Annotated in this window: 106 protein-coding genes, 4 pseudogenes and 1 riboswitch (1 of these 111 running past the window's edge); of the genes and pseudogenes, 39 read left to right on the forward strand and 71 right to left on the reverse strand. The window is 58.8% G+C overall.

Features of this window, described 5'->3' with window-relative positions; translation table 11 throughout:
• Both L8V22_RS03365 and L8V22_RS03370 read left to right on the forward strand, forming a co-directional pair.
• Window positions 1–191 (forward strand): annotated as a pseudogene (locus tag L8V22_RS03365) (IS256 family transposase); the annotation flags it as partial.
• Window positions 192–227: 36 nt separating this feature from the next.
• A pseudogene (locus tag L8V22_RS03370) lies at window positions 228–955 on the forward strand (IS1634 family transposase); the annotation flags it as partial.
• A 30-nt stretch (window positions 956–985) separates the two neighbouring features.
• On the opposite strand, the gene L8V22_RS03375 reads toward L8V22_RS03370, so the two are convergent.
• From L8V22_RS03375 to hisD, 15 genes are all read right to left on the reverse strand, one after another.
• Complete coding sequence (locus L8V22_RS03375) at window positions 986–1,876, reverse strand: cation diffusion facilitator family transporter (protein WP_005328806.1); 891 nt, start codon at window positions 1,874–1,876, stop codon at window positions 986–988.
• Window positions 1,877–2,169: 293 nt separating this feature from the next.
• Complete coding sequence (pyk, locus tag L8V22_RS03380) at window positions 2,170–3,585, reverse strand: pyruvate kinase (RefSeq protein WP_238800052.1); 1,416 nt, start codon at window positions 3,583–3,585, stop codon at window positions 2,170–2,172.
• 158 nt (window positions 3,586–3,743) lie between these two features.
• Window positions 3,744–4,697, reverse strand: a complete 954-nt coding sequence (lgt, locus tag L8V22_RS03385; RefSeq protein ID WP_238799516.1) for a prolipoprotein diacylglyceryl transferase — start codon at window positions 4,695–4,697, stop codon at window positions 3,744–3,746.
• A 45-nt stretch (window positions 4,698–4,742) separates the two neighbouring features.
• Window positions 4,743–5,573, reverse strand: coding sequence for an indole-3-glycerol phosphate synthase TrpC (locus L8V22_RS03390; protein WP_238799513.1), 831 nt, complete (start codon window positions 5,571–5,573; stop codon window positions 4,743–4,745).
• 84 nt (window positions 5,574–5,657) lie between these two features.
• On the reverse strand, window positions 5,658–6,296 hold the full coding sequence (locus L8V22_RS03395) for a TIGR02234 family membrane protein (RefSeq protein ID WP_238799508.1): 639 nt from the start codon (window positions 6,294–6,296) through the stop codon (window positions 5,658–5,660).
• Window positions 6,293–6,655, reverse strand: a complete 363-nt coding sequence (gene hisI, locus L8V22_RS03400) for a phosphoribosyl-AMP cyclohydrolase (RefSeq protein ID WP_238799505.1) — start codon at window positions 6,653–6,655, stop codon at window positions 6,293–6,295. The genes L8V22_RS03395 and hisI overlap by 4 nt, the downstream gene beginning before the upstream one ends.
• The gene (gene hisF, locus L8V22_RS03405; protein ID WP_238799501.1) at window positions 6,652–7,422 is read right to left on the reverse strand and encodes an imidazole glycerol phosphate synthase subunit HisF; all 771 of its coding nucleotides are present in this window, start codon (window positions 7,420–7,422) and stop codon (window positions 6,652–6,654) included. Before hisF ends, hisI begins: the two co-directional genes overlap by 4 nt.
• A 30-nt stretch (window positions 7,423–7,452) precedes the next feature.
• The gene (locus L8V22_RS03410; RefSeq protein WP_238799498.1) at window positions 7,453–8,235 is read right to left on the reverse strand and encodes an inositol monophosphatase family protein; all 783 of its coding nucleotides are present in this window, start codon (window positions 8,233–8,235) and stop codon (window positions 7,453–7,455) included.
• A gap of 3 nt (window positions 8,236–8,238) precedes the next feature.
• On the reverse strand, window positions 8,239–9,027 hold the full coding sequence (gene priA, locus L8V22_RS03415; RefSeq protein ID WP_238799495.1) for a bifunctional 1-(5-phosphoribosyl)-5-((5-phosphoribosylamino)methylideneamino)imidazole-4-carboxamide isomerase/phosphoribosylanthranilate isomerase PriA: 789 nt from the start codon (window positions 9,025–9,027) through the stop codon (window positions 8,239–8,241).
• Between the two features lie 14 nt (window positions 9,028–9,041).
• Entirely contained in the window at window positions 9,042–9,674 is a 633-nt protein-coding gene (gene hisH, locus L8V22_RS03420) for an imidazole glycerol phosphate synthase subunit HisH (protein ID WP_238799488.1), read from the reverse strand.
• Window positions 9,675–9,677: 3 nt separating this feature from the next.
• Window positions 9,678–10,928 (reverse strand): MFS transporter, encoded by a 1,251-nt coding sequence (locus tag L8V22_RS03425; RefSeq protein ID WP_238799485.1) that lies wholly within the window; start codon window positions 10,926–10,928, stop codon window positions 9,678–9,680.
• Complete coding sequence (locus tag L8V22_RS03430; RefSeq protein WP_238799482.1) at window positions 10,925–11,092, reverse strand: hypothetical protein; 168 nt, start codon at window positions 11,090–11,092, stop codon at window positions 10,925–10,927. Before L8V22_RS03430 ends, L8V22_RS03425 begins: the two co-directional genes overlap by 4 nt.
• 5 nt (window positions 11,093–11,097) lie before the next feature.
• Window positions 11,098–11,700, reverse strand: a complete 603-nt coding sequence (hisB, locus tag L8V22_RS03435) for an imidazoleglycerol-phosphate dehydratase HisB (RefSeq protein WP_238799477.1) — start codon at window positions 11,698–11,700, stop codon at window positions 11,098–11,100.
• Entirely contained in the window at window positions 11,697–12,824 is a 1,128-nt protein-coding gene (locus L8V22_RS03440; protein WP_238799475.1) for a histidinol-phosphate transaminase, read from the reverse strand. The genes hisB and L8V22_RS03440 overlap by 4 nt, the downstream gene beginning before the upstream one ends.
• Window positions 12,825–14,135, reverse strand: coding sequence for a histidinol dehydrogenase (gene hisD, locus L8V22_RS03445; protein WP_238799472.1), 1,311 nt, complete (start codon window positions 14,133–14,135; stop codon window positions 12,825–12,827).
• Between the two features lie 126 nt (window positions 14,136–14,261).
• Here hisD and L8V22_RS03450 point away from each other — a divergent pair, with 126 nt between their 5' ends.
• Window positions 14,262–15,158: a YbjN domain-containing protein gene (locus L8V22_RS03450; protein WP_238799469.1), complete on the forward strand. Its 897-nt coding sequence runs from the start codon at window positions 14,262–14,264 to the stop codon at window positions 15,156–15,158.
• Between the two features lie 9 nt (window positions 15,159–15,167).
• Here L8V22_RS03450 and L8V22_RS03455 read toward each other — a convergent pair whose 3' ends face one another.
• Both L8V22_RS03455 and L8V22_RS03460 read right to left on the reverse strand, forming a co-directional pair.
• The gene (locus L8V22_RS03455) at window positions 15,168–15,572 is read right to left on the reverse strand and encodes a hypothetical protein (RefSeq protein ID WP_269966396.1); all 405 of its coding nucleotides are present in this window, start codon (window positions 15,570–15,572) and stop codon (window positions 15,168–15,170) included.
• Between the two features lie 82 nt (window positions 15,573–15,654).
• Window positions 15,655–16,434: a hypothetical protein gene (locus tag L8V22_RS03460; protein ID WP_238799462.1), complete on the reverse strand. Its 780-nt coding sequence runs from the start codon at window positions 16,432–16,434 to the stop codon at window positions 15,655–15,657.
• Between the two features lie 162 nt (window positions 16,435–16,596).
• On the opposite strand from L8V22_RS03460, the gene L8V22_RS03465 reads away from it, so the two are divergent.
• The 5 genes from L8V22_RS03465 (at window position 16,597) to L8V22_RS03485 (ending at window position 22,406) form a co-directional block, all read left to right on the forward strand.
• The gene (locus tag L8V22_RS03465) at window positions 16,597–17,136 is read left to right on the forward strand and encodes a TetR family transcriptional regulator (RefSeq protein WP_238799459.1); all 540 of its coding nucleotides are present in this window, start codon (window positions 16,597–16,599) and stop codon (window positions 17,134–17,136) included.
• Between the two features lie 21 nt (window positions 17,137–17,157).
• On the forward strand, window positions 17,158–19,356 hold the full coding sequence (glgX, locus tag L8V22_RS03470; RefSeq protein ID WP_238799457.1) for a glycogen debranching protein GlgX: 2,199 nt from the start codon (window positions 17,158–17,160) through the stop codon (window positions 19,354–19,356).
• A 13-nt stretch (window positions 19,357–19,369) separates the two neighbouring features.
• Window positions 19,370–20,701, forward strand: a complete 1,332-nt coding sequence (locus L8V22_RS03475) for an exonuclease domain-containing protein (protein WP_238799450.1) — start codon at window positions 19,370–19,372, stop codon at window positions 20,699–20,701.
• A 78-nt stretch (window positions 20,702–20,779) separates the two neighbouring features.
• Window positions 20,780–21,397: a hypothetical protein gene (locus L8V22_RS03480; RefSeq protein ID WP_238799448.1), complete on the forward strand. Its 618-nt coding sequence runs from the start codon at window positions 20,780–20,782 to the stop codon at window positions 21,395–21,397.
• A gap of 10 nt (window positions 21,398–21,407) precedes the next feature.
• The gene (locus L8V22_RS03485; protein WP_238799447.1) at window positions 21,408–22,406 is read left to right on the forward strand and encodes a GTP pyrophosphokinase; all 999 of its coding nucleotides are present in this window, start codon (window positions 21,408–21,410) and stop codon (window positions 22,404–22,406) included.
• Window positions 22,407–22,416: 10 nt separating this feature from the next.
• Here the strand turns inward: L8V22_RS03485 and L8V22_RS03490 are convergent, their stop codons facing one another.
• The 4 genes from L8V22_RS03490 to ilvA are packed head-to-tail and all read right to left on the reverse strand — an operon-like array spanning window position 22,417 to window position 24,958.
• Window positions 22,417–22,806, reverse strand: a complete 390-nt coding sequence (locus L8V22_RS03490) for an RNA-binding S4 domain-containing protein (protein ID WP_023021235.1) — start codon at window positions 22,804–22,806, stop codon at window positions 22,417–22,419.
• The gene (locus L8V22_RS03495; protein ID WP_238799446.1) at window positions 22,807–23,049 is read right to left on the reverse strand and encodes a hypothetical protein; all 243 of its coding nucleotides are present in this window, start codon (window positions 23,047–23,049) and stop codon (window positions 22,807–22,809) included. It lies immediately after the preceding gene.
• Window positions 23,050–23,051: 2 nt separating this feature from the next.
• Window positions 23,052–23,690: a YigZ family protein gene (locus L8V22_RS03500; RefSeq protein ID WP_238799445.1), complete on the reverse strand. Its 639-nt coding sequence runs from the start codon at window positions 23,688–23,690 to the stop codon at window positions 23,052–23,054.
• Window positions 23,690–24,958, reverse strand: coding sequence for a threonine ammonia-lyase IlvA (gene ilvA / locus L8V22_RS03505; protein WP_238799444.1), 1,269 nt, complete (start codon window positions 24,956–24,958; stop codon window positions 23,690–23,692). Before ilvA ends, L8V22_RS03500 begins: the two co-directional genes overlap by 1 nt.
• 170 nt (window positions 24,959–25,128) lie before the next feature.
• Here ilvA and L8V22_RS11695 point away from each other — a divergent pair, with 170 nt between their 5' ends.
• The 3 genes and pseudogenes from L8V22_RS11695 (at window position 25,129) to L8V22_RS03515 (ending at window position 27,339) form a co-directional block, all read left to right on the forward strand.
• Window positions 25,129–25,443, forward strand: coding sequence for a hypothetical protein (locus L8V22_RS11695; RefSeq protein ID WP_420839942.1), 315 nt, complete (start codon window positions 25,129–25,131; stop codon window positions 25,441–25,443).
• Window positions 25,407–26,849: pseudogene (locus L8V22_RS03510) on the forward strand (choice-of-anchor I family protein). Before L8V22_RS11695 ends, L8V22_RS03510 begins: the two are co-directional and overlap by 37 nt.
• Before the next feature lie 247 nt (window positions 26,850–27,096).
• Window positions 27,097–27,339, forward strand: a complete 243-nt coding sequence (locus L8V22_RS03515) for a hypothetical protein (protein ID WP_238799443.1) — start codon at window positions 27,097–27,099, stop codon at window positions 27,337–27,339.
• Between the two features lie 49 nt (window positions 27,340–27,388).
• On the opposite strand, the gene L8V22_RS03520 is transcribed toward L8V22_RS03515, so the two are convergent.
• Both L8V22_RS03520 and dnaE read right to left on the reverse strand, forming a co-directional pair.
• Window positions 27,389–28,579: a cobalamin-independent methionine synthase II family protein gene (locus L8V22_RS03520; protein ID WP_238799442.1), complete on the reverse strand. Its 1,191-nt coding sequence runs from the start codon at window positions 28,577–28,579 to the stop codon at window positions 27,389–27,391.
• 72 nt (window positions 28,580–28,651) lie between these two features.
• Window positions 28,652–32,224: a DNA polymerase III subunit alpha gene (gene dnaE / locus L8V22_RS03525; protein ID WP_238799441.1), complete on the reverse strand. Its 3,573-nt coding sequence runs from the start codon at window positions 32,222–32,224 to the stop codon at window positions 28,652–28,654.
• 45 nt (window positions 32,225–32,269) lie between these two features.
• Here dnaE and rarD point away from each other — a divergent pair.
• Window positions 32,270–33,120: pseudogene (rarD, locus tag L8V22_RS03530) on the forward strand (EamA family transporter RarD).
• Here rarD and L8V22_RS03535 read toward each other — a convergent pair.
• From L8V22_RS03535 to lspA, 5 genes are read right to left on the reverse strand one after another with little or no spacing between them, the layout of a single operon-like run.
• A complete protein-coding gene (locus tag L8V22_RS03535) occupies window positions 33,107–33,376 on the reverse strand; it encodes a permease (RefSeq protein ID WP_238799439.1) in 270 nt (89 codons plus the stop codon). The pseudogene rarD and the gene L8V22_RS03535 sit on opposite strands and share 14 nt — an antisense overlap.
• Before the next feature lie 24 nt (window positions 33,377–33,400).
• Window positions 33,401–34,423 carry an HNH endonuclease signature motif containing protein gene (locus L8V22_RS03540; protein ID WP_238799437.1) on the reverse strand — a complete coding sequence of 341 codons (1,023 nt, stop codon included), beginning with the start codon at window positions 34,421–34,423 and terminating at the stop codon, window positions 33,401–33,403.
• Window positions 34,424–34,483: 60 nt separating this feature from the next.
• Complete coding sequence (locus L8V22_RS03545) at window positions 34,484–35,020, reverse strand: hypothetical protein (RefSeq protein WP_238799435.1); 537 nt, start codon at window positions 35,018–35,020, stop codon at window positions 34,484–34,486.
• Complete coding sequence (locus tag L8V22_RS03550) at window positions 35,017–35,943, reverse strand: RluA family pseudouridine synthase (protein WP_238799434.1); 927 nt, start codon at window positions 35,941–35,943, stop codon at window positions 35,017–35,019. The genes L8V22_RS03545 and L8V22_RS03550 overlap by 4 nt, the downstream gene beginning before the upstream one ends.
• On the reverse strand, window positions 35,936–36,427 hold the full coding sequence (gene lspA, locus L8V22_RS03555; protein ID WP_420839943.1) for a signal peptidase II: 492 nt from the start codon (window positions 36,425–36,427) through the stop codon (window positions 35,936–35,938). The genes L8V22_RS03550 and lspA overlap by 8 nt, the downstream gene beginning before the upstream one ends.
• Before the next feature lie 41 nt (window positions 36,428–36,468).
• Between lspA and L8V22_RS03560 the strand changes: the two genes are divergently transcribed.
• Entirely contained in the window at window positions 36,469–37,410 is a 942-nt protein-coding gene (locus L8V22_RS03560; RefSeq protein ID WP_238799433.1) for a hypothetical protein, read from the forward strand.
• Here L8V22_RS03560 and L8V22_RS03565 read toward each other — a convergent pair whose 3' ends face one another.
• Entirely contained in the window at window positions 37,411–38,061 is a 651-nt protein-coding gene (locus L8V22_RS03565) for a WKL family lipoprotein (RefSeq protein ID WP_238799432.1), read from the reverse strand.
• 108 nt (window positions 38,062–38,169) lie between these two features.
• On the opposite strand from L8V22_RS03565, the gene L8V22_RS03570 reads away from it, so the two are divergent.
• Window positions 38,170–39,057 (forward strand): asparaginase, encoded by an 888-nt coding sequence (locus L8V22_RS03570; protein WP_238799431.1) that lies wholly within the window; start codon window positions 38,170–38,172, stop codon window positions 39,055–39,057.
• 4 nt (window positions 39,058–39,061) lie between these two features.
• On the opposite strand, the gene L8V22_RS03575 is transcribed toward L8V22_RS03570, so the two are convergent.
• The gene (locus L8V22_RS03575) at window positions 39,062–40,450 is read right to left on the reverse strand and encodes a DNA polymerase IV (protein WP_238799430.1); all 1,389 of its coding nucleotides are present in this window, start codon (window positions 40,448–40,450) and stop codon (window positions 39,062–39,064) included.
• 310 nt (window positions 40,451–40,760) lie between these two features.
• Here L8V22_RS03575 and L8V22_RS03580 point away from each other — a divergent pair, with 310 nt between their 5' ends.
• From L8V22_RS03580 to L8V22_RS03590, 3 genes are all read left to right on the forward strand, one after another.
• Window positions 40,761–41,384 (forward strand): metallophosphoesterase, encoded by a 624-nt coding sequence (locus L8V22_RS03580; protein ID WP_238799429.1) that lies wholly within the window; start codon window positions 40,761–40,763, stop codon window positions 41,382–41,384.
• Between the two features lie 65 nt (window positions 41,385–41,449).
• The gene (locus L8V22_RS03585; protein WP_238799428.1) at window positions 41,450–42,094 is read left to right on the forward strand and encodes a GntR family transcriptional regulator; all 645 of its coding nucleotides are present in this window, start codon (window positions 41,450–41,452) and stop codon (window positions 42,092–42,094) included.
• Window positions 42,091–43,323, forward strand: coding sequence for an MFS transporter (locus L8V22_RS03590; RefSeq protein WP_238799427.1), 1,233 nt, complete (start codon window positions 42,091–42,093; stop codon window positions 43,321–43,323). Before L8V22_RS03585 ends, L8V22_RS03590 begins: the two co-directional genes overlap by 4 nt.
• 69 nt (window positions 43,324–43,392) lie before the next feature.
• Here the strand turns inward: L8V22_RS03590 and ileS are convergent, their stop codons facing one another.
• Window positions 43,393–46,563 (reverse strand): isoleucine--tRNA ligase, encoded by a 3,171-nt coding sequence (ileS, locus tag L8V22_RS03595; protein WP_269966397.1) that lies wholly within the window; start codon window positions 46,561–46,563, stop codon window positions 43,393–43,395.
• A 288-nt stretch (window positions 46,564–46,851) separates the two neighbouring features.
• Between ileS and L8V22_RS03600 the strand changes: the two genes are divergently transcribed.
• Window positions 46,852–47,853, forward strand: coding sequence for an HNH endonuclease signature motif containing protein (locus L8V22_RS03600; RefSeq protein ID WP_238799425.1), 1,002 nt, complete (start codon window positions 46,852–46,854; stop codon window positions 47,851–47,853).
• Between the two features lie 74 nt (window positions 47,854–47,927).
• Here L8V22_RS03600 and L8V22_RS03605 read toward each other — a convergent pair whose 3' ends face one another.
• The 21 genes from L8V22_RS03605 to L8V22_RS03705 form a co-directional block, all read right to left on the reverse strand.
• The gene (locus L8V22_RS03605) at window positions 47,928–48,164 is read right to left on the reverse strand and encodes a zinc-binding dehydrogenase (protein ID WP_238799424.1); all 237 of its coding nucleotides are present in this window, start codon (window positions 48,162–48,164) and stop codon (window positions 47,928–47,930) included.
• Between the two features lie 83 nt (window positions 48,165–48,247).
• On the reverse strand, window positions 48,248–49,417 hold the full coding sequence (locus tag L8V22_RS03610) for a DivIVA domain-containing protein (RefSeq protein ID WP_238799423.1): 1,170 nt from the start codon (window positions 49,415–49,417) through the stop codon (window positions 48,248–48,250).
• Between the two features lie 204 nt (window positions 49,418–49,621).
• Complete coding sequence (locus tag L8V22_RS03615) at window positions 49,622–49,915, reverse strand: YggT family protein (protein ID WP_238799422.1); 294 nt, start codon at window positions 49,913–49,915, stop codon at window positions 49,622–49,624.
• Window positions 49,916–49,991: 76 nt separating this feature from the next.
• Window positions 49,992–50,444: a cell division protein SepF gene (locus tag L8V22_RS03620; protein WP_238799421.1), complete on the reverse strand. Its 453-nt coding sequence runs from the start codon at window positions 50,442–50,444 to the stop codon at window positions 49,992–49,994.
• A 105-nt stretch (window positions 50,445–50,549) separates the two neighbouring features.
• The gene (locus tag L8V22_RS03625) at window positions 50,550–51,248 is read right to left on the reverse strand and encodes a YggS family pyridoxal phosphate-dependent enzyme (protein ID WP_238799420.1); all 699 of its coding nucleotides are present in this window, start codon (window positions 51,246–51,248) and stop codon (window positions 50,550–50,552) included.
• Window positions 51,248–51,979, reverse strand: coding sequence for a peptidoglycan editing factor PgeF (gene pgeF / locus L8V22_RS03630; RefSeq protein ID WP_238799419.1), 732 nt, complete (start codon window positions 51,977–51,979; stop codon window positions 51,248–51,250). Before pgeF ends, L8V22_RS03625 begins: the two co-directional genes overlap by 1 nt.
• 24 nt (window positions 51,980–52,003) lie before the next feature.
• On the reverse strand, window positions 52,004–53,323 hold the full coding sequence (ftsZ, locus tag L8V22_RS03635; protein WP_238799418.1) for a cell division protein FtsZ: 1,320 nt from the start codon (window positions 53,321–53,323) through the stop codon (window positions 52,004–52,006).
• A gap of 311 nt (window positions 53,324–53,634) precedes the next feature.
• Window positions 53,635–54,306 carry a cell division protein FtsQ/DivIB gene (locus L8V22_RS03640; protein ID WP_238799417.1) on the reverse strand — a complete coding sequence of 224 codons (672 nt, stop codon included), beginning with the start codon at window positions 54,304–54,306 and terminating at the stop codon, window positions 53,635–53,637.
• Entirely contained in the window at window positions 54,306–55,769 is a 1,464-nt protein-coding gene (gene murC / locus L8V22_RS03645) for a UDP-N-acetylmuramate--L-alanine ligase (protein WP_238799416.1), read from the reverse strand. Before murC ends, L8V22_RS03640 begins: the two co-directional genes overlap by 1 nt.
• A complete protein-coding gene (murG, locus tag L8V22_RS03650) occupies window positions 55,770–56,870 on the reverse strand; it encodes an undecaprenyldiphospho-muramoylpentapeptide beta-N-acetylglucosaminyltransferase (protein WP_238799415.1) in 1,101 nt (366 codons plus the stop codon). It lies immediately after the preceding gene.
• Between the two features lie 23 nt (window positions 56,871–56,893).
• On the reverse strand, window positions 56,894–58,294 hold the full coding sequence (locus tag L8V22_RS03655; RefSeq protein ID WP_269966398.1) for an FtsW/RodA/SpoVE family cell cycle protein: 1,401 nt from the start codon (window positions 58,292–58,294) through the stop codon (window positions 56,894–56,896).
• Window positions 58,295–58,309: 15 nt separating this feature from the next.
• Window positions 58,310–59,716 carry a UDP-N-acetylmuramoyl-L-alanine--D-glutamate ligase gene (gene murD, locus L8V22_RS03660; protein ID WP_238799413.1) on the reverse strand — a complete coding sequence of 469 codons (1,407 nt, stop codon included), beginning with the start codon at window positions 59,714–59,716 and terminating at the stop codon, window positions 58,310–58,312.
• Between the two features lie 41 nt (window positions 59,717–59,757).
• Window positions 59,758–60,864, reverse strand: a complete 1,107-nt coding sequence (gene mraY / locus L8V22_RS03665; protein ID WP_238799412.1) for a phospho-N-acetylmuramoyl-pentapeptide-transferase — start codon at window positions 60,862–60,864, stop codon at window positions 59,758–59,760.
• Window positions 60,865–60,894: 30 nt separating this feature from the next.
• The gene (locus L8V22_RS03670; protein WP_238799411.1) at window positions 60,895–62,424 is read right to left on the reverse strand and encodes a UDP-N-acetylmuramoyl-tripeptide--D-alanyl-D-alanine ligase; all 1,530 of its coding nucleotides are present in this window, start codon (window positions 62,422–62,424) and stop codon (window positions 60,895–60,897) included.
• Window positions 62,425–62,426: 2 nt separating this feature from the next.
• Complete coding sequence (locus L8V22_RS03675) at window positions 62,427–63,962, reverse strand: UDP-N-acetylmuramoyl-L-alanyl-D-glutamate--2,6-diaminopimelate ligase (protein ID WP_238799410.1); 1,536 nt, start codon at window positions 63,960–63,962, stop codon at window positions 62,427–62,429.
• 9 nt (window positions 63,963–63,971) lie between these two features.
• Complete coding sequence (locus L8V22_RS03680; protein WP_420839947.1) at window positions 63,972–65,843, reverse strand: peptidoglycan D,D-transpeptidase FtsI family protein; 1,872 nt, start codon at window positions 65,841–65,843, stop codon at window positions 63,972–63,974.
• A 195-nt stretch (window positions 65,844–66,038) separates the two neighbouring features.
• The gene (gene ftsL / locus L8V22_RS03685) at window positions 66,039–66,842 is read right to left on the reverse strand and encodes a cell division protein FtsL (RefSeq protein ID WP_238799409.1); all 804 of its coding nucleotides are present in this window, start codon (window positions 66,840–66,842) and stop codon (window positions 66,039–66,041) included.
• Window positions 66,839–67,879: a 16S rRNA (cytosine(1402)-N(4))-methyltransferase RsmH gene (gene rsmH, locus L8V22_RS03690; protein WP_238799408.1), complete on the reverse strand. Its 1,041-nt coding sequence runs from the start codon at window positions 67,877–67,879 to the stop codon at window positions 66,839–66,841. The genes ftsL and rsmH overlap by 4 nt, the downstream gene beginning before the upstream one ends.
• 158 nt (window positions 67,880–68,037) lie before the next feature.
• Entirely contained in the window at window positions 68,038–68,472 is a 435-nt protein-coding gene (mraZ, locus tag L8V22_RS03695) for a division/cell wall cluster transcriptional repressor MraZ (RefSeq protein ID WP_005324499.1), read from the reverse strand.
• Between the two features lie 453 nt (window positions 68,473–68,925).
• Window positions 68,926–69,324, reverse strand: coding sequence for a DUF3040 domain-containing protein (locus tag L8V22_RS03700; protein ID WP_238799407.1), 399 nt, complete (start codon window positions 69,322–69,324; stop codon window positions 68,926–68,928).
• 109 nt (window positions 69,325–69,433) lie between these two features.
• Complete coding sequence (locus tag L8V22_RS03705; RefSeq protein ID WP_238799406.1) at window positions 69,434–69,865, reverse strand: SAV_6107 family HEPN domain-containing protein; 432 nt, start codon at window positions 69,863–69,865, stop codon at window positions 69,434–69,436.
• A 227-nt stretch (window positions 69,866–70,092) separates the two neighbouring features.
• On the opposite strand from L8V22_RS03705, the gene L8V22_RS03710 reads away from it, so the two are divergent.
• From L8V22_RS03710 to L8V22_RS03720, 3 genes are read left to right on the forward strand one after another with little or no spacing between them, the layout of a single operon-like run.
• A complete protein-coding gene (locus tag L8V22_RS03710; RefSeq protein WP_238799405.1) occupies window positions 70,093–70,647 on the forward strand; it encodes a GNAT family N-acetyltransferase in 555 nt (184 codons plus the stop codon).
• A 50-nt stretch (window positions 70,648–70,697) separates the two neighbouring features.
• Window positions 70,698–71,777 carry a polyprenyl synthetase family protein gene (locus L8V22_RS03715; protein WP_238800028.1) on the forward strand — a complete coding sequence of 360 codons (1,080 nt, stop codon included), beginning with the start codon at window positions 70,698–70,700 and terminating at the stop codon, window positions 71,775–71,777.
• Between the two features lie 8 nt (window positions 71,778–71,785).
• The gene (locus L8V22_RS03720) at window positions 71,786–73,276 is read left to right on the forward strand and encodes an alpha-(1->6)-mannopyranosyltransferase A (protein WP_269966399.1); all 1,491 of its coding nucleotides are present in this window, start codon (window positions 71,786–71,788) and stop codon (window positions 73,274–73,276) included.
• Here L8V22_RS03720 and L8V22_RS03725 read toward each other — a convergent pair.
• Complete coding sequence (locus tag L8V22_RS03725; RefSeq protein ID WP_238799403.1) at window positions 73,245–73,649, reverse strand: Rv2175c family DNA-binding protein; 405 nt, start codon at window positions 73,647–73,649, stop codon at window positions 73,245–73,247. The genes L8V22_RS03720 and L8V22_RS03725 overlap by 32 nt on opposite strands.
• Before the next feature lie 10 nt (window positions 73,650–73,659).
• Between L8V22_RS03725 and L8V22_RS03730 the strand changes: the two genes are divergently transcribed.
• The gene (locus L8V22_RS03730; RefSeq protein WP_238799402.1) at window positions 73,660–75,000 is read left to right on the forward strand and encodes a protein kinase domain-containing protein; all 1,341 of its coding nucleotides are present in this window, start codon (window positions 73,660–73,662) and stop codon (window positions 74,998–75,000) included.
• Here the strand turns inward: L8V22_RS03730 and L8V22_RS03735 are convergent.
• Together L8V22_RS03735 and L8V22_RS03740 are read right to left on the reverse strand one after the other, a co-directional pair.
• Window positions 74,997–76,385, reverse strand: a complete 1,389-nt coding sequence (locus L8V22_RS03735) for a class II 3-deoxy-7-phosphoheptulonate synthase (protein WP_238799401.1) — start codon at window positions 76,383–76,385, stop codon at window positions 74,997–74,999. The two genes, L8V22_RS03730 and L8V22_RS03735, sit on opposite strands and share 4 nt — an antisense overlap.
• A gap of 44 nt (window positions 76,386–76,429) precedes the next feature.
• On the reverse strand, window positions 76,430–76,939 hold the full coding sequence (locus L8V22_RS03740; RefSeq protein ID WP_238799400.1) for a polyadenylate-specific 3'-exoribonuclease AS: 510 nt from the start codon (window positions 76,937–76,939) through the stop codon (window positions 76,430–76,432).
• Between the two features lie 74 nt (window positions 76,940–77,013).
• On the opposite strand from L8V22_RS03740, the gene L8V22_RS03745 reads away from it, so the two are divergent.
• A complete protein-coding gene (locus L8V22_RS03745) occupies window positions 77,014–78,195 on the forward strand; it encodes a glycosyltransferase 87 family protein (protein ID WP_238799399.1) in 1,182 nt (393 codons plus the stop codon).
• Here the strand turns inward: L8V22_RS03745 and L8V22_RS03750 are convergent.
• From L8V22_RS03750 to ctaC, 12 genes are all read right to left on the reverse strand, one after another.
• Window positions 78,101–79,192, reverse strand: a complete 1,092-nt coding sequence (locus L8V22_RS03750) for an acyltransferase family protein (protein ID WP_238799398.1) — start codon at window positions 79,190–79,192, stop codon at window positions 78,101–78,103. The two genes, L8V22_RS03745 and L8V22_RS03750, sit on opposite strands and share 95 nt — an antisense overlap.
• A gap of 65 nt (window positions 79,193–79,257) precedes the next feature.
• The gene (locus L8V22_RS03755; protein ID WP_238799397.1) at window positions 79,258–79,998 is read right to left on the reverse strand and encodes a lysophospholipid acyltransferase family protein; all 741 of its coding nucleotides are present in this window, start codon (window positions 79,996–79,998) and stop codon (window positions 79,258–79,260) included.
• Window positions 79,999–80,021: 23 nt separating this feature from the next.
• On the reverse strand, window positions 80,022–80,954 hold the full coding sequence (locus L8V22_RS03760; protein WP_238799396.1) for an ROK family protein: 933 nt from the start codon (window positions 80,952–80,954) through the stop codon (window positions 80,022–80,024).
• 38 nt (window positions 80,955–80,992) lie between these two features.
• On the reverse strand, window positions 80,993–82,096 hold the full coding sequence (locus L8V22_RS03765) for a glycosyltransferase family 4 protein (RefSeq protein WP_238799395.1): 1,104 nt from the start codon (window positions 82,094–82,096) through the stop codon (window positions 80,993–80,995).
• Window positions 82,097–83,140, reverse strand: coding sequence for a C40 family peptidase (locus L8V22_RS03770; protein ID WP_238799394.1), 1,044 nt, complete (start codon window positions 83,138–83,140; stop codon window positions 82,097–82,099).
• 114 nt (window positions 83,141–83,254) lie between these two features.
• Complete coding sequence (locus L8V22_RS03775; RefSeq protein ID WP_238799393.1) at window positions 83,255–83,884, reverse strand: C40 family peptidase; 630 nt, start codon at window positions 83,882–83,884, stop codon at window positions 83,255–83,257.
• 961 nt (window positions 83,885–84,845) lie between these two features.
• Entirely contained in the window at window positions 84,846–86,468 is a 1,623-nt protein-coding gene (qcrB, locus tag L8V22_RS03780) for a cytochrome bc1 complex cytochrome b subunit (protein WP_238799392.1), read from the reverse strand.
• Entirely contained in the window at window positions 86,468–87,688 is a 1,221-nt protein-coding gene (qcrA, locus tag L8V22_RS03785) for a cytochrome bc1 complex Rieske iron-sulfur subunit (protein WP_238799391.1), read from the reverse strand. The genes qcrB and qcrA overlap by 1 nt, the downstream gene beginning before the upstream one ends.
• Window positions 87,685–88,572, reverse strand: coding sequence for a cytochrome bc1 complex diheme cytochrome c subunit (qcrC, locus tag L8V22_RS03790; protein WP_238799390.1), 888 nt, complete (start codon window positions 88,570–88,572; stop codon window positions 87,685–87,687). Before qcrC ends, qcrA begins: the two co-directional genes overlap by 4 nt.
• Before the next feature lie 53 nt (window positions 88,573–88,625).
• The gene (gene ctaE / locus L8V22_RS03795) at window positions 88,626–89,237 is read right to left on the reverse strand and encodes an aa3-type cytochrome oxidase subunit III (protein ID WP_430516378.1); all 612 of its coding nucleotides are present in this window, start codon (window positions 89,235–89,237) and stop codon (window positions 88,626–88,628) included.
• A gap of 546 nt (window positions 89,238–89,783) precedes the next feature.
• On the reverse strand, window positions 89,784–90,215 hold the full coding sequence (gene ctaF / locus L8V22_RS03800; RefSeq protein WP_238799389.1) for an aa3-type cytochrome oxidase subunit IV: 432 nt from the start codon (window positions 90,213–90,215) through the stop codon (window positions 89,784–89,786).
• 19 nt (window positions 90,216–90,234) lie between these two features.
• Window positions 90,235–91,308 (reverse strand): aa3-type cytochrome oxidase subunit II, encoded by a 1,074-nt coding sequence (gene ctaC / locus L8V22_RS03805; protein ID WP_238799388.1) that lies wholly within the window; start codon window positions 91,306–91,308, stop codon window positions 90,235–90,237.
• A gap of 390 nt (window positions 91,309–91,698) precedes the next feature.
• Between ctaC and asnB the strand changes: the two genes are divergently transcribed.
• A complete protein-coding gene (gene asnB / locus L8V22_RS03810; protein WP_238799387.1) occupies window positions 91,699–93,621 on the forward strand; it encodes an asparagine synthase (glutamine-hydrolyzing) in 1,923 nt (640 codons plus the stop codon).
• Between the two features lie 65 nt (window positions 93,622–93,686).
• On the opposite strand, the gene L8V22_RS03815 is transcribed toward asnB, so the two are convergent.
• The gene (locus L8V22_RS03815; protein ID WP_005324455.1) at window positions 93,687–94,031 is read right to left on the reverse strand and encodes a HesB/IscA family protein; all 345 of its coding nucleotides are present in this window, start codon (window positions 94,029–94,031) and stop codon (window positions 93,687–93,689) included.
• Between the two features lie 141 nt (window positions 94,032–94,172).
• Between L8V22_RS03815 and L8V22_RS03820 the strand changes: the two genes are divergently transcribed.
• Entirely contained in the window at window positions 94,173–94,865 is a 693-nt protein-coding gene (locus tag L8V22_RS03820; protein WP_238799386.1) for a DUF3043 domain-containing protein, read from the forward strand.
• Window positions 94,866–94,876: 11 nt separating this feature from the next.
• On the forward strand, window positions 94,877–95,671 hold the full coding sequence (locus L8V22_RS03825; protein ID WP_238799385.1) for a nicotinate-nucleotide--dimethylbenzimidazole phosphoribosyltransferase: 795 nt from the start codon (window positions 94,877–94,879) through the stop codon (window positions 95,669–95,671).
• Window positions 95,672–95,678: 7 nt separating this feature from the next.
• Here the strand turns inward: L8V22_RS03825 and L8V22_RS03830 are convergent, their stop codons facing one another.
• Window positions 95,679–96,776 (reverse strand): branched-chain amino acid aminotransferase, encoded by a 1,098-nt coding sequence (locus tag L8V22_RS03830; RefSeq protein ID WP_255711641.1) that lies wholly within the window; start codon window positions 96,774–96,776, stop codon window positions 95,679–95,681.
• A gap of 103 nt (window positions 96,777–96,879) precedes the next feature.
• Here L8V22_RS03830 and L8V22_RS03835 point away from each other — a divergent pair, with 103 nt between their 5' ends.
• From L8V22_RS03835 to thiC, 3 genes are all read left to right on the forward strand, one after another.
• Window positions 96,880–98,367, forward strand: a complete 1,488-nt coding sequence (locus tag L8V22_RS03835) for a leucyl aminopeptidase (RefSeq protein WP_238799383.1) — start codon at window positions 96,880–96,882, stop codon at window positions 98,365–98,367.
• Between the two features lie 38 nt (window positions 98,368–98,405).
• Window positions 98,406–98,942 carry an isochorismatase family protein gene (locus L8V22_RS03840; RefSeq protein WP_238799382.1) on the forward strand — a complete coding sequence of 179 codons (537 nt, stop codon included), beginning with the start codon at window positions 98,406–98,408 and terminating at the stop codon, window positions 98,940–98,942.
• 316 nt (window positions 98,943–99,258) lie between these two features.
• A riboswitch (TPP riboswitch) is annotated at window positions 99,259–99,369 on the forward strand.
• The gene (thiC, locus tag L8V22_RS03845) at window positions 99,368–101,155 is read left to right on the forward strand and encodes a phosphomethylpyrimidine synthase ThiC (RefSeq protein WP_238799381.1); all 1,788 of its coding nucleotides are present in this window, start codon (window positions 99,368–99,370) and stop codon (window positions 101,153–101,155) included. Its footprint overlaps the riboswitch before it by 2 nt.
• On the opposite strand, the gene L8V22_RS03850 is transcribed toward thiC, so the two are convergent.
• A complete protein-coding gene (locus tag L8V22_RS03850; RefSeq protein ID WP_238799380.1) occupies window positions 101,147–101,557 on the reverse strand; it encodes an oxidoreductase in 411 nt (136 codons plus the stop codon). The two genes, thiC and L8V22_RS03850, sit on opposite strands and share 9 nt — an antisense overlap.
• Before the next feature lie 125 nt (window positions 101,558–101,682).
• Here L8V22_RS03850 and sucB point away from each other — a divergent pair, with 125 nt between their 5' ends.
• The 7 genes from sucB to L8V22_RS03885 all read left to right on the forward strand — a co-directional run bounded on the left by sucB (window position 101,683) and on the right by L8V22_RS03885 (window position 111,353).
• Window positions 101,683–103,728, forward strand: a complete 2,046-nt coding sequence (sucB, locus tag L8V22_RS03855; protein WP_238799379.1) for a 2-oxoglutarate dehydrogenase, E2 component, dihydrolipoamide succinyltransferase — start codon at window positions 101,683–101,685, stop codon at window positions 103,726–103,728.
• Window positions 103,729–104,021: 293 nt separating this feature from the next.
• Complete coding sequence (gene gcvP, locus L8V22_RS03860) at window positions 104,022–106,865, forward strand: aminomethyl-transferring glycine dehydrogenase (RefSeq protein ID WP_238799378.1); 2,844 nt, start codon at window positions 104,022–104,024, stop codon at window positions 106,863–106,865.
• Between the two features lie 2 nt (window positions 106,866–106,867).
• Window positions 106,868–107,980 carry a glycine cleavage system aminomethyltransferase GcvT gene (gene gcvT / locus L8V22_RS03865; RefSeq protein ID WP_238799377.1) on the forward strand — a complete coding sequence of 371 codons (1,113 nt, stop codon included), beginning with the start codon at window positions 106,868–106,870 and terminating at the stop codon, window positions 107,978–107,980.
• Window positions 107,981–108,016: 36 nt separating this feature from the next.
• The gene (gcvH, locus tag L8V22_RS03870) at window positions 108,017–108,409 is read left to right on the forward strand and encodes a glycine cleavage system protein GcvH (RefSeq protein ID WP_238799376.1); all 393 of its coding nucleotides are present in this window, start codon (window positions 108,017–108,019) and stop codon (window positions 108,407–108,409) included.
• Between the two features lie 82 nt (window positions 108,410–108,491).
• On the forward strand, window positions 108,492–109,301 hold the full coding sequence (lipB, locus tag L8V22_RS03875) for a lipoyl(octanoyl) transferase LipB (protein ID WP_238799375.1): 810 nt from the start codon (window positions 108,492–108,494) through the stop codon (window positions 109,299–109,301).
• 121 nt (window positions 109,302–109,422) lie between these two features.
• Window positions 109,423–110,487: a lipoyl synthase gene (gene lipA / locus L8V22_RS03880; protein WP_238800026.1), complete on the forward strand. Its 1,065-nt coding sequence runs from the start codon at window positions 109,423–109,425 to the stop codon at window positions 110,485–110,487.
• Window positions 110,488–110,567: 80 nt separating this feature from the next.
• Entirely contained in the window at window positions 110,568–111,353 is a 786-nt protein-coding gene (locus L8V22_RS03885) for a DUF4191 domain-containing protein (protein ID WP_238799374.1), read from the forward strand.
• 75 nt (window positions 111,354–111,428) lie between these two features.
• Here the strand turns inward: L8V22_RS03885 and L8V22_RS03890 are convergent, their stop codons facing one another.
• A complete protein-coding gene (locus L8V22_RS03890; protein WP_023021155.1) occupies window positions 111,429–111,902 on the reverse strand; it encodes an RDD family protein in 474 nt (157 codons plus the stop codon).
• 118 nt (window positions 111,903–112,020) lie between these two features.
• Here L8V22_RS03890 and glnA point away from each other — a divergent pair, with 118 nt between their 5' ends.
• The 3 genes from glnA to L8V22_RS03905 form a co-directional block, all read left to right on the forward strand.
• On the forward strand, window positions 112,021–113,454 hold the full coding sequence (glnA, locus tag L8V22_RS03895; protein WP_238799373.1) for a type I glutamate--ammonia ligase: 1,434 nt from the start codon (window positions 112,021–112,023) through the stop codon (window positions 113,452–113,454).
• 338 nt (window positions 113,455–113,792) lie between these two features.
• Window positions 113,793–114,698, forward strand: coding sequence for an Abi family protein (locus L8V22_RS03900; RefSeq protein ID WP_238799372.1), 906 nt, complete (start codon window positions 113,793–113,795; stop codon window positions 114,696–114,698).
• A gap of 171 nt (window positions 114,699–114,869) precedes the next feature.
• A protein-coding gene (locus L8V22_RS03905; RefSeq protein ID WP_269966400.1) for a TDT family transporter crosses the window boundary here: on the forward strand, window positions 114,870–115,343 show its 5' portion. The gene runs 492 nt beyond the window's last position; only the first 474 of its 966 coding nucleotides appear in the window; it begins with the start codon at window positions 114,870–114,872; the stop codon falls past the right edge of the window.

Below are 115,343 nucleotides of genomic sequence, written 5' to 3' on the forward strand. Positions count from 1 at the left end.
CAGCGCTCAAGACGCTATGGTTGATGATCTGCAATATCGAAGACAGACGAGCTGCCAAGAGAGCGAAGCAGGGCAAACGAGTCTCAGCGACAACCGGCAGACTCATGGAAGGGACCCGAGTTTCCGGCTGGAAACAAGCCATTAACCAAATGGCCGTGGCCTACCCCGACAGCTTCGACAAATACCTATAAACCTAGCCCCACACACAAACAACTTGACACCCTCCGAACAAGCAAGCATTGATAGATGCAGGTCTGCAGTACATTTTGTCGGTGAAACCCCACCGTGCCTGAGGTGATTGAAACCTGGCGGCGGGAAATCCCTGGTGAAGCCTACGCCCACGGCCAGATCTGGACACAAGCCTCGGCAAGCGATGCGCGCAAACACACAACCCCGAATACGGTGACCCACTTCCAGTACTCCTATGATCGGGCCAGACGCGGCCTGCGCGGAATCAAAGAGCAAGTCGCAAAAGCCAAACGTGCTGTTGACGGCGAAATCGCCATTAAGCGCAACCGCTATTTCGATCTTTCCACCCCGAACAAGAAGGTCAACTACGCTTTTGCTGCCAAACACCGAGCCCTAGCCGGAATTAAAGGCTATGAAACCGATCTGACCGCTCTTCCCGCCCAGGAGGTTATCGGGCATTACCGCAGGCTATTCCACATTGAAAATGTCGTATCGGATGTCGAAATCAGACCTGAAAGCACGCCCAATCTATGCGAGGAAACAAAACTCGATCACAGCACATCTCAATATTGTGATGGCAGCACTAGCCGTGACCCACCTGATGGAGACCCGCAGTGGTCACTTCATCAAACGCCTCGTGAGAACACTCAAGAAATACCGCAGCTTTCAACTCGTCGTTGGCGGCGAAACCATTCACGCCGCCGTACCATTCCCGCCCGACCTCACTGCCACCATCCAAGTAATCACCGGCCGCGAACTTCCGCACAAAATTGGCCTAAGTCAGGTTAGAAGGGAATCAGCACACCGTCTCGTGGGATTCGTGCTCTGGGTGCTCAATCTGGATGGTGGAGTGCTCGATACCGTGTTCGCGCAGGGCCTGCTGGGCGGCATCCAACAGCGGGCCGGTGCCGACGGTGCCGTCGCGCACGATATGCACGGTCGTGAGCACGTTCACGCCGTCCAGGCTCCACAGGTGCAGGTCGTGGATGTCAGCAACGCCCTCGACCTGCCGCAGCGCGGGCTCGATCGCACTGGCGTCGAAGTCCGCCGGGACTTGCTCGAGCAGCACGCTCGCCGAAAGCCGCATGAGCTGCCAGGCGCGCGGCAGCACCATCGCCGCGATCGCTAGGGAGGCGATCACGTCCGCCGCCACAAACCCCGTGGTCAGTACCACGATGCCGGCCACGATTACTGCGACCGAGCCGAGCATATCCACTAACACGTGCAAGAACGCGCCCTCCACGTTGATCGAGGATTTGCGGTGCCGGTGCAGAACCCACGCCGATAGCGCATTCGCCACCAGGCCGATCACCGCGATGATCAGCATCGTTTTTCCCTGCACTTCGGCCGGGCTCTGCAGGCGGCGCACCGCCTCGACGACAATCCACACCGAGATCGCCAGCACCATCACTGCGTTCGCCAGTGCAGCAAGCACCTCCACTCGTCGGTAGCCGTACGTGGCCTGAGCCGATGCTTGTCGGCGCCCAACCAACACCGCTAACACCGCGATGATCAACCCCGCAGCGTCGGAAAGCATGTGCATCGCATCCGCCATCAGCGCCATCGAACCCGCCAACCAGCCGCCGATCAGCTCCGCGAAGAAGACGGTGCCGGTAATGCCTAGCGCAATCAAGAGTGCGCGCAGCGGCGTGCTGGAGTGATCGTGGTCGTGGTGCTCGTGTGCCATGCACTCAGCCTATCTCCGTCGACGCTTATTGACAATTAAATGAAAATGGATGGAGGTAAGCGCAGCCACTGAAGCCAAGTCGGCCTGATTTAGGTCATTGTGCAGTTGTCCTTTGAATGTGTAGAGAAGCTGAAACATGAACAACCAAAAAGTACTGCAGCCGCATGTCAGGAAAGCAACCGCTGAGTGTACTCGAGGTAAATATAAATCTACATTTGTATAAATGTATATAGAAAAGCGCCGCGACCCGTGGAACGTGTTAAAGGGTGGGTCGCGGCGCTCGTGCCAAAAATCTACTTCTTGGTTTCACCCAACAAGTGACACTGAATCATGTTGGTGTTGCCAGCAATTCCTGGAGGAGTACCAGCAATGACGACAATCATGTCACCTTCCTCATACCTGTCCATCTCCAGCAATGCATCATCGATGGCTTCCATCATGTCATCGGTGGATTTAACATGCGGACTCAAGAAGGTCTCAGCACCCCAGGTCAAAGCCAGCTGGGAACGAACTGCCGGGTCCGGAGTAAATGCCAACAGCGGCAGATGGGAGTGCAGACGAGCTACACGCTTTGCGGTATCACCGGAGGTGGTGAAGGCCACGATAGCCTTAGCATTAAGGCGCTCGGCAATATCGCGAGCGGAGTAGGACACCACGCCGCGCTTGGTGCGCGGAACGTGAGTCAGCGGCGGAACTTTGCCACCATCTTCAGCATTAGCCACAATCTTGGACATGGTGCGCACAACGTTCTGCGGGTCAATGCCTACGGAAGTCTCACCAGAGAGCATGACTGCATCGGCGCCGTCCAGGACGGCATTGGCCACATCGGAGGCCTCTGCACGGGTCGGGCGCAGGTTGGAAATCATGGAATCCAGCATCTGGGTCGCCACGATAACCGGCTTAGCGTTTTCGCGAGCGATCTGGATAGCACGCTTCTGGAATAGCGGCACGCGCTCAAGCGGCACCTCAACACCAAGGTCACCACGAGCAATCATGATGGCGTCGAAGGCCAGCACGATAGACTCGAGGGCATCGACCGCCTCCGGCTTTTCCAGCTTCGCAATAACCGGAACGCGGCGACCTTCTTCATCCATAATCTCGTGGACCTTATCCACGTCAGCTGGGGAGCGAACGAAGGAAAGCGCGACAAGGTCTACGCCAAGCTTCAGAGCAAAGCGCAGGTCGGCGATATCCTTTTCCGATAAAGCCGGCACGGAGATATCCATGCCAGGAAGGGAAACGCCCTTGTTATTGGAAACTGGGCCGCCCTCGGTAACCTCGCAGACGACGTCGTTGCCGTCGACTTCCTTACATACGACGGCGACCTTGCCGTCGTCAATCAGCAGGCGGTCCCCCGGCTTGGCGTCCTTGGCCAGGCCCTTATAGGTGGTAGAAACACGATCGTGGGTGCCTTCAATATCATCCACGGTGATACGAACGATCTCGCCGTTGTCCCACTGCTCCTCGCCGTTAATAAAGCGACCAAGGCGAATCTTCGGGCCCTGGAGATCCGCCAAAATTCCTACGGCGCGGCCAGTCTTATCGGTGGCTTCACGCACCCAGTTGTAATTCGCCTCATGGTCCGCGTGCTCGCCGTGAGACATATTCAGACGAGCAACGTCCATGCCGTCTTGGACGAGGCGCAGGATGCCATCCTCGCTAGCAACGGCAGGGCCGAGAGTACAAACAATCTTAGTTCTTCTATCCAGCATTATTGGCCTATTCCGTCGGGGAAACTGAACACTCCCCAACCTACTCCTTCGAAGGGATTGGGGCCACAACTTTTCGAATCCATTTTCCGAACGGGCATGCAAAAATGCCCGATTCCCGATAAAACTAAAACCAACCGGGCACTCTAGGGCGGGGTTTACTTCAATTCAGACCTAGGCTGCTGTCCCCCAGCTACCGCGCGCTCATCGCGCTGCTCTTCGTTATCGCGGCGCTTCGCCCAATATTTTGGATCCACCTCTTCGGGGGATTCAGGACCCTCGCGGCGCCTATCAAGTAAGAAGAACACAACCACAGCAATGACAAAAATCACCAGGGAGACGATGATATTTACGCGCACCCCAAAGATATGGGTCGCCTCATCGGAGCGCATGCCTTCGATAAAGAACCGACCCAGGGTATAGCCCATGACGTAGAGAGCAAAGACGCGCCCGTGCCCCAACTTCCATGCCCTATGAGCCCACAAAAGGAATAGACATACAAGGACGTTCCACACCAGCTCGTAGAGAAAGGTCGGATGCACCGAAGTCATAACCTCACCCGTGGAATGCCCGGAAACCGGCGCATAGCCGCCATTGTCATTGACGCGGTAATAAATATCTAAAGCCCAGGGAACGTCGGTCGGGCGCCCGTAGAGTTCTTGGTTAAACCAGTTGCCTAGCCGGCCAATCGCCTGCGCAAGAACGAGGCCTGGGGCCACGGCATCAGCAAAGGGGCCGAGTGGCACCTTCTTCACTTTGAAAAGTACCCACAGAGCCAGTGCTCCGAGAGCAACAGCGCCCCAGATGCCAAGGCCGCCATTAGTAATCTTCAGCGCATCTGCGGGATTGCAACTATCGCAGAAGTACTTCTGATTATCGGTGATGACGTGGTAGAGCCGCCCGCCAATAATGCCGGCTGGGATAACCACGATGGCGGCGTCCCATACTGTGTCGGGATTACCACCGCGAGCGGTATAACGGCGCAAAGTCATGCGCAGGCCGACGATAATGCCCACGATGATGCACAACGCATAGGCACGAATGGGAATGGGGCCCAACTGCCACACGCCCTGCGGCGGAGACGGAATATTTGCAAGAATTTCTGTGTGCACGTAGCCAGTGTGCCTTATCCCCCACCCCGCCAGCTAGTCGGGGTATTAATCTATTTTGCGCGCGGGGCATGCAGGGTGCTGGCCGGCGGCCACCAGCGAGCGAGCCAACGCTGTTGGGTCTTGGGCTGCCATGACTGATTCACCTACAAGCACGGCATCGGCCCCGCGGGAGGCATAATGAAATAGATTGCGGGCGTTGTTTACTCCACCTACCGCAATGCGCAGGATGGATTCGGGCAGGCCCGGGGCAATATCATTAAACGCCTCACGGTTAATAGCATCCGAGGCCAACGACCACGCATTAATGGCGATGACGCTACTTCCAGCTTTAATTGCGCGGTCGACCTCGGCACAGTTGCGCACCTCGGCAATGGCGGTCATGCCGAGTGATTCCACGCGGTCTAATAGCGCCTCCAAGCGAGCCTGTTCCAATAGCTCCACTTGTAGCGGAATGGCGTCGGCCCCATAACACCGGGCCTCATGAATTTGGTAGGGATCCACGATGAGATCTCGCGACATCATCGGGACATCAATTGCAGCGCGGGCGGCTGCCATATCCTCCAGAGAACCGTGGAAGCGGCGGAAATCAGTCTGGCACGCCATTAGATGTACGCCGCAGTGCTCAAAAGTGCGGGCCCATTCCGCCATCTGCTCCGCGGAGCCGACGTGGGCGATTTCGCCGCCGTAGGGAACGGCACGTTTGAGCTCGGTGATAACTGAACAACCCGTGCGCAGCAGGGCCGCGCGCGCATCCCGGGGAGATTCCATGTCACGCGAGCGCGCCTTTACCTCTTTGAAGGACACGCGGGCTTCCCGCGCAGCGACGTCTTCCAAGACTCCTGCAACAAGGTGGTCAACGGCAATCGGCGTAGGCATCAGCACCTCCCTCCACGGGCGATTGAAATCACACTTAGGTTAACCCGGGCAGGTGCAGTTGCGGAAATTGCACAGGCAGCGGGGCTATTTTTTGCCCATATCGGTAGGATCGATATCACTATCAAGGGCGTCCCACATCACACGGCCAGAATCGGAGGAAGTTTCCAAATCTTCCTCCAACTTTGCCTGTCGTGCCGCCGGCGTCTCGTATTTGCTGGATACCATCGCCTTATCCTCGCCGGGGTTGCGCGCGAGCATTACCGCGCCGAAGAGGGCCATTGCCGCTCCCACTAGGGCCAGGACCGGCGCCCAAGCATGCACTTCGGTGGAGACGATAGTGGCCCAGTCAGAAATCTGTGCCGAATCTACCGCGTTTTCATTAGACGAGGCGCCCTGCAGAATCTTCTGCGCGCGCTCGGTATCCGCGCCCGCCGTCAGCAGATTTACCGGGGTCCATGCGCTGGCTGCGGCCGCGAGGGCGCACACGATGCCCACCACTCGCCTACCGGTGCGCCGCAGCGCCATCCCTGCAACAGCACCGGCAATCAGAACTAAGGTCAGGGCCATAATTTCCAGCGACCATGCCGAACCTACGATGTCAATAACTGCTGAACCGGCTTTATCATCCTCGCTAGCGGCTACGACCCACGTGGCACGGGAAGACAGCCACAAAACGATGGCTCCTACAGCGATAAGTAGTGGTCCAAGGCGTTTAGCCTTCACGATTGTCCTCCTAGGAGATCTGTGGCATCAAAACACGTGCGATCACCGGTATGGCAGGCGCCGCCACGCTGCCGCACGGTCAGCAGGATAGTATCTCCATCACAGTCAAGGCGAACGCCCAGCACCTCTTGGGTATGTCCAGAGGTTTCGCCCTTGACCCAATATTCATTGCGCGAGCGCGAAAAATACGTTGCCTTGCGCGTGGCAAGGGTATGGGCCAAAGCGTGGTCATCCATCCATGCCATCATCAGCACCTCACCAGACTCAGCCTGAGCAATGGCCGGCACCAATCCTTGGTCATTGCGCTTGAGCTGCTTGGCGATGCCCCCATCTAGTTCATATTCGCCCGGGCTACTCATCGGCGCACCTCATAGCCCGCGGCGTCTAGGGCGTCCTTGACGTCGCTGATCTCTACCTCGCCGAAGTGAAAAATGCTTGCGGCCAAAACGGCATCGGCACCGGCCGCAACGGCGGGTGGGAAATCCGCGGCGCTGCCCGCGCCGCCGGAAGCGATGATGGGAATAGTCACTGCTGCGCGCACGGCGTGCAGCAGGTCCACATCAAATCCTTGCTTGGTGCCATCGCCATCCATCGAGTTGAGGAGAATCTCCCCTACGCCGAGTTCCTCGCCACGGCGTGCCCACTCGATGGCATCAATTCCGGCCGACTTCGTACCTCCATGCGTGGTGACCTCGTAACCGGAAGGCGCAAACTCCTCACGGCACCGGCGGGCATCAACGGAGAGCACGATGCATTGGGCCCCGAAAACCTCGGCCATCTCGCGCAGCACTTCCGGGTTCTTAATCGCCGCCGTATTTACAGAGACCTTATCCGCACCGGCGCGCAGTAGCTCCCGGACGTCGTCGACGCTGCGTACCCCGCCGCCGACCGTTAGTGGGATAAATACCTGGTCTGCAGTGCGGCGCACAACCTCGAGCATGGTTGAACGCCCCTGCTTTGAGGCAGATACGTCTAAAAATGTCAGTTCATCGGCTCCGAGGGAATCATAACGCGCGGCCAGCTCCACTGGGTCTCCAGCATCGCGTAGGTTTTCAAAGTTTACACCCTTGACCACTCGTCCTTGATCGACGTCTAGGCAGGGGATAACGCGTACGGCTACAGCCATATCGGCCGCCTCCTTATTTAAAATGAAGTCTTAGCGGTAAATGGAACCGGTATGACGGGACAGGATATCCACGATAGTGGCATGAACCTGCGGGGTACCTGCCGCCAAGCCGCGCGACTGCGCAGTCCACGGGTTTCCTTCCGGGTCAGTTACTACCCCGCCAGCGGCTTGAATTTGCAATGCACCAGCGGCGTTATCCCACGGGTGTGGGGAGAAGTTAATCGCGCCGTCAAATACCCCCTGCGCAACAAAGGCATTATCTAGCCCCACTGAGCCGGTCATCCGCGGACGCAGGCCGGTCTCGCGCAGTTCGTGGAAGATCTCGGTGGGTAGATGGGAAGAGCAGCCCACGTGTCCGCGCGCTTCATCAAAGCCCATCGCTTCTTCCCCACCGCCGAAGCCGGTGGCAGGCCCGCCTACTGAGCGCAATGGAGAGCCATCGCAGGTGACCAAACGTCGCCCAAGCAGCGGGAAGTCAGACACCGCAGCAACAGGTGCTCCTTTATGTATGAGCGCTACCAAGATGCCGGCTAGCGGGTTTCCGGCGGAGTAATTTGCGGTGCCATCAATCGGGTCTACCACCCACACAGTATCCAGCACGCTGCCACCGGATTCTTCTCCATACACCGGGATGCCGGTCATTTGGGTCAAGATATCCCGCAGCTGTTGCTCGATGACGAGATCTACCTCGGTGGCAAAATCTCCCTGCCCTTTAAAGCGGGCAGGTGCCGCACCGAGGCCAGAGCGGAAAACGGGTTCTACTTGGTCTACGGCCGCCTCCGCGAAGGCCACCAACTCGCGGGGATCCATCATGGCTTAGTTATCCTCAGGGTCGAAAGGGTCAATGGTTTCTTCCGCCGGCAGCGGCTCTACCTCGGCCACTGCATCGAGAGCTTCTTCGAGGCTAAAATTCCCCTCGTAAAGGGCCTTTCCAATAATGGCGGAATCAATGCCCTCATTTTCATAGAGCGCGAGCTCGCGCAGGTCCTCCAGGCTAGAAATACCACCGGAAGCGGTGATTTTTGCTTCCGTAGCCATCGCTACCTCACGCAGCAGTTCAATATTCGGCCCCGTTAGTGTGCCGTCTTTAGATACGTCTGTCACCACAAAACGCTGGCATCCGGCAGCATCGAGGCGCTCGAGCACCTCCCATAGGTCGCCGCCATCGGAGACCCAGCCATTGCCTGCAGTACGCCACTCGCCGCCGTCTTCACGCACGGCGAGATCCACGGCGACTTTCTCGCCATAGCGCGCAAGGATGTCTTCGATCCATTCCGGGTGTTCGAGAGCGGCGGTGCCGATATTAATGCGTTGCGCGCCAGTAGCCAGTGCTTGCTCTACCGCGGCATCGTCCCGGATGCCGCCGCTAAGCTCCACGTTTATGCCCAGCTCTTCAGTGATATCCGCCATCTGCTCGTGGTTGGAACCGCGGCCGAATGCCGCATCCAGATCCACAAAGTGCAGCCATTGCGCGCCTTGAGACTGCCACTTCATCGCGGCATCACGCGGCGCGCCGTAAGAGGTTTCGGTGCCTGCTTCGCCTTTGTCCAAGCGCACGGCTTGGCCCTGAGATACATCGACTGCGGGCAAAAGCGTAAAAGTCATAGTCATCATCCTACCTAGAGCGTGCACATCCAGTTTTCCAAAAGTTGTGCGCCGGCGTCCCCGGATTTTTCAGGGTGGAATTGGGTCGCCCACAGGGCGCCATTTTCCACCGCTGCGACAAACCTATCGCCTGCGTGCTCAGCCCAGCTGACCAAGGGCGGGCGAGTGATTTCGGTTTCCAATTTCCACCGGCGAACGCCATAGGAATGCACAAAGTAAAATCGCTCGGCTTCAGACAATCCTGCAAACATATCGCTGCCGACGGGCACTTCAACGGTATTCCACCCCATATGGGGCAGGACCGTAGAGTGAAGCTTTTCCACGGTGCCGGGCCACTCACCACAGCCGGTGGAGTTGATGTTGTGTTCCACTCCGGCGTCGAAAAGCACCTGCATACCCACGCAAATACCCAAGACTGGCCGCTCTCCTGCCAGACGCTGGCCGATAACCCTTGGCCCGTGAACCGCGCTTAGCCCGCGCATGCATGCGTCAAAGGCACCAACGCCGGGGACCAGCAGGCCGTCTGCTTCCACCGCAGCATGAGGATCCGCAGTCACGGTGACTTCCGCGCCTACTCGCTCTAAAGCGCGCTGTGCCGAGCGCACATTGCCCGCGCCATAATCCAATAATGCGACCGTCTTTGTCATGGGCTATACCTTACGCATGCGACGCAGGCGCGTCCGGATATCGTTGGTTTCGCTCACGCGGGTGCGCCCAAGGACAAAATCCGCCAGCGTCATTACTACACCAACGACGAGGATGACCACACCGGCACCAAATGCCCCCGCATAGCCGTAGCCGGCAACCAAAGCGCCCAGAAGGGTTGAGCCCACGCCGGTTCCGCCATCATAGAAGATATTCCAGATGGCCGAAGCTTCCGAGACACGCTCGCGCGGCAGGCGGTCAAACATCGACAGCAGGGCCTCATTTTGCGCGATGCCAAAGGCACCGCCGAACAGAAATGCGCCAAGCACGAGCCACCACACGGAGCCGTCAAGATAAAGAGGGACGGCGATGGCGAGCACACCCACAATGGCCATGATCTGGCTGGGGATATACAACCGGCCGGGAGCGCCCACTCGGTCTGCCACCATGCCGGCGAAGTAGCGGAAAATCATGGCCGCGCCCCCCACGATGGACAGCATAATGCCGGCAAGGCTGGCGCCACGCTCTGCATCTAGCTCCTGTACCGCCGGCGGCAGGAAGGACGACACGGCGCCGTAGCTCATGGAGAAAGTTGTCAGCGCTAATGCGGGCACTAGCACCAACTTCCACGTGGGAACGCGGATCAAATTAGGCTCGTCTTCGGTATCGGAGGCCAGTGTGACCTTGATCTTGGGAATGCGCAAGCACATGCCAAAGCCCACGAAGCCAATGATGCCGGCAGTAATATACGTCGAGGCATATCCCAGCTTCTCCGCCATAATCAAGCCCAAGGGCAAAAAGACCATCTGGCCCAGGCCGGTAAATACGCCAATCATGCCGGTAGCCTTGCCCAACAGGCGAACTGGTGCCAACTCTGCAATCAGCGCAGACTCGGAGACGGTCAATGCACCGAAGCCCACTCCGCGCAAGGCAGAAAAGAGCAGGACCACCCAGGCATCTGTTCCCAAAAGGTGGCCGAAAGCGGGCACGCCCAAGGTAAAGGCGGAAAGTGCCATCACGCGGCGATAGCCCCAACGGCGCAAAAGCCACGGAGAAATGATCTGCGTAAGCACGGTAAAGGCCATAAAGATGCCGGTGGATGAGCCCGCCAAGGTAGCTGAGCCGCCGGAATCAATGACAGCTAGCGGCACCACCGGAAGGAGGATGGACCAAGCGCCAAAGGCGGCGGCAATGGCCATCATTGTGGCGGTATAGCCCGGGATCTTCCAGATATTAGTCTCTTGGGTTGTGCTCACTTACCAAACGCTCCTACCATCCACGAGATTGCTGCTACCACGGTGATTGCGGCCAAAAGAGAGGCCACTACTGTCAGTGCCTTCGACCCCTGTTGGTAGGCAGACCAGGCACCGCCTACCAACATGCCTGCTACGAGGAAGAGGACCAAGATCATAAAGTGCATGCGTTCTAGAGTGCTCCCTTCGTCGAAGGAATGCCAGTCTGGCGCGGGTCAGTTTCCACGGCAGCGCGCAGCGCACGCGCGACGGCCTTGAACTCCGCTTCTGTGATGTGGTGCGGATCGCGCCCGTAGCGCACATTAAGGTGCAGAGTTACTGCAGCGTGGATGGCAAGCGTTTCGAAGAAGTGGCGGTTAATCACGGTGGCGTAGTGCCCACCGATGGTCTGCCATTGCAGGTGCTCCGGTTCGCCGTTCATCACGAAATAGGCGCGCCCAGAAAAATCCACGACCGCTTCCACCAGGGTCTCGTCCATGGGCAGTAGCTGGGAGCCAAAGCGACGGATGCCGGACTTATCCCCCGCCGCCTCGCGCAGTGCGGTGCCGAGCACGATGGCGGTATCTTCCACCGTGTGATGGGCATCTACCTCGATATCGCCCACGGCGCGCACGGTGAGATCAAAGCTGCCGTGGGTGGCAAAGGCCGTCAGCATATGATCGAAAAAAGGCAGCCCAGTGGAAATTTCACTGCGCCCCGTGCCGTCTAGGTTGATCACCACGGAAATCTGCGATTCCGACGTAGCCCGCTGGGCACGCCCGACTCGGTTGCTCATGGTTCGCTCCCTTCTCCCACTGGATAATCCGCCACTACTGTATCTGCAAGCTCTTCAGCTACGGACAAGAAGGCCGAATTTTCTTCCGGCAGGCCCACGGTCATGCGCAGGTGTCCCCCGATGCCGACATCCCTGATGAGCACTTCTTTTTCCAAGAACTGCTGCCACACGCGGTGCTGATCAGCAAAACGGCCGAAGAAGAGGAAATTGGATTCACTCGGCAAGACGGTATATCCCAATTCGCCCAAGCGAGCGGACACGCGCTCTCGTTCAGCGGCAATCTTCTCTACGGTTGCTAGCGTATCCGCACTGTGACGCAACGCCACCGTTGCCGCAGCTTGGGAGAGTACGGACAGGTGGTACGGAAGCCGTACCAGCATAACGGCCTCCACAAAGGCCGGATCCGCCACAAAGTAGCCTAGGCGACCGCCAGCAAAATCGAAGGCTTTGGACATGGTGCGCGAGACCACCAGCTTCGTGGGGTACTTATCCAATAGCGTCACCGCGGAGGGCGCAGAGGAAAATTCGCCGTAGGCTTCATCGACGATGAGGATGCCCGGCGCGGCGTCGGCAAGCGCGGCAATATCGTCCACACTAGTCACCCCACCGGTGGGGTTATTCGGCGTCGTCACAAAGATAATTTCTGGCTGGTGCTGCGCCACGGCGGCCAACGCGCGGTCTATGTCAATGCGGAAGTCATTATCGCGCGAGCACTCTAGAAACTGCGTATGTGTTCCGTCCGCGAGAATGGGGTGCATGGAATAGGACGGTGTAAAGCCGAGCACGCTGCGCCCCGGACCGCCAAAAGCCTGTAGCAGTTGCTGCAAAATTTCATTCGAACCATTAGCCGCCCACACCTGCTCATAGCCCACACTCACGCCGGTTTGCCCGGAAACATAATGCGCTAGGGCCCTACGCAGCTCTGCCGCATCGCGCTCCGGATAGCGATTGAGCGAGCTGGCTAAGCGTCGGGTCTCCGCCACTAGGTCATCTACTAGCGCCTGCGAGGGCGGATAAGGATTTTCATTGGTATTGAGTTGGTAGGCCACGGTGAGTTGCGGCGCGCCATAGGCGGACTTGCCGCGCAGCTCTTCGCGCAGGGGAAGGTCGTTTAATTGCGTCATCTAGTACTCCTCAAATCGGGCGCGAATAGCTTCGCCGTGAGCAGGCAATCCCTCGGCCTCGGCGAAGGTAATAACGTGCGGGGCAATCTCCTCCAGTGCAGCCCGGTCATACTCAATAAGGTTGACCGGGCGCATAAAAGTATGGGTAGACAGGCCGGCAGAAAAGCGCGCCGTGCCGGAGGTGGGCAATACATGGTTGGAGCCAGCTGCGTAGTCCCCGAGTGGCACTGGCGCGAAGTCTCCCACAAAGATAGCGCCAGCGTGCTTAATCTGCCGGGCCACCGCGCCGGGCTCTGCGGTGTGGATCTCGAGGTGTTCGGCAGCATAGGCATTAGCCACCGCAATTGCTACATCCGGGGAATCAACCAGCACGATCCCGGACTGCTCGCCGCCTAAGGCCGCGGCCGCCCGGTCCGCATGGGCGGTAGCACTATAGCGCGCTTCTACCTCCGCATTCACACGCTGGGCCAAGCTTTCCGATGCCGTAATAAGCACGCTCGCCGCCATCGGATCGTGCTCGGCCTGCGAGATGAGGTCATAAGCCACAAACACAGGGTTTGCGGTGTCATCGGCGATAATGGCGATTTCGGTAGGGCCGGCCTCGGCATCGGTGCCCACCACACCACGCACTAGCCGTTTGGCCGCGGTGACGAAAATATTTCCCGGCCCGGTAATCATGTCCACCGGTGCCAGGGCGGCATCATCGTCGCCGTAGGCCATAAGCGCAATGGCCTGGCCACCGCCTATAGCCCACACCTCATCTACGCCGAGCATCTGGCACACGGCTAGCACCGTGGGGTGCGGCAGACCGCCAAACTCTTTTTGCGGTGGCGAGGCCACCACCAAGCTTTCCGCCCCGGCCGCCTGCGCCGGCACCGCATTCATTATTACCGAGGAAGGATAGACGGCCTTGCCTCCCGGCACGTATAGTCCGACGCGCTCGATGGGGCGAAAGACCTCGGTCACCGTGGCGCCAGGTGCCAGTTCGGTGGTGCGCGTGGCCGGCTTCTGTTCGAGGTGAACCTTGCGGACACGCGCAATCGAGGCCTCAATTGCCCGGCGCACCTGCGGGTCTAAGCCGGCGACGGCCTTGTCCAATTCCGCTTGCGGTACCCGCAGGTGGTTCGGGCGCACGCCATCGAAACGCTCGCCGTAGTCCAATGCCGCCGCGGCTCCTTCGTGGCGGACGCGATGTACCATTGGCGCCACCTTGTCCACCACGGCGGCGACGTCAGTGCCACCGCGGGGCAAGACGCGTCGCAGCTGGGCAGGGCGCAGCTCCTTGCCGCGCAGATCAATGGTGCGAAGCATTCCCGGCTCCCATTCTGTTTATCGGATTTCTGTTATTAAACCAATATCCTAATAGCCAAATTCCAGCGAGGGGGCCGGTTTGGGCTATAGACTCGGACTCAATATAGCTTTAAGGTGGTGACAGCGATGAGCGAGAATGAGCCCTCCCTTTTACTCGCACATGTCCGCGCCATCGCCCAGGAAAAAGACATTGCCTGCTGGACGCTACCTACTGGCGAGCTTCTAGTCCCGCATGCAGCCGGCGGCTCCACCTTCATCTTTGTCGACCAAATGGAAGAACCGGTGCTACACCTACACACCAGCCCCCGCGGCGGCGTTGACCTCAGCGAGATATCCGAGCTTGCACACCTGGCCAACGAGTGGAATCACGATTGCCTCTCACCGGCCGTAATGGTCGATTATGACCAGCCCGAGTGCGTAAGCGTATCCGGCCATAGCTACCTGCCGGCCGATACCTCCCCCAGCCGCGAGCAGCTCGCGGCGTTCCTCCTGCCGGCGCTGCGCAACGCTGAAGTGCTCATGGATCTGCTTGCCCAATCCCACCCCAGCCTCGTCCGCGACACCTCGCCGGTGCTTGCCCCGCTTGCCGATGCCCCCTTAGAACCCTTCACCCTCGATAGCCTGGCCGAAATGCTGCCGTTAATCGGTATCCAACGTTTCCAAAGCGATGGCGCCACCGCCATTTACGCGTGGGTCAACGATGTCCTTTTTGCCTTTGCACTGGACAACGGCCCCAGCCTCATCATCAAGGGGCATTGGGATCCCAGCCTGGAAGAAGCGGAATTTACCCGTCTATTCCTCATCTGCAATGACTGGAATCGCGCCCACCACGGAGCCGTCGCTTTTTGTCACCACACCGATGAAGGACTGCAAGTGCGGATGGATGCCGCTACCATCACTGCCGCCGGGCTTACGCGGCCGCAGCTCTTTAGTGCCATCGGCCGCGGACTCAAACACATCCTGCACGGCATCGATGACATCGCACGCGAGGTGACTGGCGCCTCCCCCGTCGAATGGCCCTAGCCGCTTTGCCTACCAATCATCATCGGCGCTCACAAAAGCCGTGGACCAATAAGAAAACATCGCCATAAAGGGCGCGACCGCCCAAGAAATAGCGGGGGAGAAATTCGGTGCAAACTCCACGACCTCCCCTGGATTTTCCGGCGGATGCGTGGCAGTGGCTCCTCCAAAGACATAGAACGAGGCCGCCCCAGCCAAGGCACACACGCCCACCCACAAGAGCATTGATAGGCCTCGACCCTGCCGGCGCAAATACGCACCCAAGCCCAAAAGCAGCCCGAGTAAGCCGGTGATAAGGGCAAAGGTAATGAAGGCGATAAATTGGGCACTGCCCATCGACTCGATGGCATAACCGCCATCTTCTACCTCACGGCCGGTAAGCGTCGGCCGAAAAAGCCCCCACAACACCCCGGCCACGCCAAAGACTAGGAGCGCACACGCGAGTAACCCTGCACCAAAACCAAGGGTGCGGGGTAACCGACGCTGGAAAAGGGACAACTTAGTTACAGAAGGTCCAGTTGCCATTCTCACGACGGAAGCGCACCGTGGAGGTCTCGGTGCCCTCAGAGTTAGACACGCTCACGGTTGCAGAAGCATCATCGCCATTGACCACGATGTCGTTGACGGACTGCAGCTTGGTCGACTGTGGGATGGACTCCAGCTGATTAGCAAACTTCTCTACCTCACCATTGCCGCCACCCTGCTGGCGCATGGTGTTAGCGTATTCGGCAAAGGACTTGTTCGGCAGACTATCCACGTACTGCTGATACTGGTCAAACTCCTTAGCCTGGCCTTCGCGCACGGCCTGGCAGGCGTGCTGCGGCATGTAGTTGAAGTATTCCTTCACATTATCGATCTCGTGCTGGCCGCGGACCAGCTGCTCGATGGCCTGCTTGTCACTATCGTTGGCGTCCTGGCCGCCCTCGATCGGCTTGATGTCTTTTGCACCAGCGAAAGGATCCTCGCCATTGTTTAGGGGGTTGGCCATCTCATCCGGGCCCTCACCAGCGGCATCCTCGCCCTCCTGGCCCTCAGCACCAGCTGCGGCGTCCTTGTTCTGGTCTTTTTCCTTATCTTTATTCTTTTCCTTGTCTTTGTCCTTATCGGCGTCTTTGTCCTCGGACTTATCTGCAGACTTATCCTCGGAAGCCTTGGACGCCGTGGTAGCGGCATCCTTCTTGGAGTCGTCATTGTCATCCGAACCACACGCAGCCAGCGCCAGCGGGGTAACCAGCGCAACCGCGATGAGGGACTTCTTGGCAGGGGTCAAAAAGGACAAGGGAAAGCTCCTGAATCAATCTTGCGAATGTGAAGCCGCGTTGGGCAGCTTCTTATTTGTCTTCGCAAGACTAACAACCCGACGATGGAAATCACATTGAGACTCCGTTAAAAGAACCTGTGAACTACCGCCCTGGTCGGTCTAGTCCGTACAATCGCGAGGGTGCAAATAAATCGCGAGAGTATTATCGCCGCCGCTCTTTCCCTGCTTGATACCTATGGGCTTGGCGACGTCACCATGCGCCGCGTTGCTTCTTCCCTCAACGTTGCACCCGGCGCCCTGTACTGGCACATTGCCAATAAGCAGGCTCTTATTGCGGCCTTAGCGGAAGACATTATCGCCCCTATTTCAGGGGAATCGCTCGGGGAACTAAGCCTCAACCTTCGCGAATTACTGCTTGCCCGGCGCGATGGTGCTGAGGTGGCCATTGCCGGCCTCTCCCTCCCCCAAGCCCCTGCCTGGGACCGCCTGGTAGCAGTCTTTACCGCTGCCGCAGCACGCAGCACACCGGCCGCTGATAGCGCCCACCGCGCCGCCGCCCTATCAGCCATTCACCTAGTACTCGGCGCCACCTTGATGGAACAGTCCCAACGCCAGCTTGCAGAAACCACCGGCGCGGCGCCCGATACAGACTATCGCGCTGACCTCATACGCGGTGTACGCATTATTAACACCGGATTAATACACGGCGCCGGCGACTAGAAAGTAGTTATGCTCGTGGGCATGAACACTCCCGCCATGGACGCAATCCCCACGCCCACCGAGCGCTACAGCCGCCAAATCTGGCCCGGCAAACCCACCCCACTCGGCTCCACCTTTGATGGATCCGGTACCAACTTCGCCCTCTTTTCGGAAGTCGCAGACAAGGTTGAGCTCTGCCTCATTGATAAAGAGGGCGATGAAGAACGCATAGAAATGGCCGAAGTAACCGCCCATGTGTGGCATATTTACCTCCCGAATGTCACCCCTGGGCAGCGCTACGGCTACCGCGTCTATGGCCCCTATGAACCAGAAAAGGGCCTGCGCTGCGATCCCTCCAAGCTCCTCGTTGACCCCTATGCCCGCGCCTTCGACGGCGAATTCGACGGCGATGCTTCCCTGTATTCCTATGACATCCACGCCGAAGAGCCCGGCACCGGCCGCAACGAGGAAGATTCGCTCGGCCACACCATGCTTTCCGTGGTCATTAACCCCTTCTTTGACTGGCGCAGCGATCACCGCCCGCATATTCCGGATAATGAAAAGGTTATCTATGAAACCCACGTCAAGGGCATGACGATGACTCACCCGGACGTTCCAGAAGAGCTGCGCGGCACCTACGCCGGCATGGCCCACCCAGCCGTGATTGATTACTTCAAGGAGCTCGGGGTTACCACCGTTGAGCTAATGCCCGTGCACCAATTCCTCCAGGACGATCGGCTGCGCAACCTAGGTCTGCGCAACTACTGGGGTTATAACACCTTCGGCTTCTTTGCCCCACACCATGACTACGCCTTTGCTAAGAAGCCAGGCGAGGTGGTCTCCGAGTTTAAGACCATGGTTCGCGCCTTCCATGAGGCCGGCATCGAAGTTATCCTCGACGTGGTCTATAACCACACCGCAGAAGGTAATCACATGGGCCCCACCATTGCTTTCCGCGGCATCGACAATGGCGCCTACTACCGCCTCGTCGAGGGCGATGAAGCCCACTACATGGACTACACCGGCACCGGCAATTCCCTCAATGTGCGCCACCCGCACTCACTCCAGATGATTATGGATTCCCTGCGCTACTGGGTCACGGAGATGCGCGTCGATGGTTTCCGCTTCGACCTAGCTGCGACCTTGGCGCGGGAGCTTGACGACGTCGACAAGCTAGCTACCTTCTTCGACCTAGTCCAGCAAGACCCCATCGTCAGCCAGGTCAAGCTCATCGCTGAGCCCTGGGACATTGGCCATGATGGCTACCAGGTAGGCAACTTCCCGCCGATCTGGAGCGAATGGAACGGCAAATACCGCGATACCGTGCGCGATTTCTGGCGGGGCGAGCCCGCTACCCTGGGCGAATTCGCCTCCCGCCTGACCGGCTCTTCGGATCTCTATGCCGATAATGACCGCCGCCCTAGCGCCTCCATCAACTTCATTACCGCCCACGATGGCTTTACTCTGCGCGACCTCGTGTCCTATAACGACAAGCACAACGAGGCTAATGGCGAAGACAATCGCGACGGAGAATCCTTTAATCGCTCCTGGAACTGCGGCGAAGAAGGCCCGACCGATAACGACGAGGTCCGCAAGCTGCGCCGCCGCCAGGTGCGCAACTTCCTGACCACCCTCCTACTCTCCCAAGGCACTCCGATGCTCTCGCACGGCGATGAGTTCGGCCGCACACAAGACGGCAATAATAACGTCTACTGTCAGGATAACGAGCTGTCGTGGATGGACTGGTCCATGCTGGAAGAGGAAAAGTCCGCCGCCATGCTGGGCTTTACCAAGCGCGTGCTGTCTATTCGCAACCACCACCCCGTCTTTCGCCGCAAGCGCTTCTTAGCCGGCGGCCCACTCGGCGCGGATGTAAAGGAACGCGATATCGCCTGGCTGGTTCCTTCCGGACGCCTCATGACCCAGGACGACTGGGACCACGACTTCGGCCGCGCCCTTATGGTCTATCTCAATGGCAATGCCATCACGGAAACCACCTCCCGCGGCGAGCGCATCACCGATGATTCCTTCATCATGATTTTCAACTCCCACGACGGCGAAATCGAGTTCACCCTGCCTACCAAGGATCTCGGCGCCACGTGGCGGCTGATGGTCGATACCGCCGATTCCGGCGGCTACCCCGTAGAGGAAACCCTTATTGAAGCAGAGGGTACGATCACGGTGCAGCCGCGTTCGACGCTGATTTTTCGTCAGGTTGAACCGCCCGTTTTCGATTCCTAAAGAAAGGCCCCTCGTGTCATTTCCCGCGCACGGCGCACTCATCGATGTCACAGCGGAAAAACTTGTGCTCCACCGCACCCTGCTGGCCACCAGCCTCGGCGCCCCCGCCACGCAGGGCATCCCGCTCGATTCCATCGACGCCGTGCGCGTAAATGAACCGACCTCCACTGGCTTCGGCGTCCTCGACCTTGGTGCCGCCGGCTCTATTTCTTTTGCCCCGCACCAAGACCCGCAAGCCGTCGCCCGCGCCATCGCCGCCGCCCAGCGCGGCGATGCTCCCTCCTCCGCCGCAACGATCCCCGGCCTCGATTTCACCGCCGTGGATGTAGAAACGGCCAACGATAACTGGGGATCTATCTGCCAAATCGGCGCTGTGCGCTTCCGTGACGGCCAAGAGAGCGACTCCCGCTCCTGGCTGTGCACCCCACCGCCTGGCCTCGAGCACTTTGCGGATATCAACGTCTCCATACACGGCATTACCGCGAGCGATGTGGAAGGGGCGTCGGCCTTCGCCGACGTTGCCAAGGAGCTCTTCGACTTCCTCGGCGGCGACGTGCTTGTCGCGCACAATGCCCAGTTCGATTCCACCGCGCTGCGCTCCGGTCTGCTTACCGCCGGTGCCGAGGTGCCCACCGTGCCGCTGGCGTGCTCCCTCGCACTGGCCCGCGACGCCTCCAAAGCAAAGGTAATTTCGGTGCGAAACCACAAGCTACCCACCGTCGCAGCCCACCTTTCCGCGCCGGACTTTAGCCACCACGACGCCACCGAAGACGCCCGCGCCGCCGGCGAAATCATCGCTCGCTTAGCCGAACGCTTTGGACACACTGGCAGCATTCGCGACCTATTCACCGCCCGCGAATTTACCTTGGGTCGGCTCGATGCCGAGGCTATCCTGCCCGTCCTGCGCGCCCATACCGCCCCCACCTCGGGCGCGGACCTCGGCGCCGGCACCGACTTCCGCGGCCAGACCCGCGCTGCCGGTTCTGCAAAGAAAAAGTCCAGCAGGCCCGCCCCGTGGCAAACCGTTGCCACCCCAGACACAATCCCGGAGCCCAATCCAGACGCGGATCCGGAAGGCGCGCTCTACGGCCAGCATGTCACCCTTACCGGTGATTTCGAGCCCTATGACAAGGGCGTGCTATGGCAGGGCATCGCCGAGCGCGGCGGCCAGGTAGCCAAAAACGTCACCAAAAAGACCACCCTGCTTATCGTGGGCGAATGGGCGAAGAAGACCTCCAAGGAAAAGCGCGCGGAGGAGCTGCAGGCCAAGGGCCAAGAAATCGACATTTGGCCAGCCGATAAGCTCTTTGCCGAGCTGCAGCTCGACGCCGATCCACCCTTTTAGGCCCACCCGGGGAACCAAACGGCGTCTTCTCCAGTCCAATAAAGGCGACCGCATCCTACCGCCACTGGAGAATTCGCCGTGACCGTCGCCCTGCGCCCGCCTCGCCCAACCACCGCAAACCTGCTGCCTGCCCTCTTCGCCCGATCCTGGCTGAAAGAACAGCGGCTTTCCGACGACGGCTTTTGCGACTCCCTCGCCACCATCCAACTCTCCCCCAGCCTGTCCATGGCGCTTGTCTTTCCCGGCAAGCAAACCTTCCGCCGGCTCAGCCACCGCGGTCTTGCCGACATGGATATCTCCGCGCGCCGGGCCTGGAATCACGCCTCTCATAACCTGCAGCGCGCCGCTCTCGATTCGCAGGGGCTGCGCTTCTGGACCCGCCCCGCCGCCTGCGATCTTCCCTCCGCCGCACGCTTCGGAGGCCTGCAGGTCCGCTCCCACAGGGCGCCGATTTCCTCCTGGATGGCCCACCCAGAGACCTTTACCGTGCTGGACAAACACATGCGCCGCCTCCTGCGCTCACACTCGCTGACCTACCTCGTGCCGGACTCCGCCACGCTCTTTGCTTTTGCCCACCTGCCTGACACCTATGCTCGCCAGCTGGCTGCCGACGCCGTCGAGCGCGTGCCCCGTCATCGCACCGTGCTCCACCCACGCCCGCTAGTATGGTCTAACGGATTCCCGCGGGAGTTATGAAAGGAGCACCATGCCGGAAAGTAGGATGTCGCGGCTGAGCAACCAGTATCACGACTGGGCGCGCAGCCACCCCACCGCCGCGATGGACTTCCGCACCGCTATCGAGGATCTCCTCAATGACGCCGGCATCATCTTCGACCGCGTCTCCACCCGCGTCAAAACCTGGCCCTCTCTTAAAGCCAAGGCCAAAAAGCGCCGCGAGAACGGCGATTTTGTCTACCCCCAGCCGTGGCAAGAGATACACGATGTGATGGGGGTGCGCGTTACGCTTTATCACTCCACTGCTATTCCAGAAGCGCTGAGCGTTTTAGGGGAATCGTTCAAGGTCGAACGCTCCGTGGATAAGGCTGCCGAAACCCGCATCTCCGGCGGCTTTGGCTACGGCTCCCACCACCTCGTGCTCACCGTGACCGAGGATAGCGCTGCCGCAATGGAAGAGCTCACGGACTATGTAGGCTGGACCTTTGAGGTGCAGATTCGTACCGTCCTGCAGCACGCATGGGCGGAGTTTGAGCACGATATTCGCTATAAGCAGGGCCCCAATCCGCCTTCGCCCGAAGTGGACCGCCTCTTTACCTTGGCCGCGGGACTTATCGAGCTCGCGGACCAACAATTCGATGAGATTGCCGCACTCAAGGCTCCAGATACAGAAACCGATAAGGACGTAGAACTTACCGCCGAGACCCTGCCGGGCGTGCTGGCCATCATCCTAGGCAACCGCTTCCCACTCTCGCGCTCGGAACACTACCGCTTCTTGGCAGAACTGCTGGAACAAAACGGAGTGCGCCACTTGGGTCAGCTAGAGCAGCTGCTTGATGATACCGCCATTGCTCACGTCCACGACGCCATGCGTTACCGCTTCCGCCCCGGCCAGGTACGGCTTATCGACGACCTGCTGCTCAATAAGTTTGGCAAGCAGCATATCGAAGCCACCGCCGAATCCGGCGATCGCCCGGGCCGCAAACGCCGACTTACTGCGCGCCTGAAAGCTTTGCGCGCTGCCCGCTAGTTTCGGCTGATTATCGGAAACCGCCGCGGAATTTCTCCATATCGCGGCGCTCTTTCTTCGTCGGCCGCCCCGCTCCGCGCGGGCGCACGGGGACAGACGGCATAAATTCCTTGGGCGGAGGCGGCGGAGCATGGTCCGTATAGCACGTACGCGCCACGGGTGCGCCCACGCGCTTGGCCACAGTCGCTAGGACCTCAAGGTCATGCTCGTGATGGTTGCGCCACACGCGCACGCGGTCGCCCGGCACCACCTGTTGGGAGGGCTTGACGGCCTCCCCATTTATCTTGACGTGCCCGGCGCGCACGGCCGTCGCGGCCGCGGATCGGGTTTTAAACATGCGCACGGCCCACACCCAGGCATCAATCCGGACGGGGCGGCCGCTAGGTTGCGGTGCCGGCATCTAGTACTGGTTGTGGTTTTCGTTGACGATCTTCTGGATCTTAAACCAGTTATAGCCGCCACCAACCACGGCGACGATGGCGCCCACCAACATCCAGGCCCAGAAACTTGCCGCAGATAGCACGCCCAGCACTGCGCCCACGCCGAGGCCGCCGGCCACGCACACAACGACGTTGCGGGAGTGCTTGCGCACTTGCTGCTTGCGCTGCGCAATGGGGTTATTCGGTCGCTGCTGCATACTCATGTTCAGGATCCTACCTCAACCCACGCGCTACCGGCTTCTGCCGCCTCGAGCTGGCCTTGTGAGATCGCTGCCAGCGTAGCTTCCAGCTCTTCCAGCCCACCCGGGCGCACGGCCACGGTAAAAGTCACCGCAGCCGCATACGCGGTATCGGTTATCTCATAGCCGCGCCCACGCAGATCCGCCTCCACTCGCCCGGCCGTCGCGTGTGGGCACTCCACCGCATAAAGCTCCCGGCGCGCCCGGGTCACCGCGCGCACCTTCTCCATGGTCTCGCTCACTGCACCGCCATAGGCATGCACGAGACCGCCGGCACCCAGCTTGATACCGCCGAAGTAGCGCACAACCACCGCACAGATATCGAGCATGCCGGAGCCTTTGACTACATCCAGCATGGGTTTTCCGGCCGTTCCAGAAGGCTCGCCATCATCGGAGGAGCGCTCCACCGGATTCGCGCCGTCGACATGGTAGACGTAGGCGGAGCAGTGGTGGCGGGCGTCGGGAAAGCGGGTGCGGGCGGCGTCGATAAACGCGCGGGCCTCTTCCTCATTGGTGACGCGGCCGATCACAGTAATGAACCGAGAACGCTTGATTTCAATTTCGTGTTCGACTTGGCCTACGGGGCGACGATAAGAATCCTGCATTAGGCTACGAGGAATTCGTACTCGGGGGTGCCAGGCTTGAGGTACTGCACCGAAATCTTGGATTCACCCATGCGCTCGAGCAGGCCGTCGAGGTCCTCGGCGCGGCTAAGCTGCAGGCCTACCAGCGCAGCGCCAGTCTCCCGGTTATTGCGCTTCAGGTACTCAAACAGCGTGATGTCATCGGTCGGGCCCAAAATCTCCTGCAAAAAGTGGCGCAGCTGTCCCGGCTCCTGCGGGAAATTCACCAGGAAATAATGTTTGAGTCCGCGGTGGACTAGGGAGCGCTCCATGATTTCGGCGTAGCGCAGCACGTCATTATTGCCGCCAGAAATCACGCACACCACCGTCGAGCCCGGCTGCAAGTCCAGCTGGTGCAGGCCCGCCACCGACAGTGCACCGGCCGGCTCGGCAATGATTCCCTCATTTTGATAGAGGTTGAGCAAGTCCGTGCACACCGCGCCCTCGGACACGGTGTCAAAACTCAAGCGCTCGCGATTGGCGTCCAAAATCTCATATGGCAGCGCGCCCAAGCGCTTTACCGCCGCCCCATCCACAAAGGGGTCGACTTCTTCTAGCGTTACCGGCCCGCCGTGGTCAAACGCCGCTCTTAGCGACGCCGCCCCTTCCGGCTCCATTCCCACCACTCCGGCGCCCGGTGCCATATCCGCAAGGTAGGAGGTGATGCCCGAAATCAGGCCGCCTCCTCCCACGGGTACAACGATGGTATCCAGCGACTTTCCCTTGGCCGATAGCTGCGCCAAAACTTCCGCGGCAACGGTGCCTTGTCCGGTGATGGTATCGCGGGCGTCGAAGGGCTCGATGAAGGTAGCGTCGCGCTCGGCGGCGTCGGCATGCGCGGCCGCGGCTGCCTCATCGAAGTTGGAACCAACCACCACCAGTTCTACTTGGTCGCCGCCGTGGACCAGGATGCGGTCGCGCTTTTGCATCGGCGTGGGCTCTGGCACAAAAATCTTGCCGCTGATTCCCATTGTGCGGCAGGCATAAGCCACGCCCTGTGCATGATTGCCGGCCGAGGCCGTGACAATTCCCCGGCCGCGCTCTTCCTGAGGGACATTCGACATTCCGTTTAACGCGCCGCGAATCTTATAGGAGCGTACGTCTTGCAAATCCTCCCGCTTGAGGTAGACCTCGCAACCCGTCTCGGCCGAAAGCCGAGCGCAATACTGCAGCGGAGTCGGGGCGATTTCCGAGCTAATCCGCGCCTGCGCCTGCTGGATATCGGATGCATGGATGGTCGATTCAGTCATGTCTTGACAGTCTACCCATTCACTGGAAATTCACTGGCTTTTAGTTCCAGCGTTACATAGTGGACATAACCACAAGAAAGGAATATTAATGCTCAAGCGCATCTCTCTGCGTTACTTCCTCGCTCGTCCTTGCCTTCGGCCCAGCCGCGCATGCCCACATCGTGGATAACGTGCTGGAGCACTCCGCGTCCCAGCGCATCCTCACCGTCAACGCGCGCTCCGGCGAGGTCGACATCCTTGATGGTTCCGATCCCACCCAGCCGCACAAGATCGGCGCCATCTCCGCCGGGGGAGACAAAGAAATCAACTCGGTAGCTGTACGCCCCGATGGCCTGGCCGTCGCCGCGGTGCAACAGGCAGATAAGACTGACAGTGGCGAGGCGCTGTTTTCAACACCGAGGCTGGTGAGGAGCTCGGACGCGTGGGCGTGGGCGCGCTACCAGATAACGTGCATCTCACTGCCGATGGCCGCCACGCGCTCGTAGCCAACGAGGGCGAGCCTTCCGACGCCCTGAATGCCGAAGGCCCTGCCTACCTCAAGGATCCGGAACGCTCCGTTTCTGTCATTAACCTGCCCACCGACGTCGCTGCGCCCCCGCTTAGCGACGTTCACACGGCCGACTTCACCGCCTTTGACACCGCCGACCTTGACCCCTCCATCCGTATCTTCGGCCCTTCCGAACACCATAATCTGCCTTCACGGGACTTCGAGCCGGAATACATTTCCTTTGCGGACGGAAAAGCCTAAGCCACGCTGCAAGAAAACAACGCCATCGCGGTCATCGATATCGAGTCTGCCACGGTAGAAAAGGTTCTTCCCGCCCACATTGCAGACCACTCCCAGGTGCCGTTGGATCCGTCTAATAAGGATGACGCTGCCGAGCTGCGCACCATCCCGGTACACGGCCTATCCATGCCGGACTCCATCAGTGCCTTCGAAGTAGATGGACAAACCTTCTTCGCCACCGCCAACGAGGGCGATGCCCGCGAATGGGGCGACTATACCGACGAAGTGGAACTCAAGGACCTAGTCAAGGAGGGCAAGGTCTGCGACGATCTCGAGCTTGCTGACGGCATCGAAGACAAGAAGTTCGCCGGCAACCTCAAGCTATCTAATGCTTCTGGCTGGGACGAGCAAAAGGGCTGCTTCGATGGTTTGTACTCCTACGGCTCGCGCTCCTTTAGCATCTACAACCGCGAGGGCAACGTCGTCTTCGACTCCGGCTCGGACTTTGAAGAAATCACCAAAGGCATTCCTAGTCTGAACTTTAATGCCGATAATGAGGATCCCGAATTTGATGACCGCTCTGATAATAAGGGCCCGGAGCCAGAGGCACTGACCATTGGCAAGGTTGGGGATCGCACTTACGCCTTTATCGGCGCGGAGCGCGTGGGCGGCATCTTCGTCTACGACGTGACGACCCCCACCGAAACAAAGTTTGTCACCTACGTTAATAGTCGCGATTTTTCCGTCGGCTACAACGAGGACGATGTCGCAGCGATAGCCCTGGCCGGCGACCTCGGCCCCGAGGGTCTTGCTTTCGTCCCAGCGACTGACTCCCCGACCGACGATGCCCTCCTCATCGCCGGCAACGAGGTATCCGGCACCACCACCGTGTTCTCAGTCAAGGACCTGCTTGCCGATGCCGCCAACTCCACGCCTGACAAGCCCAATGGCTCCAGCACCGGCAGTAGCATCGCCGCCGGTGCCGGAATCATCGACGGTTTAGTGGGCCTCGGTGCGCTGATTGGCGGGGCATTAAACTTCTTGCCGAAGCCCATTGACGAGTTCTACGCACTGCTACCGGCACAGGTGCGCAAGCTTTTGCCACAGACGTTCCGAGGTTTACCTGCTAAATTGTTTGAGGCTAATACCTCTCACTCTAAATAGAACCATGCGCAACCGTCTCAGCATTTCGCTCGTCGCAGCCATCGCCGTGGCAGCAGGCCTCGTCGCACCAGCTACTGCTTCTGCCGCAGAAGAGCAATCAAAGTAGATTTCGGCTGAATGCCAGGCCGAGGTCGACGAGGCCAAGGAGGAGCATCTTAAGAAGATCGAGAACGGCGAGCTCGGATCTTCCGCCCACACCCCGCAGGAGCTTATCCAGGGCCTGACCAACGGCTACGGTTCTTCCGGAATGCCAAAGGAGCCAGACTGCGTTGCCCAGGAGGCGAAGCAGCGCCAGATCGAGGCACTTGAGCGTCTGCCTATTTGGGGCTCTTCCACCCCAGAAAAGTTCCTCGAGGTCATGAGCTGGGTGACCGTGGCCACCAGCCTCGTCGCTGCGTTGCTGCAAGCCTTGACTATGGTTGCCAAGGTGAACCCGGCTGTGCTGAAGCCGATGAAGAACGCCCTCACGCAGCTGGGCGTGCGCTTCTAGGCGCCAAAGATTAAGCCGCTCCGGAGTTCCGGAGCGGCTTTAGGCGTTTTTAAAACAGTTCGCGGGTAGCGATGTCAGCGCCTTCTACCAAGGATTGCAGCTTCGCCCACGCAATCTGAGGGTGTAGGCGGCCGCCCAAACCGCAATCGGTCGATGCGATGACATTTTCCGGTCCAACCACCTCGGCGAATTGAATGATGCGATCAGCTACAAGCCGCGGGTGTTCCACCGCATTGGTGGAGTGCGAGACCACACCCGGGTAAATCACGGTTCCTTCCGGCAGCGCATGGTCCTGCCACACACGCCACTCATGCGCGTGACGCGGTGACGCGGCTTCGAAAGAAAATCCGCCGACCTCGGCCCGCAAGATTTCCTCGATGATATCTGCAAATGGGACGTCGGTTACGTGCGGGCCGTGCCAGGAACCCCAGCAGATATGCAGGCGCGTTTGTTCCTTGGGCAGGCCAGCAATGGAATCATTGAGCACGTCAATACGCTCGCGAATGAAGCCTCGGAAGTCTTCTACGGAAGGCTCCGGATTAATTTGGTCCCAGGCCTCGGCCAGGTCAGGTGCGTCGAATTGCACGGTGAGCCCGGCATCGGTGATGGCTTGGTACTCGGTGCGCATTGCTCGGCCGACGTCGGCAAGCAGCTCATGCTCATCGTCGTAGTAGCGGTTGGTCAGGCGCGCGGCCGAGCCGGGGGAAAGGGCAGCGATGAAGCCGGGGGTGCCGGAAGGTAGGGCGTCGGCAAGCAAGCGGACATCGGCGGCAACTTCATCTTGGCCGATATAGGTTACCGGGCCGGTGAACTCTGGGTTTGCCACCTTGGCGCGACCGGTGAAGATGCCAGAATCCGGGTCATTATAGGCCTCCGAGAACAGCGCGCGGTCACGTCGATCAATAAACGACGTCAGCCGCGGCTCCCCCGGCTTGGAGCGCACTACCTCAGCCGATTCCCAGCGGTCGGTATCCGTCATCGTCAGCCCGCCCAGGCGGCTAAAGGAATAATTCCACCACGCACCGTAGTCCACGGCACCCGAGGTGATATGGCCGTACTCGCCCTCGTTAATGATATCGAGGCCGAGATCGAGCTGCCGCTTGACGACGTCCGCCACCGCGGCCTTCAAAATCCCCTGAAACTCCGCGGCCGGCAGCTCCGCACGCTTCAGGTTGGCTTCCAGCAACTCTAGAGTGCGCGGCAGTGAGCCGACGTGGGTGGTGCGAATCTTTGTAACCATCAGGTTTCCTCCATTGATATAGACTGTGCTGTCTAGATTAACGGAGGACTTCGGCCGCCGCCGGGATTAAATTCAGCCTAAAATACCTGCGCCCATAGTGGCCTTGAGATCACCCATGAGGTTGCCGGAGCGTTCCACGCGCAGGTGGTCACCGAGGATCATTGTGGTGGATTCGGAGCCGTCGACAAGCTCGAGGTACACGTCCGACTCGCCCTGGTTTTTGAGCAAAACCTGCTTGAGCCGGGCAATATTTTCCATGGTGCACTGGTCCGTGCGCATGGTCAGGCGCAGCGGCAGGCCCGCGCCACCGCCAGGTCCGAGATCTGGGACGCGGATATCGGAGCAAAACAGGGAGCGGCGCTCATCGCGGACCTTGACGTTTACGCGCGCCAAGATGATATTGTCCTCCACAATCTGTGGGGCGACGAGCGAATAGACCTTATTGAAGACCAAGATTTCTACCTGCGCGCCGTTGTGGTCCTCCACCGTTACAATGGCCCAGGGGGAGCCATCGCGCTTGGAAAAGCGGCGGTCTACGCCTGAGATGATGCCACCGATGATGAGCTCTTGGCCGTTATGCACCTCATCGTTCAGGATTTTTGTCAGCGGGGTATCCGTTTGCGCAGCCAGCGCCTCCTCAAAACCATCGAGCGGGTGACCGGAAACGTACAGGCCAAGCATCTCTCGTTCCAGGGCGAGCTCATGTTTGCGGTCCCAGTTGTCTTCTGGGATGTCCAAGGCAAAGGCGTTGGAGGCCTCATCATCTTCTCCCCCGCCAATTCCGGCGAAGAGATCGAATTGGCCCTTATCCGCCGCCTTCTTGGTGGTTTGCACCGCATCCACCGCGTCCTCGTGGATGAGCATGAGCCCCTTGCGCGGATGGTTCAAGTCGTCGAAGGCGCCGGCCTTAATGAGAGCTTCAGTCACGCGCTTAGTGCAGGCGGTCAACTCGATCTTGTCCAGGTAATCACTAAACGAGCTAAACGCGCCCTTGTCGTGGCGGGACTTGATGATGGACTCCACCACTTCCGAGCCAACGTTGCGGATAGCGCCCATGCCGAAGCGGATATCCTCTCCCACCGCCTGGAAATCCTCTTCGGACTCGTTGACAGAAGGCGGCAGCACCTTGATGCCCAAGTGGCGGCAGTCCGACAGGTAGATGGCGGACTTGTCTTTCTTATCGCCCACCGAGGTCAGCAGCGCGGCCATATACTCTGGCGCGTAGTAGGCCTTAAGGTAGGCCGTCCAGAAGGACACCAAGCCATAGCCTGCGGCGTGGGACTTATTAAACGCGTAGGACGCGAAGGGCTCGATGGTGCCCCAGAGCGCGTCCATGGCGGACTTGGAATAGCCGTTTTCTTGCATGCCGCCCCAGAACTTATCGTACTGTTGAGCCAGCACCTCGGGCTTTTTCTTACCCATCGCCTTACGGAAGCCATCTGCCTCGCCGGCCGTGTAGTTAGCAACCTTTTGGGAGATACGCATGATCTGCTCCTGGTAGACGATGAGGCCGTAGGTCTCATCCAGGATTTCCTTCAGCGGCTCTTCCAGCTCTGGGTGAATCGGGGTGATTTCCTTACGGCCGTTCTTGCGGTCTGCATAGTCCCAGTGGGCGTTCACGCCCATCGGGCCGGGGCGGTAGAGCGCAAGGGAGGCGACAATATCTTTAAAGCCGGTTGGCTTCATGCGTTTGAGCAGCTCTTGCATACCGCCGGAGTCAAGCTGGAAGACGCCCAGCGTATCGCCGCGCGAGAGCAGGTCATAGACCTTGGAGACTTTGGGGTCGTCGGCATGCAGCTGCTCCAAGTGAACTTCTTCGCCGCGGTTGCGCTTGATGTTTTCAATCGCGTCGCCGATAACGGTGAGGTTACGCAGGCCCAGGAAGTCCATCTTCAGCAGGCCGATGGCCTCACACGCTGGGTAATCCCAGCCGGTGATATAGGCACCGTCGGCCGGGCGCTTCCACATGGGGATGTGGTCCATGAGGCGGACCGAGGCCATAATCACCGCACAGGCGTGCACGCCGGCCTGCCTGACGACGCCCTCCAAGCCCCTAGCCGTGTCATAAATCTTTTTCACATCCGGGTCGGATTCGACCATCTGGCGGACCTCGGCGGCCTCGGAGTAGCGCTCGTGGTCCGGGTCTGTGATGCCCTTGAGCGGAATATCCTTCGCCATGATTGCCGGCGGCAGCGCGCCGTTGATACGGTCGGCCATCTGGAAGCCCGGCTGGCCAAAGTGCACCTTGGCGGAGTCCTTAATGGCCTGCTTCGTCTTCACCGTGCCGAAGGTAATGACCTGCGCTACCTTATCCTCGCCCCAGCGCTCGGCCGCGTAGGTAATCATCTCGCCGCGGCGGCGGTCGTCGAAGTCGATATCGATATCGGGCGCGGACGGGCGCTCGGGATTCAAGAATCGCTCGAAGAGGAGATCATGTTCCAGGGGGTCGATATTGGTAATGGTCAGCGCGTAGGCGACAAGCGCGCCGGCCGCCGAGCCACGTCCCGGCCCCACGCGAATGCCCACCGAGCGCGCGTGCTTGATGAGCTCGGCCACGATAAGGAAGTAGGACGGGTAGCCCTTCATCTCAATGACGGAGATCTCGTACTTGGCGCGCTCGATGTACTCCTCCGGAACATCCTGGCCGGGGAAGCGTGCCTGCAGGCCTTCCATAACCTCGTGGGTGAGCCAGGAGGTTGGGGTGTGGCCCTCGGGGACGTCGGCAATAGGCATGCGATCGTGGGTATGCTCTTCCCAAATCTCGCCGTAGTCTTGCACGCGCTCGGCAATCCACAGCGTGTTATCGCAGCCATCTGGAATCATATCGTCCCAGGTCTCACGCATCTGCGCGGCCGACTTAATGTAGTAACCGGTACCGCCGAACTTGAAGCGATCGGGGTCCATAAAGGTCTTGCCGGTCTGCACGCACAACATCGCCTCATGCGCCGGCGCCTGGGACTCCAGCACGTAGTGGCAGTCATTGGTCACCAGCGGCGGCAAGTCCAATTTACGGCCAATTTCTAATAGGCCATCGCGCGTGCGCTTTTCGATGTCCAGCCCATGGTCCATCAACTCCAAGAAGAAGTTATCTTTGCCGTAGATGTCTTGCCACATGGCCGCGGCCTCGAGCGCCTCATTGAACTGGCCAAGGCGTAGACGGGTCTGGACATCGCCGGAGGGGCACCCGGTGGTGGCGATGATGCCATCAGCATGCTCCGCGATGAGCTCGGCATCCATGCGCGGCCACTTGCCCAACTGGCCCTCATAGGAAGCTAATGAGGACAAGGTAAAAAGATTGCGCAGGCCGGTGGCGTTCTCCGCAATCATCGTCTGGTGGAGATAAGCGCCGGACGCGGAGACATCGTCGCGCTTTTGGTCCGGCGTACCCCACAACACGCGCTTTTTATTGAAACGGGATTCGGGCGCCATATACGCCTCGATGCCGATAATGGGCTTGATGCCGGCGCCGGTCATGCGACGGTAGAAGGCATCGGAGCCGTACATATTGCCATGGTCAGTCATGCCTACGGCCGGCATCTTCTGGCGAACCACCTCGTCCGCCAGCATATCGACCTTGGCCATGCCGTCGAGCATGGAGAACTCGGTGTGGTTGTGCAGGTGGACGAAGGAGGAGTTTTTGGCCATGCGGCTCATCATAGCGGGGCGGTCAAAATGGGCTATTATTTTGTGATGCTCTACACGCTCGCCGCCTATATCATGTGGGGATTTTCCCCGCATTCTTCCCTCTCCTGTTGCCGGCATCGCCGCTAGAGATTTTGGCTCACCGCGTGCTGTGGACCGCGGTATTGGTCACGGGATTTTTGTGCCTCGCCGGCCGATGGCGCGAGTTGGTGCGCATGGACAAGCGCACGTGGGGATGGCTCGCGGCCGCGGGAGTATTCATCACGGCTAATTGGGGCACCTACGTGGTAGCGATTAATAGCAACCACGTAGCCGACGCGGCGCTGGGGTACTTCATCAATCCCCTCGTATCGGTTGCCCTCGGCATGGTGTTTCTCAAGGAACGGCTGCGGCCGTGGCAGGCCGGCGCGGTGGGAGTTGCGGCCATCGCGGTGCTGTATTTGACGTTCTTTACCGGCCAGGCGCCCTATATTTCGCTTTTGCTGGCCTTCAGCTTCGGAATTTATGGGCTGCTCAAAAAGCAGGTGCGGGTGTCCTCGGCCGTCTCAGTCGCAGCGGAGGCGCTCGTGATGTCGCCACTAGCGGTGGGCTACATTCTGTGGCTAGAAAGTAGCGACCAAGGTACCTTCGCTAGCGAAGGCGTCGGCCACGCGCTGCTTTTGTTAAGCGCCGGCTTAATCACCGCGCTGCCGCTTCTTTGCTTTGCAGAGGGCGCGCGGACGCTACGCTTATCGACGATCGGCATGCTCCAATACCTCACCCCCATCATGCAAATGCTGTGGGCACTTTTCGTCACCCACGAACACTTTTCGCCCCACCGGTGGATTGGCTTCGGCATTATCGGCTTAGCGGTAGCGATCTACGTGGCCGACTTAGTGCGTATGGCTAGGAGCGCCTGAGTTCCTCGCGGGCGGCGCGGGCACGACGACGCGCGGCCTGTTCCTCCTCCGCTTCCAGCGCCCAGCGCGGCATCACTACGATAAGAAAGATGCCAAAGGCACAAACGATCGCGGAAAACACCAGCGTCATGGAGGTGCCGCCCGTAATAAGGCCGATAACTAGGGCGATGCCGGAAACCACCACCGCGACCCAGGCGGCGATATAGGCAAATTTATAGTTCGGCATCCACTGCGAAAAAGGCTGCTGCGGGGACATGACTCTAGCCTACGCGGTTGGTATCTAAGTAGGCCCGGTATTAACAAGGTCCGGCGGGGGCTTCTCCCAGGGGTTGACCCAGCGCACGCCGCGGGCCGTGCGCTCGAAGCGGCCATTGCGCGGCGGGCCGGTGCGATGATCGTCATTGCGGCCATTGTGATAAGCGCAGGCGGTGGTGAGGTTCTTCGCGTTCGTCCACCCGCCGCCGGCCCAGCTGAATATGTGATGGACTTGGCACTCATCGGCAGGCTTGTGGCAGCCCTTAACCGGGCAGGTGGGGTTTTCCGCCGCGGCCATCATAAACTGCTTCCAGGTCGCCCCGCGGCGCATGCGGTACAAATTCACCGGACCTTCCACGGGATGCAGCAGGGTGACAAACCCCTCCTCTGCCAGCGCGCGCTGGGCCAATTCGGCACCGGTTATCTGCGCGCCGTTGGTCATGGTCAGCACCACATCATCACTACCATGGGCCACGCCGACCAACTTATCTAGTGGCACCACAACATTAGTGCGCACGGTAGAGGTAGAGGCGCCGGTGCGGAAGAAAGAGGCGACGTCGGCAAGCGAGCCGGCATGCTGGTGAAGTTCCGCAATGAGCGCGGAAGGACCGGTGATAGAAAGCGTCCACGGCTTTCCGGCGGCGCGGCGCTGCAGCCGCACGCCAGGCTTGGGCTCGCGTGGCGCGCGCATCTTGCGCAGCTTTATGCGGGCGAGCTTTTCCATCTCCCTCGTATCACAAGAGATATGGGCAAGCTCGGCGCGCAGGGCCCAGGCGCGGGCTTGGGTGGGCGCGCGACGCGCATGCTTTTCGATGACCTCCAGCGTCGGCAGTGAATGCCTGTTTCGGCGCGCCCCATCCACCGCCCGCCGTTGGCGGCGGCGAAAGCTGGTGGGGCCGAAGTAGACCTGCGCGAGCTGCGCAATAGAGTCCGCTGCGGCATCGGGCATGCCGGCGGCGGCAAGGTCGGCAGCAGAAACGGCGGCGGCCTCGGCGAGGATATCCATTGCCGAGTTCAGTGCCGCGATATAGGCCCGAATATGTTCCATGCCCCTGATGCTAAAAGCGCCGCGGGGGCACTGCGCGCTGCGGGAGTAAAGAAGGCGAAATTAGCTGGGTGGACGGATGGCGAAGCTGCCCCAGGCGGCGTCGGCAGGCGCTGCTTCGACGGCGGCAACGGAGGGGGTGGAGGCGACGTCGGCAAGCTGGGCGCCTGATCCCCACACCACAACTGCGCTTACCGCGTTGGATCGCTGCCCATAGGAGGCATCGATGCGGCCGACGGCACGCTGGATGACAGCGGCGCGGTCCTCGCCAGCGCTCGGCTCAGGAACGTCGATGGGAGCGGTGGAGCCAATGAGGATGGCATCCATGCGCGGGGCTGCGGCGACGGCGGCCGCAGCAGCTACGGGCGGTAGTTCCTCGTCGAAGGTAACCAGGGCGTAGGCAGGCTCATCGGGAAGGTCACTGCCCGCCACGCGCGCAATATACTCCGCGCGCGATTCGCCATCCGGGCCGAGCTGGTCGCCTTGCACCTGCGAAGTAGCCTGGGTCCCCAAGGCGCCGAAGAGCGCCAGCGCCGCCAGAAAAAGCACCGCGAGCACCGCCAAGGCCGCTAGCCGACGCCGCTGGTAGACCTTCCTCATCCCCGCAGCACCGCCAAGGCATGTTCGAGATCGGCTGGATACGGTGCCTGAATTTCAAACCATTTGCCGGTGCCGGGGTGGGTAAAGCCGAGTTTGACCGCGTGCAGCCACTGCCGCTCGAGCCCAAGGCGCTTGGCCAGATTCGGATCCGAGCCATACATGGGATCGCCCACGCACGGGTGCCCGGTAGCAGACATGTGCACGCGGATTTGGTGGGTGCGGCCAGTCTCCAGGTGCACTTCGATGAGGCTGGCCTCGCGGAAGGCCTCGATGAGGCTGTAGTGGGTGACGGCCGCTTTGCCGTCGTCAAGCACGGCGAATTTCCAGCCCGACTTGGGGTGGCGGCCGATGGGGGCATCGACAGTGCCCTCGATGGGGTCCGGCAGCCCCTGGACCACGGCGTGGTAGGTCTTTTTCACGCTGCGGTACTTAAAGGCATGCTTGAGCGCAGAGTAGGCACGCTCCGAAGAAGCCACTACCATCACCCCAGACGTGCCCACATCGAGGCGATGCACGATTCCCTGGCGCTCAGTCGGCCCGGAAGAAGCCACCGTATAGCCGGCCGCGCGCAGCCCGCCGATGACCGTCGGCCCGTCCCACCCCACGCTCGGGTGCGCGGCCACACCCACCGGCTTATGCACGCAGATGATATCGGCATCGCTGTAGAGCACGTCCATGCCTTCGACGAGCTCTTCGCGCGGCAGCATTGGCTTTTCTGGCTCCGGCAAAAGCACGGAGACTACATTGCCGGAGGTCAAACGCTCGGATTTGCCCAGTTCTTGGGAATCAATGGTCACACTGCCCTCAGCGCAAAGCTGCGCGGTGGCGCTGCGGGAAAGGCCAAGGAGCTTAGCTAGGGCGGCGTCGGCACGCATGCCTTCTAAACCTTCAGGGACGGGGAAGCTGCGCATCTGCCTATTCATGCTCGGCCTTCCTTTCCTCCAGCACCATGGCGATGATGAAAAGCACCACTCCGCAGGTGATCGCCGCGTCCGCGATATTAAACACGGCGAAAGATCCGACCGAAATATAGTCCACCACGTGCCCGAACCAGAAGCTGGGGGCGCGGAAGATGCGGTCGGCGAAATTGCCCAGCGCGCCGCCAGCAATGAGCGCCAAGCCTACTGCCTGGCCCGAGTGGGTAATGCGCGGGGCGGCAATGGCCACGCCGAGCACAAAGACCAATTGGATAGTGGTAAAAAGCCACGTCGATCCCTCCCCGCCCATGGAAAAGGCGGCGCCAGGGTTAAAAAGCAGGGTAAACCGGAACCAGTCCCCAATGATCGGCAAGGGCTCGCCTTCCGTGAGAATGGAAAGCATTAACTGTTTTATGGCTTGGTCCACCAGCGCCACGGCGATGACTATCGCGGCGATAAGTCCTGTCTTGCTCCTTCGTTTTTGACTCACCCGCTCTATTCTAAACGGCAGCGTCCGGTATTTTGGTAAGCGTGTTTCGAGTCAAAGTTTTTGCAGCCCTGACCACAGCCGCCGTAGCACTTACGGCGTGTTCCTATGAAAAGCCGGGACCCGCGGTGGAACAGCCCGTGGGCCTGACTATCGACGCCCCGCGTGTAACCGTGGATAACCCCGGAACCGGGGAGAAAAAGCTCCTGGAATACCGCGATATTGACTCCACGCAGGACGTTAATTACCGCGTTACCGAAGGCTTTTCGCAGGACCTGCTCAAAAAGTCAGTGGCCGAGAAGTTTCAAGCCTCCGACGTCGACTCCACCACTACTTCCCTGCCGCTTTCAGCCAAGGTAGATAAGGCCAGCGAGGACGTGGAAGATCAACTACCAGCCACCCGCAATGCTTTCGTTACGGCCAGTACCCCGGAAACCTCCGGAGACACCGACGTCTCTTCGGCCGAGGGATTTCAATTTGGCTGGCGCGGCCAAGATACTGGCCAGATGAATTCGCTGCGCTTAGCTGCGCCCCAGGAGGCCACGGATGAAGCCCGCGGAGCGGTCGAACAAGCGATTATGAAGCTGACTGCCCTGCCGGTGGTTTTCCCTACCGAGGAGGTGGGCAAAGGCGCGAGCTGGACCGTGGATTCTCGTGTCACCGGCGAGTCCACCCTATTGCAAACCACGCGTTATACGGTCGATTCCATCGAGGGGGACCAGGTGAAGCTCAACGTGGAGGTAGAACAGCGGCCGTCGCTAGGCGCACTGTCCTTTGAGGGGCAAGCCCAGGGCACAGAGCTGGAAAATAAGGAGCTCAAGGTTTTAGACTCCCGCACCGAATCCAAGGGCAGTATCACGGTGGATCTCACCCAGCCGCTGCCCGTGGGCGGTGACGTGTCATTCGACACGAAGGTCATTTACGGCACCGCCGGCTCGGAGCTGCGGGTGGTGCAGTCGAGCCTGACGGAACTGAATTTCTCCTAGTTACTCAGCCGGGGCTTCTACAGGGGCCTCGGCTGGGGCCTGTTCGGCGCCGGCAGCGGGGGCATCGCCCTCGGCAGGAGCAGCGTCCCCCTCGGCCGGTGCCGGAGCGGGTGCGGAGGCTCCGGCACCGGTGTCCGCGCACATTTCCGGAACTTGCTCTGGCGGCACGGTATTTTGGATGAGCGTGCAAGCCCAGGCCTTGGAAAGCTTCCAGGTGCCATTTTCGTAGACGAATTCCACCTGGTCAGCAGTCTGCTGCTGGCCGTCAGCGGTGGTGAAGTTCACGGTGGTCAGCACGGACTGTGGGTCATAGCCCGGCAGTACGGGGTCAACGACCTCGAACTCGGCGCCGGATTCCGCCTTAGACTGGGCCATGGTGTCAAAGATCTCCGGGGCGGTCTCGCCGCCTTGCACGGTGGCGGTCTTTTCCTGCTCGGAGGCATTTGGATCGGTAGCCTTAGCCAAAATAGCGTTCAGGTCCGCCGGGGACGGCAGGGCCGGGGCGGCGGAATCGCCGTCGGAGGAGGCGGATTCCTGCGCCTCGGTATTGGTGGCGGCGGAATCGTCTTGCTCATCATCGGAAGAGCAGGCGGCCAGGGCGGTGGCCGCGGTCAGTGCGAGGCACGCGGCGCTAAACTTGCGGAATTTCACTTCTAACTCCTCACTTCTGGGTTTTAAACTCCCATCAGTTTACAGCTGCACCAGCTTTTTCCGGGCTGCGCCCGCCGCGTGGGCGAAGATTTCTTTAATCTTAAGGACATGACCCGAATTGCTTTGATCGCCACCGGCGGCACTATTGCGTGTACCACCGTGGCCGATGGTTCCCTGGTTCCCACCGTCTCCGGCGCGGCCCTTGCCGCTGATATCGACGCCGAGGTGGTGGAGTTTCGCCAGCTCGACTCCTCTTCTATTACTTTGGCCGACCTCGACGAGCTCATTGCGGTAGTCAACTCCCAAATGGCACGGGAGGACATCGGCGGCGTGATCATCACCCACGGCACCGATTCCATGGAAGAAACAGCGCTGGCGCTAGAGATTTTCTGTAGCGGCGCAAAGCCTATCGTGCTCACGGGTGCGCAGCGTGCCTACGATCACCCCGCGGCCGACGGCCCCACGAATCTGCGCGATGCCCGCGAGCTTGCGGCTAGTGGACGCCCAGGGGTCTACCTCTGCTTTGGCGGTGCTATCATCCCGGCCCGCGGTGCACGCAAGCGGCACACCAGCGACTTGCGCGGGTTTGAATCCCTGGCCGTGCCTGGCTCCACTCCACGTCTTAGCCCTGCCCCGCTGGCGCCGCACCCGGTAGAGATCATCCCCGCCTATCCAGGAGCTGGGCGCTTGCTGGTGGACGCCGCTGTGGCCTCCTCGACCGCCGGGCTCATTGTCGAGGCCATGGGCTCGGGCAATATGGGCGAGGACATCGGCCTCGCGCTTGCCGACGCCCTCCGCGCCGGCCTCCCCGTCGTCATTTCTACCCGCACACCCTACGGCCCCACGGCCCTAGCCTACGGAGGCGATGGCGGTGGCGCGAGCCTTGGAAAACTGGGCGCTATTAACGCCGGTTCTTTCCGCCCGAGCCAAGCGCGCATCCTGCTGGCAGCGGCACTGGCCACCGGCACCGACCCGGCAGAGTTATTCCCACACTAGGTGCTTAATCCTCGACGGTGAGCCAATCCTGCCAATCAAGCGAGTCGAGCGGATCCGCCGGCACGAGCGCAGGATCATCGGCCGCGAAAGACTTGGTACGGCCGGGCCCCGTGGCACGGGTCTCAAAGCGCACGCTGACTACCCCATGCCCGGCGCCTTGAATCCAGCCGTGGCCATATTCGGGGTGGAATACGTCTTGCGTTGCGTGCCACTGGTTATCGGTTTCTTCTTCCACCGTCACCGTCGGTGTCGGTACTGGCGGCACAACGTCGTCGCTCACCCCGGTTTCATAATCCGTATCCGCCGGCGCAGGGCGCACGATTTCGCGGTCTAATTCTGGGAACAGTACGTCTTGGCGGGCGGTTTCAAGCCCCGAATAGCTCACCCCCACCAGGCGGATGGGCCCTAGCTCATCCGGATAGCGGGCGAGCTTGAAGGCGGCGGCGGTGAGCACGGCGGCGTCGTCAGTCGCGTACGGCAAGGTAGTCGACCGCGACTCAATATGGAAATCCGCCATACGCAGCTTCACCGTTACCGTGCGCGCGCCGCGCCCGTCTTTGAGCAGCCGGCGGTGCGCGCCCTCCGCCGCGCGGGCGATGGCTGCATCAACTTCCGGCACCGTCTGCAGATCCTTCGGGTAGGTGTGTTCGGTAGAAATCTGCTTAGAAATAGCACGCGGTGCCACTTCGCGGTCATCGATGCCGCGGGCCAGCTGCCAGAGCTGCAGCCCCACCACGCTACCAGTGGAAATCTCTACTTCCTTGCGCGTCATCGCTGCAAGCTGCCCAATAGTTTCGACCCCAATGGACTTCAGCTTCGCGCCGGTTACCGGGCCCACGCCCCACAACTTATTCACCGCCAGCGGATGCAACATATCTAGCTGGCGCTCCACCGGAATGACGAACGTACCATCGGGTTTCGCCTCGCCTGAACCGATCTTGGCAAATTGCTTGCCCGAGCCCGCACCAATGGAACATGGCAGGCCCGTCTCCTCTCTGATGAGCGCGCGCAGCTCATCCGCCCAGCGCTTGACCTCCTCTGCGCTCGCCCCCTCGAGGGCGGCAGGTTCCATAAAGGCCTCATCAATAGAAAGCTGCTCAATGACCTCCACATGTTGCGCAATGATGTCAAAAACGCGCCGTGAGGCCGCCGAATAAACTGCCCGGCGCGGCTGCACCACCACCGCGCGCAATCCAACAAGCTGCTGTGCGCGGTACATAGGCATAGCCGAATGCGCGCCGTATTCGCGCGCTTCATAGGAGGCGCCGGCTACAACACCGCGCCCATTAGTACCGCCCACCAATACGGGGCGCCCCTGCAGCGTAGGCCGGGTGAGCTGCTCGACGGAGGCGAAAAATGCATCCATGTCGATGTGTAGAACCCAGCGTTGCATGCGGCCCAGTTTAATAGGCGTGTCCTCAGGTGCACTCCTGGGTATTTGCATGCCGTTAATTAAAGCTTTTATTGCTTTCCATCTGGCCGTCACTCCCACGCAAATTTACGACCTTATATTTTTCGAGGCCATTAAAAGTAGCTCTCCAGATAAAACCTCACACGCATTCGTGGACTCTAGAACAAATCCACCCCCATCGACTCACCTAGCCCCCTTGGACTGCCCCGCCACATGACTGCCGCCCACCGAAAGCAATCCCAATAACACGGTCTCTCCACCTGTCTTGCTAAAAGCAACTGAAAGGCATCCCATGTCTGCTAGCATCTTCGTCTTTTCAGATCTCCACTTGGGCCTCCCCGGCGCCCCAGGGATGGATTGGGCTTTGCAGGAATTAGAGACCGCCGCCCGGCTGGGCGCTACAACCTGTGTCTGCTTGGGCGATCTCATCGACCGCAACGCAAACGCAGCCGAATTCGCGCCCCAGGCCCGCGCCGTTTTGGACCACGCTGTCACACTTTTTCACGAAGTCCACTTTCTTTCCGGCAACCACGATACCCACCACACCCTGGATTTCCCGCCGGAGGTCACGGTTCACGGCACGCAGGTACATACCTTCCAGGTGGGAAAAACCACAGTGCTAGCTGCAGCGGTGGCCGCCGATCCGGACCCGCGCCGCCTTCAGCTTCCACCGCGTCCCAGTGACGCGCCTTTCCTTGGGCTCTTACATTCTTCCGTTACCGGCGAGTTTTCCACAGGAATCTGTCTCCCACTGTCAGTGGCGGAATTGCAGGCCAGTGGCGCTGATGCTTGGATCCTCGGCCATGTCCACACCCCACACACACTTGCCGACGCCCCTTTCATCGGCTGGGTCGGCATGGGCCGTGGCTTACTCTTCGACCCCGATACGCGCCAAGTCACACGCTTGTGTAACTAGATTCTTTCCCCACAAAGCGCCACCGGAGTTTTGCTTGCATGCAAATTTGCATGCAAGATGGATGCATGCCCAATAAACGAATGCAGCCCGCCGCGGAGCGCGCCTATGACTTCGTCAAAGAGAAGATCATCGACGGCTCCTTCGAGCCCTCACAGATGCTTTCCGAGGCTTCCCTAGCCACCGAGATAGGAATTAGCCGCACCCCCATGCACGAGGCCTTCCTACGCCTAGAGGTTGAAGGCTTTCTACAGCTCTACCCCAGGCGGGGTGCACTCATCGTGCCAATTAGCCCACAGGAAATTCGCGAGGTCTATGAGGCGCGCTTGCTCGTAGACGGGCACTGCGCCGAAAAGATCTGCGCCATGCCTGATGCCGAGCGCGCGGACATCGCTGATCAACTAGATGCGACCATCGCGGAACAAGACGCCGCGTTAGATGACGCAGACCTACGTGCCTATACACATCTGGATGCACGTTTCCACCAGATCATCATGGATGGCGGGGCCAATCGCCTGCTAGCTGGTTTGGGACACCAACTGCGCGAGCGTCAGCAGCGCTTTACCGCCACAGCCATTGGCCGCAACGTGGCCCGCGCCCGCACCTTCGTGGATCAGCACCGCACGCTTGCCGATGCCCTCCGCACCGGCGACCTCGACGCCTACCTTTCTGCATTGGACACCCACCTAACCAACTCGAGGAATCAACTATGACCGAAAAAATTGCCAAGCACTCATGGTTTCCCGTCGCCGGCAGTATGGTTGCCGTGGCCTGGGGCGGCAATGAGTTCACCCCTCTACTAGTCATGTACCGCGAGCAGTCTCACTTCTCGCAGGTCACCGTCAACGGTCTGCTGGCTGCTTATGTGCTCGGCATCGTGCCTGCGCTGCTTATCTCTGGTCCGCTTTCGGACTACATCGGCCGCCGTCCCACGATGCTGCCTGCCGCGCCACTATCGCTTTTAGGTTCCTTCCTTCTATCTATCGCACCGAACGAGCCACTCGTCATCGCCGTGGGCCGCATCATGTGTGGCTTGGCTCTAGGCATCGTCATGGCGGTAGGCTCCACCTGGGTTTCAGAGCTCATCACCCGAGCCGGTGGAGATCCCGCTGCCGGCCCGCGTCACGCCTCGATGTGCCTAACCCTCGGCTTCCTCATCGGCGCCGGCCTCGCCTCGGTGCTGGCCCAATGGGGCCCGTGGCCCACCCACTTAGCCTATATCTTGCACATCCTCCTCACCGTCGCCACCGCCATCTGGTTGATGAAGACCCCGGAGACTCGTCCGCCACGCGGCGCCACGGTAAAAGACACCTTCCTTGACCTGAGCATCCGCGACATGCTGCGCATGCTGCACATTCCCTCCGCAGCCCACCGCCGCTTCGTGCGCATCGTCTTGCCGGTAGCGCCATGGGTCTTCGGCTGCGCCGGTGCCGCTTATGCCCTCCTGCCACAGCTGCTATCCAAATCCGCCGGCGATGCTCCTATCGCCTTCTCCGGCCTAATGACCGTTATCACTTTGGGCTGCGGCGTTGGCGTCCAAATGCTCGGCAAAGTCATTGATACCAGCCGGTCCGCCCGCGCATCCGCGGTAGCAATGGGAGTTATCACCGTAGGCACTATCCTCGGTGCAGTTGCTTCTCATACCCGCTCACTGCCGCTGGGTATCGTCGGCGCGGCAGTTATGGGCGCGGGCTACGGCCTAGCCCTAGTCGCCGGCCTCTCCGAGGTCCAGCGTATCGCCCGTGCCGAAGAACTCGCCGGCCTGACCGCCGTCTACTACTCAGTGTCCTATACCGGATTCTTTATTCCCATGGCCTTTAGCGCACTCGCCCCGCTGCTCGGCTTTACCACCCTATTCCTCATTGGCGCCGTGCTTGCACTGTGCTGCCTAGTTAACGTGGTCCTCGGCTGGCGTGCTCACCTGCCGGGCCCGGTCCGTTAAGTCCTATCACTCATAAAAATTGCCCAGCCACACCGGCTGGGCAATTAATTTTAGGTGGAGGCTAGCGCGCTACTGCTTCACGACGGTAGCGCTAACCCCCTTCACCACCTCGTGCACGTCCTCACCATCAAGCGCCTCGGTGGTCACTTGGAAATCGGTCGCGAGCACTTCACCGGCGATATGGTCGGCGTGACGCTCAGCCCATGCCTTCTTCTCCTCCGGTACAGAAAGTACGGCCGCGATGCGATCCGAAACTTCAAACCCAGAAGCCTTACGGGCATCCTGGAGACCACGTATAACGTCTGCCGCCCAGCCTTCTGCCTCGAGCTCTTCAGTCACTTCGGTGTCGAGTACTACAAGGCCGTCGAGGCCTTCGATACGCGCGGTCGACTTCGGGTTCGCTGCCTGCAGGCGCTCGGTGTACTCATCCGGGCCAAGCACGATATCGCCGTCAACTACGACCTCGTCGCCGCGGCGCTCATAGTTGCCGGCCTTAAGGTTCTTGATGGCGCGCTGCACATCCTTACCCAGGCGCGGACCAGCGACCTTGGCATTGCAAACTACCTGGAAGGTGCCTACCGAATCGACGTCCTCGGTAAGCTCAACTTCCTTTACGTTGACCTCGTCGCGAATGATATCGGCAAAGTCCGCCAAACGCTGTGCCCCTTCAAGAGCCACCGTCAGCTTCGGCAGCGGCAACCGGTTGCGCAGCTTATTGGACTTGCGCACCGACGATGCCGCCGAAGCCACCGCGCGAGTGGCGTCCATCGCAGAGACCAGATCTGCATCAGCTGGGTAATCCGCGGCCTGCGGGAAATCCGCCAAGTGCACAGAACGCTCGCCGGTTAGCCCGCGGTAGATAACTTCTGCTACGTGCGGCAAAAGCGGCGCGACCACGCGAGTCACGGTTTCCAACACGGTGTACAAGGTATTGAATGCCTCAGGGTGGGCATCTTCGCCTTCCCAGAAACGCTCGCGCGAGCGACGCACGTACCAATTGGTCAAAACGTCTGCGAACAGGCGTACCTCTTCGGTTGCCGTAGCGATATCGGTATCGGCAAGCGCTGCGTCTACATTAGCCACGACATCGTGGGTCTTGGCCAAGATATAGCGGTCCAGAACATGCGTGGAGCTGGTGTCGAACTTGGCCTCCTTTTCCGCGTAGAGCTGCAGGAAGGTATAGGCATTCCAGATAGGCAGAATAGCCTGGCGCACTCCCTCGCGAATTCCCTGCTCCGTCACAATGAGGTTGCCTCCGCGCAGGATAGGCGAAGACATCAGGAACCAGCGCATGGCATCTGAACCATCGCGGTCAAAGACCTCGTTGACGTTGGGATAATTGCCCTTAGACTTCGACATCTTGAGACCGTCGTTGCCCAGCACGATGCCATGAGCAACGACCTTCTTATACGCCGGGCGATCAAATAGCGCCGTAGATAGCGCATGCATCACGTAGAACCAGCCACGCGTCTGTCCGGAGTATTCAACGATAAAGTCAGAAGGCGAGTGGGTCTCAAACCATTCCTTATTCTCGAATGGGTAATGCTTCTGCGCGAACGGCATCGAACCTGACTCGAACCAGCAGTCCAATACGTCCGGCACGCGGCGCATCATGGACTTACCGGTCGGATCATCGGGGTTCGGGCGCACCAACTCATCGATATGCGGGCGGTGCAGGGACTGCGGGCGGACGCCGAAATCGCGCTCCAACTCATCCAGTGATCCGTAGACATCCATGCGCGGGTAGTTGTCATCATCGGACATCCACACCGGGATAGGCGCACCCCAGTAGCGGGTACGGGAGATATTCCAGTCACGCGCGCCCTCGAGCCACTTTCCAAACTGGCCGTCCCGAATGTGCTCTGGCAACCACTCGATCTCATTGTGATTAAGCTCCACCATGCGATCGCGGAACTCAGTCACCTTCACGAACCAAGCCGGCAGCGCCATGTAGATAAGCGGCTCACCCGAGCGCCACGAGTGCGGGTAGGAGTGCTCAATCGTCACATGGCGCACCACTCGCCCAGCGGCCTTCAAGTCCTTGATGATGTCCTTGTTCGCATCAAAGACCAGCTGACCCTCATACGGCGGTACCTGCGAGGTGAATTTGCCGTCCTCATTGACCGGGATGACCAGCTCGATATCGTACTGGTTGGTGGTATTCATATCGTCTTCACCAAACGCAGGCGCCTGGTGAACCACACCGGTGCCGTCTTCGGTGGTGACATAATCAGCGACCAACACCTGGTAGGCATTGCGCAGGTCTGGGAAGAAGCCAAAGATTGGCTCATAGGTAAAGCCTTCGAGCTGCGCACCGGTGAAAGACTCCAGTACCTCGGCCTCACCCAGTTCCTTTTCCAAGGTAGCCAATAGATTTTCCGCCATGATGAAGGCACGGCCAGCGAAGTCACCCTCGGTGGCCCTAAAGAGCACATAGCTAACCTCGGGGTGAACCGCCAGCGCCTCATTTGAAGGTAAGGTCCAGGGGGTGGTGGTCCAGGCGAGGAAAGCGGCGTCGGCAAGCGCGGGGTGCTCCGCCAGCGTCTTTTCCGCCGCACTGCCCTCGCGCGCGCCCTCCACAGGGAAGGTAACCGTCAAGGTCGGGTCCTGGCGCATCTTATAGGAATCATCCAAGCGGGTCTCCTGATTAGACAAGGAGGTATGCTCCGCCCAGGAGTACGGCAAGACGCGGAAGCCCTTATAGATAAGGCCCTTGTCATATAGTTCCTTGAACGCCCACATAACCGATTCCATGTAATTGATATCCATGGTCTTGTAGCCGTTGTCAAAATCCACCCAGCGGGCCTGGCGGTTGACGTATTCTTCCCACTCATCGGTGTATTCCAATACGGACTTAGCGCAGTACTCATTGAACTTTTCCAAGCCCATGTCCTCGATCTGCGCCTTTTCGGTGATGCCTAGCTGCTTTTCGGCCTCTAGCTCGGCGGGCAGGCCGTGGGTATCCCAACCGAAGACGCGAGGAACGTAATTGCCTGCCATCGTGCGATAGCGCGGGACGATATCCTTCACATAACCGGTCAGCAGGTGGCCATAGTGCGGCAGGCCATTAGCAAATGGAGGACCGTCATAGAAGATGTACTCTGGGCAGTCCTTAGTCTTTTCTAGCGAAGCTTGGAAGGTATCATCCTGCTTCCAGTACTTCTGGACTTCCTCTTCCATATCCGGGAAGCGGCTTGAGCCGCCGGTCAGATCGACCTTGGGGTAAATCTTTTTCGCCATAACTATCCTTCACTCGTAAAACGGTGCAGGGACGCGCCTTCAAGGCTCGCGGTACCACCCTGCTTGAGCCCGAAGGCTCCGCTTCGTTTCGGTGAAGGAGTTGACGGTCCCACCCGTTCAGTTCTACTGGGCCGCAGAGGCTGTTCTTCTGAATTACTCCCCGGTGATGGCCGGATCACTGCATGTAGGTCATAGTATAGCGCCCCAGAATCTTCGTGCACAATAAGTTATCCACAGGCTAAAAATTTTCTCTTGTGCGGGGTTGCGCGGGGAAATAGATTGTGATTTGTGAACGCGCTAGATACTTACCTCGCAGCCATGGCCCCCGGGATGGACATCGTCCTCGGGTGCGCAGGCATGTCCGAGGAGGATCTCTGCGCGCGGGGTGCCGCCGAAAGAACTGCCCATGAATTGGCTCTATTGAAAGAGGCATACTGCGGCACGACCAAGTTCACAGGGAAGCGCCGCCGCGCTATCGAAGGTGCTCAGCACAATGGACATTCCATCGTTGCACTATCCATGATCGAAAAGTATGCGCGAAAAATGCCCACGCTTTTCGACGCCTGGGTTCTCCGCGAACAGCTGTGCACCACCAAAGCCACAGCAGGCGCACTAGAAAAGCTGGCTCAGTCCAAAGTCCCGAAGAAAAGGCGCTCGGTGAAACCGGGCGTGCGCATTATCCGCCGTAAAGATGCTCCATGGACGCTTGCGATCGACGGCTCGTCCTCATTTATTGCGGACTTGCACGCAGCGGTAGAAAACCAGAATAAAAAGCCGCTAGATGTGGTGAAAGATACCTTCTTCGGGGGCGATAGCGCGCAACGAAGTACAGTGATAACAAATGTCATCGTGCGCTTGGAAGACTACGTACGCATCGTCAACGGTGACGGTGAGGAAATCACCTTACAGATGACAAACGGGGCGACGCTTACGGGTGCGCAGTACTTGCGTCGCACGCTCAAGGAGCATGGCCTCATTACCCTGGTAAGTCCTTTTGAAGGCGCGGTAAATCTGTATCGCACCGAGCGCTTCGCCAATGCCAAGCAGCGGTTGATGGCGGGCGCGGAAAATCCCGTGTGCCCATGGCCTCGGTGTGCCAAGCCTGCCGACCAATGCCAAATTCACCATTTGGACCCGTGGTCACACGGTGGATTGACCAATATCGCGAACTTATCCACAGCCTGCGCCTACCACAATGGCGCTAACGATGACGATCCCAATGCCCCACCGCTGCGCGGACGGCTTGCCCGAACGAATGGCGAGATTCGGTGGCAGCCACCTGATTGTTAAGGAAAAGATTGCGATAAAGGCGCCTCGTGCGCCTCATTCGCATGCCTCAAACCAAGACTTGTGGGCGCGGCACATTAACCCTCGCGGAAAACTTCGCGCAAGGCCTCTTGATCAGGGCGTACTGCTGCCTCGGATTTATCGGCACGGTGCTTATGCACCCAGTCCAAGATGAAGCAGACCAGCCCAAGGCCAGCGGCAGCGAATACGATATAAAGCGACCAATCTGCCCCCGAAATCACAAAATTCACCAAGGCCACGAATGCCACGAGGGCGAGAACTAAAGCGGCAACGAGCACAGCGGTTCCTCTCATTAGGGCGGGTTAAGGCACAACGGTCAAAAACAACAATAGCGCCCCCACCGCAGTGGCGGGGGCGCTAAGAGGAACGGGGTGGCTTAGTTATTGCCAGCCTCACCGTTCGGCGCGGCGGTGCCGCGGGTAGCCAGCTCTTCCAGCTGAGACTCGAGCAGAGTCTTCAGACGAGTGCGGTACTCACGCTCAAAGGTACGCAGCTCGGAAATGCGAGCCTCCAGTGCGGTCTGCTGCTGCTTGACCGTGTTCATAACCTCGGTGTGCTTGCGCTCAGCATCGGCCTGCAGGGAAGCAGCCTTCTCTTCTGCCTGACGGATCTGGGCTTCGGCACGGGAGGAAGCATCAGACTCGGTCTGCTTTGCCTTAGCCTCGGCGTCAGACACCAGCTTCTTGGAGCGGGAATCTGCGTCCTGCAGCTGGGCATCGTACTTCTTCTGGGCGTCGGCAAGCTGAGCCTTGGAACGAGAGTCTGCGTCGGTCAGCTGCTTTTCTGCGGCAGTGCGTGCCTCGGACAGCATGGACTCGGACTCCGCACGGGCCTCGGAGGTCAGGCGATCTGCCATCTCCTGCGCCAGACCCAGAACGCGGGCGGCCTGCATGTGGGTTTCCGGAGTAGCCAGGCCATCGGCGGTCTGAGCCGCGCCAGCGCCCGCAATACCTGCGGCCGCAACGCCGGCCTTGGAGGAACCAGCTGCGGAAGCGGACTTCTTCAGCTCGTCGTTTTCCTTCTTGGAAGCCTCGAGGTCCTTCTTTGCCTGTGCTGCTTCTGCGCGTGCCGCCTCGGCATCCTTCTTTGCCTGAGCGGCCTCGTCGCGGGCCGCCTTCAAGTCTGCCGAGGAGGAAGCAGCAGAACCGCTCTCCTGAGCCTTGGAAACCTCAGCCTGGGCTGCCTTAACCTGCTCCTGAGCCTTCTTGGTTTCTTCCTTAGCGCGGGAAAGCTCAGACTTGGAGTCTGCCAGCTTGGTTTCGTACTCAGCACGCAGCTTGGATTCGATTTCCTTACGCAGTGCAGCCTCGTCAGTGCGGGCGGAAGCTGCGGTCGCGGTACCAGCGGCGGCCCCCGCACCCGACTTAACCTGAGAATTCAGGTCACTAACCTGTGCCTGCAGGTCCTCGTTCTCGTCCTGCAGCTGGGCAAGGGCATCCTCTACGAGATCGAGGAACTGATCCACCTCGTCTTCGTTGTAGCCGCGCTTGCCAATCGGCGGCTTGCTGAACGCGACGTTGTGTACATCAGCTGGTGACAGTGGCATGTCTTCTCTTCCCCTTCAGGTTGGTACAACCCCGGAGGTTCCAGGGCCTTAGGAGCTGCGGTTCAGGTCTAACTAAACCTTCCCCACAAAGGTACATGTGGTTCATAATACGGGTTATCGCGATTTATCGTAACCAAACGCCCACAATAATCGACGCCCCGTCGAGTCTCAACGTTTACCACAGGTTTCATGGCGACGGGGGTGCTAAGTCAGAAACACCATCCGCAGGATCATCGTGAGTATCGAGAGCAAGACGAATAGTACGAGGACCGAAACGTCGAGGGCTACGCCACCCATCTGCAGCGGCGGGATCAAGCGCCGCAACGCCTTGACCGGCGGATCCGTAATTACGAACAAGGGCTCCGCTACGACCATAAACCAGCGGGGCGGATTGAATTGCCGCGAGAAGGACTGGATCATCTCGATCACGATGCGGGCGATGAGCACCCACGTATAAATCCGCACGAGCAGGATAAGAATAATTCCGAGTTGTGTCACAATTGTTGAGCCTATCGAATAAACCCCCGCAGGTACCCAATCGGCACCCCACGGGGGTCAAGAAATACCAGCTGCTTTAGCGCAAGCCTGCGGCGCGCTCGAGCTCGTGCTTAGCGATGTCCGCTGACTTCGGCACGATGGAAAAGACCTTACGCTCGGTGTCTAGCCCCTTGGTGAGGTTGAGCATGCGACCTTCAAGGCCGAAGCAAAGGCCCGCGGCGAAGTCGATGAAGCGCTTAGCTGTGGCCTTTTCGGCGTCGGTAAGCTCGAAGACCACAGCGTCGCCGTCACGGAAGGGCTCGCCCACCTTGGCAGCATCATTAAAAGACGTCAGTGAGATGGCCACGATGGTCGGAACGAACTCCTCTTGTGCCGGAGCTGGCTCAAAGGACTGCGGGGTGCGGCGGCGAGCATAGGCCGAGGAGCTGTTTTCGGAGTAACGAGGCTCTTCGTTGTAGTAAGCATCGTCCTCTTCGATATCCATCGGGCCCAGCCCGAAGAAATCCTTCGTCTTATCAATGAATGACATTTTTGGGTCTCCCTCTGACCTAAATTTGTACAAGTCCAAACGCGTAAAATGTGTCTAGTGTGACTCATGTGATTTACGCTGTGAAATGCGCTTTTGCAATATTTTTTAACCTACTGGTCGCGGTCCCATGATACTGGTTCCGACACGCACGATATCGCTGCCCGCAGCAATTGCTTCTGCCATATCCGCACTCATTCCAGCAGACAATTTCAGCGCTCGCCCCAACTCGTCCGATAGGCGATCTACCGTCTGACGAACACTCTGGAATACTTCAGCTGCATCGGCATCAAGCGGCGGAACTACCATGAGGCCGGCAAGATCCAGCTGCTGCGAATCCTCTACCGCCTCCACGAGCTCATCGAGCGCTTCGGCTGGAACACCGCCGCGAGCGCCATCGCCGTCAGCGGAAACTTGGATAAAGACCGGCAAATTAGTTTCGCGCTCTCCCCGATCCTTGGCTAAGGCAACGCCTCGCTCCAATGCATGGGCGAGTTTTAGGGAATCGAGCGAATGAACACTGGCCGCCCATCGGGCTACATGATTGGCCTTCTTGGTCTGGATCTGACCGATCATGTGGAAGCGTAGTTGCGGCAGCTCGGCGGCCTTGGCGCGGGCCTCTTGCTCCCGGTTCTCGGCAACGTCTGTAACCCCTAATTCCGCCAATAGAGCGATATCCGCGGCTGGGTGAAACTTCGTCACTGGGAGCAATTGCGGAGGCTTGCATCCCGACTCCGCTGCTAGTTGCTCAATCTGGGCGCGGGTAGCCGCTAGGTTTTCTTGTAGCTGTACTTTTCTTTCGCTCATTACTGTGCCTCCAACCAAATTAGTCCAGCCTGACGGCCGGTGGTGCCTTCGCGGCGGTAGGAAAAGAATTCTTCATCCTGAATGGTGCAGCGTGGGTCGGATTCAATCGCCGTAATGCCCAGGCCCATCAGCTGGCGAATGAGTCCTGCGCGAACGTCGATGCCCCACGTGCCCCTCGATGTTCGAGTCTTAGAGCCCGGCAGCCGGAATTCTACGTCGTTGGCCATCTCTTCTGGCACCTCATAATTCTTTCCGGAGGCTGCCGGCCCCATGACCGCCTGAATGCGTTCGGACTGCGCGCCCAGCTTCTGCATTTCCCGCACGGTATTGACAACGATGCCATTGCGGGCACCTAAGCGGCCGGCGTGGACTGCGGCGATGACGCCAGCAGCGACGTCGACAAGCAGCACTGGCGTGCAATCCGCAACCAGAACGGCCAAGCCAAGGCGGCGCTGAGTGGTAACCAATGCGTCAGTGGCCGGCACGGGTTCATCCTGCGGACCATCAATAACCGTGACTGTATTGGTGTGCAATTGCTCCATCCACACAATATCTTCCAGCCCGGTCACGCGCTTGAGGCGAGCACGGTTAGCGGCTACCGAGGCGGGGTCATCGCCGACGTGGTGTCCCAAGTTAAAAGAATCATATGGAATATCAGACGCCCCGCCGGCACGGCTGGTAAAAACCATGCGGACGGGGCGTTTGGTGCGATGTTCCTCGTTTACTGGCATGCACACCAGCGTAGCGCTTTGCGTTTAGCGCATGAAGGAAGGCACATCCAGATCATCATCGCCGTCATCATCGCGGCGCTGGGACGGACGGGACAAGCGGTAGTCATCGCGGCGCTCGTCGCGGGAAAAACGATCGGAGTTGGTAAATAGTCCGCTGGATTCTGGTCGACGCTCCTCAGCCGGGCGCTCTGTGGTAAAACGCTCCCGCTCCTGGCCAGCGCGCGGCTCATAGGAATGGCGTGGGGAGTAGTCATCCTGAACCGGCTGGGCAGCAGAAGGCTGCGCGGGAGCCGGGGTGACTGGCTCTGCGGCTGCGCGCTCGCGATTATCGAAGAGCGAGCCCGGCTTGCGCTGCTGGCCCTGCGGCTGTTCCTCTGCAGCGGCTTGGGCCATATTTGCTTCAGCGTCAAAGCCAGTGGCAATAATGGTGATGCGAATCTCATCACCCATGGTGTCATCGATGATGGTACCGAAAATGAGGTTAACGTCCTCATCGGCACGCTCTTCGACCATGGAGGCCGCAGCATTGACCTCGTGCAGCCCCAAGTCGGAGCCGCCGGCAATAGACAGCAACACGCCTTTGGCACCTTCCATCGTAGATTCCAGCAGCGGCGAATTGATTGCCTGCTCGGCAGCGGTCATGGCACGGTTATCTCCGCGCGCGAAACCAATTCCCATCAGCGCAGAACCGGCATCAGACATGACGGAGCGGACGTCTGCGAAGTCAACGTTGATCATGCCCGGGATAGTGATCAAGTTGGTAATACCTTGGACACCATTGTGCAGCACCTCGTCGGCGGCGCGGAAGGCCTCAACTATGGAGAGCTCTTCCCCACCGAGCTGCATCAGTCGGTCATTCGGGATGACGATGAGGGTATCGCAGACCTCACGCAGTTCCTCGATACCAGCCATGGCCTGGCGGGTACGGCGAGCGCCTTCGAACTTGAAGGGGCGGGTGACAACGCCGACAGTCAAAGCGCCCATCTTCTTCGCGATGGATGCCACGACTGGGGCGGCGCCGGTGCCGGTGCCACCACCCTCGCCGGCAGTCACGAAGACCATATCGGAGCCTTGGAGGGCATCTTCAATCTCGGACTTGTGGTCTTCTGCGGAGGTCTTGCCCACCTCTGGGTTAGCGCCGGCGCCAAGACCGCGGGTGGCCTCGCGGCCGATGTCGAGCTTGGTATCGGCATCGGAGAAGATGAGGGCCTGAGAGTCAGTGTTGATGGCGACGAACTGAACGCCCTTGAGGCCTTCTTCGATCATGCGGTTAACGGCGTTGACGCCGCCACCACCGACGCCGACGACCTTGATATCCGCGAGGTTGTTATTGGAAGAGATCATGTGAGTTGGTCTCACCTTTCGCTACTTTAAGTCTGCACGTGCATTAAACGAGGAATGTAAAGCGGCCCGCCGAAGGCGAATCGCGTTCCCCTCCATCTTTAACGACAGCCGTGTAATTTTCACGCACATTTTGCGCGTGTCGAGACCCTCAAGTTCCACTTTAGGGTTTCTCACCTGCGGTTTTACTAGTCACACCCGTACCATCTGCCCCATGTTGCAAGCAGAAAAATGGGCCCGTGCAGCGCACGCGCATAAGCCTAGCTGCCGGGCCCAAAGTCGGGATAAAAACACGCGCGGGGGCACCCGTCGCCCTATCCGCGGGTAGTAACCAACTCAGGGTTGGAAATATTCCATTCGCGGCCTTCCATCTTCAACACGGTTTCAAAAGCATGTGCTTTGTCCTCGTTATTAGAATCGCCTGCTCCCCAGAAAACGCGGCGGCCGTCTTTAGTGGTGAAAGTCAGTGAGTATTCGTCGGCGACTTCCAGCTTCGCTACCTGATTGCGTACGTCTTCAGATAGCACTGCAATAGCGCGCACGGCGTCTTGAGTTTGGGGGGAGCCGCTATCAACAGAACCTGTGACCTCAACCGCACCGGCGGGTGGCTCCGCAGAGGTAAATTCTTCGCCCTTATCGTCGATCAGGAACGGCTTATTATCACGCTTTACAAAGGCGACAGCCTTGTGCTCGGATACGTTGAAGGTCAAGGTCGAAGGAAAATCGCGTGAGACGGTTACCGAATCGACCCAGTCCAGCCCAGCAACGCCGGCGGCTGCCTCGCGGGTGTTGACACGCAACAGGTTTTCGCCCTCGGGGACCCCGGAGGCTTCTTCTACCTGCGCAGGATCGAGCTGGTGGAGACCCTCAACCTGGAAATTGCGCACCTTCAGGATTGGCACTGTCCACACCACTGCGGTAATGATTACGGCTACAGCGACAACCGCTGCGATGACTCCGGCGATAAACTTTGAGGATACGCGCACTAGCTCGCTCGCAGTTCGTCGAGGATTTCTGCGGCCACCATGGTTACCGAGCCAGCACCGATGGTCAGTACAACGTCACTAGGCTCTACCAGAGATACGACGTCGCCAGCAGCGGCGGAAAAGTCCGGCTCGAAAATGACCTGCATATCGCTGGGCATCTTATCGGTAATGATGCGGGAGGTAATTCCCTCCACGGGTTGTTCACGCGCGCCGTAGATGTCGAGTACAACGGCGGCGTCGGCAAGCGAGAGTGCGTGGGCAAACTCGGCGTCAAATTCCATGGTGCGCGAGTACAGGTGCGGCTGGAAACAGGCAATAACGCGCCCGCCGTGGCCTTCTGCCTCAACCTTGGCGCGGGCAGCGCGCAGCACTGCCTCCACCTCAGTGGGATGGTGGGCATAATCATCAAAGACGCGCACAGGCTTGCCCTGCTTATCGACGCTCCCCCGGTACTCAAAGCGCCGGCGCACACCGCTAAAATCAGTCAATCCCTCAGCGATGGCAGCCGGGGCTCCGCCCGAGAGCACGCCCGCAATCAATGCGCCCATGGAATTTAGCACCATATGGTGTCCTGGGATTTGCAGCTCATAGCGCACAGTCTCAGAAACGCCAGGAAGATTAATTGTGACGGTAGTGTCCATGCCCTCTGCGGTGGTCTTTTCACTCACCAGCTCTGCGGCTAGCGGCACGGTGGAGGTAAAAGACGTCTCCGCCGAGCCATAAGCCACGACGTTGATGCCGCGCTGTAGCGCACGCTCGCCAGCGTGGGCGGCGTGCTCATCCTCGGCGCAGACAACCAAGTAGCCGGTATCCGGGGTGACCAAGTCAGCAAAGTCATCAAAGACTTGGAAATAGGCTTCTTCGCTGTGGAAGAAATCGAGGTGATCGGGCTCGACGGTGGTCAGCACCGCAATATCAGGGCTATAGCGCAGCAAGGAGGCATCGGATTCATCTGCCTCGGCAACGAAGGCCTCACCGGTGCCACTGTGGGCATTGGTACCTGCGCGATTGAGCTGGCCGCCAATGGCAAAGGAAGGATCAAGACCCGCGTGTTGCATGGCACTCACGGTCATCGACGTAGTGGAGGTTTTGCCGTGCGTGCCGGCCAGCAGCACCTGCTTGTAGCCTTCCATCAAGGCGGCGAGCAGATCGGAGCGGCGAATGACTGGAATATCGTTTTCTTTCGCGGCTACTAACTCTGGATTGTCCTGCGGAATAGCGGCGAAGGAAGTAACCACCACAGTGGGCAGATCACCTGCAAGGCGCAGGTTATCTGCGGCATGGCCGATGGCAACCTTGGCGCCCATGGTGCGCAATACCTCGACTGGGGTGGAGTCTTTTACATCGGAGCCGGTAACCACCGCGCCGCGAGCCGCGAGGATTCGCGCCAGACCCGACATGCCGGAACCGCCAATGCCGATGAGGTGCACACGACGAAGATCGTAAAGTGCGGGGTCGGTCATTTACTTATCCTCCTTTATGGCAGAATTCTCCGCCTCGGATACGCGGGCGGCAATGCGGTCTGCAATGGTATTGGCAACGTCCCCGGCGCTGGCATGGGCGGCGGCATGCGTCATCGATTCGAGACGCTGGGGGCTATCGAGAATGCTGCGCACCTCAGAGATAAGGCGCTCCGAGGTCAGTTCCGCATCGGGAATCTGGATGGCGGCGCCCGCCTCAACCACTTCACGGGAATTCAGTGCTTGCTCACCGTTGCCGTGGGGCAGCGGCACGTAAACGGCTGGCAAGCCTGCGGCGGATACCTCGGCAACGGTCATAGCACCAGAGCGGCACACGACGAGATCCGCTACCGCCAGAGCAGAGCCCATGTCCTCGATATATGGCAGTGCGGCGTAATTGGTGTGTTCTGCGGGAGGGTCATTCTTCTTGCCATAGGCGTGCAGGAGCTGGAAGTCTTGGGTTAAATCCTCTACCGCCCCAGCTACCGCGCGGTTAATGCTGGCCGCGCCTTGGGAACCGCCGGTAATAAGGATGGTGGGAAGCTCGGCCAGGTCCCACTTAGTCCGCGCCTCCGCAGCGAGGGTGCCATCTGGGTCCTCCGCCAAGCTCGGACGCACGGGAATGCCGACGACCTCACCCGGCATGCCGGAGTCCGGATGAGCGTTCAGGCCGATGCCGCCCATCTTCACGCCCAGCTTATTGGCGATTCCAGCTAGGGCATTTGTCTCCAGTACGTAGAACGGAATCCCGAGGGAACGCGCAGCAATATAGGCCGGTCCAGCCACGTAACCGCCGGTACCAAAGACAACATCCGCCTCAACGTCCTTGAGCACCTGCTTAGCCTGCCCCACCGCGCGGGAGAGGTTAAACGGCAGCTTGAAAAGCTGCGCGTTGACCTTGCGCGGAATCGGCACTGGGGTAATCAGCCTAAGGTCCACGCCGCGGGCGGGAATAATATCGCGCTCGAGGCCCTTTTCGGTTCCGAGAGCAGTGAGGCGTGCGCCGTGGCGCTCGCGCAAAGCTTCGCCCACGGCGAGGGCTGGTTCAATGTGTCCGGCGGTGCCGCCACCTGCGATGACGACGGAAATAGGCGTGGAATTCATAGCCTAAAGGCTACCAGCGCCCCCTAGCGATAGCGGCGCTCGGCGCGCGGATAGCGGCGGCCGCTTCCAGTTACGGAACGGCCGAAACGCTCTTCACGCGCGCGGGACCGTGGCTGCTGCGGGCGAGCATGGCGGCCCTGCTGCTTCTTTTTCTGCTTGGGCAGCGGCTGCGGCTCACCGATGAAAAGGAGGCGGTCGAAGAGCGGTCGCCCAAAGTTCTGCATGGCGGAAATCTGCATCGGCTCGTGCCGCGCCACGTTACATAGGATGCCCATCGAACCAATGGTGATGATCGCCGCAGTACCGCCGGCGGAGATCATGGGCAGCTGAATACCGGTCACCGGCAGCAGGCCAACGACGTAGCCAATATTAACGAAGGCTTGCGTGACCACACCGATGGTAAGCGTAGCGGCCAGCAGAGATTGAAACTGGTTCTGCGCGCGCATAGCGGTGCGCAGGCCCACATAACCCAAGGCGGCAAACAGCACGATAACGAGCGCGCCGCCCCACCAGCCAAGTTCCTCACCCACGATGGCGAAAATAAAGTCATTCTTCGCCTCCGGCAGGTAGAACCACTTGGCACGGGATTGGCCGATGCCTACGCCCCAGAAGCCGCCGTCGGCGAGCGAGAGAAAGCCCTGATAGGACTGGAAACCCGTGCCCTGGGTATCGGAGATATTGCCCACCAAGGCATCAAAATAAGTGTGGAAGCGGTTGGAACGGAAACCGCCGGAGAGGAAGATAAATGCCAAGCCGCCCACCGCTGCGACGCCGATGGTCGCCGGGACTCGCCAGTCGACGCCCGCGAAAATGAGAGTAAAGACCACCACAAGAGCGAAGGACAAAGCCATACCCAAGTCGCCCTGCCAAACGATGAGCAAGAACATCACGCCGGCAATGAGGGAGTACATCATGAAGGGATCGGTAATCTTCATGGATTTGTGCTCTTTATCCGCCAACACGGTTGCGCCGAACATGCCTACGGCGACGCGCGCAAGCTCCGAAGGCTGCAGGGAGAATGGGCCAAGGTAAATCCAGGACTGCGAACCTACCTCTTCGCGGCCGGTGCCTACACCAGGGATCAACACGGCGATGAGCAAAATAATGGAGAGACCCACAATCCACGGCACGCATTTGCGCAGGGTATGCGGCGAGACCTTAAGGCCGAACCAGAAGGCAACGAGGCCTAAAAAGACCATCACACACTGCCGCAATGCCTGGTTCCATACGCCGCCGTCCTCGGTCAAGGAGGTAGCCATAGAGGAGGAAAAGACCATGAGCACGCCGATGCCCACGAGAAAGAAGATAATAAAGCGCAACAGCTGGTAATCCAGGCCGGCCTGCTGGCAGGCTTGCTCGCGCAGCTCGCGAACGCGATCGCCGAAGCTCTTGGAGCGCGGGCGCTGCTGGGAGGTTGCCGTCATGTGTTCTCCTGATCCTTAATTCTCTAGCTCTATTTGCGGGGTAAGCTCCCGCGCGGCCGCGGCGAAGAAATCACCGCGTTGAGCCATGCCGGTATACATATCCAACGATGCCGCAGCCGGCGCCAAAAGAACGGTATCCCCGGCTTCGGCGTGTTGCAGTGCAGCCCGCACCGCAGCGTTCATGGCCGCGGACGGCTCACTACTTTCAATGACGTCTACAGGCGCATGTGGTGCATGCTCGGCTAGGGCGTGGGCAATCTCTTCCCTATCCACGCCCATGACCACCGCGGCTTTGATCTGGGCGGCGTGCTTGGCGACGAGCCCGTCTACCTCCGCGCCTTTCAATTGCCCACCGGCAACCCATACGACGGAGTTGAGTCCCTTGAGTGCCGCATCCGCCGCGTGTGGGTTGGTGGCCTTGGAATTATCGATGAAGGTAATGCCGGCATGCTCATGCACTACCGCGCCGCGGTGTCCGGCGACGGTGTACGCTGCCAGCCCCTGTGCTATGGACTGCGGGGTCGCGCCCGCGAGACGCGCGACGCTCGCCGCGGCCGCAGCGTCCAAGACACCAGCCAACCCGGCAGGCTCGATGCCTTCAGCGGAGGCGAGGTCCTCACGCTCCTGGGTGAGTCGGGAGATGAGGCGGCCGGCACTCACGCCAACTTCGCCCTGCGCGGGCTCGGCGGCGGTAAAGCCGTACAGGTCTGCGGTGCCTGCGGCGTAGCCCACCGCTGCGGCATCGTCTTTGCCCACGACGGCGGCCTGGCCGCCGAGGACCTTGGCTTTGTCCTGCGCATAGGCGTCGAACGAGCCGTGCCAATCTAAATGATCCTCGGCCAAGTTCAACAGCACGCCTACATCCGGGCGCAACTGGCTAGACCAGTGCAGCTGAAAAGAGGAAAGCTCGGCGCAAAGGACGTCAACGCGAGGGGTGGCCGTGAGGGCGTCGAAAAGCGAAACGCCAATATTGCCTACCGCCAGGGCGCGCTTGCCGGTGCGCGCGGCATCGGCCTGCATGATTTTTGCCAGCATGCCAGTCGTGGTGGTCTTGCCATTGGTTCCGGTGACCACCAGCCAGGTGCGCGGCGCACCGAAGACGCCGGATCGGTCCAAGCGATAGGCCAGCTCCACATCGCCGATCACCTCTACCCCAGCGTTCTGAAAGGCAAGCAATAAAGGCGAGTCAGGGCGCCAGCCGGGCGAGGTAACCACGAGGTCAAACTCACTCTGGGCGGCGGAGTCAACGGGAAGCGTAGCTACGCCGTAGTCCTCCGCTAACGCCTCTAGAGCGGCTTGGTTGGAATCTGCCACGGTCGTATCCACGCCGAGGCTGGTGAGCATAGCGACGCAACCGCGCCCGGATACTCCCGCCCCAGCCACGAGCACGCGCCCGCGCAACGAGGCTGGCAACTCGGTCATCTATTTTCCTCTTTCCTCGATAAAGCTAGAAGGCGTGAGTCTTAAGAACTAAAGCCGACCGCGGACAACCAGTCACCGTAAAAGATGCATACGCCGGCAATAGCGGCCATGGCGCTAAGCAACCAGAAGCGGGTAACCACGGCGGTTTCTGCCCAGCCACCGTTTTCAAAGTGGTGGTGGATGGGCGCCATGCGGAAAAAGCGCTTGCCGGTGCTGCGGAAGACGATGATCTGGATAACTACGGAGACCGTCTCAATAACAAAGATGGCGCCGATGATAATCATGAGCAGCTCCGTGCGAGTGGTCACGGACAGGCCGGCCACGAGGCCGCCCAGGGCGAGCGAGCCAGTATCACCCATAAAGATCTTCGCCGGTGCGGCGTTCCACCACAAAAAGCCCAAGCACCCGCCCAAGCCAGCTGCAGCCAGCACAGCGAGATCGAGAGGGTCACGGACCTCATAGCACCCCGCCGCAGGCGACACGGCGCAAGAGTTGCGGAACTGCCAGAAGGAAATGAGTGCGTAGGCGCCCATGACCATCGCGGTGGTGCCGGCGGCCAGGCCGTCGAGGCCGTCGGTGAGGTTTACCGCGTTCGACCACGCAGCAATGAGCAGATAGAGAAAGACCAAAAAGACGATGGTGCCAATGACTGCGCTGCCCACAGCGATATCAAAGGTGTCAAAATCGCGGACGAAGGAAAGATTGGTCGAAGCTGGGGTCAAGCCATGTGCATCTGGGAACTGTAGCGCCAAAATGCCAAAGATAAGCGCGACGGCCAACTGGCCGACCAGCTTGGCAGTCTTATTCAAGCCAAGGTTGCGCTTTTTGAAAAGCTTAATGAAGTCATCGGCAAAGCCCAGGCCACCGAGGCCCATGGTAAGGAAGTAGACCAAGAGACCGGAGGGGCTAAAACCACCATTGCCGGTCAGGCGGGCGTAGATGCCCACCACGAGGTAGGCCACAGTGATGGCGAGCAAAATCGCCAGTCCGCCCATGGTGGGGGTGCCGCGCTTGCGCAGGTGCAACTGCGGCCCGTCCTCGCGAATTTCCTGCCCCTTGCCCACGCCAGAAAAGTAGCGGACCAACATGGGAGTGGTAAAGATCGCGACGAGGAAGCTGAGGATACCCGCGATAATGATCTGAGTCATTGCTAGAGGTCTTTCTCCTTGTACTGAGGACTAACGGCGATTGAGCTGTTCTGCCACGCGCCACAGGCGCTGGGCATTCGACGACTTGATGAGGACTACATCTTTGGCTTCGCGCCCTGCCCAATCTTCGATGCCGGCAGGCGCTGCCCTAAGGATGTCTTCCACCGCCGCCGCGGCGGCGTCAACATCCGGGCTGATAGTAGTATTTATACCCCGCGCCTGTGCGGCCTCGGCCATGGCCCTCATATTCTCGTTCTCTCCCACGGCCACGAGGTGCTCAACGTGGTACTTGGAAAGGACCTCACCCAATGCGCGGTGAGCTGCTACCGCTTCGCCGCCGAGCTCGCCCATTTCCCCGAGTACGGCGATGGCGCGCGCGTCGGGACGGGCGGCTGAGGTATAGGCCAGCGCGGCAATCGCCGCGTGCATGGAATCGGGGTTGGCGTTATACGAGTCATCGATGGTGGTAACGCCATCGCGACGGGTGCGCACGTCCATGCGGTGTTCCGAGGCATTCTGATGGCCGGAAAGCGCATTGGCCACCACCTGCGGAGCCATCCCTGATTCAATGGCTGCCGCGGCTGCTGCTAGGGCGTTAGAGACTTGGTGCTTGCCAAAAACCTGCAGTTTTACCGGAAGCGGGTCAGTCCCCGGCGCATGCAGCACAAATGAGGGGCGGGCTACATCATCGAGCTGGATATCGCTGGCGTAGTACTGGGCGTCGGAAGCCGGAGGCGTAGTAGCCGAGTAGTACACCACCCTGGCCGAGGTGCGCGGTGCCATGCCCGCGACGAAGGGATCATCGGCATTGAGTACTGCGACGCCGCCTTCGGCGGCCGAAGGCAGGGCCTCCACCAGCTCGCCTTTGGCTTTGGCAATGTTTTCGCGCGAGCCGAACTCGCCCAGGTGAGCGGTGCCGACGTTGAGTACAATGCCGACGGTGGGAGCGGTAATGGTGGTCAAGTGGCGGATATGGCCGATGCCGCGGGCCGACATTTCAGCAACGAGGAAACGGGTGTGTTCATCGCAGCGCAGCGCTGTGTATGGCAGGCCCACCTCATTATTGAAAGAGCCAGGAGGGGCGACGGTATCACCCTCTGCGCGGAAAATTGTGGCCAGCAGGTCCTTGGTGGAGGTTTTTCCGGCTGAGCCCGTCACCCCGACGATATCTAGGCCTTGTTCGGCGGTCAGGCGGCGGGTAACTTCCCGCGCGATATCGGATAGCGCCTGCACCACCGCGGCGGCAGAGCCATCCTCGTCATGGGCATAGATATCCGCGTTGGCAGCATCGCCAGTAATGCGGCCCTGGGGCTTGACGACGACCGCCGGAACTCCCACCGGCCGCGCAGCCAGCACCGCTACAGCGCCTTGTTCGATAGCCTTTTCTGCAAAATCATGGCCATCCACGCGGGCGCCGGGAAGGGCAAGGAAGAGCCCTCCCTTAGTCACCTTGCGGGAATCAAACTCGATAACCCCGGTAACGCGCTGGTCCGGGTCGGCCACGCAATCAAGGCTGCCGCCGGTGATCTCGGCTATATCGGCAAGAGAAAGTGGAATCATGTCTACTCCTTCGCATCCCCAAGGCTATCGCGGTGCAAGTTTCCGGCCAGCTTTTCCTCGATGGCGCGGGCCATCTCCTCGCGGTCATCAAAGTGCAAGGTCTTTCCGTTAATAAGCTGCCCCACTTCGTGGCCTTTGCCGACGACGATGACGGCATCCCCCGGCCCAGCCCAATCGACGACCTCATCGATGGCACGGGCACGAGAGCCTACCTCGCGGATATCGCCCTGCGGAGCAGCTTTACGAGCGCCCTCCATGACCGCAGCGCGAATAGCGGCGGGATCTTCTGAGCGCGGATTGTCATCGGTAACCACTGTGAGGTCAGCGCGGCCGGCTGCGGCTGCGCCCATGATGGGACGTTTGGAGCTATCACGGTCACCGCCGGCGCCGACGACGATGCCGACCCGGCCCTTGGTCCCCTCTAGCTGGCCGCGCAGGGTGTCGAGCACCGCGGCGATGGCTGCTGGCTTATGGGCGTAGTCCACCACGGCCACAAAGTCTTGGCCCCGGTCAATACGCTCCATACGGCCGGGAACGGCGACCTTTTCTACACCTGAGAGGAACTCCGCCGGATCCTCTCCTATAGCTGCGGCCATGCCCAATGCTAAGCAAGCATTGGCGATATTGAACTCGCCAGGCAGCGGCAGCCGGAAGGTGAAATCGGCACCGTCGTAGTTCAAGGCTACCTCTTGGGCGCCGGTGGCTTCGGTAGCGGTTTGGTGTGCGGAAATCGTGGCTGCAGTCCCCTGAGTGGCCACCGTGGTCACGGAATGACCGGCGCTTTTGGCGACGCCGCGCATGCGCTCGCCCCACTCATCATCGATGCAGATAACTGCACGCTCGGCGGCCTGCTCCCCGGCAAAAAGCTTCGCCTTGGCCTGGAAGTAGTCCTCCATAGTGGGGTGAAAGTCCAGATGGTCCTGGCTTAAGTTAGTAAACCCGCCTACAGCAAACCGAGTTCCGCGCACGCGTCCCAACTCCAGCGCATGCGAGGACACCTCCATGACAACGTGGGTAACGCCCTCGTTTTTCATGCGTGCGAATAGCTCTTGCAGGGTCGGTGCCTCGGGAGTCGTCAGCGAGGTAGGCACCGGGGTGCGGTTAATACGAGTGCCGGTGGTTCCGATAAGGCCCACGGAATGTCCGGCATGCAATAGCCCGGCCTCGAGCAGGTAGCTCGTCGTGGTCTTGCCCGAAGTGCCGGTCACACCGATGACCGTCAGGTCGCGGGTGGGGTGGCCATAAATCTCCGCGGAGATCGGGCCCAGCACGGCCCGAGTGTCTTCTACCACCAGGATGGGACGGGTTTCCTTGGCCTCGAGAAGCAGGTCGAGCCCGGCGGCGTCGGTAAGCACGGCCGCGGCCTGGGTATCACGGGCGAATTGCGCTCCGTGTACCCGCGTGCCCGGCAAAGCCGCAAAGAGGGCGCCTTCCGGCAACCGGGAAGAATCCAGCCCGCATGCGGAGACTTCCACGGAGGCATCACCAATGATGCGCCCGCCAGAAAGCTGGGCGAGAGTATCCAAAGAAACGGTCATACTAAGCTCCTATTGTGCCCGCAGGGTCAACCGCGGCGCTGGTTTCGAAGTCGGAATATTGTCTCGGTTCAGCAGCCAAGAGGCGATGTCTCGGAAAATCGGGGCTGCCGATTGGCCGCCACCCCCATTGTCCTCCACGCCGGACTTCGGCTCATCCAACATGACGGCAACGACAAAGCGCGGATCATCAGCCGGGGCGATGCCAGCGAAGGTAATCCAATAAGCGGAATTCGAATACGCCCCGGTATCCGGATCAACCTTCTGAGCTGTACCGGTCTTGCCGGAAAGCTGATAGCCCTTGATCTGCGCATTGGCAGCCGTGCCATTTTGCAGGCCGGCATCATCATCTTGGAAGACGGCACGAAACATATCCACCGTGGTCTTAGCGGTCTCCGGGCTTACCACCTGTGTCTTTTCCGGATCCTCTAGCTTTTCTTCCTTGCCATCTGGTCCCTTCACCGAGTCAACGATACGCGGCTCGATGCGCTCGCCACCATTGGCCAAGGCTTGATAGACGCTCGCCATCTGCAAAGTAGTCCAGGACTGGCCCTGACCAATGGGCAGGTTGGCAAAAGTACCGCCGGACCATTGCTCCAAATCTGGGATGCTGCCGGCCGACTCGTTTGGCAGCTCCACGCCGGTGGTGTTGCCCAAACCAAATTTCTGCAGGTAGTCCGCGTACTTTTCCTGGCCCAGCTTATCGGCAATCATCAAGGTGCCCACGTTGGAGGACTTACCAAAAATACCGGTGGTGGTATATGGCTCGGTGCCGTGTTCCCAGGCGTCATTAACCGTCACGCCGGCCATATCGATGGACCCCGGAACTTGGTGTACCTCGTCCGGGGTGGTTACGCCCTCCTGCAAGGCAGCAGCCGCGGTAACTACCTTGGCCACTGAGCCTGGCTCATATGGGTGGGAGACGCTGCGGTTTTCAAAGTCTTTGCCCTCATCGAGCTGATCCTCAATATTTTTATTGGGATCCACGGTGTCGGTATTGGCCATGGCGAGGACTTGTCCGGTTGCGGCATCGAGGACCACAGCTTCTGCGCCAGAGGCCTTGGAATTGGTCTTCGCCTTTTCCAGCTTCTGCTGCACGTAGGTCTGCAGGTCTAAGTCCAAAGTAAGGGTGACATCACGGCCGTCAACGGTATCAACAACGTCTCGCAGGGTGCCCGGAATAACCTGCCCATCAGCAGAAACATCCTCAGTGGACTGACCATCGATGCCGGTCAGTTCCGTATCGCGGGCAGCTTCGAATCCGAACTGGCCGTGGCCGTCCATTGACACCTTGCCTACGACGTTTTCACCAATAGCACCGTTGGGATATTGGCGGATGTCTTGGCGGTCTGCAGCCACGCCGTGATACTTATTGGCAATCTCTACGGCTACATCCGGATCGACGTTGCGCACCAGCACCTCGTACTGGGTATCGGCCTTCAACTTATTTAAAATGTCGTCCTTTTCCACCTTGGAGGTGGAGGCTCCGGAATCCTCAATCATCTTAGGGATCCCCTCAGACATGTCTTTGAGGGTATCTTCCATTTTCTTGGTGAGAAAGCTGTCAAGCTTCTTGTCATCCATGCCCTCTGTCGAGCCATCATTCTGGGCCTCGATTTCGGCCTTATCCTTCAGCTCATCGCGCAGGCGGGTAGGAGAAACAGTCAAGGAGCGAGACTTCATCGTATACGCCAAGCGCTGGCCATCGCGGTCTAGAATCTCTCCCCTGCGGGCTGGCTCAATATAGACACGTTCGCGCTGGGTTACTGCCTTGGCGGAAAGATCTGGGCCCCAAACAAGCTGCACCCAAGCCAAGCGGCCGGCGAGGACAACCATTGCTACAAGCACCACGGATACGATGATGCGCAGACGTTTGCGCATCATTTTCTTTTGCGGCACCGTGGAGCTGGTAGAGCGGCGCGGGCGGCGCCTAGCCTTACTTGGCGTAGTCACAGTCCAATGTCACCTTCCCTATTTCCGCCACATTTTCTTGCGTGTATTGATTGTGCCCTACAAAAGTGAGAATGCCCGCGCCACCACGCACGAGCATCAGCATTTTCACCGAATATTCTTCCTTAGCTACTCGGCGCGGCTGGCATATGGCGCACGCGCGGGAAGGTTGGGGCGCGCATTGTCCTGAGCGGCACCCGCATCCGCATTGTCCGCCTCACGACTCGAGTTTCGGTCCCCTGCGTCGCCACCGCGACTGGTGCGCTGCTGGCCTTGCGGCACCGCATTCAAAGAGTCCGACATTCCCTCAGTATCCTTCGGGTCACTCGATGCCTGGCCCGGACGGATTGGCTCGCCATTGACGTCAATGAGCTTTTCCGTCTCCGGGGTGCCTTCGCGCTTGTCGACGATCTTTCCATCGGCGCCGACTTCCGCAATTCCCGGCTGCTTGGGAATGGCCATGCCCATTTCATCCGCGCGGCGTGCGATATCCGCAGAGGAGCTGAGGTTCTCGGCATCGCGGTTGAGAGTCTCAATCTGGTTATCCAGTTGGGAATCCTGCACGGTGAGCTGCTGAATGGCAAAGGTTTGTTTGGTAGACAGGCCAGACAGCCACATTGCTAGGACAACGCCGGCAATGAGCAGCGTAAAAACAATAACAGCCAGACGGGTAAAGAGTCCGTTCTTTTTCGTCTGCGGCTGTAGCTGACGACCACGGAAGCTAACGACCTGCTTTGAGCCTAGACGCTTGGTGCTACGGTGCGGCACCCGAGTGCGACTCGGGGCGCGTTTGGTACTAGGACGCTCGCGTAGCGCAGTCGGGGCTCCGTTATCGATTCCGGTGGTGAAGTCTCGGCTGGCGCCCATGGTGCGAGTGGCCTCTCTGTCGCGGCTGTCAGTCTTTAGGTTGTTTCGGCGTGGGATCGTGCTCATGACCTGCCTCCCGGCGGTAAGAATTCTGGCATCCCCTCGAGTCTTTCGACGGCACGAACACGCACCGACGCGGCACGGGAGTTTTCCGCGATTTCCTCTTCGGAAGCCTTTTCTGCCCCGCGCGTGACAATCTTGAACTTAGGCGCGGTACCAGGAAGATCCATCGGCAGACCGGCTGGCGTCTTGGAGGTAGTCATTTCTTTGAAGGCTGCCTTTACGATGCGGTCTTCCAAGGATTGGTAGCTCATAAATACTGCTCGGCCACCTACCGTAAGTGCCTGGCTAATGACCGGCAGGACATTTTCAATGGCTTCCAACTCGCGATTGACCTCCACGCGCAGCGCCTGAAAGGTCCGCTTGGCGGGGTGCCCACCGGTACGGCGAGTAGCAGCGGGAATGACATCATAAAGCAGCTCAACCAGCCGCGCGGAGTTAGCGAAAGGTTCCTTATCGCGCTCCTTTAGTACCGCCGACGCAATTTTTCCTGCGAAACGCTCATCACCATAGTTTTTGAGGATCCGAGCCAAGTCGCCATGCGAGTAGGTATTGAGCACATCCGCCGCGGTAATTCCGTGCGAGGGATCCATGCGCATATCTAGCGGCGCATCCGTCTTATAAGCGAAACCGCGATCTGCTTGATCGAGCTGCATGGAAGAAACGCCAAGATCAAAAAGCGCGCCAGCAATACCAGAGCTGCGAGCTACATCGAAGATGTCACCCTCACTTTCCCCGATGGCGCTGCCCAACTCATCAAAGCGGGCATTGATCCCTAAAAAGCGATCCCCATAGGGAGCAAGACGTTCGGTGGCATTGCTCAGCGCCTGCTTGTCGCGATCAACGCCAATAACCCGGACATTAGGGAAAGATTCTAAGAAGTAGCGGGTATGGCCGCCGGCGCCCAACGTGGCATCGACAAGCACTGCCTTATCCCCCGCCGCTTCTACTCGAGGGCGCAAGAGATCAGCCATGCGCTCGCGCATGACCGGTACGTGGCCGTGATTACCCGCCACGTCATAGTTTAGGTCTTTAGTAGCCATGTCTCCCCGCAACCCCCTTTCTCATATTCCCGGACTCCCAGTGGCGGAAAGCATGCGAGTGCGTATAGGGCCCTGTCCGAGGCAGGTTTCTGATATCGGGGAAGTACACCAGAATCATCCGCCTCGGACAGAGTCCTTACACGCACTCTTGTGCAGACTTAGAGCAAGCCTGCCAGTACGTCATCGGCATCCGCTGCCGAGTAAGCATCTTCAGTTTGCGACTGGTACTCAGCCCATGCGGCTGCATCCCAAATTTCGAGAAAGTCCACTGAGCCAACCACTACGCACTCTTTGGACAAGTTCGCATATTCCCGATGCCCCGCGGACAACGTGATACGCCCATGCCCATCTGGCCGCTGTTCGTCCGCACTTGCTGCCAAGTTACGAATGAAAGCACGCGCTTCTGGGTTGGTTCGAGAAACCGCCGCAGCCTTCCGTGCGCGTGCCGCAAATTCCTCCCGCGGGTACACGGCCAGCGAGTGGTCCTGCCCCTTGGTGACCATGAGGCCACCCGCGAGTTCATCACGAAACTTTGCCGGAAGCGTAAGACGTCCTTTGTCATCGAGCTTCGGAGTGTAGGTTCCGAGAAACATCCCGGCGTCCACCTTCCTTACTCGAAAACTCCGGATTCTCTTACTTCAGAATCGAGACCCTTTGGCCCTTCTTTCCTCCGCTGCGCCCCACTCTACCCCACTTTCCCCCACCGAACCCATTTAAATCGGCGTGTTTCCCAGAACAATTCCGATTACCCGCAGCTAGACAGCAGTTTTTCCAGTGGGAAGAAATCCCCAAAAAGACCTTGACACCCCGATACAACTACCCCTCCCGCCCCACCCACACCACCAACATAAAGTGTCCCGCTGCCCTCACCAACCCCATATCCTGTGTTATCGAGGCCTTTTACTCCGACCCACGGGTCAGGCACCCCATGGCCGCCCAATTAGTTCTTCCCCAGTGGGGCAAAGTGGGAAATTTTGTAAAGGCATAAAAAATCCCCCGGTCGGCCCTTAACGAGACCGTCCGGGGTGAACTAGATAGAAATGGCGCTAACGCCCCTCAAAGCGGCGGCGGAAATTTTCTTCTAATCTGCCACTAACCCCACCACTGTGGGAAGAGGACTTCTTTGCACGGGCACTGGAATACTGATTCCGTACCGAATGGCCAGAGCCATCACCACGCAACATCCACACACCAGCGGCAAACATGACCAAAAAGCCAGCAATGGAAAGCACAATAAACCAAAGGCTTTGCTGTGCGAGGGCAACGCCGCCGATGAGCATGCATAGGCCAACGACGATTAGCGCTATACCTCGCAGGGTTACCGCACCGCCGGAGCCACCGAAAGACGTAGGCTCAGAAACGGAAGCGCCAAACTTAGGATCGTCAGCAAGTAACGATTCCTCAATTTCACGGAGCGTACGCTGCTCCTGCTCAGAAAGAGACACTGTTCCTCCAACTACGGATTGGGCTTCGGGCGGTAATAGTTCTACATATACTAACGCCCAGAATAATCAGTATGTTCCCCAAAAGGTAGTGAGCGCCCCCACGCAGTGACTATGCAGCAAAAGAGCCAAAAGTGGTCTCCGCCTCACTTTCATCCAAAAACTGTGCGGCGAGCTGCATGAGATCAAAGACAAACTCTTCACTCGGCACTTCATCCAAGCCCGACGCTACGCGTGCGCGGGTACGGGAATAGCCCTTAAAAGATTCAGCCCACCGCTTATCTTCCACACCAACAAGCGCTAGCCTGTCCCACGCGCTAGAGGGAAGACGGCGACGACGAGCCGCCGCAGATGCTGCTACTCGCGCCCCAGCGGTACGCAGGGCCGATTGGTATGCCACCTCTAAAGCTTGATCAAACCGCCCCTCGGCCGCATAACCGCGCGCAGCATCTAATAATTCTCGCGCCTGATAGAGAAACCGGGCACGCTTGCTACCTTCACGACCAAGGGAATGGGTACGCGTTGCCGAAATAATCTGTGCCATTGCAATTGTCCTTAACTCAGTAAATAACGTCGATGAACTGCCCCTGACGCTAATGAGGCCATTGGACACCTCGCCCCTAATGGTAGTTCACATGTTCGAGTAGATCAATAGTAAGCGCTGCACATAAGATTTCAACAGCTTTCTTGTTCGATCTATTATCACCTTTTCCGGCCTGCAGAGTGCACCCCACTTTTCCTCTACTGTGCACTTCTGGTGTCATAGATACTGTGAGCTTTGAAATTCGCCGCCTATCCCCGCCGGAATTCTCCCTGCTGGTCCCACAGCTGGTGGAAATCTATATCGAAGCAATGAACTACAATCCGACCATCTTGCATAGCCGCATTGCTGGCTGGCGCAATGACCTGGTACGGGCCGGATTCGACGCTCAGATTGCCATTCATCACAACGAGATCGTTGGCGTGGCCTACGGGTTTTTAGGTTCGCCCGATAGCTGGTGGGATGCCGAGCTTCGCCGTGGCCTAAGACTGCAAGGCGGGCCCACCGAACAACAGTGGGAAATTTTACGCAGCTACTTTGAACTAGCGGAGATCCATGTCTTGCCGCAGTACCAGGGGCACGGCCTCGGCAGAAAGCTACTAGAAGCTTTATTGTGCAACGCCTCGGCGCGCTATGCCCTGCTGTCCACACCAGAAGTGCCGAACGAAGACAATGGTGCCTTCCGGCTCTACAGGTCCACCGGCTTCTTCGACGTTCTCCGGGGGCACCTCTACCCCGCTGACGCCCGGCCATTTGCCATTTTGGGCGCCGTGCTGCCGCTGTAAACCCCTGTTATTTCTTGCGCACCCTAGCCGGTATCGTGTGGGGTGTGACTATGCAGAATATTCCTGAGCTTGCGAACATCCCCGGTGCGGTGCGCGAAGAACTCGCCACCTTTCTCGATCAACGCCGAGAACAGGTTGCTGAAATTGGCGCCCCAGTAACCAAAGCCGTGAGCTTTTTGGAATCCTTCGTGTTGGATGGTGGCAAGCGAGTCCGCCCCACCTATGCCTGGGCGGGCTACCTCGCTGCAGGTCGCGGAGAGGAAGAGCCCGCGGCCATGCTGCGTGCGGCCGCCTCTCTGGAATTCATCCAGGCCTGCGCACTAATCCACGATGACATTATCGATGCTTCTAATACCCGGCGCGGCAATCCTACGGTGCACCGGGGCGTCGAAAAGCTGCACCGCGAATCGGATTACCTGGGCGATCCAGAATTCTTTGGTACCTCCGTGGCAATCCTGGTAGGCGATTTAGCGCTCGTGTTTGCGGAGGACATGTTCCAGGACTCTGGTTTAAGTGCGGCCGCTTTGCACCGTGCCCGCAACGCGTGGCGTGGCATGCGCACTGAAGTCATTGGCGGGCAACTTTTGGATATCTCTTTGGAGGCAGCAGGTTCCGAATCGGTAAAGCTCGCCAATTCCGTCAACCGCTATAAAACGGCTGCTTATACCATTGAGCGTCCTTTGCACCTTGGGGCATCCATCGCCGGGGCGAGCGAGGAACTCATCACTGCCTTTCGCAGCTACGGGCGTGATATTGGCATTGCCTACCAGCTGCGCGACGATCAATTGGGCGTCTTTGGTGATCCCGCAATAACCGGCAAACCGGCTGGTGATGATTTGCGCGAGGGCAAGCGCACCGAGCTTTTGGCGTTAGCGCTTCGGCGTGCGGATGAATCTAATCCCCAGGCCGCTGCCACTTTGCGCAAGCTCGTCGGCCGCACCTCTGATCCCCAAGAGCTATCGCGGTTGGCACAAATCATTGCTGACTCCGGCGCACCGGAAGAGATTGAACGGCGCATCGAGTCCTTGACGCAATCCGGCCTGCGCCACCTGCGCGCTGCACGAGTAGATCCCGCGGTGACCGAAACCCTCGAGCAATTGGCTATCAAGGCCACCGCTCGCCGCAAGTAGGTTTTCCCGTGGCAAAGACGTACTCTTTTCCCATTCCGCGCGCGTTGCCGCTGGGGCTATCGGCCTCCTGTATTTTGCTGCTCGCGTCCTTTTCGGGTGGCGCGACCCGCAACCGCGGAGGGCTCCTCGAGGCCCTCAATATTGGTTTCTTGTCCTACGGGCACGGGCGCAACCTTGGTCTCGCGCTGTACTGGGTGGGAATTTTCCTCTTAGCCGCAGCGTGGGTGCTCGCTGGGCGCAGCATCATTCGCCCGCAGCTTAAAGCTCCCCGCCCTGAGGGCGGCTTGCACGACATTCAGCGCATCCTCATAGCCTGGGTTGCTCCTCTGTTATTGGCTGGACCTCTGGCTTCCCGCGACGTCTATTCCTATCTGATGCAGGGCGCGATGGTTCGCGATGGCTTCGATCCTTATAGCGAAGGAGCCGCCGTAAACCCGGGCCCCTTCCTCCTCGAGGTATCACAGGATTGGCGCAACACCACCACTCCTTATGGCCCGCTTCATCTGTGGATAGGAGAATTAGTTACCCGCTTGGTGGGCGATAACGTCACCGCCGGTGTGGTGGTCTACAAAGTTCTCTCCCTACTGGGCTTTATCGCCATCGCTTGGTCAATTCCCCGCATCGCCCGGAAGCTCAGCGCGGATCCCGCGGTAGCGCTGTGGCTCGGCGTAGCTAACCCAGTTATCATCTTGCATCTCATCGGCGGTATGCATAATGAATCGCTCATGGTAGGCCTTGTATCTATCGGCTTGTTAGCAGCTTTACATAAGCGCTTCCACGCTGCCCTCATCCTCGTGGGCACTGCCGTGGCAATGAAGGCCACTGCGGTCATTGCCGCACCGTTTATCGTGTGGATGATGCTCCACCACTACGCACAAAAGGGCACTGGTAAGTGGCGTTTACTTGCCATCTTCGTTGTATCCGGCATCGTCGCGGTGGCAGAGATTATCGTGGCGGTAGCCCTCATCACTTGGGTTTCCGGCACGTCTTGGGGCTGGTTATCGCAAGTCAGCGGAAACTCCAAGGTGATTAATCCGCTGGCCGGTCCAACCTTGGCCACCGATGTCATCTTCCCTGCCGTACAGATCTTTATGCCGGATGCATCCTATAACGCCATCCTTGCCGTTTTGCGCACAATCGCTATGGCGTGCATGTTCCTTGGCCTGGTAGCGGTGTGGTGGCTATGCCGCAAAGACGACCGCGATGCCATCATGGGCACCGCTGCCGCGTACCAAGTTGCTTTTGTCTTCAATGCCGTAACATTGCCGTGGTACTACGCGTCGATTTTTACCTTGATGGGCACTTTCCGCCCGCCGCTGTGGCTTATCAAGTTCACCACCGGCGTGGCTTTGTTTATTGGTGTTTCCTTCTCCGGCGATGGCAATCACCAGCTCTACAACTGGTTCTGGGTCATCGGCATGATCGTGGTGGCATGGTTTGCCACCCAGTGGATCTTTGAAGGCGTCGCTAAAAAGCGGCAGCCTGTGCCCGCCGAATAACCTCGCGGGCTAGGTGGCCATGCAGGGCATCGATCGGGCGGCCCGGAAGTGAGTCATCCTCAGTAAAGAGGTGTTTGAAAATCTCGGGGTCCTTATAACCGCCGTCCGTCAGCACAGTAATTGCCGCGGTCACGTGCTTTGCAATGACGCCCTTGTCATTGAAAAAAGCCAACGGCACGCGCTTTCCTTCCGGGGAATCCCAGGCAATGAACTTTCGGTCCTGCAGCAGGTCATAAGCGCGCGTAATGGGCAAGTCTAGCTTTTCTGCCACTTGCTGCATGCTGAGCAGTTCTTCTTTAGCGAGCAAGGAATCGAGGGATTTTTCTGCGTTAGTCACGTCCTCTACTTTAACGCGGGCTAGAAGATCAGCCATACTGGGAGATATGACTAGGTTGGAAATTGGTGACGTTCTGGAGAATCGTTACCGCATCGATCGCCCTATTGCCCGCGGAGGCATGTCTACCGTCTATCGCTGCGTGGACATGCGGCTGGGGCGCGCGGTAGCGGCGAAGGTCCTGGATGAGCGCTATTCCGATGACCCAGTCTTTATCAAACGCTTTTCCCGCGAGGCTCGTGCCATGGCCCGGCTGCAGGATCCCAACCTCGTAGCTATTCACGATTTTTCGGCCGACGGCGAACCCATTTACCTCATCATGGAACTCATCGATGGCGGTACGTTACGCGAGCTTTTGGCCGAAGGCGGCCCCTTCCCCGTGCAGGCGGCCGCTTCTACCCTGCGCAATATTCTCCGCGGCCTAGAGGAGGTACATTCCACCGGGCTCATCCACCGCGACATCAAACCCGATAATGTGCTTATTACCTCCCACCACCGAGTAAAGGTGGGCGATTTTGGGCTGGTGCGCGCCACCAATGCCGAAGCCACGACAAACATGATTGTGGGCACCGTGTCCTACCTTGCGCCAGAGCAAGTAACCGGTGAGGAAATTACCCCGGCCTCGGATGTATATTCAGCCGGTATCGTCCTCTTCGAGCTGCTTACCGGCACCGTTCCCTTCTCTGGCGATACTCCCATGGCGCATGCCACGGCCCGCTTAAATTCCGACGTCCCCGCGCCGTCGTCGCGTATCTCTGGTTTGCCCAAGCTTGTCGACGCCCTCGTGGCCACCGCCACCGCCCGTGATCCCCGTGAGCGCTTCTCCGACGCCGGCGAGTTTCTCGAGGCGCTCGATGATGTCTGCCGAGAGCTCGATCTCCCAGACGTGACCATCCCCGTGCCAAGGAACGCTGCCGCGGCGCGCACGGCACAGGCTCCTACGGATTTTTCTGGCACAGGAGCCACCGAAATCTTTGAGCCCACCCGCAACATCTCGCAGGACGAAACGGAACATCTTGACGGTGGCCCGACAAAAGTCATCCCGCCGCAGCGCCTAAGTTTTGAAACAAAACTGGATATGCCTCAGGCGGGGGCCGCTCCAGGGCCGCAGCCACAACCGCAGCCGCAGCCATATTCCACGGCCGAGTCCCCCCTCGAACCGTTTGCCCCGGCAGCTGCATCTGCGCCACCACCGGTGGCGGCATCTGTCCCTGAGCAACCGGTCCACAGCGCACAAGAAGAACCCGCCGAGCGTCCGCTGACCAACCGCAATCCGCTTTCACTAGTTCTTTTCCTACTAGTGGTAGCGATTGCTGTTGGCGCGGTGGCGATCGGCGGGTGGTGGTTCGGTTCTTCGCTTTATGGCATGACGCCGAACCTGTGGATTTAGTTACGCAGCATCTCCGCGATGAGGAAGGACAGCTCTAGCGACTGCTGCGTATTCAGGCGCGGATCCACGGCCGACTCGTAGCGGCCCGGCAGATCCACGTCCGTGATATCCTCCGCGCCGCCCAGGCACTCGGTCACGTCTTCACCGGTGAACTCGAGGTGCACGCCACCAGGATGGGTGCCCAGTTCACGGTGAACTTCAAAGAAGCCTTGGACTTCGTCCACGATCTTGTCAAAGTGGCGAGTCTTGTACCCATTAGAAGCGGTGAAGGTATTGCCGTGCATCGGATCGGACTGCCAGACCACCTTGTGGCCGGAGTCTTCCACCGCCTTCACGATGGCAGGAAGAACGCTACGGACCTTATCGTGGCCCATGCGCGAAATCATGGTCAAGCGCCCTGGCTCGCGGTTCGGGTCGAGCCTTTCCGCGTACTCCACGGCCTGCTCCGGGGTTACCCCCGGCCCCAGCTTAATCCCCACTGGGTTGCCAATCATCGCCGCGAAATTCACGTGAAAATCCTCGATCCCACGGGTGCGCTCACCAATCCATACTTGGTGCGCAGAAAGATCGTAGAGCTTGGTTTCGCCATTATTATCCTGACCCAAGCGCAGCATGGAGCGCTCGTAGTCCTTCAGCAATGCTTCGTGCGAGCAGTAGATATCGGCAGAGCGCAAGGTGTCATCGTGCACACCGCAGGCATTCATAAAGTTCAGACCGTTTTCGATCTCACGGGCCAGGTCCTGGTAGCGGGCACCAGCGCGAGACTTACGCACGAACTCACGGTTCCACTCATGCAGGCGGTAGAGATCCGCAGTTCCAGACGAGGTTAGCGAACGTACCAGGTTCATTGCCGCCGAAGAGTTTGCGTAAGCGCGGATCATGCGGGCGGGGTCGTGACGGCGAGCCTCCTCGCTCGGCTCCACGCCATTGACAATGTCACCGCGGTAGTTCAACAGACCGTTGGAATCCGTATCAGAGGAACGCGGCTTGGCGTACTGGCCGGCGATGCGGCCCAGTTTCACCACGGGAACCGAGGCACCATAGGTCAACACCACGGCCATCTGCAGCAGCGTTTTCACATTGCCACGGATATGCGGCTCGGTATTTGACTCAAACGTTTCTGCACAGTCGCCGCCTTGCAGCAAAAAAGCCTTGCCTAGGGCAACGTCTGCCAGCTTCTTCTTGAGCGCTTCAATCTCGGGCGCAACCACGATAGGAGGCACGGATTCGAGAATTTTGCGCACGTTATTGGCCTGGGAGGGATCCCAGCTTGGCTGCTGCTTTGCATCACGCTTGATGACGTCTTGGAACACTTCCTCGATGCCCTCAGGCAATGGTGGAAGGTCCGGGAGAACGCCTTGCGGAATATCTACTGTCCAACTCACACTGCTATTTAACCATTAAGGACCTATAGCGCGTTAGTTAAATTCTAGATATTGATTCTATTGCCCTTAGAGAGCGGAAGCACTTGGGCGCAGGCACGGAACTTGGCGAGGTTATGGCGGGCGTCGACAAGCGCATCATGGTTGCCCTTGGGTACAGCAGGCAGGCTAGGGCGTCCCGCAAACTCCCAATACTGCTTTAGCTCGCGAGTATACCGTGGCATGCGCTTTGGCAGTCCGGCCATATCTCCCCACAGCTGCGCCAAGACCACGTGATCATAGGCGCCCACCCACGCCCATAGCTCAACCGGCGTGGAACTTTGGGTCAAGAACTCAAAGACCTCTGCGCGGATGGTTTCCAAGGGCTTCCACACCGGATCCCGTGGGCTCGGCAGCTTGGCCAATACGTTGTCTTTTACCCAAGAGTTGGCCTTGGATGGATCAAAATCCGTAGACACAGCGTAGTATTCGCTGCCATCCTCACCGACGATACCGATGGAGACCAATTCAATGGTCTGTCCATCTTCGATAAATTCGGTGTCATAGAAGTAGCGCACGTCTCCCAAGCCTAGCGCCGCCTAGTCGGAGGCGATAAATTGGCCCCTTAAAGAGACGGTTGTACACTTCTGGCGTGAAGAAATCTGTGTGGTTTACTGCATTTCCCTTGTGCCTATCTGCCCTCGTGGCCCTTTGGTGGCTGATTGATATTCCGGAGTTTTTCTCCGGCCATTTCTCCACCTACTACCACATTGACCTCGACGTTTACCGCGAAGGTGGTGCCGGCTTTGGCAGCGACCTATACGCCAAAGACTATCTCGTCGGCAGCAATCGCGATGTCTCTCTCCCCTTTACCTACCCGCCGTTTGCGGCGCTGCTTTTTGTCCCATTGAGCTGGATTCCCCTCACCGCCGCGAGCCTCTTAGTATCTATAGCCTCTTTCCTTGCGCTGTGGGCCTGTGTAGCCCTCGTTCTGCGCTCCATTGGCTGCCCCGTCTGGGCAGGCTGGGCGCTCCTGGCTGCAATGCTTACTGAGCCGATTACGGAGACTTTTAGCTTCGGCCAAGTCAATATCTTGCTCACCGCGCTGGTAGTAGTAGATATTCTCTGGCTACGCCCGGGCCGCGGCCGCGGCGTGCTTACCGGTATCGCAATGGCTATCAAGCTCACCCCTGCGGTATTCCTCGCCGTATTTTTCGTCCGCCGCGAGTGGCGCGCATTTTTCAGCGCACTCGGTGCCTTTCTCGCGGCAGGACTCATCGCTTTTGCTTGCAATCCGCATAGCTCCATTCAGTACTGGAGCGAAACCTTGCGGGATTCCAACCGCATTGGCGGCCTAGCCTATAGCTCCAACCAATCTCTGCGCGGATTCTTTAGCCGCCTAGTCCCGGACCATGCTGAAACACTGTGGCTCGTGGCTGTTGTCCTCGTCGTTGGCATCATATGGTTTGCCATGGAGCGCCTCTCCCACGAAAACCAGGCAGTCCTCATGCTACTGGCCGCGTCAGTATCGCTGCTGTGCTCGCCGGTGTCGTGGTCGCATCATTTCACCTGGCTCGTGCTAGCGGGAGTGCTCCTAGTAGCGCAGCGCCACTGGGTGCTCGCCGCGCTGACGTGGCTGGCACTCCTGGCTCGCGGTCACTGGCTTGTGCCCCATGCCAATGACCAGGAGCTGAACTGGGCATGGTGGCAGCACATCGTGGGCAACGACTATGCCATCGTTACCGCTCTACTGGTTCTTTGTTCGCTACCATTGGCTCTACGACGGGCCGGCGCTTATCAATCCGCGGCGGAACCAGCGTCCAGCCAAGGATAGGGACCTTCCCCAACGCCCATAGGGCCACCGATGCCGCGGCCGAGTAGAAAAAGCACATTCCGATCCAAAACCAGGTATTCTCCAGCGGCCATTGCCCGGCAAGGCTCACCACGTAATCGCGGTGGGCCATGAAGAAGCCAAACCCCAGGGTCATGCCGATCGGGTGAGCCAAGTAGATGGGCAGGGTATGCCGGCCCACGAACTTTACAAAAGCGGAAATCGCCGGAATATGGCTGATGAGGACTGCACCTACGATGCCCGCTGGAGTTACGAGTGTCTGCTCTGCAAAGCGAATAAGTAGATCCAAATCGCCTCGGCCGAGGAAATCCCCACCTGGCAATGGCCACTGCACCGATACCTCACCCTCGACGGCATTCCAGGTACGCCGGATGGACAGTCCTGCAATGTAGCTGAGGATAGCCGCACAATAGGCCCACAGGGACCCGATGCGGAAGATACCTTTGAAGGGTGCTTCGGCGGCGTCGGCAAACCGCGTGATTGGCCCACGCAAGTAGGACGCTCCGACGAAGATGGGCAAGAACATAATGGCTTTGCCGATGAAGTAATAATGGTCCTGCCACGCGATGAAAAGCAGCGGCGCAAAGCTTAAGCCTATGCCCGCCCACGCCGGCAATTTGCGAACGGCCCACAAAAATAAATTGAACACAATGAGCGCGTGAATAAACCAGGCCATAGTGTGCCCCAAAAGCAGGTTATACAGCAGCTCAGTAAACTGCAGATAAGGATCACCAAATACCCAGTGGTACTCAATGCGCTTGGTCCACAGTTCAACGGTCATCCACACCGTGTAGGGAACGAGGAAAAACCACAGACGTCGAGTAAAAAGCTCGCTGAAAGAATAGCGAAAAATCTTGGTAGAGAAATAGCCGGATACAAGAAAGAACAAGGGTAGGCGGAGCGGATCCAGCCATACGTTGAGGGCGGCTAACCATGTTAGCTCACCTTCCGGAACCACCAGCGTGACGTGCAGCAGCACAACGCCGATGATGGATACGCCTTTAGCGGTATCTGGCCAGGCTAAGCGGGCCTTGGGAATAGTGATTACCTCCCCTTGTATTCTGCGCCGGCGGGGTAACCATGGCCGGCTTTGAGTGAAGCCTTCACAGCAGAGGCGTACACATCAACATAAGGCTGCTCGCTCAATTCGGCCAAATTACGCATCACAAAATCCGTAAAGGCACGGATGGTCTCATGCTCAGACGGGTTCATCCCACGTTCCTTTGCCCACTCATGCGGCCAGATGGCGTCCCCCACCCGCACGCCGACCTTGAAGGGACGAGGAATCCACGAACCGATGGGATTCGCCTTGCGCGAATTGATCATCGCAATGGGGAATACCGGCTGGTTAGTCTCCATGGCGATTCGAGCCATGCCGGTGCGCCCCCTATATACACGACCATCTGGGGAACGAGTGCCTTCGGGGTAAATACCGAACAGGTCGCCGCGGGATAAAATGCTTTCTGCGGTTTGCACAACGGCGTCGCCAGCGTCCTCGCTATCGCGCTCAATGGGAACCTGGCCTACTGAGGTGAAAAACCACTTTTGCATGCTGCCGACAAGCCCCGGAGTGGTGAAGTATTCCGACTTAGCTGGAAAGGTGATCTGACGGGGGCAGACCAAGGGAAAGAAGAAAGAATCCATCACGGATTGGTGGTTCGACACCAAAATCGCGGGTCCTTCAGCAGGGATTTTTTCTATGCCCTCGGTCCACGGACGATTCCATACACGCAGGGCAGGTCCGAAGAAAATGTGCTTAAAAGCCCAGTACCACTTGTTTTCCATCGCCAGGTCGTCCTTTGTTAGTTCTAACGGCCGCTGCGGGCCAAATCGGCTACGCCAATCATACCCGCTGCCGAGCCCAATTCGGCGGTGGCAACGCGGGCAAGGGGGCGATGCCCAGCACCAACAATATCTTGCCCCATAGCTTGGACAGCGCCTTCCAGATACAGGTCCGCGTCTTGGGATACGCCACCGCCAAGCACGATGAGTTCCGGATCGAGGACATCGGCCACAATGGACAGGCCTTGGCCCAGCCACCGGCTAAAATCTTCCATTACTGCAACGGCGAGCGGATCTCCACGCCGCGCAGCCTGGGTAATCTCTTTGCCTGTGGGCTCAGCTGGCAGCGTAGTCTCATAACTTCCGCGCAGATCAGCGCATGTGTCCGGCAATGCGGTGCCAGAGGCATAACGTTCCAAACAACCACGCTTGCCGCAGGAGCACTGCCGACCATTAGGGACCACCACGATATGCCCAAATTCTGGGGCGGTACCAAACGCACCGCGGTAAATCGTGTCATGCGTCATCAGCGTGGCACCGATTCCGGTACCCACTGCAAAGAAAACCCAATCCTCCGCACCGCGGCCGGCGCCAAAACACCACTCACCCCAAGCGGCGGAATTTGCATCGTGCTCCAAGCGCACATGCATGCCTAGTTTCCGTGAGAGGGATTCCCTCACGTTGGCATGGCGCCATGGAAGATGCGGGGCGAAACGCACTACCTCACACTTAGGATCCAAAAATCCCGCCAAGGCAAGTCCAACGGCGTCAACCTCGTAATCGGCGCGCAGCTCATCGACGATGCCCACAATATCTGCTTCTAGCTGTTCGGTGTCCATGGAAGTGGGAACCGTGCGGCTAGCGAGAATCTGACCCTCCCGAGTGATCACTCCGCCGCGCACGTTGGTGCCACCGACGTCGAAGCCGATAGTCAGATCGGCGGAGTTATTCTTAAGCATGCATAACAGAATATACCGGCAACCGGGTTAGGGTCACATCAGGACAGCAGACGCCGCAACCACTGCCCCATAATCCGCCAAGTCCAATGTTCTTCCACATGGCGACGACCTGCTTGCCCCATGCGCATCCTCCGCTGCGGATCAGCCAGCAAAGCTTTCAGCGCCTCAGCCAGTTCCTGCACAGAGGAGCCCTTGACAATGACCCCGGTCTCCCCCGTCACCGTTTCCGGCGCTCCGCCAGAATCCCCGGCGATAACTGGCAGGCCGCACGCTTGGGCCTCCAAATAGACAATGCCCAAGCCCTCAACATCCAGACCGCCGCCACGGGTACGTGCCGGCATGGCAAAAACATCCGCCGCATGCAAGGCTGTTTCAATACTTTCAGCCTCTTGGATCACCGCATCGGGACAATACATATCCGCTAGCTGTTCTAAGGCCACGCGGTAGCGCCCGCGCCCAATGAGAAGCAGCTGCGCGTCCGGAAATTCCTCACGTACCAAGGGCATGGCACGCAGTAGTTGGTCTTGGCCTTTGCGCGGGACAAACCGCGAAATGCATACGATGGTGGGTCCGCTTATCCCGAACTCTGCCTTGGCAGCTGCGCGCTGCTCCGGCGTGGCCGGGGACAAACCTTCCACGCTCACCCCGGACGGAAGGTGCTCCCAACGCGGGTTCGGTCCGAATGGCTGACGCAACCGACGCAGAGTGTAGTCGGAGATATAGGTAATCACGTCAGCGTAATCGCCGATGCGGCGCAGGCATTGCCTAGCGCCAGGCACCATCGACCAACCCACTTCGTGACCGTGCGTAGTGGCGACTACCCGGGTGGCCCCCGCCTCCTTTGCGGCCTTGCCCATCAAAGCCAATGGCGCTGCAGCACCAAACCACACAATGTCGATACTCTCCGCGCGAATGATCTCTTGCATGCGCCGCACCGTCGCCGGCGTCGGCAACATCACTCGCCGAGGCCAGCGAATAACCTTATAGTCCGCCGCGGCATCGAATTCCGCCGGCGGCTCTTGAGTAGAAGCAAAGACAACTACCTCGCGCGGATCCAGCGTTGCAACGAAATCGCGCAGGTAGGACTGAATCCCACCGATTTTTGGCGGAAAGTCATTCGTTACCAGCAGAACGCGGGCCACTTAGTAACGAGCCGTTCCAGTAATCGGCATGGACTTTAACGGCACTACCTGGACGGGTACGCCATAGGTAGAAGCATGCACCACCTGGCCGTTACCAATGTACATTCCCACGTGCGTCACTCCAGGATAATAACCCACGATATCGCCCGGCTGCAGATCCTCTAGCGGCACCGATGTACCGCCAGCAATCTGGGCCTGCGACGTACGTGGAATGGACTTGCCGATCTGTTGATACGCCCAGAACATAAGGCCAGAACAGTCGAATTGATCTGGGCCTGCCGCACCCCAGCCATAAGGCGAACCCAGCTTCGACAAGGCAGCAGAAGCTGCGCCGTCTGCGACCTCACCTAAATCCATATCTGGCTTATCGGAACCACCGAACTGGCCCTCCCAGGCCTCGCGCTGCCGTTCATCGAGAGCGTCAACTTGTTTCTCGATGTCCTTTTGCTGCTTTTCCAGCTCCTCCTTTTCCTTGAGAAGCTCCTCACGCTGCTCTTCGAGCGCCTTCTTTTCCTCGCGGACCTTAGCTGCGGCGTCTCCAGCCTTGTGTTTTTCCTCTTCTGCCAGGGATGCAGCATTGGCCTTTTCATCGAGGGTGCGCTGGGCCTTGCGGGATAGCGCACCAAGGTAGCCCATTCGCTCTACTGCGTCCGAAGGGTCTTCTGCAGCCAGTGCACCAGACACTGCGGATCGCGAATCCCCACGGTAGCGCGACTGCGCAATTCCGTTAACCCTGCTCTGCTGCGTGGACACGTCACCCTTCGCATCCTCCGCACGACTCTGGGCCTCAGCAGCCGCACGTTCAGAGACCGAAACCTCGGCCTTCTTCTCCTCGAGCTTAATTTCTAGCTCTTTTACTTCTTCGTTCTTGGCGGAGACTTTTCGCGCAACCTCGCCAACGCGCTCAACCAGGGCGTCTACATCTTCCGCGCCGGATTCCTGTTGCGGAGCCGCCTCTTGGGCGACCACCTGCGAAATCCCTGAAACCGACGTAACAGCAAGAGCTGCCACAAGCGCAGCTGCAGGAAGTACTCGTTTAGACACTTAAGGACCCTTAGACTTAGAAGTTTTTAAAAATCGTACTAACTATAGCGGGTTTTATCCCCTGATGCACGACAAAGCCCTCCCCGCGACGGGGAGGGCTCGATCCGCTACCTCTTAGAAGCGAACTGCGGAGTGAATCGGCATGTAGTTCAGGTCGCGCTCCTGAACTGGGACGCCAGAGTTAAGAGCGTCAATGATGGTGCCGTGTCCGGTGTAGATACCGACGTGGGAAGCACCACCGTAGTAAGCGATGATGTCACCCGGCTGCAGCTGGTCCAGAGATACCGGGGTACCACCAGAAGCCTGAGCCTGGGAGGTACGCGGAATCTGCTTGCCAGCCTGAGCATAAGCCCAGCTGGTCAGTCCGGAGCAGTCAAAGGCATTCGGGCCTGCGGCGCCGTAAACGTACGGGGAGCCAATTACGGAGCGGGCTGCAGCCAGTGCTTTCTCACCAACGGACTGCTGCGCCGGAGCGGCCGACTTGTGGCCAGCTGCTACGTAGTTGTTGTTCTGCTGGTTAGAAACCTTACCCAGGGATGGAACGTAGTGGTCGATGTTCGGAACCTGGTCAATATTCGGAACATTTTCCAGACCTGCTACCTCGAAGCGGTAGTCGGTGTTAGGTACAACGACCTCTGCTGCCTGGGCTACGCCTGGCGCGACGACGGCTGCAGTTGCAGCCAGTGCTGCAGTAGATGCGATGCGACGGGTGTTCTTGCTGCCCTGACGACGGTGCTGTGTCATGAATAAAACTCCAAATCTTCCTGCGCGCCTACTTCACCAAGTTGGGGAAGCTCTGACCCTGGGGGACTAGCGTTCGTTGGAAATCCATTCCTTTAGGATTTCCTCCACTCGGCCCCTCAGTAGGAAGGGCCAGATGCGGCGCTGTAATTCTTCTGTTTAGATTGAGCACCTTTCGGGCGGTAACTCAATGTCTCGAATAGGTTACGAAATCATCACAAGCAATGTCCATTCGCGACACCAAAATAAGGTTTGTTATCGCTTCGTTACCTTTCGTTGACATTGTCGAGATTTAACTCTCCTGAGCGAACAATTTCCAAATAGAGACAGAACCTTTAAAGCCATAACCAGTACAAACACCAACCACTCGGCCACCTCCAGCGAAGCAATCCCTTGACCAAAAGCAAACTTAACAATTAAGAGTTTTCTAAATTGTGACTTTCGACACCAAGGCAAATTGAGGGCCCCTCTTGCCCTCCAAATGAACCTTTTTTGGCCTCTGCAAGACGCTCGCGCTGATAGCAACTTTCTTACTTAGACGACCATTACCCGTCCCCGGCAACAAGCGCCTGCCTTAGCCGCACGCATATGTACTGAAAGAGGAATAGGTGGGCTTCTAACACGAGAATTTGACCCAAACGCTACGGTGCCCCGCCCCCGGCGCTGAACAGGAACGAATGCGAACTGTACGGCAGCCATATATCCCCACAAGATAGAGATGTTTCCCTAAGCCATTCCCAGCGCGCCTCGGGCGGCTTTTAACAGCCGCCAACTTCTCGAAGCCGGATTGCGACGCGCAGGTAGGAGTCTCAAAGCCCGTTGCAGCACACCGGACAACCACGGCAATGACCCCACCGCCTACTAAATACAAGCAGCAATATATACGCAAGACCCGCCCTTGCTCCTATGGCAGGAGCAAGGGCGGGTCTGTGAGCGAGTTTCGAGTAAACCTCAAGCCAGGGGCTTAGATGCGACCGTTTTCCTCATCTTCACGGCGATTGGCCTCGTTGAGGCGGCGGAACATCTCCGCTTCTTCCTCGTGGTTATTCGTGTGGATTTCGTGTACACGGTGCATGAGTGCCGAGTCATCAGGACTAAAGGTGCCCTGAGTCTCGGAATCAGCGAGGCCGAGGTGGTTGAGCTGCTTCGGCACCTGGGCACCTGCGTACTCCAACGGAACCGGATGGCCATCGGCATCGACCGGGCCGAGCGGTTGGTGGACCTCGATGAAGGCACCATTCGGCAGCTGTTTAATAACGCCGGTTTCAATACCGTGCTCCAGTACCTCGCGGTCAGAGCGCTGCAGACCAACGCAAATGCGGTAGGTCATAAAGTAAGCAATCGGAGGCAGCACGATAAGGCCGATACGTCCAACCCAGGTCATCGCATTCAACGAAATCTGGAAGAAGTGCGCCACGTGGTCGTTACCACCGGACAGGGTGACCAGCAGGAAGAACACGATTGCAGCCGCACCAATAGCGGAGCGGGTAGGAACATCGCGTGGACGCTGCAACAGGTTGTGGTGAGCATCGTCACCGGTGAACTTCTTCTCCAAGAATGGGTACGCCATAAGTAGTACGACCATGAGGCCACACAGCAGGGCGACCCAGAATGCGGAAGGAATGGTGTAGTTACCGATGTAGAGCTCCCATGCCGGCATAACGCGGGCTACGCCGTCAGTCCAGAGCATGTAAATATCTGGCTGGGAACCGGCGGAAACCTGAGATGGGTTATATGGTCCAAGAGTCCAGATAGCGTTGATGGTCAGCAGGCCAGACATGAGGGCCAAGACACCAGCAACCATCATGCCCATGCCAATCGCCTTGGTTGCGAAGACCGGCATAATGCGAACGCCAACTACGTTGTTCTCAGCACGACCCGGTCCAGGGAACTGGGTGTGCTTCTGGAACCAAACCATAATCAGGTGAGCTGCAATCAGGCCCAGGATGATGCCTGGAATCACCAACACGTGCAGGATGTAGAAACGATCCAGCATCAGGTCAGATGGGAAGTCACCGCTGAAGATTGCCCAGTGCAGCCAAGTGCCGATGATAGGCAGACCAAGAATGATAGCGGACATGATTCGCAGACCGACACCGGAGAGCAAGTCATCCGGCAGGGAGTAACCGAGGAAGCCCTCGATCATACCCAGCAGGATAAGCGCGCAACCGATGATCCAGTTTGCCTCACGCGGGCGACGGAAGGCGCCGGTAAAGAAGATGCGCAGCATGTGCGCAACCATGGACATCATGAACAGCAGCGCTGCCCAGTGGTGCATCTGGCGCACAAAGAGACCGCCACGAACTTCAAAAGAGATATCCAGTGCAGTGGCGTATGCGCGGGACATTTCCACACCATTAAGCGGTGCGTAGGTGCCGTCGTAGATCACCTTCGTAATGGAAGGGTCGAAGAACAGCGCCAGGTAAATACCGGTCAGTACGAGAATGATGAAGCTGTACAGCGCCATCTCACCGAGCATGAAGGACCAGTGGGTCGGAAAGACCTTGTTCAGCTGAGTCCTCAGCACGCCGGCGGCGCTATAGCGCTCATCCATGTTGTTGCCCATTTGGGCGAGTTTATTGCTCATTATGACTTACGCTCCCAGAATGCCGGGCCGACAGGCTCAATGAAGTTGCCCTGTGCAACGAGGTAGCCCTCATCGTCCACCGTGATAGGCAGCTGTGGCAATGCACGGGCTGCCGGACCGAAGACCGGCTTGCCGTAGTGCAAAGCGTCGAACTGCGACTGGTGGCACGGGCACAGGATTCGGTTGGTCTGAGCCTCATATAGAGAGGTCGGGCAACCGATGTGAGTACAAATCTTGGAGTAGGCGTAGTAGTCGCCGTGGTGGAAATCTTCCTGACCTTCGCGCTCGATAGCCTTCTGTGCGTCGCTGTGACGCAGACGAATAAGCATCACCGCGTTGCGGTTTCCGTGAATCGAGTGCATGTGATGCTCGTAGACATCGCGCTCGGCGTCGTACTTGTCGCCATCGTTGACGTCTTCTTCTGCCAGCGGGAAAACGGTCTCCATGCCGCCTGCTGCCAGATCCTCCGGGCGCACGCGAACCAGGCGGGTAACGCCCTTAGTGCTGTAGTGCTCGCCGGTCTCACCAGAGTGCTTTTCGGCGATGGTACCGGTGTCGCGAGCCAGGTAAAGCTTGACGCCTTCATTGTACAAGGTCCAACCGGAGGTCCACAGAGTACCGTCGCCGGCGTAGTTCAGGTTGTGGCGAACCTTCCAGGGATTCTTAATAGCGCCGCCCAGCGGAGCAATCACCGTCAGGCCGAATAGAACACCAGCTCCGCCGAGCAGGCCCTGAATGGTCTTGCGGCGACCCAGAGTCGAGGTCTTCCAAGAGTCGTTCAGCAAAGCGGTGAGGGTGCGGCGGTCCACCTCTTCGGAAGGACCGTCGTGACGGCGCTGTACGGAGATTTCCTCTGGGAGAATCTTCTTAACGTACTGAACGATTGCGATTCCCAGTGCACAGATTGCAAGCGCTGCAGTAATACCGAGGAGAGGGGTATAGAGGGTGTGCCAAATATGGCCTTCTTCCCCGAGCTGCTTGTACTGCCACGGCCAGAACAGGTAAACGCCGAGGAATCCTAGGCCGCCAATGACGGACAGGAACAGCCAGATGGCAACGTTACGTCCGGCGCGCTTCTCAGCTGGGTCACCTTCTACCGGGAAGCGTTCCTTGCGGAATGCAACGGTGACGTCATCGAGCTCGGTACCTAGAGCAGCGAGTTCATCGTTGCTCATCTTATCGAGCTCAGCATTAGTGTAATTCTTCTTCACATTGCTCATGAGCGCGATCCAATCCACATAGCGGCGGCGCACAGGGCGCTAATGCCGATAATCCACATTGCCAGGCCTTCCGCTACCGGGCCGAGAGCGCCAAGGTCCCAACCGGCCGGGGAAGGAGTTTCCTTCGCAGACTTGAGATAAGCGATGATGTCCTTCTTCTCGTCTGCGGTCAGCTGACGGTCAGAGAACTTAGGCATGTTCTGCGGACCGGTCAGCATTGCCTGGTAAATTTCCTGCTCGTTAGCCGGAGCCAGCTCCGGAGCGAACTTACCGGAGGACAACGCGCCGCCCTGGCCGGTGAAGTTGTGGCAGGATGCACAGTTCATACGGAAGAGCTCGGAGCCCTTAGCAACGTCTTCTGCCTGGATTTCGCCGTTGTAGTTAGCACCACGCAACGACTCCTGTGCAACGCTTCCGTCGTCGTTGTAGACGATGTCGGCGCCACCACCGTTAGCTGCAACATATGCAGCCAAGGCGAGAGTCTGCTGCTCGGTGTAACGCGGTGCCTTGCGCTCTGCCTGTGCGTCGTTAGACATCATTGGCATACGGCCGGAGTGCACTTGGAAGTACACGGAACCAGCACCGATACCAACGAGGGACGGACCGCGGCCTTCGATGCCCTGCAGATTGGCACCGTGGCAGGTGATACAAGCGGTGTCATAGATGTCCTTGCCCTCTTGCACGAGGGCTTGGTCATCTTTTTCCGCCGTGGCGACCTGTGCGTCCGGGGTCAAGGCAGAAGCCAAGACGCCCGCACCGGACAGGCCAATCGCCAGGGCAAAGCCACCAGCGAGGGTGCGCTTCGCCTTGCGGCGACGGCGGGTCTTCTTAGCCGTCGCAGTGGTCTGCTCCACTGCCACGGACTGCGAATTGTTATCCATCATTTTCCTTTAGATAACTCGAACACGGGAGGACTGTTTGGGGAGATTGGCCAGTGCTACTGAACCAAGTAAATAACGGTGAAGACGCCGATCCACACAACGTCAACGAAGTGCCAGTAATAGGACACTGCCATTGCTGCGGTCGCCTGCGCCGGCGTGAACTTGGACTTAGCAACGCGCGCGAGAATGATTGCAAAAGAAATCAGACCCGCGGTCACGTGCGCAGCGTGGAAGCCGGTAATGATGTAGAACACCGAACCGAAGACGCTGGACTGCACAGTCACACCTGCGTGAATCAACTCGGTCCACTCAAACGCCATAATGCCTAGGAATACAACACCCAGTACCAGCGTCACGGTGTACCAGAGTCGAAGCTTGTAAACGTCACCCCTTTCTGCGGCAAACACGCCGAACTGCGAGGTCACAGAAGAAGAAATCAACACTGCCGTAATGAGGAAACCCATGGGCAGGTTGATATGGGCGGTGTGCTCCGCCCAATCGCCTTCCTGACCGTTTGCACGCGAGGTGAACCACATCGCGAACAGCCCGGCAAAGAACATCAATTCCTGAGACAGGAACACGATGGTGCCAACACTGACCATATTGGGTCGGTTCAGCGAGGCAGCACGTGGTGCTGTCATACCTTGGTTAGAAACTACGCTCGTCACAGTGGCTATTATGGCCGTTCTAGTCGCCGAAGTCACCTCGATTCCCCCCGCTTTATCTATTCGTTTTTCACTCTCTGGGCAGCTAACACTCAGCTAGACGACTGTCGAAATTATATTTTTCTATTCGGGAACTTTTTGCCCCGCTTTCCGACACCCCATCGATGCAGGTGACACCACCCGAGGAGCCCTATACTGCAGCTTCAGCAAGTCCACCTCGACAACGTTCCCCATTTCTTTTCCCGATCGCCAATCTATCTGTCTCAAGTTTTCCGGAGAGATAAATCACATTTGTAACCCACCCCAAAAGCGCTGGTTTACAACTTTCGAACGACCCCCGCAAAAATTGCCCTTTACGTGCCTGAATAGTTGCAAAAACCTGGCGACAACGCGCTCATATAACCACCGCCACTCCCCCGTTGCAAAATTTTTTGGAAATCTGGGGAACTTTTCGTCACGGCAAACGACGCCGGATCGCCAAAGCCCTCCTAGCCTTTATAGCTAGGAGGGCGGAGAAGTTTTAGGCAGGGATTCCTTCAGGTTGAGGAATTAGTGCTTTTCCTTCGGCAGGCCATACTGCAGGGACAGGCCGGTGCAGGCCGCGATGAGACAGACGGCGCCGAGGGCAATCAACCAGAAGTAGAGGAAGACGATGCCTAGGCCGAGGAGCGCAATTGCACCAGTCATAGCCAGCGGCCAGATGGAGCTTGGGGAGAAGAAGCCAAGGATACCGGCGGCGTCTTCGGTTTCCGCCTCCTCCCAGTCTTCCGGCAGGACATCACTGCGGTCATCCGTGAAGTGGAGGTAAGCACCCAGCATCATGCACAGCAGGAAGGCAAGGAACATGCCGACGATGCCGACCCACTCAGCGCCGTAAAGGTAGCCATCATCCTTAACGAAGGTGACGCCGAAGATGTAGACAATCAGCGAGACAAAAAGGTACGTCGCGATTGAGTAAAAGACTTTCGATGTTGCACGCATTGTGTTGTGTCCTTATCTCTTATGCCGCGGTGTTCACGAAGTTGTCACCCTTAGCGGTGTCACGCTCGCCGGAGAACGGGTGGGTGGTAACCGCATATGGGTCCTGACCGATTTCCTTGAGTGCCTCTGCGTTGGTGGCTTCCGGATTGTTCTCGCGGAACTTCATGTACTTGTTGAAGTCCTCTGGGGAAACAACGCGGATTTCGAAGTTCATCATCGAGTGGTAGGTACCGCACATCTCAGCACAACGGCCGACGAATGCACCCTGCTTCTCAATCTTTTCTACCTGGAAGCTACGCTCCTGTGCGTTTGCTTCTGGGTGTGCATATACGTCGCGCTTGAACAAGAACTCTGGCACCCAGAATGCGTGGGATACGTCGCCGGAAGCGAGACGGAACTCAATCGCAGTATCGGAGGGAAGCACCAGAACCGGAACCTCTTCGGTGGTACCGACGGTCTCAATCTTGTTGTAGTTCAGATAGGAAAGATCACCCATGGACTTGCCGTGAATCGGGTTCGGGTTGTCCACACCCTCTGGGTCGTGAGCGGTCTTCTCTGCTTCCGCCTGACGCTCCTTATCGGCACCGTCGTAGTTCTCACCGTTAACGTGATTCTCGGCGTAACCGAACTTCCAGTTCCACTGGAATGCGGTGACGTCGACCACGACCTTCGGATCCTTATCCAAGGCGGTGACCTTCTGCTGAGCCTGAACGGTAAAGAAGAACAGGCCCATGATGATGAGGATCGGAACGATGGTCAAAACCATCTCCAGCGGAACGTTGTACTGAATCTGGCGCGGGAACTCGCCCTTGCCATCCTTCTTCGCCTTCTTCGCGCTCCAGCGGAAGATAGCAGTGAGGAACAGGCCCCACATAATAAAACCAACGATCCATGCGGCAACCCAGACCCAAATCCAGAAGTTGTACATGGCTTCTGCCTCAGGGGTAATGCCCTTCGGCCAACCAAATCCCAGGAGGTTCTCTACAGCAGTTGGCGCCTGAACGTCACAACCTGCCAGAGCGAGTCCACCCAGGGCAAGTGCGCCAGCTACGCCCGCCTTACGGGCAAAGGTGCGCTTATTACGCTGTCCCACGTGTGTTCTGCCTTTCTGTCCACACAAAACTTCTCGAATACTCACAGAGCACTCTTACCCAATCAGAATAGAGGATAAGTGCCGGATTCCCAGCCTGTTTAAAGGCATAAAAGGGCACCTAGTGCACTCATTTCATATTCTTCTTCTAGTAGGTTACCGCCCCACCTGCACAATGTCCCAACTACACCCTTTGGCGAAACTCGAGACTTGTGCGCCAATTCACAGGTTTGCAGCAGGGCCATCATCCGAAAGTTCGCACCCCTATCGGGGAAGCCAATTCCAAGGCAGTCGCCAGCTTTCCCTAAGCCGTGGCGTGTTCTGGTTTCTGTCGCTCGAGCCGTAAAGTAGGTGACTAGCAATAGACGCTTATATATAAGGAGCAATCTTTACATGTGCGGACTTCTTGGCATGCTCGCCGCAACAGGCAACGTAGATAAATACGTTGCTGCGCTCGAACGTTCCCTGCCCTGCATGCGCCACCGTGGTCCAGATGCCGCAGGCACCTGGCATGATGGCGATGCCGCCTTTGGCTTTAACCGCCTGTCCATTATTGACCTGGAGCACTCCCACCAACCCCTCCGGTGGGGTCCTGAGGGCCAGCCCGATCGTTACGCCATGACTTTCAATGGCGAAATTTACAACTACGTAGAGCTACGCGAGGAACTCAAGGGCCTTGGTTACACCTTCCAGACCGAAGGCGATGGCGAGCCAATTGTGGTGGGCTACCACCACTGGGGCAACGACGTAGTCAACCACCTGCGCGGCATGTTCGGCATCGCCATCTGGGACACCCATACCAAGACGATGTTTGCCGCTCGCGACCAATTTGGCATCAAGCCGCTTTACTACGCCACCACCGAGGCAGGCACCGTTTTCGCTTCCGAGATGAAGTGCATCCTGGAAATGGCAGACGAAATTGGTCTAGACCTCAGCCTTGACCGTCGCGCAATTGAGCACTACGTCGACTTGCAGTACGTCCCAGAGCCTGAGTCCCTACACGCTAATATCCGCCGCGTGGAATCCGGCTGCACTGTTACTCTCCGCCCGGGCGAGGAAGTTGTTTCCGAGCGTTACTTCAAACCCCGCTTCCCTATCCAACAGGTAAAGCAAGGTGAAGAGCAGCAACTCTTTAACCGGATTGCGGAAGCGCTGGAGGATTCCGTCGCTAAGCACATGCGCGCCGACGTCACTGTGGGCTCTTTCTTGTCGGGCGGCATTGACTCCACCGCTATTGCCACCCTGGCCAAACGCCACAATCCAGACCTACTGACCTTTACTACCGGCTTTGAGCGCGAGGGCTACTCCGAGGTCGATGTCGCGGCAGAGTCCGCGGAAGCTATCGGCGTGGAGCACATCGTCAAGATTGTCTCCCCCGAGGAGTATGCCGAGTCTATCCCGAAAATCATGTGGTATTTGGACAATCCGGTGGCTGATCCGTCGCTGGTGCCGCTGTACTTCGTAGCCCAGGAGGCCCGCAAGCACGTCAAGGTGGTTCTCTCCGGTGAGGGCGCGGACGAGCTCTTTGGTGGCTACACCATCTACAAGGAACCACTATCCCTCGCCCCCTTTGAGAAGATCCCTTCCCCACTGCGCCGCGGGCTGGGCAAGCTCTCCCAGGTGTTGCCAGAAGGCATGAAGGGCAAGTCTCTACTCAACCGTGGCTCAATGACGATGGAAGAGCGTTATTATGGCAACGCCCGTTCCTTCAATTTTGAGCAGATGCAGCGCGTTATTCCGTGGGCGAAGCGCGAGTGGGACCACCGCGAGGTGACCGCACCCATCTACGCCCAGTCCGAAAACTTTGACCCAGTCGCTCGCATGCAGCACCTGGATCTATTTACCTGGATGCGCGGTGACATCCTGGTTAAGGCCGATAAGATCAATATGGCTAACTCCTTGGAGCTGCGCGTGCCTTTCCTGGACAAGGAAGTCTTTAAGGTTGCCGAGTCTATCCCTTATGACCTGAAGATTTCTCACGGCACCACCAAATACGCCCTGCGCAAGGCGATGGAGCAGATCGTTCCGGCCCACGTTTTGCACCGCAAGAAGCTCGGCTTCCCTGTGCCGATGCGCCACTGGTTGGCCGGCGATGAGCTCTACGGCTGGGCCCAGGACACAATCAACGAGTCCCAGACCGAGGACATCTTCAATAAGAAAGAAGTTCTGGAGATGCTCAAGGAGCACCGCGACGGCGTCTCTGATCATTCTCGCCGCCTGTGGACCGTGCTGTCCTTTATGATTTGGCACGGCATTTTTGTGGAAAAGCGCATCGATCCGCAGATCGAGCAGCGCGACTACCCAGTCAAGCTCTAAGAGCTTTCCACGCATATAAAAGGGGGTGGGTGCCACAGGCACCCACCCCCTTTTCTGCCCTTTATTTAGTTGAAGGAATCGCCACAAGCGCAAGAGCCGGTGGCATTCGGGTTGTCGATGGTGAAGCCCTGAGACTCGATGGTGTCAGCGAAGTCAATCTTGGCGCCGGTCAGGTAGGGAACGGACATCTTGTCCACAACGAGGTTTACACCGCCTACCTGATCAACCTTGTCACCATCCAAGGTGCGGTCATCAAAGTAGAGCTGGTAGCGCAGGCCAGCACAGCCACCAGGCTGTACGGCAATGCGCAGAGAGAGATCATCACGGCCTTCCTGATCAAGCAGCGCCTTTGCCTTTGCGGCTGCTGCTTCAGTCAGAATGACGCCGGTTGCGGAAGCTGGAGCGGTCATCACTTCTCCTCATTAAGTATTGGATTCGTTGCCACTACCCTACCCGGTTAGTTCAGGTGGGAAAAGGTAGCCCATACCTACAACACCATGGGCGCCGAGCCTATTCCCCTATTCCTATCTAAACCTTGTAGTGTGAGGAGCGTGAAACTCCCGTGGCAAAATGATGATAAGAACTCCGCTGAGCCCGCCCCTGTGCAAGAGAAAGCGCAGGACGATGCTCAGGACCAGCCCCAGCGCAAGGGCTATACCCCACCAAAGGGTCGTCCTACGCCAAAGCGCTCAGAACAAGAGATTGCACGTGGCGTAAAGCGCGATCCCCATGGCATGTCTGAAGCACAGCGCTACCAGCACCGCAAGGACATGAAGAAGTCCATGAGCAAGGACGAGTGGAAGGAATTTAAGAAAAAGGAGCGCCAAGAGCGCCAGCAGGCGAATCGCGAGCAGCAAGCCCGCATGGCAGATGGCGATCCACGCTACCTTCCTGCTCGCGACCAGGGTTCCGAGCGCGCCTATGTGCGCGATTGGGTAGATGCCCGCCGCAGCTTGAGCAACTGGGTTATGCCAATGGCCTTGGTTCTCATCGTGGTCATGTTCTTGACCTACGCGGTCCCCAGCATTGCGACGATTATTAACGCAGTAGCGATGGTTATCCTGATTATCTTCGCCATTGAGGGCGTCATTCTGGCCCGCCGCTGCAATAATGCTGTGCGCGCCAAGTTCCCCGGCACCACCGAAGCCGGCTTCAGCCTTGGCTTTTATGCTTATTCCCGCGCCAGCCAGCCGCGCAAGTGGCGCATCCCGCGCCCCCGCGTGGAGCTCGGCGCTGACGTTTAGGGAGTCTGCTCATGGCTATTCCGCAGCCCGATAGTCAGGCACGTACCGAAAACGATGCGCAGCTCGCGCCTTTTGGGCGCCTAACCGACGCCGCCCAATGGCTAGCTGCCTGCCAAGGCACTGCCCCCGCGCGCGAGCCACAACGAGTACGCGGCGTTATTTTCGCCAAGCAGGAAACCCCCCTTGCGGCCACCGAAATCGCCGCCAGACGGGCGGAGGCCGGGCTGAATGTAGTCACGGTGACGAATTTTTCCCAAGCATACGGCTTAGGAGCCGCTACTGCGGATGCAGAAATTGATGCCGGCGCGGACCTGATTATTCCGGGGGGCGTCGAAAGCGCCCGAGTGCCAGCCGTGGTCATGGCGACGTTGACGCAAACGGAGCCCGTAGTGATCGTCGGCAAGCAGCATAGCGTAGAAGACTGGAAGCGTGAGGTCACTGAAATCCGCGATGCTATGTTCCATGCCCGCAACCTCGAGGGCATGGAGCTGGTTGAATCTTGCCACTCCGCAGTGCTGGCAGCTGCGGTGGGTTTTATTACCCGGGCTGCAGAACGACGCACGCCTCTGCTTATCGATGCCCCTTTGACCGCCACCGCTGCCCTCCTTGCCGAGCGCGACAATCCTGGCGTTAAAGAGTGGCTCTTCGCCACCACCCTCTCTGCTGCTCCTGCTCACCAGCTGGCGCTGGAAAAACTGTGGCTCCACCCCCTGCATGAGCTGGGAATGGAGCCGGAGCCCGCGCTCGGTGCCCTCGCGGCGCTGCCGATGCTGCTAACCGGAGTGGAGATCGCCTCGGACGCCTAAGGGAGGCCTATTTCACGAGGGTATGGAGCCAACCGTGGGTATCCTCCACGGCACCGCGCTGAATTCCGGTGAGGCGCTCACGCAGGGCCATGGTGATCTCGCCCGCCTGATTGCCATTAACCTGGAAATCCGCAGACTCCCCCATTACCCGGCCCACTGGGGTAATGACCGCGGCCGTGCCGCAGGCAAAGGCCTCCGACATAGCGCCAGATTCCGCATCGCGCTGCCATTCTTCGGTAGTGATGCGGCGCTCGGTGACCTTGTAGCCCAAATCCTGGGCAACCTGCAGAAGAGATTCGCGCGTGATACCCGGCAGCAAGGAGCCGGATAGTTCTGGGGTAACAATCTCCGTATTGTCACCAGAACCATAAACAAACATCAGGTTCATTCCGCCCATCTCCTCGATGTAGCGGCGTTCAACGGCATCCAACCAGACCACCTGGTCACAACCTTTTTCGTCCGCTTGGGCCTGAGCTAGAAGCGAACCTGCATAGTTTCCCGCAAACTTAGCCGCGCCGGTGCCACCGGGAGCGGCGCGAACGTAGTCGGTGGACAACCAGACAGATACCGGCTTGATGCCACCGCTGAAGTAGGAACCCGCTGGGGAGGCGATCAGTACGTAGCGGTAGGAATTGGCCGGATGAACTCCCAGAGAGACCTCAGTAGAGATCATAAAAGGACGCAAGTACAGCGCCGCTTCCCCACCAGCTTCCGGCACCCAGTCCTTGTCCGCCGCAACCAATTGGCGCAGGGATTCGATGAATTCTTCTTGCGGGAGCTCCGGCATGGCTAGACGCTCAGCAGAGTTGATAAAGCGCTGGGCGTTCTGGTCTGGGCGGAAAGTAACAATGGAATCATCAGACTGGCGGTAAGCCTTGATGCCCTCAAAGATCGCCTGGCCATAATGGAATACATTGCTGGCTGGGTCCATCGTCATTGGCCCGTATGGGCGCACCTGAGCATCGTGCCAGCCCTTTTCTTCGGTCCAGTCGATGGTGACCATATGATCCGTAAAGTGCTTGCCAAAGCCAGGGTTGGCAAGGATGTCTCTGAGTTCTTCAACGGAGGTGGGGCTATCGGTACGAGTAATCGTGTAATCAAGCATGCCCACAATCTACCCCTTTATCTATTACAAGGCAGGAATTAGTTCACTGCCACGCGGTACAGTGGAGGGAAGATTGATAAGCCTTTCCATAAAGGAGGATAAAATGGCACCGACCGACCTGCCCGCACGCGGAAACTTTCCCCAGGTAAAGCTGGGAAAGAAGGCTCCCAAGAAGGCGGAAGCACTACTCATCGCCACATTCGAGGGCGAAAGCGGCCTAGAACTGCCGGGCACCACCTTGCTAGGCGGCGCCGCGCTGCGTTCCACCTACGAGGCGCTTGTAGCCGTAGGGGCTTCCGGCAAGGTCGGCGAGGTCACGCGAGTTCCGGCCCCCGCCAAGGCGGGCGTGGCCTCCATCATCGCTGTTGGCTTAGGCGATGCGGAAGAAGTTGACGATGAAACGCTACGACGTGCTGCCGGCCAGGCAGCTCGCTCTATTACCAAGGTGAAGGCCGTAGCCACCTCTCTGGGCGATTTTGGCGTCGCCCCAGTGGTAGAAGGCCTCATCCTTGGTGGCTATAAATACTCTGGCCTGCGCTCCGAGTCGGCTGCGGAGGCTACCACCTACACCGTGGTGGCGGAGAAGTCCGCCCAAGAGGAGTTCGAGAACGCAAAGATTACTGCCGAGTCCGTTCTCATCGCCCGCGACCTTGTTAATACTCCTTCCAACCTGCTCTACCCAGAAACTTACGCCGCATTCCTTTCTACTCAAGCGGCAGATGTGGGCCTTGAGGTGGAGATCTTGGATGAAAAGGCGCTGGAAAAGCAGGGCTTTGGCGGCATCATGGCCGTCGGACGCGGGTCCGCACGCCCGCCACGCCTAGTCCGCTTGAGCTGGAAGCCTAAGAGGGCCAAGCGCCACGTCGCCCTAGTAGGCAAGGGCATCACCTTCGATACCGGCGGCATTTCCTTGAAGCCAGGCGCCAAGATGTGGGACATGATCTCTGACATGGGCGGTTCTGCTGCTATGGCCGCCGCCATCATCGCCGCAGCAAAACTGAACCTCAAGGTCAGCATCACCGCTACCCTGCCACTAGCAGAAAATATGCCGGGCAGCGATGCCACCCGCCCGGGCGATGTAATTACCCACTACGGCGGCATTACCTCCGAAGTTCTCAATACCGATGCTGAAGGACGCCTCGTGCTTGCTGACGCCATTGCGCGCGCCAGCGAAGACAACCCCGACTACCTCATTGAAACTGCTACCTTGACCGGCGCCCAGATGGTCGCCCTAGGTGAGCGCACCGCCGGCGTTATGGGCTCGGAGGAATTCCGTGACCGCATGGCCGAAATCGGTCGCGAGGTGGGTGAAAAGGCATGGGCTATGCCATTGCTGGAAGAACACGAGGAATCGGTAAAGTCCGCCAGCGCAGATATTCGAAACATCAACGCCAAGCGTGAGGGCGGCATGGAATATGCCGCGACCTACCTCCAGAACTTTGTGGGCGAAGGCATCGAATGGGCCCATATCGATGTGGCCGGCCCTTCCTTCAATACCACCGGCGCTTATGGATACACCCCGAAGATGGGCACGGGCGTGCCCACCCGCACGGTGGTAGCTGCACTGCGCGAAATTGCTGAATTAAACTAGCGCCGCAGCAGGCTTTATGGGGTTAAAATCCTAAAGGCATGAAGCCTGCTTTAATCATCGTTGACGTACAAAATGACTTCTGCCCCGGCGGTGCCTTGGGTACCGAGCGGGGCAATGAGGTCGCTGCAAAAATCGCTTCCCTGCAACAGGACTACGAGACCGTCGTAGCCACGCAGGATTGGCACATCGATCCGGGTTCCCACTTTTCTCAGGACCCGGATTTTGTCGATTCTTGGCCCGTACACTGTGTGGCCGATTCCCACGGCGCGGCCATGCATAAAGCGATCGGACCGGCCGAAGCCTACTTCCGCAAAGGGGAATACACCGCCGCCTATTCCGGTTTTGAGGGTGCTGCGAACGGAACCTTGCTCGCGGACTGGTTGCGCGAGCACCGCACCGATGCCGTAGATATCGTGGGAATTGCCACGGACCACTGCGTGCGCGCCACGGCTGCCGACGCCCTTAAGGAGGGCTTTGCCGTCCGAGTTCTGCGTGACTATTGCTCACCGGTAGACGAATCTCGCGGCGAGGCGGCGTTGCAAGAGTTGGCTGCTGCCGGCGCTACGATCTGCTAGACAAAAGAAAACGCCTGCGGCCCTCGAACCGAAAGTGGTCCGAGGGCCGCAGGCGTCTCTCTACAAGGTGTTTCCATGTATCGGCCATCTCAGCCGCCCTCTGGAAACGTGAGGGGTTCTCTCTATCTCTCTCGCATGCGCTCTCTCAAACGCATGAGATAAGTATGAAACACCGATATTGGATACGGATAGAAATATCCTTAAAGTTTCCTGTTGAGTTGTGCCCAAGGTTCCTCCTACCGCCGCTCGACAAAGAAGCGTAAACACCGAAAGTGCGAAAGCCCTGCGCTACGCAAAGCGGTTGTTATAGGGTGATCAGCGTCCCCACGGGTGCCCGAGCACGGGCTGAGAATGCGCTAAAGCTGCGCATAGACCGTTCGAACCTGTTTGGTTAATACCTACGAAGGAAGAGAGGAGCGCTTGCCATGACGGCTGGCCCAGAAAATCATCCTAAGCATTCCTATTCCCCCATTCGACACAACGGCTTAGAGGTCCCAGAGACCGAAATCCACCTGGATGATTCCCCACAAGGCCCCAATGAACCCTTCCGCGTCTATCGCACACGTGGACCACAATGCGCGCCCGAAGAGGGACTACCGGCGCTGCGCAGCGAGTGGATTAGCGACCGCGGAGACACGGAAGAATACACCGGTCGCGGCCGCGAGCTGGCGGATGATGGACGTGCCGCGCAGCGCCGCGGGGCTTCTTCACAGGAGTGGAAGGGGGCTAAGCGCGCCCCGCTTAAGGCTCAGCCTAAGCGCCGCGTAACCCAGATGCACTATGCCCGCCAAGGAGTCATCACCCGCGAAATGGAATTCGTAGCGCTGCGTGAGCACTGCGATCCAGAATTTGTCCGCGCTGAGGTAGCTCGCGGCCGCGCCATTATCCCCAATAATGTCAACCACCCCGAGTCTGAGCCCATGATCATTGGGCGAAAATTCCTCACCAAAATCAACGCCAATATTGGCAACTCCGCGGTTACCTCCTCTATCGAAGAAGAAGTATCCAAACTGCGCTGGGCCACCCAGTGGGGCGCGGACACCGTAATGGACCTTTCCACTGGTGACGATATCCACACCACCCGTGAATGGATCCTGCGCAACTCCCCGGTTCCTATCGGCACCGTACCCATCTACCAAGCTTTGGAAAAGGTCAATGGCGTAGCAGAAGATCTGACCTGGGAAATCTTCCGCGATACCGTCATTGAACAATGCGAACAAGGCGTGGACTATATGACCATCCACGCCGGTGTGCTCTTGGCCTACGTACCGCTGGCGAGCAATCGCGTGACCGGCATAGTCAGCCGCGGGGGTTCCATCATGGCGGGATGGTGCCTTGCTCACCACAAGGAGTCTTTCCTCTACGAGCACTTTGATGAGTTGTGCGAGATCTTCGCCCAGTACGATGTTGCATTTTCACTTGGCGACGGCCTGCGTCCCGGCAGCCTTGCCGATGCAAACGACGCCGCCCAATTTGCTGAGCTTAAGACCATCGGCGAGCTGACCCGCCGCGCGTGGGAGTATGACGTGCAAGTGATGGTGGAAGGGCCCGGGCACGTGCCGCTCAACATGATTCAAGAAAACAACGAGCTGGAGCAAGACTGGGCCTCAGATGCCCCCTTCTATACCCTCGGCCCGCTAGTTACTGATATTGCCCCTGGCTATGACCACATCACTTCCGCTATCGGTGCCGCCCATATCGCCATGGGCGGTACGGCCATGTTGTGCTATGTCACTCCCAAGGAGCACTTGGGACTGCCTAACCGCGATGATGTTAAGACAGGGGTCATTACCTATAAGATTGCGGCGCACTCCGCGGACGTCGCTAAGGGGCATCCAGGCGCCCGCGCCTGGGACGATGCTATGAGCAAAGCCCGCTTTGAATTTCGTTGGAATGACCAATTTGCGCTCTCCCTCGACCCGGAAACCGCGCAGGCTTATCATGACGAAACACTGCCGGCAGAGCCAGCAAAGACCGCACACTTTTGTTCTATGTGCGGGCCAAAGTTCTGCTCCATGCGCATCAGCCAAGACATTCGCGATATGTTCGGCGGGCACATGGCCGAGCTGGGTATGCCCACGCTAGGCGAGCAAGTCCGTGAGGCCGCGAACGGTACTGCACCACAAGAAGGCATGCAGGAAAAATCTGCCGAATTTCGGCGCAAGGGATCTCAGGTGTATTTACGCGAGGACACTAACGCTGACCTAGCTTAAGTCTCGCCCTGTATCTGGATTTTCGCCGCGCTCGAACCGGGCGCGGCGTTGCTTTTGTTCTTCCCTTTTACGCAAAATGCGCTGTCTTTCCATGCGCTCACGCATGCGCTGCGGATAGCCGGTTTCTTCCACGTCATATATATCGCAGTTCAATAATGTAGCCACGGCATCAATACCCTTTGGTCCACCGATGCGACGGCGAATAAACTCGCCGTTTTCATCGACAACCACGACAGACATCTCATTGACTACTGTTTCCGGCTCCACAAAGGCCTCTACGTATAGCTTTCCGGCGGCCCATTGCTTTAAATCCTGTGCGTCCTCCGGGCGGATGGTCTCCCCCGGTCCGCGGGGTGGTCGCAGCGACGATCTGGACTTATTGCGACGGAAGGGGTTGAACATAATTCCCTAGCTTACCCGGAAGGAGGGTAGTTACTAACCCCACATCTGCACGAGGGTGAGCATCACGCTGTAAGATTGTCGGGTAGCGATAGAACACTTCCAACTTTAGAGGAGTCTTATAACTCATGGCGAACTCCGTTGAGATGCCCGAGCTGGGCGAATCCGTTACCGAAGGCACCATCACGCAGTGGCTGAAGTCCGTCGGCGACACCGTCGAGGTAGACGAGCCATTGCTCGAGGTCTCCACCGACAAGGTCGACACCGAAATCCCCTCCCCCGTAGCCGGAACCATTATTGAAATCAAGGCTGACGAGGATGACACCATCGAGGTCGGCGAAGTCATCGCCATCATCGGTGATGAGGATGAGGCAGGCTCCGCATCCAACGATTCCTCCGCTGATGAGGGCAAGGAAAAAGCACAAGAAACTAAGGAAGAGCCGAAGGCTGATTCCTCTAACGGCGACTCTGGTGACGCAGCCGATGTAGAAATGCCAGAACTCGGCGAATCCGTCACCGAAGGCACCATCACCCAGTGGCTGAAGTCCGTCGGCGACACCGTCGAGGTAGACGAGCCACTGCTCGAGGTCTCCACCGACAAGGTCGACACCGAAATTCCTTCCCCAGTAGCAGGCACCCTGGTAGAAATCCTCGCCGACGAGGACGACACCATCGAGGTCGGCGAAGTCATCGCCCGCATCGGCGACGAAAACGCCACCGCATCCTCCTCCGAGGACAAGCCAGAACCAAAGGAAGAAAAGAAGGAAGAGCCACGGGCCGAAGAAAAGGAAGAGAAGAAGGCTGACTCTTCTAAGGGCGGCTCTGGTGACGCAGCCGATGTAGAAATGCCAGAACTCGGCGAATCCGTCACCGAAGGCACCATCACCCAGTGGCTGAAGTCCGTCGGCGACACCGTCGAGGTAGACGAGCCACTGCTCGAGGTCTCCACCGACAAGGTCGACACCGAAATTCCTTCCCCAGTAGCAGGCACCCTGGTAGAAATCCTCGCCGACGAGGACGACACCATCGAGGTCGGCGAAGTCATCGCCCGCATCGGCGACGAAAACGCCACCGCATCCTCCTCCGAGGACAAGCCAGAGCCAAAGGAAGAAAAGAAGCAAGAGCCACGGGCCGAAGAAAAGGAAGAGAAGAAGCCGGAGCCAAAGGCCGAGGAGAAGAAGGAAACCAAGCAGGATTCCTCCCTGAACACCTCCACCAAGGTCAACAATGGCGACAACGTTCCTTATGTCACCCCGCTGGTACGCAAGCTGGCTGATAAGCACGGCGTAGACCTCAACACCGTCGAGGGCACCGGCGTAGGTGGACGAATCCGCAAGCAGGACGTGCTCGCCGCTGCTGGTGAGGGCGAAGCACCTACCAAGTCCAGCGCACAGTCCGATAACTCCCCGCGTGCTCGCTGGTCCACTAAGTCCGTGGATCCGGCTAAGCAGGAGCTTATCGGCACCACGCAGAAGGTCAACCGCATTCGCGAGATCACCGCCTCCAAGATGGTAGAGGCGCTGCAGATTTCCGCACAGCTTACCCACGTGCAGGAAGTCGATATGACTGCTATTTGGGATATGCGCAAGAAGAATAAGCAGGCATTCATCGACAAGCACGGTGCCAACCTGTCCTTCCTGCCGTTCATCGTGAAGGCCACCGCTGAGGCTCTGGTCTCCCACCCGAACGTCAATGCGTCCTACAATCCAGAGACCAAGGAGATGACCTACCACTCGGACGTCAATATCGCTATTGCGGTTGACACCCCGAAGGGCCTGCTCACCCCGGTCATCCACAAGGCGCAGGACATGACCCTGCCGCAGATTGCGCAGCAGATTGCAGAGCTGGCCGATAAGGCCCGTAATAACAAGCTGAAGCCGAACGATCTCACCGGTGCCACCTTCACCGTGACCAACATCGGTTCTGAGGGCGCCATGCTCGACACCCCGATCTTGGTTCCACCACAGGCCGGCATCCTGGGCACCGCGGCCATCGAGAAGCGCCCGGTCGTTGTCAACGAGAACGGCCAGGACGCCATCGCTATCCGCCAGATGTGCTACCTACCATTCACCTACGATCACCAGGTGGTTGACGGTGCGGACGCAGGCCGCTTCATCACCACCATTAAGGATCGCCTGCAGACCGCAGACTTCCAGGCCGACCTCGAAGTTTAAAGGTTCTATCGCCGCTTAAAGCCTCTTAGCCCCACTGTGGGGTTAAGAGGCTTTAGCTTTGTCTGGGGTGCCAAGCGGGGGGTAATAGATCCACCCTCGCCCGACCTACCCTTCTCCTCTTATTCGGGGGTATGCGGGGGCCTTGTATCTAAGCCCATGGTGAACGCACTAGAGACGAGATTAGACAGTGACAAGCTGCATAAAAGTTTCCAAAGAAGGATCGGCTCACCCATTATTAAACATATAATTGGGACGGTTACAGCCATTGTCCCCCACAAAGGAGTCTCACTGACATGGAATTCATCTCCCGCCACCTAGGGCCGGATTCTAAGGAGCAGGCCACGATGCTGGCGAAGGTAGGCTACGACAGCGTGGACGCGCTGGTCGATGCCGCCATTCCGTCCACGATCCGCGCGGCAGAACTGCCTCAGCTTCCTGAAGCACTCTCGGAGGATGAAGCCCAGGCCACGCTGCGGGAGTATGCCAACCAGAACACGGTGCTGAAGTCCTTTTACGGGCAAGGGTTTTCTGACACCCTCACTCCCGCGGTCATCCGCCGCGGTCTGCTGGAAGATGCCGGATGGTATACCGCCTATACCCCATACCAGCCAGAGATCTCTCAAGGACGCCTCGAGGCGCTGCTGAACTTTCAGACCATGATTGAATCGCTGACTGGTCTGCCCATCGCCAACGCCTCCTTGCTGGATGAGGCTTCTGCTACGGCAGAAGCGGTGGGACTTATGTCCCGCGCGGTGAAGAAGGGCCGCCGCGTGGTGCTCGATTCTCGCCTGCACCCGCAGGTACTCACCGTCGCCGCGGAACGCGCCCGCGCGATTGACCTCGAGGTAGAAATCGTAGACTTGCGGGAAGGCCTCGTGGGTGAAGACCTTATTGGCGCCGTTATTGCCTACACCGGCACCGAGGGCGATATCTTTGACCCCTCTACCCTTATCGAGGAGCTGCATACCCGCGGTGCCCTAGCTACCGTGGCCACCGACCCACTCTCCCTGCTCCTGCTGGAAGGCCCTGGCTCGCTAGGCGCCGATATCGTGCTCGGTTCCTCCCAGCGCTTCGGCGTTCCGCTCTTCTTCGGCGGCCCGCACGCTGCTTATATGGCAGTCACGGAAAAGCTCAAGCGCCAGATGCCTGGCCGCATTGTCGGCGTATCCAAGGATGCAGATGGCCGCCCGGCATACCGCTTGGCACTGCAGACCCGCGAGCAGCACATCCGCCGCGAGCGCGCCACCTCCAATATCTGCACTGCACAGGCACTGCTAGCCAACGTCGCTTCCATGTACGCCGTCTACCACGGTCCGCAAGGCCTCAAAGCCATCGCCCAACGCATCCACGGGCTTGCTTCTTCCTTTGCACAGTCGCTCAAGGATGCCGGAAAGCAGCTGGTCACCGAGGACTTCTTCGATACCATTACCGTTTCCGGCGTCGATGCCGCTGCCATTAAGGCAGGCCTTCAACAGGAGGGCTACCTCGTGCGCACCATTGGCGAGGACAAGGTATCGGTGTCCTTTGGTGAGTCGGCGACAAAGGGGGACGTCGCCAAGCTTGCCCAAGCCTTCGGTGCCGAGGCGGTCGAAGCAGATTTTGCCTTGCCGGAGAACTTACAGCGCAGCGAGGAGCCACTCCAGCACGAGATCTTCAACCGCATCCATTCCGAGACCCAGATGCTGCGCTACCTGCGCAAGCTGGCCGATAAGGACCTGGCTCTTGACCGCACCATGATCCCGCTGGGTTCCTGCACGATGAAGCTCAACCCCACCGCCGCCATGGAGCCCATTTCCCGGCCGGAGTTTGCAGGCATCCACCCCTACGCTCCGGAAGAAACCACCGCCGGCTGGCGTGCATTGGTCGAGGAGATTGAAGGCTGGTTGGCCGAGCTTACCGGTTATGCCAGGGTGTCCATCCAGCCCAATGCCGGGTCCCAGGGTGAGCTAGCAGGCTTGCTGGCTATCCGTCGCTACCACGTGGCCAATGGCGATAATGAGCGCGATGTCGTGCTCATTCCGGCTTCTGCCCACGGCACGAATGCGGCCTCAGCTACGCTGGCTAACCTGCGCGTTGTTGTGGTCAAGACGGCCGAAGACGGCTCTATTGACCTGGCGGATTTGGATGACAAGATTGCCAAGCACGGCAACCACATCGCTGGCATTATGGTGACCTACCCGTCCACCCACGGCGTCTTTGACCCAGAGGTGCGCGATGTATGCGAGAAGGTCCACGCGGTGGGCGGCCAGGTCTACATCGACGGGGCAAATATGAACGCGCTAACCGGCTGGGCCCGTCCAGGCCAATTCGGTGGCGATGTCTCCCACCTCAACCTGCACAAGACCTTTACTATTCCGCACGGCGGTGGCGGTCCGGGCGTGGGTCCGGTGGCAGTGGCGGAGCACCTCATTCCTTTCTTGCCCACCAATGCCGCAGATCCGCAGTTGGATGCCACCACCGCTACCCCGGTCGGTCAGGGTGTCCCGATTACCAATACTAAGTACGGCTCGGCCGGCGTGCTGCCGATTTCCTGGTCGTACCTAGCTATGACCGGTGCACAAGGTCTGGAGCAGGCTTCCGCCCACGCAATTTTAGGCGCGAACTACCTCGCCAAATCCTTGGAAGATTCCTTCCCGGTGCTCTATACCGGCAATGCTGGCTTGGTTGCCCACGAGTGCATTCTGGATCTGCGCGCGCTTACCGATGCCTCCGGGGTCACCGCTGCGGACGTAGCCAAGCGCCTCGTAGACTTTGGCTTCCACGCCCCCACCCTGGCTTTCCCTGTGGCCGGCACCCTTATGGTCGAGCCCACCGAGTCCGAAGACTTGGGCGAGCTGGATCGTTTCATTGAAGCCATGCATACCATCCGGGCCGAGATCCAAGAAATTATCGACGGCGAAGTGTCCTACGAGGACTCCGTAATCCACCACGCACCATTTACCGCAGAGTCCGTTAGCGCCAATGCATGGGACTTTGACTTTAGCCGTGAGAAGGCCGCGTGGCCGGTGAAATCTTTGCGCCAAAGCTACAAGTACTTCCCGCCGGTGCGCCGCATCGACGAGGCCTACGGCGACCGCAACTTGGTCTGCAGCTGCCCGCCGCCTGAAGCTTTCGATATCGCCGATTCTGAGGAGTAATTATGACCGACCTTTTGACCTCCCCTCTTCATGCCGAGCACGAAAAACTCGGCGCCACGTTTACCGCCTTCGGTCCGTGGAATATGCCGCTGAAGTACCAGAACGAACTGGATGAGCACCGCGCAGTACGCAACAACGCCGGCCTCTTTGACCTGTCCCACATGGGTGAAATCTGGGTCAACGGCGCTGATGCCGCCAAGTTCTTGTCCTATGCCTTCATCTCCAACTTTGAGCCCCTCAAGGTAGGCAAAGCCAAGTACTCCATGATTGCCGCAGCCGATGGCGGCATCATCGATGACCTCATTACTTACCGCTTTGAGGAGGATAAGTTCCTCGTCGTGCCGAATGCCGGCAACGCCGATACCGTGTGGGAGGAGCTCAACAAGCGCGCTGAGGGCTTCGATGTGAGCTTGAAGAACGAGTCCCGCGACGTCGCCATGATCGCCGTGCAGGGCCCAAAGGCCGCAGAAATCCTCGTGCCGTTGGTAGAAGACAATAAGCAGGACGAGGTTTATAACCTCGGCTACTACGCCGCCACCATGGGTAAGGTAGCGCGCACCTTCGCGATTATCGCGCGCACTGGCTATACCGGCGAGGATGGCTTCGAGCTCATCGTGTATAACTCCGATGCCCCGCAGCTATGGGAAGAGCTACTCAAGGCAGGTGCGGAATATGACCTCAAGCCATGTGGCCTAGCCGCCCGCGATTCGCTGCGCCTTGAAGCCGGTATGCCGCTCTATGGCAACGAGCTCTCCCGCGATATCACCCCGGTCGAGGCGGGTATGTCCCGTGCCTTTGCTAAGAAGGAAGCCGACTTCGTCGGCTCCGAGGTTATCCGCCAGCGCGCTGCCGAAGGCCCCCAGGTAGCGATCACCGGCCTTACCTCTAAGCAGCGCCGCGCAGCGCGTGCCGGCGCCGAGGTATTCGTGGGAGAAAAGAAGGTAGGCACGGTCACCTCCGGGCAGCCTTCCCCCACCTTGGGACACCCAGTGGCCATCGCGCTGCTGAAAACCAGCGCCAATCTCGAACCTGGCGCTGAAATCGAGGTAGAGATTCGCGGCAAGCGCTATCCTTTTGAAGTAACCGCGTTGCCGTTCTACAAGCGCGAGAAGTAAACATCATCTCACCCAGCCCGAAAGGACTACATCACCATGGCTAACCTTCCACAAGATTTCTCCTACTCCGAAGACCACGAGTGGGTCAACGCCGCCGCTGACGCCGTTGCCGGCGCCACCGTACGCATCGGCATTACTTCCGTAGCAGCCGACCGCCTGGGCGAGGTCGTCTTCGCCGAGCTGCCTGAGGTGGGCGATACCGTCACCGCCGGCGAGTCCTGCGGCGAGGTCGAATCCACCAAGTCCGTCTCTGACCTCTACTCCCCTGTCACCGGCACCGTAAAGGCCGTCAACGAGGCCGTGCACGATGACTACGCTGTCATCAACAACGACCCGTTTGGCGAGGGCTGGCTCTTCGAGGTCGAGGTGGATGAGGCAGGCGAGCTGATGGATGCCGCCGCCTACGCATCCGCCAACGGTCTGGACTAATTCGACTCCCTACGCGGGAGGGTGTGCCACGCGCATCCTCCCGCTTTGCTTTGTCCACCGCACCAGAGGAAACTTTGAGGCTATGACTGCACCACGCGATCCCTTCTTCCCCGCCGAGCGCTCTATCCGCGCCTCCGATAAACCACTAGAGGTCCGTTTCTTGGGCCGGATGGACTACCAGGAGGCCTGGGACTACCAGGCCGAGGTAGCGGCCGCGCGCGCCAAGGGGGAACAAGACGATGTGGTGCTCGTAGTCGAACACCCCAATATCTATACCGCCGGCAAGCGCACCCAACCGGAAGATATGCCAGATAACGGCCTGCCCGTTATCACCGTAGATCGCGGCGGGCGCATCACCTGGCATGGCGAAGGCCAGCTAGTCATCTACCCCATTATCAAGCTGGCTGAGCCCGTCGACGTCGTCGACTATGTCCGCCGCCTCGAGGAAGCCACCATCCAGACGGTCCGCCAGATGGGGGTGACCACCGCCGGGCGCATCGATGGCCGCTCAGGCGTGTGGGTTCCTTCCACCACCGAAGCCAAGGATCCCGCCGCCCCGAAGCGTGACCGCAAGATTGCCGCTCTTGGAATCCGCATTACCCGCGGGGTGACCATGCACGGTTTGGCGCTTAACTGCTGCAATACTTTGGAATACTACGACCACATCGTGGCCTGTGGCATCGATGACGCCGATGTCACCACCCTATCGCTGGAGCTCGGACGCCAGGTCAGCCTCGAGGATGCCACCCAACCGCTTTTGCAGGCGCTTGATGACGCCCTCTCGGGCCGCCTCATTGTCGCCGACCACACCTTTGGCTCAGCCCCTGATCCCACGAAGTTAGCGAATGAAAGGGCTAGACAGAGGCGTCGGCAAGCGCGGCAAGAACCCTAGTTTGGGGCTGGCGCGGAATAGGATGTGACCGCGGCGACTTATACCTAGAAGAGCTATTAGCCATCACCACCATCAACCGATAAAGTGAGTTTTTGTGACTGTTAAGCCTGAAGGACGCAAGATGCTCCGCATTGAAAAGAAGAATGCGGAGTCACCCATCGAACAAAAGCCACGCTGGATCCGCAACCAGGTTCGCACCGGTCCGGGCTATGAGGACATGAAGTCCCGCGTGGCCGGGGCCTCCCTGCACACCGTGTGCCAGGAGGCAGGCTGCCCGAATATCCACGAGTGCTGGGAATCCCGCGAGGCTACCTTCCTCATCGGTGGCGATAAGTGCACCCGCCGCTGCGACTTCTGCGATATTGCCACCGGCAAGCCAGAGGAGCTAGACCGCGACGAACCGCGCCGCGTGGCGGAAAATATCCAGGAAATGGACCTTAACTACACCACCATTACCGGTGTAACCCGCGATGATCTGCCGGATGAAGGCGCTTGGCTCTACGCCGAGGTCGTGCGCAAGATCCACGAGCTCAACCCGCACACCGGCGTGGAGAACCTGACTCCGGATTTCTCCGGCAAGCCGGACCTGCTCGAAGAGGTCTTCGAAGCCAAACCGGAGGTTTTCGCGCATAACTTGGAGACCGTACCGCGCATCTTCAAGCGCATCCGCCCGGCCTTCCGTTACGAGCGTTCCCTGGATGTAATCCGCCAGGCACATGATTATGGCCTCATTACCAAGTCCAACTTGATCTTGGGCATGGGTGAGACTGAGGATGAGGTCGAGGAAGCCTTGCTCGACCTGCGCTCTGCCGGCTGCGATATCATCACCATCACCCAGTACCTGCGCCCCGGCCCGCGCTTCCACCCGATTGAGCGCTGGGTACGCCCGGAAGAGTTTGTGGCCCACTCCAAGCTGGCCAAGGAGCTCGGCTTCGGCGGCGTCATGTCCGGCCCGCTGGTACGCTCGTCCTACCGCGCCGGCCGCCTTTATGTGCAGGCCATGGAAAAGCGCGGCTTCGAACTGCCGGAAAACCTCAAGCACTTAGCTGCGACCTCCCAGGGTGCTACCGCTCAGGAGGCCTCTACTCTGCTGGAGAAGTACGGTCCATCGGAGGAGACTCCAGTAACCACCCGCATGGCCAAGACCCAGGCTAATGCGAACTCGGCGGCGGCCACCATCCGCTAACCCCAACGTTTTCATAACGGCCTGCGCTTTCGCGTGGGCCGTTTTAACATTTATGCCCGTTGACCTTTAAAGTAGGAGCCATGGCGAAAGATGATAAGGCAGCACTAAAGGCTGCAAAGAAGCAAGAACGCGCGGCCAAGCGCCAGCAGCGTAAGCAAACCTGGTCCCAGATGTGGCAGGCATTCAATATGCAGCGCAAGCAGGATAAGGCGCTTATCCCCATCATGCTGGGCGCCTTCTTGGGTATGGGCTTGCTCTTCTTCCTCATTGGCCTATTATTCCGCGGCGAGTGGTTCATGCTCATCTTGGGTTTGGGCATCGGCGCGCTGCTCGCAATGTTCCTTTTTACCCGCCGCCTTGAACGCGATATGTACAAGCGCGTAGAAGATCAGCCTGGTGCCGCCGGCTGGGCTTTGGAGCAGCAGCTGCGCAATACCGTGGGCATCGTGTGGTCCGTCAAGACCGGCGTAGCCGCCACCCGCCAGCAGGATCTTATCCACCGCGTCATCGGCAACGCCGGCGTCATCTTCGTCTGCGAGGGCAATAAGAACCGCGTGCGCCCCACCCTGAACCAGCTCAAGAAGCGGGTAGACAAGATCGCCGGCGGCGTTCCAATCTACGAAATCTTCGTGGGCAACGGCGAAGACGAGGTTCCTGTTTCCAAGCTACGCAATAAGGTCATGAAGCTGCCGCGCAACTTCAATAAGAACGAGACCTACGAAAACATCCGCCGCATTGAGGCCATGGATTCGATGCCGGGTACCACCCCGGGCATGCCCAAGGGCCCAGTTCCCCACCAGGCGCAAAACATGGCCGGAATGAACCGCCGTATGCGCCGCGCCCAGCAGCGTAAGAAGAATAAGTAGGCGCTTAAAGCGAATCCCTGCCGCACCGTACGAGGTGTGGCAGGGATTTTCTTTTGCCCCGAATAGTCCGACGACTTAGGAACGAATAACGATGGTGCCGGTGGCGCGATCGTGCATGCCGCGACCATCCGCATCCACCATGGCCGCTGGGAAAAGCACTCCAGTTAGCACCGTGCGCAACGCCGCGCGCCACAACCCCACGCGGGCACCGGGGACATCGAGACGCGCCACGCCCATGCCCAAAAGCAGCATGCCTGGGGTGCGGGCAAAAAGCCATCCGCACACAATGCCCATGATTACCCACAGCGCGTAGCCCAAGAAAGCCACACCGCCGAGTTCCGTAGTAAACATGTGGATCAAATTGGCAATGAGCATGCACACAATCCAGTCAATTGCCACAGCGCCGGCGCGGCGGCCAACGGAAGCTAGTGACCCCGGTCCGGACTCCGGAAGACCCAGCTTTTCGCCCGGCCAGCGGCCTGGGCCTTCCATATCATCGTATTCGCCCGGAATATTCGGCCCGTCGAGCCACGTACGCTTATCTGCCATGACCACCAATCTAGCGGGCACAAAGTGAGATGTGAAACGAAGGGAATCGCGATGCCTGCGGCGAGAACCTAGTAGGCTATAGAGAGACAATTCACCGGTCAACAACGAGGAGACAAACGTGTCTTTCGAGACAGTGCAGGACATCGTCCAATTTATTCAGGACGAGGACGTAAAATTCGTCGATATCCGTTTTACGGACGTCCCAGGCACCGAGCACCACTTTTCCATCCCAGCAGATGAGTTCACCGTAGAAGATGCCGAAAACGGCCTTGCCTTCGACGGCTCCTCCATCCGCGGATTTACCACCATCGATGAATCCGATATGACCCTGCTGCCGGATCCAGCCACCGCGCACATTGATCCGTTCCGCACGGCCAAGACCCTGAACATCAAGTTCTTTGTCCACGATCCTTTTACCTTTGAGCCTTTCTCCCGCGATCCGCGAAACATCGCACGCAAGGCGGAAGAGTATCTGCAGTCCACCGGTATTGCAGATACCTGTAATTTTGGCGCCGAGGCCGAGTTCTACCTATTTGACTCCGTGCGTTTTAGCACCGACGTCGAGCATGGCTTCTACGAGGTAGATTCCGATGAAGGCTGGTGGAACCGCGATAGCGAGACCAACTTCGACGGCACCCCGAATACGGGTTACAAGACCCGTCTGAAGGGCGGCTACTTCCCCACCGCGCCGTATGACAAGCACGGTGAGGTCCGTGACGCCATGGTGGAAAACCTGCAGAAGGTTGGCTTCCAGATCGAGCGCTTCCACCACGAGGTGGGCGCCGGCCAAAACGAAATCAACTACCGCTTCAATTCCATGTTGCACGCGGGCGATGACATTCAGACCTTCAAGTACGTCATCAAGCAGACCGCGCAGCAGTGGGGCAAGACCGCAACCTTCATGCCCAAGCCGCTGGCGGGCGATAATGGTTCCGGCATGCACGCCCATATGTCCCTGTGGAAAGACGGCAAGCCGCTGTTCCATGATGAGGCTGGCTACGCCGGCCTTTCCGATATCGCCCGCTACTACATCGGCGGTATTCTCCACCACGCTGGTGCCGTTCTTGCGTTCACCAACCCAACGCTGAACTCCTATCACCGCCTGGTCCCAGGCTTCGAAGCACCAATTAATCTGGTTTACTCCCAGCGCAACCGCTCCGCTGCAATCCGTATCCCGATTACCGGTTCTAACCCGAAGGCAAAGCGCATTGAATTCCGCGCTCCAGACCCATCCGGCAACCCGTACTTGGGTTTTGCCGCCATGATGATGGCCGGCATCGACGGCGTAAAGAACCGCATCGAGCCGCATGCTCCGGTGGATAAGGACCTCTATGAGCTGCCGCCGGCAGAGGCTGAGTCCATCCCACAGGCACCAACCTCCCTCGAGGCTTCCTTGAAGGCCTTGCAGGAGGACATGGACTTCCTCACCGAAGGCGATGTTTTCACCGAGGATCTCATCGAGACCTACATCGACTACAAGTACGAAAACGAGATTAACCCCGTTCGCCTGCGCCCGACCCCGCAGGAATTTGAGATGTACTACGACTGCTAAGGCTGCGCTAGCCGACGCCCCCTCTCGCCACCAGCTATGCGCCATCCTAGGCCCCCATATTGCTGAGTGGCCTTTGGGGGCTTTGCAGATCCTCTGTGCACTTTGGATTCAGAGGTTTTACACCCACTATTGACAAGCGCCCTTAATTCTTAGCGGTGGCCACTCCTTGTTAATTGACTACCGCAGCGTTTTCCAAATTCGTGGCCCGAGAACAAAATTTTGCGCAAATGATTACTTAAATTGCGCATTTTGAGCTATACTTTAGTCAATCGATACCCCCTCCAAGCTTCCCATAGGAACAGCTCAATATGAGAGGGGGGCTTTGCTATGCTGAAGCAATGAACCGCAGGAAGAAGTTCCTAAGCATTCAAGAGCAAGTAGGTTTAATTCAGCAACGCGGGTTAATCCTTCCTTCCGAAAAATCTGCTAAAGATTTCCTTGAGCGCCAAAATTATTACCGCTTTTCGGGCTACATGCGGTACTTCCAAGAAGACATAGCTGGGGACGAAGCCAGATTCGTTCTTGGCACCCAGTGGGATGAAATAGTTAACATCTACCGGTTGGACATCGAACTTCGTTCTCTCCTTTTCCGCGGTCTCCAAGAAGCAGAGCTTGCGGCCAGGACGGCCTTTGCTCTCAGCGAAGGTGAAATCCATTCTCCTTATGAGAAGTATCTTCAGCCCACTGCTTACCGGCGCCCACCAAATCCGGCTATGAGGCCCACCCACGATCTAATTATCAGTGAGCTCAAGCGGTCTAAGGAACCATACCTCCACAAATACCAAAAGGACTCAGGATCCGACGCTGAAAGGTGGGTTTACGATGTTCCAATTTGGGTGGCAGTCGAGGCACTGTCCTTTGGTACGTTGTCGAAAGCAGTAAGCTTCCGAAACGACAACAACCGAGTTTACGCAAAGACTTGTTCCATTCTTGGCGTAAAGAAACAATATTTAGCGCGCCAATTGCGCTCTTTTACATTCGTGAGAAATAAGTGTGCTCACTCAGCTCGGTTATGGAACAGTTTCGTTTTGGACCAACCTGCAGTATCCAATGCTACGAAACGACGTGCTGAGAAAGTTTTAGGTCAAAATTATGGCGAGAACTCACTACTAGCAGTAATTGTAGCCCTTGATAACTTTCTCTTTCTGACGAATTCGTGGGTTGGATTTTTGGATGAGTATATGGAGCTGGTCGAACGAAATCCGGCTTTCCACCAAGGTATAGCGAATCCTCATCATTCATAGCCGCCTTGGTGTATGAACGCACAACGGTACCCCAGCCTTTTCTTGCGATCCCAGACACACATTCCTGCGGGCTTGACCCCCGCCCCTAAAAGCACACTTAGCGAGGGTTCTCACCAGTAATAACGACAGCAAAGTTCTGATAGCCCGACCGAAAGAAATTAACATGTGGGTGTGACTGATAGATTCCGCCAACTCCCAGCCCCTGGCCCCGCGTGGGGAGGCAGCCTCATGGGCACCTCCATCGTTTCGCGCCTGCTCGTGGAAGAAAGCTTGATGATCCTGGCCGGCATTTTTGCCGCCATTGCGTGCGTCATCTTTGTCGTTCTCACCGCGGGTTTCTTGCGCTACCGCCACCCCAGCTTCGAGCGCACCACTATGGCGGAATGGTCCATGTTCTTTATCGGAATCTTGGCGCTCGGTGCCGCGCTTTCTGGTCTTACGGATATTCCTACCTTCCGCCTCGTAGGGTTTTGGATCGGTGGTCCGGTTACGGTCATTACGTGGGCTATCCAGCTCACGCGCTTTGATGGCGAGCCGAAGTTCACCTGGGGCCTGCCGCTAGTTGGTCCTATGATTTCGGCGTCCGTGTCCGGCTGGCTGGCCCACGATTACGGCCCGATGTACCACGTGATGGGCACAATATTT

Origin of the sequence: Corynebacterium yonathiae (assembly GCF_027570195.1) — a bacterium.
Taxonomy (GTDB): domain Bacteria; phylum Actinomycetota; class Actinomycetes; order Mycobacteriales; family Mycobacteriaceae; genus Corynebacterium; species Corynebacterium yonathiae.

What these genes read in the sequence shown, in the direction of transcription:
- gcvP (WP_238799378.1), top strand. Translation starts at nt 104,022, where the DNA reads ATGGAATTCATCTCCCGCCACCTAGGGCCGGATTCTAAGGAGCAGGCC.
- L8V22_RS03730 (WP_238799402.1), top strand. Translation starts at nt 73,660, where the DNA reads ATGACTAGGTTGGAAATTGGTGACGTTCTGGAGAATCGTTACCGCATC.
- L8V22_RS03500 (WP_238799445.1), bottom strand. Translation starts at nt 23,690, where the DNA reads ATGCAGGATTCTTATCGTCGCCCCGTAGGCCAAGTCGAACACGAAATT.
- L8V22_RS03575 (WP_238799430.1), bottom strand. Translation starts at nt 40,450, where the DNA reads ATGCAACGCTGGGTTCTACACATCGACATGGATGCATTTTTCGCCTCC.
- mraZ (WP_005324499.1), bottom strand. Translation starts at nt 68,472, where the DNA reads ATGTTTCTCGGAACCTACACTCCGAAGCTCGATGACAAAGGACGTCTT.
- ftsZ (WP_238799418.1), bottom strand. Translation starts at nt 53,323, where the DNA reads ATGATCTCTTCCAATAACAACCTCGCGGATATCAAGGTCGTCGGCGTC.
- qcrC (WP_238799390.1), bottom strand. Translation starts at nt 88,572, where the DNA reads ATGATGGATAACAATTCGCAGTCCGTGGCAGTGGAGCAGACCACTGCG.
- L8V22_RS03590 (WP_238799427.1), top strand. Translation starts at nt 42,091, where the DNA reads ATGACCGAAAAAATTGCCAAGCACTCATGGTTTCCCGTCGCCGGCAGT.
- L8V22_RS03495 (WP_238799446.1), bottom strand. Translation starts at nt 23,049, where the DNA reads ATGAGTATGCAGCAGCGACCGAATAACCCCATTGCGCAGCGCAAGCAG.
- L8V22_RS03440 (WP_238799475.1), bottom strand. Translation starts at nt 12,824, where the DNA reads ATGACGCAATTAAACGACCTTCCCCTGCGCGAAGAGCTGCGCGGCAAG.
- asnB (WP_238799387.1), top strand. Translation starts at nt 91,699, where the DNA reads ATGTGCGGACTTCTTGGCATGCTCGCCGCAACAGGCAACGTAGATAAA.
- L8V22_RS03375 (WP_005328806.1), bottom strand. Translation starts at nt 1,876, where the DNA reads ATGGCACACGAGCACCACGACCACGATCACTCCAGCACGCCGCTGCGC.
- L8V22_RS03675 (WP_238799410.1), bottom strand. Translation starts at nt 63,962, where the DNA reads ATGACCGTTTCTTTGGATACTCTCGCCCAGCTTTCTGGCGGGCGCATC.
- L8V22_RS03755 (WP_238799397.1), bottom strand. Translation starts at nt 79,998, where the DNA reads ATGGAAAACAAGTGGTACTGGGCTTTTAAGCACATTTTCTTCGGACCT.
- rsmH (WP_238799408.1), bottom strand. Translation starts at nt 67,879, where the DNA reads ATGGCTACTAAAGACCTAAACTATGACGTGGCGGGTAATCACGGCCAC.
- L8V22_RS03515 (WP_238799443.1), top strand. Translation starts at nt 27,097, where the DNA reads ATGCCAAAGGAGCCAGACTGCGTTGCCCAGGAGGCGAAGCAGCGCCAG.
- L8V22_RS03715 (WP_238800028.1), top strand. Translation starts at nt 70,698, where the DNA reads ATGCAGAATATTCCTGAGCTTGCGAACATCCCCGGTGCGGTGCGCGAA.
- L8V22_RS03850 (WP_238799380.1), bottom strand. Translation starts at nt 101,557, where the DNA reads ATGTTCAACCCCTTCCGTCGCAATAAGTCCAGATCGTCGCTGCGACCA.
- hisD (WP_238799472.1), bottom strand. Translation starts at nt 14,135, where the DNA reads ATGCTTCGCACCATTGATCTGCGCGGCAAGGAGCTGCGCCCTGCCCAG.
- gcvH (WP_238799376.1), top strand. Translation starts at nt 108,017, where the DNA reads ATGGCTAACCTTCCACAAGATTTCTCCTACTCCGAAGACCACGAGTGG.
- L8V22_RS03570 (WP_238799431.1), top strand. Translation starts at nt 38,170, where the DNA reads ATGACCCGAATTGCTTTGATCGCCACCGGCGGCACTATTGCGTGTACC.
- hisF (WP_238799501.1), bottom strand. Translation starts at nt 7,422, where the DNA reads ATGGCTGTAGCCGTACGCGTTATCCCCTGCCTAGACGTCGATCAAGGA.
- L8V22_RS03490 (WP_023021235.1), bottom strand. Translation starts at nt 22,806, where the DNA reads ATGCCGGCACCGCAACCTAGCGGCCGCCCCGTCCGGATTGATGCCTGG.
- L8V22_RS03705 (WP_238799406.1), bottom strand. Translation starts at nt 69,865, where the DNA reads ATGGCACAGATTATTTCGGCAACGCGTACCCATTCCCTTGGTCGTGAA.
- gcvT (WP_238799377.1), top strand. Translation starts at nt 106,868, where the DNA reads ATGACCGACCTTTTGACCTCCCCTCTTCATGCCGAGCACGAAAAACTC.
- lipA (WP_238800026.1), top strand. Translation starts at nt 109,423, where the DNA reads ATGCTCCGCATTGAAAAGAAGAATGCGGAGTCACCCATCGAACAAAAG.
- sucB (WP_238799379.1), top strand. Translation starts at nt 101,683, where the DNA reads ATGGCGAACTCCGTTGAGATGCCCGAGCTGGGCGAATCCGTTACCGAA.
- L8V22_RS03610 (WP_238799423.1), bottom strand. Translation starts at nt 49,417, where the DNA reads ATGCCACTGTCACCAGCTGATGTACACAACGTCGCGTTCAGCAAGCCG.
- priA (WP_238799495.1), bottom strand. Translation starts at nt 9,027, where the DNA reads ATGACTTTTACGCTTTTGCCCGCAGTCGATGTATCTCAGGGCCAAGCC.
- mraY (WP_238799412.1), bottom strand. Translation starts at nt 60,864, where the DNA reads ATGACTCAGATCATTATCGCGGGTATCCTCAGCTTCCTCGTCGCGATC.
- L8V22_RS03670 (WP_238799411.1), bottom strand. Translation starts at nt 62,424, where the DNA reads ATGATTCCACTTTCTCTTGCCGATATAGCCGAGATCACCGGCGGCAGC.
- L8V22_RS03520 (WP_238799442.1), bottom strand. Translation starts at nt 28,579, where the DNA reads ATGGTTACAAAGATTCGCACCACCCACGTCGGCTCACTGCCGCGCACT.
- L8V22_RS03900 (WP_238799372.1), top strand. Translation starts at nt 113,793, where the DNA reads ATGAACCGCAGGAAGAAGTTCCTAAGCATTCAAGAGCAAGTAGGTTTA.
- L8V22_RS03830 (WP_255711641.1), bottom strand. Translation starts at nt 96,776, where the DNA reads ATGCTTGATTACACGATTACTCGTACCGATAGCCCCACCTCCGTTGAA.
- L8V22_RS03605 (WP_238799424.1), bottom strand. Translation starts at nt 48,164, where the DNA reads ATGAGAGGAACCGCTGTGCTCGTTGCCGCTTTAGTTCTCGCCCTCGTG.
- qcrA (WP_238799391.1), bottom strand. Translation starts at nt 87,688, where the DNA reads ATGAGCAATGTGAAGAAGAATTACACTAATGCTGAGCTCGATAAGATG.
- ileS (WP_269966397.1), bottom strand. Translation starts at nt 46,563, where the DNA reads ATGGCGAAAAAGATTTACCCCAAGGTCGATCTGACCGGCGGCTCAAGC.
- ftsL (WP_238799409.1), bottom strand. Translation starts at nt 66,842, where the DNA reads ATGAGCACGATCCCACGCCGAAACAACCTAAAGACTGACAGCCGCGAC.
- lipB (WP_238799375.1), top strand. Translation starts at nt 108,492, where the DNA reads ATGACTGCACCACGCGATCCCTTCTTCCCCGCCGAGCGCTCTATCCGC.
- L8V22_RS03725 (WP_238799403.1), bottom strand. Translation starts at nt 73,649, where the DNA reads ATGGCTGATCTTCTAGCCCGCGTTAAAGTAGAGGACGTGACTAACGCA.
- L8V22_RS03825 (WP_238799385.1), top strand. Translation starts at nt 94,877, where the DNA reads ATGGCTATTCCGCAGCCCGATAGTCAGGCACGTACCGAAAACGATGCG.
- ilvA (WP_238799444.1), bottom strand. Translation starts at nt 24,958, where the DNA reads ATGACTGAATCGACCATCCATGCATCCGATATCCAGCAGGCGCAGGCG.
- L8V22_RS03775 (WP_238799393.1), bottom strand. Translation starts at nt 83,884, where the DNA reads ATGACACAGCACCGTCGTCAGGGCAGCAAGAACACCCGTCGCATCGCA.
- L8V22_RS03835 (WP_238799383.1), top strand. Translation starts at nt 96,880, where the DNA reads ATGGCACCGACCGACCTGCCCGCACGCGGAAACTTTCCCCAGGTAAAG.
- murD (WP_238799413.1), bottom strand. Translation starts at nt 59,716, where the DNA reads ATGACCGAGTTGCCAGCCTCGTTGCGCGGGCGCGTGCTCGTGGCTGGG.
- L8V22_RS03885 (WP_238799374.1), top strand. Translation starts at nt 110,568, where the DNA reads ATGGCGAAAGATGATAAGGCAGCACTAAAGGCTGCAAAGAAGCAAGAA.
- L8V22_RS03550 (WP_238799434.1), bottom strand. Translation starts at nt 35,943, where the DNA reads ATGAATAGGCAGATGCGCAGCTTCCCCGTCCCTGAAGGTTTAGAAGGC.
- qcrB (WP_238799392.1), bottom strand. Translation starts at nt 86,468, where the DNA reads ATGAGCAATAAACTCGCCCAAATGGGCAACAACATGGATGAGCGCTAT.
- L8V22_RS03410 (WP_238799498.1), bottom strand. Translation starts at nt 8,235, where the DNA reads ATGATGGATCCCCGCGAGTTGGTGGCCTTCGCGGAGGCGGCCGTAGAC.
- L8V22_RS03815 (WP_005324455.1), bottom strand. Translation starts at nt 94,031, where the DNA reads ATGACCGCTCCAGCTTCCGCAACCGGCGTCATTCTGACTGAAGCAGCA.
- L8V22_RS03540 (WP_238799437.1), bottom strand. Translation starts at nt 34,423, where the DNA reads ATGGAACATATTCGGGCCTATATCGCGGCACTGAACTCGGCAATGGAT.
- L8V22_RS03620 (WP_238799421.1), bottom strand. Translation starts at nt 50,444, where the DNA reads ATGTCATTCATTGATAAGACGAAGGATTTCTTCGGGCTGGGCCCGATG.
- L8V22_RS03585 (WP_238799428.1), top strand. Translation starts at nt 41,450, where the DNA reads ATGCCCAATAAACGAATGCAGCCCGCCGCGGAGCGCGCCTATGACTTC.
- L8V22_RS03545 (WP_238799435.1), bottom strand. Translation starts at nt 35,020, where the DNA reads ATGAGGAAGGTCTACCAGCGGCGTCGGCTAGCGGCCTTGGCGGTGCTC.
- hisI (WP_238799505.1), bottom strand. Translation starts at nt 6,655, where the DNA reads ATGAGTAGCCCGGGCGAATATGAACTAGATGGGGGCATCGCCAAGCAG.
- L8V22_RS03485 (WP_238799447.1), top strand. Translation starts at nt 21,408, where the DNA reads ATGCCGGAAAGTAGGATGTCGCGGCTGAGCAACCAGTATCACGACTGG.
- hisB (WP_238799477.1), bottom strand. Translation starts at nt 11,700, where the DNA reads ATGAGCAACCGAGTCGGGCGTGCCCAGCGGGCTACGTCGGAATCGCAG.
- L8V22_RS03430 (WP_238799482.1), bottom strand. Translation starts at nt 11,092, where the DNA reads ATGCACTTTATGATCTTGGTCCTCTTCCTCGTAGCAGGCATGTTGGTA.
- hisH (WP_238799488.1), bottom strand. Translation starts at nt 9,674, where the DNA reads ATGACAAAGACGGTCGCATTATTGGATTATGGCGCGGGCAATGTGCGC.
- ctaF (WP_238799389.1), bottom strand. Translation starts at nt 90,215, where the DNA reads ATGCGTGCAACATCGAAAGTCTTTTACTCAATCGCGACGTACCTTTTT.
- L8V22_RS03535 (WP_238799439.1), bottom strand. Translation starts at nt 33,376, where the DNA reads ATGTCCCCGCAGCAGCCTTTTTCGCAGTGGATGCCGAACTATAAATTT.
- L8V22_RS03450 (WP_238799469.1), top strand. Translation starts at nt 14,262, where the DNA reads ATGAGCGAGAATGAGCCCTCCCTTTTACTCGCACATGTCCGCGCCATC.
- L8V22_RS03760 (WP_238799396.1), bottom strand. Translation starts at nt 80,954, where the DNA reads ATGCTTAAGAATAACTCCGCCGATCTGACTATCGGCTTCGACGTCGGT.
- L8V22_RS03655 (WP_269966398.1), bottom strand. Translation starts at nt 58,294, where the DNA reads ATGACGGCAACCTCCCAGCAGCGCCCGCGCTCCAAGAGCTTCGGCGAT.
- pgeF (WP_238799419.1), bottom strand. Translation starts at nt 51,979, where the DNA reads ATGCCAGTAAACGAGGAACATCGCACCAAACGCCCCGTCCGCATGGTT.
- thiC (WP_238799381.1), top strand. Translation starts at nt 99,368, where the DNA reads ATGACGGCTGGCCCAGAAAATCATCCTAAGCATTCCTATTCCCCCATT.
- L8V22_RS03840 (WP_238799382.1), top strand. Translation starts at nt 98,406, where the DNA reads ATGAAGCCTGCTTTAATCATCGTTGACGTACAAAATGACTTCTGCCCC.
- L8V22_RS03580 (WP_238799429.1), top strand. Translation starts at nt 40,761, where the DNA reads ATGTCTGCTAGCATCTTCGTCTTTTCAGATCTCCACTTGGGCCTCCCC.
- L8V22_RS03390 (WP_238799513.1), bottom strand. Translation starts at nt 5,573, where the DNA reads ATGCCTACGCCGATTGCCGTTGACCACCTTGTTGCAGGAGTCTTGGAA.
- L8V22_RS03680 (WP_420839947.1), bottom strand. Translation starts at nt 65,843, where the DNA reads ATGATGCGCAAACGTCTGCGCATCATCGTATCCGTGGTGCTTGTAGCA.
- L8V22_RS03890 (WP_023021155.1), bottom strand. Translation starts at nt 111,902, where the DNA reads ATGGCAGATAAGCGTACGTGGCTCGACGGGCCGAATATTCCGGGCGAA.
- L8V22_RS03625 (WP_238799420.1), bottom strand. Translation starts at nt 51,248, where the DNA reads ATGAGCGAAAGAAAAGTACAGCTACAAGAAAACCTAGCGGCTACCCGC.
- glgX (WP_238799457.1), top strand. Translation starts at nt 17,158, where the DNA reads ATGAACACTCCCGCCATGGACGCAATCCCCACGCCCACCGAGCGCTAC.
- murG (WP_238799415.1), bottom strand. Translation starts at nt 56,870, where the DNA reads ATGAATTCCACGCCTATTTCCGTCGTCATCGCAGGTGGCGGCACCGCC.
- murC (WP_238799416.1), bottom strand. Translation starts at nt 55,769, where the DNA reads ATGACCGACCCCGCACTTTACGATCTTCGTCGTGTGCACCTCATCGGC.
- dnaE (WP_238799441.1), bottom strand. Translation starts at nt 32,224, where the DNA reads ATGGCCAAAAACTCCTCCTTCGTCCACCTGCACAACCACACCGAGTTC.